The 115,343-nt window shown below is 61.7% G+C and carries 96 protein-coding genes, 2 pseudogenes and 1 riboswitch (1 of these 99 running past the window's edge); of the genes and pseudogenes, 37 read left to right on the top strand and 61 right to left on the bottom strand.

From position 1 onward, the window contains the following. The 7 genes from BM154_RS18225 to BM154_RS18190 form a co-directional block, all read right to left on the bottom strand. A protein-coding gene (locus tag BM154_RS18225) for a two-partner secretion domain-containing protein (RefSeq protein ID WP_074887420.1) crosses the window boundary here: on the bottom strand, nucleotides 1-5,824 show its 5' portion. The gene continues 4,538 nt to the left of window position 1, outside the view; only the first 5,824 of its 10,362 coding nucleotides appear in the window; its start codon is at nucleotides 5,822-5,824; its stop codon lies beyond the left edge, outside the window. A gap of 34 nt (nucleotides 5,825-5,858) precedes the next feature. Next, nucleotides 5,859-7,583 carry a ShlB/FhaC/HecB family hemolysin secretion/activation protein gene (locus tag BM154_RS18220; protein WP_083414607.1) on the bottom strand — a complete coding sequence of 575 codons (1,725 nt, stop codon included), beginning with the start codon at nucleotides 7,581-7,583 and terminating at the stop codon, nucleotides 5,859-5,861. 337 nt (nucleotides 7,584-7,920) lie between these two features. After that, the gene (mntP, locus tag BM154_RS18210; RefSeq protein WP_074887415.1) at nucleotides 7,921-8,487 is read right to left on the bottom strand and encodes a manganese efflux pump MntP; all 567 of its coding nucleotides are present in this window, start codon (nucleotides 8,485-8,487) and stop codon (nucleotides 7,921-7,923) included. Between the two features lie 4 nt (nucleotides 8,488-8,491). Next, nucleotides 8,492-8,658: riboswitch (yybP-ykoY riboswitch) on the bottom strand. 194 nt (nucleotides 8,659-8,852) lie between these two features. Then, nucleotides 8,853-9,809, bottom strand: a complete 957-nt coding sequence (locus BM154_RS18205) for a 2-hydroxyacid dehydrogenase (protein WP_074887412.1) — start codon at nucleotides 9,807-9,809, stop codon at nucleotides 8,853-8,855. A gap of 48 nt (nucleotides 9,810-9,857) precedes the next feature. After that, the gene (locus BM154_RS18200; protein ID WP_074887408.1) at nucleotides 9,858-10,622 is read right to left on the bottom strand and encodes an SDR family oxidoreductase; all 765 of its coding nucleotides are present in this window, start codon (nucleotides 10,620-10,622) and stop codon (nucleotides 9,858-9,860) included. A 134-nt stretch (nucleotides 10,623-10,756) separates the two neighbouring features. After that, on the bottom strand, nucleotides 10,757-11,452 hold the full coding sequence (locus BM154_RS18195; protein WP_074887405.1) for a fumarylacetoacetate hydrolase family protein: 696 nt from the start codon (nucleotides 11,450-11,452) through the stop codon (nucleotides 10,757-10,759). A gap of 101 nt (nucleotides 11,453-11,553) precedes the next feature. Further along, nucleotides 11,554-12,900 (bottom strand): MFS transporter, encoded by a 1,347-nt coding sequence (locus BM154_RS18190; RefSeq protein WP_074887401.1) that lies wholly within the window; start codon nucleotides 12,898-12,900, stop codon nucleotides 11,554-11,556. Between the two features lie 560 nt (nucleotides 12,901-13,460). Here BM154_RS18190 and BM154_RS18185 point away from each other — a divergent pair. Then, complete coding sequence (locus BM154_RS18185) at nucleotides 13,461-14,393, top strand: helix-turn-helix transcriptional regulator (protein WP_074887398.1); 933 nt, start codon at nucleotides 13,461-13,463, stop codon at nucleotides 14,391-14,393. Between the two features lie 3 nt (nucleotides 14,394-14,396). Here the strand turns inward: BM154_RS18185 and nhaA are convergent, their stop codons facing one another. Together nhaA and BM154_RS18175 are read right to left on the bottom strand one after the other, a co-directional pair. Next, nucleotides 14,397-15,764, bottom strand: coding sequence for a Na+/H+ antiporter NhaA (gene nhaA, locus BM154_RS18180; protein ID WP_074887394.1), 1,368 nt, complete (start codon nucleotides 15,762-15,764; stop codon nucleotides 14,397-14,399). A gap of 203 nt (nucleotides 15,765-15,967) precedes the next feature. Continuing rightward, complete coding sequence (locus tag BM154_RS18175; RefSeq protein ID WP_074887391.1) at nucleotides 15,968-17,053, bottom strand: polyamine ABC transporter substrate-binding protein; 1,086 nt, start codon at nucleotides 17,051-17,053, stop codon at nucleotides 15,968-15,970. Between BM154_RS18175 and BM154_RS24205 the strand changes: the two genes are divergently transcribed. Then, on the top strand, nucleotides 17,052-17,225 hold the full coding sequence (locus tag BM154_RS24205; protein ID WP_167364705.1) for a hypothetical protein: 174 nt from the start codon (nucleotides 17,052-17,054) through the stop codon (nucleotides 17,223-17,225). The two genes, BM154_RS18175 and BM154_RS24205, sit on opposite strands and share 2 nt — an antisense overlap. A 55-nt stretch (nucleotides 17,226-17,280) precedes the next feature. On the opposite strand, the gene BM154_RS18170 is transcribed toward BM154_RS24205, so the two are convergent. Next, on the bottom strand, nucleotides 17,281-17,532 hold the full coding sequence (locus BM154_RS18170; protein ID WP_074887388.1) for a hypothetical protein: 252 nt from the start codon (nucleotides 17,530-17,532) through the stop codon (nucleotides 17,281-17,283). Between the two features lie 201 nt (nucleotides 17,533-17,733). Next, nucleotides 17,734-18,654, bottom strand: a complete 921-nt coding sequence (locus tag BM154_RS18165; RefSeq protein ID WP_074887386.1) for an aromatic alcohol reductase — start codon at nucleotides 18,652-18,654, stop codon at nucleotides 17,734-17,736. Nucleotides 18,655-18,750: 96 nt separating this feature from the next. Here BM154_RS18165 and BM154_RS18160 point away from each other — a divergent pair. Next, nucleotides 18,751-19,143: pseudogene (locus tag BM154_RS18160) on the top strand (winged helix-turn-helix transcriptional regulator); the annotation flags it as partial. Nucleotides 19,144-19,348: 205 nt separating this feature from the next. Continuing rightward, nucleotides 19,349-19,888, top strand: coding sequence for a hypothetical protein (locus BM154_RS18155; protein WP_167364704.1), 540 nt, complete (start codon nucleotides 19,349-19,351; stop codon nucleotides 19,886-19,888). A 40-nt stretch (nucleotides 19,889-19,928) separates the two neighbouring features. Here BM154_RS18155 and BM154_RS18150 read toward each other — a convergent pair whose 3' ends face one another. Beyond that, nucleotides 19,929-20,516 carry a TetR/AcrR family transcriptional regulator gene (locus BM154_RS18150; RefSeq protein WP_074887380.1) on the bottom strand — a complete coding sequence of 196 codons (588 nt, stop codon included), beginning with the start codon at nucleotides 20,514-20,516 and terminating at the stop codon, nucleotides 19,929-19,931. Between the two features lie 130 nt (nucleotides 20,517-20,646). Between BM154_RS18150 and BM154_RS18145 the strand changes: the two genes are divergently transcribed. After that, a complete protein-coding gene (locus BM154_RS18145; protein WP_074887377.1) occupies nucleotides 20,647-21,678 on the top strand; it encodes an NADP-dependent oxidoreductase in 1,032 nt (343 codons plus the stop codon). A 90-nt stretch (nucleotides 21,679-21,768) separates the two neighbouring features. On the opposite strand, the gene BM154_RS18140 is transcribed toward BM154_RS18145, so the two are convergent. From BM154_RS18140 to BM154_RS18120, 5 genes are all read right to left on the bottom strand, one after another. Next, nucleotides 21,769-23,400 carry a methyl-accepting chemotaxis protein gene (locus tag BM154_RS18140; protein ID WP_074888706.1) on the bottom strand — a complete coding sequence of 544 codons (1,632 nt, stop codon included), beginning with the start codon at nucleotides 23,398-23,400 and terminating at the stop codon, nucleotides 21,769-21,771. Nucleotides 23,401-23,767: 367 nt separating this feature from the next. Further along, nucleotides 23,768-24,187, bottom strand: coding sequence for a DUF6691 family protein (locus BM154_RS18135; RefSeq protein ID WP_074887373.1), 420 nt, complete (start codon nucleotides 24,185-24,187; stop codon nucleotides 23,768-23,770). 2 nt (nucleotides 24,188-24,189) lie between these two features. Further along, nucleotides 24,190-24,681, bottom strand: coding sequence for a YeeE/YedE family protein (locus BM154_RS18130; RefSeq protein WP_074887371.1), 492 nt, complete (start codon nucleotides 24,679-24,681; stop codon nucleotides 24,190-24,192). A gap of 154 nt (nucleotides 24,682-24,835) precedes the next feature. Then, on the bottom strand, nucleotides 24,836-25,342 hold the full coding sequence (locus BM154_RS18125) for a GNAT family N-acetyltransferase (RefSeq protein WP_074888703.1): 507 nt from the start codon (nucleotides 25,340-25,342) through the stop codon (nucleotides 24,836-24,838). Nucleotides 25,343-25,586: 244 nt separating this feature from the next. Then, a complete protein-coding gene (locus tag BM154_RS18120) occupies nucleotides 25,587-26,519 on the bottom strand; it encodes a LysR family transcriptional regulator (RefSeq protein ID WP_074887368.1) in 933 nt (310 codons plus the stop codon). Nucleotides 26,520-26,639: 120 nt separating this feature from the next. On the opposite strand from BM154_RS18120, the gene ilvD reads away from it, so the two are divergent. The 6 genes from ilvD (at nucleotide 26,640) to BM154_RS18090 (ending at nucleotide 34,264) form a co-directional block, all read left to right on the top strand. Beyond that, a complete protein-coding gene (gene ilvD / locus BM154_RS18115) occupies nucleotides 26,640-28,352 on the top strand; it encodes a dihydroxy-acid dehydratase (RefSeq protein WP_074887367.1) in 1,713 nt (570 codons plus the stop codon). After that, a complete protein-coding gene (locus BM154_RS18110; protein WP_074887364.1) occupies nucleotides 28,349-29,632 on the top strand; it encodes an aconitase X in 1,284 nt (427 codons plus the stop codon). The genes ilvD and BM154_RS18110 overlap by 4 nt, the downstream gene beginning before the upstream one ends. Beyond that, nucleotides 29,629-30,099 carry an aconitase X swivel domain-containing protein gene (locus BM154_RS18105; protein ID WP_074887362.1) on the top strand — a complete coding sequence of 157 codons (471 nt, stop codon included), beginning with the start codon at nucleotides 29,629-29,631 and terminating at the stop codon, nucleotides 30,097-30,099. Before BM154_RS18110 ends, BM154_RS18105 begins: the two co-directional genes overlap by 4 nt. A 93-nt stretch (nucleotides 30,100-30,192) precedes the next feature. Further along, a complete protein-coding gene (locus BM154_RS18100; RefSeq protein WP_074887359.1) occupies nucleotides 30,193-31,470 on the top strand; it encodes an FAD-dependent oxidoreductase in 1,278 nt (425 codons plus the stop codon). A 69-nt stretch (nucleotides 31,471-31,539) separates the two neighbouring features. After that, nucleotides 31,540-32,904 carry an MFS transporter gene (locus tag BM154_RS18095; RefSeq protein ID WP_074887357.1) on the top strand — a complete coding sequence of 455 codons (1,365 nt, stop codon included), beginning with the start codon at nucleotides 31,540-31,542 and terminating at the stop codon, nucleotides 32,902-32,904. A 124-nt stretch (nucleotides 32,905-33,028) separates the two neighbouring features. Further along, the gene (locus tag BM154_RS18090) at nucleotides 33,029-34,264 is read left to right on the top strand and encodes an OprD family porin (protein ID WP_074888700.1); all 1,236 of its coding nucleotides are present in this window, start codon (nucleotides 33,029-33,031) and stop codon (nucleotides 34,262-34,264) included. Between the two features lie 168 nt (nucleotides 34,265-34,432). Here BM154_RS18090 and BM154_RS18085 read toward each other — a convergent pair. From BM154_RS18085 to BM154_RS18010, 16 genes and pseudogenes are all read right to left on the bottom strand, one after another. Beyond that, nucleotides 34,433-34,870, bottom strand: a pseudogene (locus BM154_RS18085) (integrase core domain-containing protein); the annotation flags it as partial. A gap of 42 nt (nucleotides 34,871-34,912) precedes the next feature. Further along, complete coding sequence (locus BM154_RS18080; protein ID WP_074887354.1) at nucleotides 34,913-36,340, bottom strand: aldehyde dehydrogenase family protein; 1,428 nt, start codon at nucleotides 36,338-36,340, stop codon at nucleotides 34,913-34,915. Between the two features lie 58 nt (nucleotides 36,341-36,398). Beyond that, nucleotides 36,399-37,898 carry a CoA-acylating methylmalonate-semialdehyde dehydrogenase gene (locus BM154_RS18075; protein ID WP_074887350.1) on the bottom strand — a complete coding sequence of 500 codons (1,500 nt, stop codon included), beginning with the start codon at nucleotides 37,896-37,898 and terminating at the stop codon, nucleotides 36,399-36,401. A 60-nt stretch (nucleotides 37,899-37,958) separates the two neighbouring features. Then, nucleotides 37,959-38,318, bottom strand: a complete 360-nt coding sequence (locus BM154_RS18070; RefSeq protein ID WP_074887347.1) for a RidA family protein — start codon at nucleotides 38,316-38,318, stop codon at nucleotides 37,959-37,961. A 29-nt stretch (nucleotides 38,319-38,347) separates the two neighbouring features. Next, complete coding sequence (locus BM154_RS18065; protein ID WP_074887345.1) at nucleotides 38,348-39,382, bottom strand: zinc-dependent alcohol dehydrogenase; 1,035 nt, start codon at nucleotides 39,380-39,382, stop codon at nucleotides 38,348-38,350. Nucleotides 39,383-39,484: 102 nt separating this feature from the next. Beyond that, nucleotides 39,485-40,276, bottom strand: a complete 792-nt coding sequence (locus BM154_RS18060) for an IclR family transcriptional regulator (protein WP_074887342.1) — start codon at nucleotides 40,274-40,276, stop codon at nucleotides 39,485-39,487. A gap of 61 nt (nucleotides 40,277-40,337) precedes the next feature. Then, nucleotides 40,338-40,697, bottom strand: coding sequence for a hypothetical protein (locus BM154_RS18055; protein ID WP_074887340.1), 360 nt, complete (start codon nucleotides 40,695-40,697; stop codon nucleotides 40,338-40,340). Continuing rightward, nucleotides 40,694-41,509: an ABC transporter permease gene (locus tag BM154_RS18050; protein ID WP_074887337.1), complete on the bottom strand. Its 816-nt coding sequence runs from the start codon at nucleotides 41,507-41,509 to the stop codon at nucleotides 40,694-40,696. The genes BM154_RS18055 and BM154_RS18050 overlap by 4 nt, the downstream gene beginning before the upstream one ends. 4 nt (nucleotides 41,510-41,513) lie before the next feature. Beyond that, on the bottom strand, nucleotides 41,514-42,395 hold the full coding sequence (locus tag BM154_RS18045; protein ID WP_074887335.1) for an ABC transporter permease: 882 nt from the start codon (nucleotides 42,393-42,395) through the stop codon (nucleotides 41,514-41,516). After that, nucleotides 42,392-43,474 carry an ABC transporter ATP-binding protein gene (locus BM154_RS18040; RefSeq protein WP_074887332.1) on the bottom strand — a complete coding sequence of 361 codons (1,083 nt, stop codon included), beginning with the start codon at nucleotides 43,472-43,474 and terminating at the stop codon, nucleotides 42,392-42,394. Before BM154_RS18040 ends, BM154_RS18045 begins: the two co-directional genes overlap by 4 nt. Before the next feature lie 95 nt (nucleotides 43,475-43,569). Further along, on the bottom strand, nucleotides 43,570-44,601 hold the full coding sequence (locus tag BM154_RS18035; protein WP_074887329.1) for an ABC transporter substrate-binding protein: 1,032 nt from the start codon (nucleotides 44,599-44,601) through the stop codon (nucleotides 43,570-43,572). Between the two features lie 166 nt (nucleotides 44,602-44,767). After that, nucleotides 44,768-46,105, bottom strand: coding sequence for an NAD(P)/FAD-dependent oxidoreductase (locus tag BM154_RS18030; protein WP_083414605.1), 1,338 nt, complete (start codon nucleotides 46,103-46,105; stop codon nucleotides 44,768-44,770). A gap of 648 nt (nucleotides 46,106-46,753) precedes the next feature. Then, entirely contained in the window at nucleotides 46,754-48,235 is a 1,482-nt protein-coding gene (locus tag BM154_RS18025) for a tripartite tricarboxylate transporter permease (protein WP_074887326.1), read from the bottom strand. A 10-nt stretch (nucleotides 48,236-48,245) separates the two neighbouring features. After that, entirely contained in the window at nucleotides 48,246-48,704 is a 459-nt protein-coding gene (locus BM154_RS18020; RefSeq protein ID WP_074887323.1) for a tripartite tricarboxylate transporter TctB family protein, read from the bottom strand. A 37-nt stretch (nucleotides 48,705-48,741) separates the two neighbouring features. Beyond that, nucleotides 48,742-49,722, bottom strand: a complete 981-nt coding sequence (locus BM154_RS18015; protein WP_074887322.1) for a Bug family tripartite tricarboxylate transporter substrate binding protein — start codon at nucleotides 49,720-49,722, stop codon at nucleotides 48,742-48,744. Nucleotides 49,723-50,316: 594 nt separating this feature from the next. Then, nucleotides 50,317-51,405, bottom strand: coding sequence for an AbrB family transcriptional regulator (locus tag BM154_RS18010; protein ID WP_074887319.1), 1,089 nt, complete (start codon nucleotides 51,403-51,405; stop codon nucleotides 50,317-50,319). A 106-nt stretch (nucleotides 51,406-51,511) separates the two neighbouring features. Between BM154_RS18010 and BM154_RS18005 the strand changes: the two genes are divergently transcribed. Continuing rightward, nucleotides 51,512-52,420: a LysR family transcriptional regulator gene (locus BM154_RS18005; protein ID WP_074887315.1), complete on the top strand. Its 909-nt coding sequence runs from the start codon at nucleotides 51,512-51,514 to the stop codon at nucleotides 52,418-52,420. 27 nt (nucleotides 52,421-52,447) lie between these two features. On the opposite strand, the gene BM154_RS18000 is transcribed toward BM154_RS18005, so the two are convergent. Then, entirely contained in the window at nucleotides 52,448-53,383 is a 936-nt protein-coding gene (locus tag BM154_RS18000) for a LysR family transcriptional regulator (protein WP_074888694.1), read from the bottom strand. Nucleotides 53,384-53,547: 164 nt separating this feature from the next. Between BM154_RS18000 and BM154_RS17995 the strand changes: the two genes are divergently transcribed. The 7 genes from BM154_RS17995 (at nucleotide 53,548) to BM154_RS17965 (ending at nucleotide 59,946) form a co-directional block, all read left to right on the top strand. Continuing rightward, nucleotides 53,548-54,888 carry a cation:dicarboxylate symporter family transporter gene (locus tag BM154_RS17995; RefSeq protein WP_074887312.1) on the top strand — a complete coding sequence of 447 codons (1,341 nt, stop codon included), beginning with the start codon at nucleotides 53,548-53,550 and terminating at the stop codon, nucleotides 54,886-54,888. 11 nt (nucleotides 54,889-54,899) lie between these two features. Next, nucleotides 54,900-55,460 carry a carboxymuconolactone decarboxylase family protein gene (locus tag BM154_RS17990; protein ID WP_074887308.1) on the top strand — a complete coding sequence of 187 codons (561 nt, stop codon included), beginning with the start codon at nucleotides 54,900-54,902 and terminating at the stop codon, nucleotides 55,458-55,460. Between the two features lie 10 nt (nucleotides 55,461-55,470). Continuing rightward, complete coding sequence (locus BM154_RS17985; RefSeq protein ID WP_074887306.1) at nucleotides 55,471-56,289, top strand: SDR family NAD(P)-dependent oxidoreductase; 819 nt, start codon at nucleotides 55,471-55,473, stop codon at nucleotides 56,287-56,289. Nucleotides 56,290-56,442: 153 nt separating this feature from the next. Then, nucleotides 56,443-57,270, top strand: coding sequence for an amidohydrolase family protein (locus tag BM154_RS17980; RefSeq protein WP_074887303.1), 828 nt, complete (start codon nucleotides 56,443-56,445; stop codon nucleotides 57,268-57,270). Nucleotides 57,271-57,294: 24 nt separating this feature from the next. Continuing rightward, nucleotides 57,295-58,230 (top strand): SMP-30/gluconolactonase/LRE family protein, encoded by a 936-nt coding sequence (locus tag BM154_RS17975; RefSeq protein WP_074887300.1) that lies wholly within the window; start codon nucleotides 57,295-57,297, stop codon nucleotides 58,228-58,230. A 28-nt stretch (nucleotides 58,231-58,258) separates the two neighbouring features. Then, on the top strand, nucleotides 58,259-59,062 hold the full coding sequence (locus BM154_RS17970) for a molybdate ABC transporter substrate-binding protein (RefSeq protein WP_074887298.1): 804 nt from the start codon (nucleotides 58,259-58,261) through the stop codon (nucleotides 59,060-59,062). Continuing rightward, on the top strand, nucleotides 59,059-59,946 hold the full coding sequence (locus BM154_RS17965) for an alpha/beta fold hydrolase (RefSeq protein WP_074887295.1): 888 nt from the start codon (nucleotides 59,059-59,061) through the stop codon (nucleotides 59,944-59,946). Before BM154_RS17970 ends, BM154_RS17965 begins: the two co-directional genes overlap by 4 nt. 59 nt (nucleotides 59,947-60,005) lie before the next feature. On the opposite strand, the gene BM154_RS17960 is transcribed toward BM154_RS17965, so the two are convergent. Continuing rightward, nucleotides 60,006-60,884 carry an alpha/beta fold hydrolase gene (locus tag BM154_RS17960; RefSeq protein ID WP_074887292.1) on the bottom strand — a complete coding sequence of 293 codons (879 nt, stop codon included), beginning with the start codon at nucleotides 60,882-60,884 and terminating at the stop codon, nucleotides 60,006-60,008. Between the two features lie 247 nt (nucleotides 60,885-61,131). Between BM154_RS17960 and BM154_RS17955 the strand changes: the two genes are divergently transcribed. Beyond that, the gene (locus BM154_RS17955) at nucleotides 61,132-62,427 is read left to right on the top strand and encodes an MFS transporter (protein WP_074887289.1); all 1,296 of its coding nucleotides are present in this window, start codon (nucleotides 61,132-61,134) and stop codon (nucleotides 62,425-62,427) included. Nucleotides 62,428-62,634: 207 nt separating this feature from the next. Here the strand turns inward: BM154_RS17955 and glyA are convergent, their stop codons facing one another. The 4 genes from glyA to BM154_RS17935 all read right to left on the bottom strand — a co-directional run bounded on the left by glyA (nucleotide 62,635) and on the right by BM154_RS17935 (nucleotide 67,306). Further along, entirely contained in the window at nucleotides 62,635-63,906 is a 1,272-nt protein-coding gene (gene glyA / locus BM154_RS17950) for a serine hydroxymethyltransferase (protein ID WP_074887284.1), read from the bottom strand. Nucleotides 63,907-63,976: 70 nt separating this feature from the next. Then, a complete protein-coding gene (locus tag BM154_RS17945) occupies nucleotides 63,977-65,167 on the bottom strand; it encodes an aspartate aminotransferase family protein (RefSeq protein ID WP_074887280.1) in 1,191 nt (396 codons plus the stop codon). Nucleotides 65,168-65,243: 76 nt separating this feature from the next. After that, nucleotides 65,244-66,065 (bottom strand): YggS family pyridoxal phosphate-dependent enzyme, encoded by an 822-nt coding sequence (locus BM154_RS17940; protein WP_074887277.1) that lies wholly within the window; start codon nucleotides 66,063-66,065, stop codon nucleotides 65,244-65,246. Beyond that, nucleotides 66,065-67,306, bottom strand: a complete 1,242-nt coding sequence (locus BM154_RS17935; RefSeq protein ID WP_074887274.1) for a benzoate/H(+) symporter BenE family transporter — start codon at nucleotides 67,304-67,306, stop codon at nucleotides 66,065-66,067. Before BM154_RS17935 ends, BM154_RS17940 begins: the two co-directional genes overlap by 1 nt. A 106-nt stretch (nucleotides 67,307-67,412) precedes the next feature. Between BM154_RS17935 and pdxR the strand changes: the two genes are divergently transcribed. Beyond that, complete coding sequence (gene pdxR / locus BM154_RS17930; protein WP_074887272.1) at nucleotides 67,413-68,912, top strand: MocR-like pyridoxine biosynthesis transcription factor PdxR; 1,500 nt, start codon at nucleotides 67,413-67,415, stop codon at nucleotides 68,910-68,912. Between the two features lie 203 nt (nucleotides 68,913-69,115). Here the strand turns inward: pdxR and BM154_RS17925 are convergent, their stop codons facing one another. The 5 genes from BM154_RS17925 to BM154_RS17905 all read right to left on the bottom strand — a co-directional run bounded on the left by BM154_RS17925 (nucleotide 69,116) and on the right by BM154_RS17905 (nucleotide 82,393). Next, complete coding sequence (locus BM154_RS17925) at nucleotides 69,116-74,749, bottom strand: YDG domain-containing protein (protein WP_074887269.1); 5,634 nt, start codon at nucleotides 74,747-74,749, stop codon at nucleotides 69,116-69,118. Between the two features lie 40 nt (nucleotides 74,750-74,789). Further along, nucleotides 74,790-76,565: a ShlB/FhaC/HecB family hemolysin secretion/activation protein gene (locus BM154_RS17920; RefSeq protein ID WP_083414604.1), complete on the bottom strand. Its 1,776-nt coding sequence runs from the start codon at nucleotides 76,563-76,565 to the stop codon at nucleotides 74,790-74,792. 254 nt (nucleotides 76,566-76,819) lie between these two features. Continuing rightward, a complete protein-coding gene (locus BM154_RS17915; RefSeq protein ID WP_244157216.1) occupies nucleotides 76,820-79,030 on the bottom strand; it encodes a TonB-dependent receptor in 2,211 nt (736 codons plus the stop codon). Between the two features lie 101 nt (nucleotides 79,031-79,131). Continuing rightward, nucleotides 79,132-81,585: a hybrid sensor histidine kinase/response regulator gene (locus BM154_RS17910; RefSeq protein ID WP_083414603.1), complete on the bottom strand. Its 2,454-nt coding sequence runs from the start codon at nucleotides 81,583-81,585 to the stop codon at nucleotides 79,132-79,134. A 7-nt stretch (nucleotides 81,586-81,592) separates the two neighbouring features. Continuing rightward, entirely contained in the window at nucleotides 81,593-82,393 is an 801-nt protein-coding gene (locus BM154_RS17905; protein ID WP_083414602.1) for a response regulator transcription factor, read from the bottom strand. A 143-nt stretch (nucleotides 82,394-82,536) separates the two neighbouring features. Here BM154_RS17905 and BM154_RS17900 point away from each other — a divergent pair, with 143 nt between their 5' ends. Further along, nucleotides 82,537-83,532: a LysR family transcriptional regulator gene (locus BM154_RS17900; RefSeq protein ID WP_244157214.1), complete on the top strand. Its 996-nt coding sequence runs from the start codon at nucleotides 82,537-82,539 to the stop codon at nucleotides 83,530-83,532. Between the two features lie 160 nt (nucleotides 83,533-83,692). Here BM154_RS17900 and BM154_RS23975 read toward each other — a convergent pair whose 3' ends face one another. From BM154_RS23975 to BM154_RS17870, 7 genes are all read right to left on the bottom strand, one after another. Then, nucleotides 83,693-83,887, bottom strand: a complete 195-nt coding sequence (locus BM154_RS23975; protein WP_139225484.1) for a hypothetical protein — start codon at nucleotides 83,885-83,887, stop codon at nucleotides 83,693-83,695. 704 nt (nucleotides 83,888-84,591) lie between these two features. After that, nucleotides 84,592-85,041 (bottom strand): globin domain-containing protein, encoded by a 450-nt coding sequence (locus BM154_RS17895; protein WP_074887262.1) that lies wholly within the window; start codon nucleotides 85,039-85,041, stop codon nucleotides 84,592-84,594. Between the two features lie 266 nt (nucleotides 85,042-85,307). Beyond that, nucleotides 85,308-86,129 carry an energy transducer TonB gene (locus BM154_RS17890; protein ID WP_083414601.1) on the bottom strand — a complete coding sequence of 274 codons (822 nt, stop codon included), beginning with the start codon at nucleotides 86,127-86,129 and terminating at the stop codon, nucleotides 85,308-85,310. A gap of 1 nt (nucleotide 86,130) precedes the next feature. Then, a complete protein-coding gene (gene tolR / locus BM154_RS17885; protein WP_074887260.1) occupies nucleotides 86,131-86,574 on the bottom strand; it encodes a protein TolR in 444 nt (147 codons plus the stop codon). Between the two features lie 13 nt (nucleotides 86,575-86,587). Next, on the bottom strand, nucleotides 86,588-87,304 hold the full coding sequence (gene tolQ, locus BM154_RS17880) for a protein TolQ (protein ID WP_074887258.1): 717 nt from the start codon (nucleotides 87,302-87,304) through the stop codon (nucleotides 86,588-86,590). 89 nt (nucleotides 87,305-87,393) lie between these two features. Continuing rightward, nucleotides 87,394-89,307 carry a phytase gene (locus BM154_RS17875; RefSeq protein ID WP_074887255.1) on the bottom strand — a complete coding sequence of 638 codons (1,914 nt, stop codon included), beginning with the start codon at nucleotides 89,305-89,307 and terminating at the stop codon, nucleotides 87,394-87,396. An 80-nt stretch (nucleotides 89,308-89,387) separates the two neighbouring features. Next, nucleotides 89,388-91,862 carry a TonB-dependent receptor gene (locus BM154_RS17870; RefSeq protein ID WP_074887252.1) on the bottom strand — a complete coding sequence of 825 codons (2,475 nt, stop codon included), beginning with the start codon at nucleotides 91,860-91,862 and terminating at the stop codon, nucleotides 89,388-89,390. A 436-nt stretch (nucleotides 91,863-92,298) separates the two neighbouring features. Here BM154_RS17870 and BM154_RS17865 point away from each other — a divergent pair, with 436 nt between their 5' ends. The 4 genes from BM154_RS17865 (at nucleotide 92,299) to BM154_RS17850 (ending at nucleotide 97,409) form a co-directional block, all read left to right on the top strand. Next, the gene (locus BM154_RS17865; protein WP_208609460.1) at nucleotides 92,299-93,699 is read left to right on the top strand and encodes a purple acid phosphatase family protein; all 1,401 of its coding nucleotides are present in this window, start codon (nucleotides 92,299-92,301) and stop codon (nucleotides 93,697-93,699) included. A 71-nt stretch (nucleotides 93,700-93,770) separates the two neighbouring features. Beyond that, nucleotides 93,771-94,685, top strand: a complete 915-nt coding sequence (locus tag BM154_RS17860) for a GGDEF domain-containing protein (protein WP_074887248.1) — start codon at nucleotides 93,771-93,773, stop codon at nucleotides 94,683-94,685. Further along, the gene (locus BM154_RS17855; RefSeq protein ID WP_074887245.1) at nucleotides 94,682-95,719 is read left to right on the top strand and encodes an AraC family transcriptional regulator; all 1,038 of its coding nucleotides are present in this window, start codon (nucleotides 94,682-94,684) and stop codon (nucleotides 95,717-95,719) included. The genes BM154_RS17860 and BM154_RS17855 overlap by 4 nt, the downstream gene beginning before the upstream one ends. Before the next feature lie 436 nt (nucleotides 95,720-96,155). Then, on the top strand, nucleotides 96,156-97,409 hold the full coding sequence (locus BM154_RS17850) for a sensor domain-containing diguanylate cyclase (RefSeq protein WP_074888673.1): 1,254 nt from the start codon (nucleotides 96,156-96,158) through the stop codon (nucleotides 97,407-97,409). A 246-nt stretch (nucleotides 97,410-97,655) separates the two neighbouring features. On the opposite strand, the gene BM154_RS17845 is transcribed toward BM154_RS17850, so the two are convergent. Beyond that, a complete protein-coding gene (locus BM154_RS17845; RefSeq protein ID WP_074887241.1) occupies nucleotides 97,656-98,567 on the bottom strand; it encodes a LysR substrate-binding domain-containing protein in 912 nt (303 codons plus the stop codon). Between the two features lie 121 nt (nucleotides 98,568-98,688). Here BM154_RS17845 and BM154_RS17840 point away from each other — a divergent pair, with 121 nt between their 5' ends. From BM154_RS17840 to tal, 6 genes are all read left to right on the top strand, one after another. Further along, on the top strand, nucleotides 98,689-99,594 hold the full coding sequence (locus tag BM154_RS17840; RefSeq protein WP_074887238.1) for a sugar phosphate isomerase/epimerase family protein: 906 nt from the start codon (nucleotides 98,689-98,691) through the stop codon (nucleotides 99,592-99,594). Continuing rightward, nucleotides 99,578-100,354, top strand: coding sequence for an SDR family NAD(P)-dependent oxidoreductase (locus BM154_RS17835; protein WP_074887235.1), 777 nt, complete (start codon nucleotides 99,578-99,580; stop codon nucleotides 100,352-100,354). Before BM154_RS17840 ends, BM154_RS17835 begins: the two co-directional genes overlap by 17 nt. A 48-nt stretch (nucleotides 100,355-100,402) precedes the next feature. Next, nucleotides 100,403-101,710 carry an MFS transporter gene (locus tag BM154_RS17830; protein WP_074887231.1) on the top strand — a complete coding sequence of 436 codons (1,308 nt, stop codon included), beginning with the start codon at nucleotides 100,403-100,405 and terminating at the stop codon, nucleotides 101,708-101,710. Nucleotides 101,711-101,768: 58 nt separating this feature from the next. After that, entirely contained in the window at nucleotides 101,769-102,053 is a 285-nt protein-coding gene (locus BM154_RS17825; protein ID WP_074887228.1) for a YciI family protein, read from the top strand. Nucleotides 102,054-102,777: 724 nt separating this feature from the next. Beyond that, complete coding sequence (gene dusA, locus BM154_RS17815) at nucleotides 102,778-103,788, top strand: tRNA dihydrouridine(20/20a) synthase DusA (protein ID WP_074887227.1); 1,011 nt, start codon at nucleotides 102,778-102,780, stop codon at nucleotides 103,786-103,788. A 91-nt stretch (nucleotides 103,789-103,879) separates the two neighbouring features. Then, nucleotides 103,880-104,806: a transaldolase gene (gene tal, locus BM154_RS17810; RefSeq protein WP_074887224.1), complete on the top strand. Its 927-nt coding sequence runs from the start codon at nucleotides 103,880-103,882 to the stop codon at nucleotides 104,804-104,806. 60 nt (nucleotides 104,807-104,866) lie between these two features. Here the strand turns inward: tal and rssC are convergent, their stop codons facing one another. Beyond that, a complete protein-coding gene (rssC, locus tag BM154_RS17805; RefSeq protein ID WP_074888670.1) occupies nucleotides 104,867-105,352 on the bottom strand; it encodes an anti-sigma factor antagonist RssC in 486 nt (161 codons plus the stop codon). 8 nt (nucleotides 105,353-105,360) lie between these two features. Then, the gene (rssB, locus tag BM154_RS17800) at nucleotides 105,361-106,545 is read right to left on the bottom strand and encodes a two-component system response regulator RssB (RefSeq protein ID WP_074887221.1); all 1,185 of its coding nucleotides are present in this window, start codon (nucleotides 106,543-106,545) and stop codon (nucleotides 105,361-105,363) included. 210 nt (nucleotides 106,546-106,755) lie between these two features. Here rssB and BM154_RS17795 point away from each other — a divergent pair, with 210 nt between their 5' ends. Beyond that, the gene (locus BM154_RS17795; protein ID WP_074887217.1) at nucleotides 106,756-107,055 is read left to right on the top strand and encodes a PilZ domain-containing protein; all 300 of its coding nucleotides are present in this window, start codon (nucleotides 106,756-106,758) and stop codon (nucleotides 107,053-107,055) included. Between the two features lie 88 nt (nucleotides 107,056-107,143). Here BM154_RS17795 and BM154_RS17790 read toward each other — a convergent pair whose 3' ends face one another. Then, on the bottom strand, nucleotides 107,144-107,845 hold the full coding sequence (locus BM154_RS17790; protein WP_074887214.1) for an MlaA family lipoprotein: 702 nt from the start codon (nucleotides 107,843-107,845) through the stop codon (nucleotides 107,144-107,146). 210 nt (nucleotides 107,846-108,055) lie between these two features. Between BM154_RS17790 and pcrP the strand changes: the two genes are divergently transcribed. After that, nucleotides 108,056-108,733: an HAD superfamily inactivated hydrolase PcrP gene (gene pcrP / locus BM154_RS17785; protein ID WP_074887212.1), complete on the top strand. Its 678-nt coding sequence runs from the start codon at nucleotides 108,056-108,058 to the stop codon at nucleotides 108,731-108,733. A 96-nt stretch (nucleotides 108,734-108,829) separates the two neighbouring features. After that, complete coding sequence (locus BM154_RS17780) at nucleotides 108,830-109,096, top strand: DUF4404 family protein (RefSeq protein ID WP_074887209.1); 267 nt, start codon at nucleotides 108,830-108,832, stop codon at nucleotides 109,094-109,096. A gap of 84 nt (nucleotides 109,097-109,180) precedes the next feature. Here BM154_RS17780 and queF read toward each other — a convergent pair whose 3' ends face one another. The 4 genes from queF to BM154_RS24610 form a co-directional block, all read right to left on the bottom strand. Next, nucleotides 109,181-110,008, bottom strand: a complete 828-nt coding sequence (queF, locus tag BM154_RS17775) for an NADPH-dependent 7-cyano-7-deazaguanine reductase QueF (protein ID WP_074887206.1) — start codon at nucleotides 110,006-110,008, stop codon at nucleotides 109,181-109,183. 61 nt (nucleotides 110,009-110,069) lie between these two features. Beyond that, complete coding sequence (gene pyrF / locus BM154_RS17770) at nucleotides 110,070-110,768, bottom strand: orotidine-5'-phosphate decarboxylase (protein WP_139225483.1); 699 nt, start codon at nucleotides 110,766-110,768, stop codon at nucleotides 110,070-110,072. An 87-nt stretch (nucleotides 110,769-110,855) separates the two neighbouring features. Further along, nucleotides 110,856-112,076, bottom strand: a complete 1,221-nt coding sequence (locus tag BM154_RS17765) for a winged helix-turn-helix domain-containing protein (RefSeq protein WP_074888667.1) — start codon at nucleotides 112,074-112,076, stop codon at nucleotides 110,856-110,858. A gap of 67 nt (nucleotides 112,077-112,143) precedes the next feature. Then, on the bottom strand, nucleotides 112,144-112,371 hold the full coding sequence (locus BM154_RS24610; RefSeq protein WP_425272839.1) for a DUF1127 domain-containing protein: 228 nt from the start codon (nucleotides 112,369-112,371) through the stop codon (nucleotides 112,144-112,146). A gap of 96 nt (nucleotides 112,372-112,467) precedes the next feature. Between BM154_RS24610 and BM154_RS17755 the strand changes: the two genes are divergently transcribed. Then, the gene (locus BM154_RS17755; RefSeq protein ID WP_074887197.1) at nucleotides 112,468-113,322 is read left to right on the top strand and encodes a LysR substrate-binding domain-containing protein; all 855 of its coding nucleotides are present in this window, start codon (nucleotides 112,468-112,470) and stop codon (nucleotides 113,320-113,322) included. Here the strand turns inward: BM154_RS17755 and BM154_RS17750 are convergent. Beyond that, nucleotides 113,312-114,067 (bottom strand): sulfite exporter TauE/SafE family protein, encoded by a 756-nt coding sequence (locus BM154_RS17750; RefSeq protein ID WP_074887194.1) that lies wholly within the window; start codon nucleotides 114,065-114,067, stop codon nucleotides 113,312-113,314. The two genes, BM154_RS17755 and BM154_RS17750, sit on opposite strands and share 11 nt — an antisense overlap. A 109-nt stretch (nucleotides 114,068-114,176) precedes the next feature. Between BM154_RS17750 and BM154_RS17745 the strand changes: the two genes are divergently transcribed. Further along, a complete protein-coding gene (locus BM154_RS17745) occupies nucleotides 114,177-115,142 on the top strand; it encodes a LysR family transcriptional regulator (RefSeq protein ID WP_074887191.1) in 966 nt (321 codons plus the stop codon). 48 nt (nucleotides 115,143-115,190) lie between these two features. Here the strand turns inward: BM154_RS17745 and BM154_RS17740 are convergent. Then, nucleotides 115,191-115,343: aldehyde dehydrogenase family protein (locus BM154_RS17740; protein ID WP_074887189.1), on the bottom strand; the 153-nt coding region annotated here is incomplete at its 5' end.

Here is a 115,343-nt window from a genome sequence, read left to right as displayed (position 1 = left end):
TATAATAATAAAAGTCATAGTGCCGTCCTTTACAATCCAAACAGTGATAGGTGATATCTCCTGACACTAATCTTTCGGTGACTTTGAAGGCATCTTTACGGTTCACCACCCGCGAAGCAAACAGGCGCATATCGCCCAAACTCTCAATAGTGCCCGATATATTCTCCAAAATCGCCGACTGAGCATTGGCATCATTGCGACTGACGCTCAAATCACCCAAACCATAAACATCCCCATACTTATTAGTGAAGTTATCCACCCGCAGCGCCATATCGTCGCCACTGAAGATCAGCCCCCTCTCGTTAAGCAGGTTGGGCGCCACGAGCCGCAGCGTCTCGCTGCTGCCCAAAGTGCCGTAGTTGTTCAGAGTAGCGGCGCTGACGGTCAGCCCACCGGCCGAGGTCAGTCTCCCGCGGTTGGTCAGGGTGCCCGTGCTGCTAATGGTGCTCACCCCGCCGCCACTGATGCGGGCGGCGCTCGCCAGGTCGAGGCTGGCGGCTTTCATGTTCAGCTCGCCGAGGCTGGTCACCTGCCCGGTACCGCTGTAGGCACCGCTCAGGTTCAAGCTGAAGCTGCCGTCGCTGGCCAGTAGGCCGTCGTTGATCCAGGTGCCGCCGCTGCCGCTCAGCGACTGGCTGGCCAGCAACTGGCCCGTGGCGGTCTGGGTGAAGGTGCCGATATTCAGCACCAGGTGCCCGGCTTGCAGAACGCCAGTGTTGGTCCAGCTATCGGCGCTCAGGCTGAGCAGACCGTTGGTGCTGAGGTCGCCCCCGGCGCCCATGACCTGGGCGGCGCTGAGGCCGAAGTTGCCGGTGCCGACATGCAGGATGCTGCCGCCGCTGCTCTGCAGGCTGGCGGCGTCGAGCACGAGGTTGGTATTGGCGGTTTCGATGCGGCCCTGGCGGTTGTCCAGGCTGCTGGCGGTGATACGGGTGTCGCCACCGCTGCCCAGCGCACGCAGGCGGCCGTTGCGGTTATCCAGGCCAGTGCTGGCCAGGCTCAGGCTGCTGGTGCTTTCGAGGATGCCGTAAGCATTGTTCAGCGCCCCCGACAGGCCGAAGTCGATGCGCCCGGCCGCCACCTTGCCACCCTCCCCGGAGGCAGCGCCCTGGTTGTTGAAGTCCCCGGCGATAACGCTGAGCAACTGGTGGGCATACAGGCCACCGCCCTGGTTGTTGAAGGTGGCGCGGCCCAGGTTGATCGAGCTGCTGCCGGTCACGGCGGAGAGGTGCCCGCCGCGGTTGTTCAGGCCATGGGCCTCGACGCTCAGCGTCTGCGCCTGGGTGGTGCCGCCGTCGTTGTCGAACAGCCCGGCGCTGACCAGCTTGAGCCAGCCGGTCAGGCTGCTGAGCACGCCGCCACGGTTGTCGACGCTGGTGGAACGCTGCAGGTCGAGATTGCCGGAACGGCTCTGGGTGTGTCCGTTCTGGTTACCCAGCTTGCCATCCAGGGTGAGCAGCAGGTCCCCCTGGCTGCTCAGGCTGCCAGCGGTGTTGTCGAGGCCTTGTGCGCGGATGCTGATGGCTCCGAGCTGGCTGTGGATCAGGCCGCCGCTTGCATTGTTCAGGGCGCCGGTGAGCAGCAGGTTCAGACCATTGTGTGCAGCGACGGTGCCACCCACGTTATTCAGGCTGCTGGCAGTCAGGTCGAGCAGGTTCTGGCTGATCAGGCTGCCGCTCTGGTTGTCGACAGCCTGGGCCTTGAGCACCAGCGGGCCGGCACTGGCCAGCTTGCCCTGCTGGCCATTGAGCAGTTCGCCCGTAAGGGTGAGGCCGAGCGCCGCGCCACTGGTGAACTGGCCGGCGCGGTTGTCCAGGCTGGCCGCGTTCAGGCTGGCTGCTTTGCCACTGCCGATCTGCCCGGCGTTGTTGTTCACCGCCCCGGCATTGGCCGTCAGGGTGCCTTGGCTGTCGATCAGGCCGTGGCCGCTGTTGTCGAGCGCGCCGCTCAGGCGCAGGTCGAAATCGCCGCCGCTGGAGACGATGCCCTTGGCGCTGTTGTCCAGGCTGCTGGCCTCGATTTCGAGCGCTGCCGTGCTGACCAGGGCGCCTTCATCGCTGTTGTTCAGCACGCGCTGGTTGCCGTCGAGCTTGACACTCAGCGCGCCGTCACGGCTGGAGACGGTGCCGCGCGCGCTGTTGTCCAGGCTGCCAGCGGCGATATCCACGCCCTGCCAACCGGAGATCAGCCCGCCTGCGGCATTGCGCACATCACCAGTGCCCACATCGAGAGCGAGCTTACCGGCGCTGATGATGCGGCCCTGCTCGTCATTGTCGATGGCACTGGCGCGCAGCAGGTAACCCTGGGTGCTGGAGACTTCTCCGCCGTCGCGGTTATCCAGCTTGCCCAGCGCCTGCAGGCTCAGCGGGCCGTTGGCCGTGAGCAGACCTCCCCGGTTGTCTAGGTCGCCGCCCTTGAGGTCGATGCGCACGCCCGCTTCGCCGATCAGCCGGCCCTGGCGCTGGATCAGTTGGCTGACGGTCAGGCGCAGGTCTTTCTTGGCCGAAAGCTCGCCTCCGCTGTTACCGAGGCCGCGGCTGGAGTCCAGGCGGCTGGCCGTCAGGTCGAGGGTAGCGGCACTGGTGATCAGGCCGTTGTCGCGGTTGTCGACCGCGCTGGCCGTCATGTTGAGGGCCTGGCGGCTGCTGATGACGCCGCCACGGTTGTCGAGATCGCCGGACTCAAGTTCGAGCCCCGCCTGGCTGAGCAGGCTGCCACTCTGGTTGTTCAGAGCACCCGTCGTCACCTGCAGGTCGGCACCGCTGGCCAGCAGGCCGGCGTTGGCGTTGTCCAACGCGGCCGCATCAACGGTCAACGCCTGGGCCGCCGAAAGGGTGCCCTGGTCGTGGTTGGCCAGCTTGCCGGTAAGCTTGACCTGCATATCGCCCTTGCTGGCCAGCACCCCGGCGGCAGAGTTGTCCAGGCTGGCCGCCGTCACCGCCAGGCTGCCGGCCGAGAGCACGCCCTTGAGGCTGTTCTTCAGCATCTGGGTGATCTGCAGTTGCAGCGCCTGGGCGCTGATCACCCGGCCCGCGCTGTTGTCCAGCTCGCGGGCCTTGAGCAGAAAGCCCTGGCGGCTGGAGATTTCACCGCCGGCGCTGTTGTCGACCTTGCCAAGGTTCTTCAACAGCAAGGCCTCCGGCGTGGCGATCAGGCCTTGGCCGCTGTTATCGAGGTCACCATCCTGCAAGTCGAGGGTCAGCGCGCTTTCGCTGACCAGCTCGCCACCCGCGTGCTGATCCAGCGCCGTGGCGCTGACCTGCACAGTGCCCTTGGCGGCGATCCGCCCATGGTCGTGGTTGTTGAGCTGGGTGGCATTCAGTGAAAGGTCGCCAGCGGCGGTGATCCCACCCTCGCCGTGATTATCGAGCTGCCCAGTTTCAATGCTCAGCGTCTGCCCGCTACTGATGCTACCGGCATTGCTATTGTTCAGGCTGCTGTTGCGGATGCTCAGTTGGCCATCGCTGACCACCCTGCCCCCCTGGTTGTCCAGGTTGCCGCCCGTAATGCCCAGTGCGGCCCCACTGGAAAGCAGACCAGCCGCCTGGTTATCGATGCTACCGGCTTCGATCTGCAGGCCATTGGCCGCGAGCATTCGGCCCTGACTCTGGTTGTTCAAGGCCCCCTCGAGCTGCACGCCAATCGTTCGCTGACTCGTCAGGGTGCCGCCAGCGCTGTTGTCCAGGCTGCCACCGCGCACAATCAGGCCATCACGCCCGGCGAGCACACCCTTGGCATTATTCAGCAAGCGCTGAACGTACAGCTCCAGCCCTTGATCAGCGACGATCAGACCAGCACCGCTGTTATCCAGCACGGCAGCGGGTTGCCCGCTATCGGCCTGGACTCGAACCACCGCCAGGCCGGGTGTGGAAATTTCCCCGACCGTGTTGAGCAGGGCTTCGCCAGCGACGATCTGCAAGGCTTCAGTAGCGGCAATCAAGCCACCCTGACGGTTGTCCAAACGCGTGCCTTCGAGGGTTAGCCGGCCCTGGCTCAACAACTCGCCGCCATTCGCCTGCTCAAGGTGACCGATCTTCGCATCGAGATTGCCTTTTGCGCTCACCTGCCCTTGATTACGGTTGTCCAGGCTGGCCAGTTCAATACTCACGTTACCCTTGCCACTGAGCGTGCCGCCTTGGTTGTCCAGGCTGCCCTGGTGCAGACTGAGCGCGCCGTCAGCCTGAATCCTGCCACCTCGGTTGTCTGTCGCTGCCTCGTTCAGGCTGAGGCTGGCGCGGCTCGATAGCAGACCATCACCGCTATTGTCGACGGAGGCCGCACGAATACGCTGTGAGCCTTGGCTGACCAGCGTTCCTTGGCCGTGGTTATCGAGGTGACCACTCAGCGTGACGCTCAGGCTCCCCTGGCTGGCCAGGGTTCCTTTACCGCTGTTGTCCAAGTCGCCTGCCGCAACCTCCAGACGCTCTTGCGCAAACAACGTCCCCTGCCGATTGGCGAGCACACCGCCAGCCGCTACGGCGATGTCCACTTGCTTGGCCGCTATCTGCCCACTGCGATTGTCCACGTCCCCCGCCACCACACTCAAAGCAGCATCGCTGCGTACCTGGCCCTGACGGTTATCCAGCTGCGCTGCATCGATTCGGGTGAGCGTCTTGGCGCTGAGCGTGCCGCCCTGATTGTCCAGGCGCTGACTGGCCTTGACCTCCAGTTGGCGACTGCCGATCAGGCTGCCGGTATTGCGTATCTGCTGCGCCTCGATGCGCAGATCCGCCGCCGTGCGGCTGTTGTCGGCCTTGACGCCAGCCTCGACCAGCCCCTGGTTGACCACCTGCTCCGCCTCGAGCCGAATATCGCCCGCTGCGGCCAGGCTCTGCTGCACCTGGAGCGAACCCTGTGCGCCGAGCCTGGCCTGGCCGGCAGCGTAGGTCTTACCGGTCAGCGCCACCTCACCCGCCTCGATGGCCAGGTCGCCAGCGGTCGAGGCCTGAGCCAGGCTCAGCTTGCCACTGGCATCGATCTGAATATCCCCGGCGCTGGCCGCCATATCACCGGCCAGTTTCACACCCACGCCAGCCTCGGTGCCCACCAGGCGGATCGCGCCGGCGTACATGCCACCCAGTGCCGAGCTGTCGATGGCCAGTTGCGGTTGCAGGGAGCCGTCATCGGCCTTGGCAGTGGCCTCCAATGTGGCCACATCGACCTCGTTACGGCCGGCGATAACGTTCAGGCGCTTGGCGTGGATCTCGGCGTTGATCTGCGCGCTGCGGGTGATCAGATCGAACTGGTCGACGTTGCTGGCATTGAGGCCAGCGCCTTCGATGGCGATGTCGCCGCCATTGACGTCGAAGCCCTGCAGGCGACCGTTGTTGACCACCGGCGCACCGGTGCTCAGAGTCGCCCGCGGGGTGTTGATAAAGCCGCAGCCGTCGCAGGTGATCCCGTGGGGGTTGGCGACGATCACGTGCGCTGCCTGCCCGGCCACTTCCGTGTAGCCCTTGAGCTGGCTGCCGTTGCTGCCGGTCACTTCGTTGAGAATGACCCCTGCCGCACGCCCCTGCAGGTTGGGGTTGCCAATGATGATGCCGCCCTGCTGGGTACTCTGCAGCCGCTCGGTGACGTTGTTGAGGATCAGCCCCTGCTGGCCGACGTTGTAGTCGGTGAACTTGTTGTGCGACAGGCCGCTGCCATTGGGCGTGGCGATATTGACGATGGGCACGCCATTGCCGGCCTGGTCGAGGCTGGTATTGCCGCCGGCCTGGGCGTCAACCGTCAATTGCGCCGCGGTGGCGACGATGGGGTTGAGGAACATGACGCCGGCAACGATCAGGGCGATGTTCTGGAAAAACGGGCTGCGAACGTCCATGTCAGGGTGCTCCAGGGTGTAAACGAATCGGAAATCAGAAGAACAGGTCGAGGCGGAAATACACCGGGCGCTCGCGCTTGGTGATCACGTCGGGGCGTTCCAGGGAATGGGCGAAGGTCACGCTGGCGGCCAGGTGTTCGCCGCGGGCGCTGAGCTCCAGGGCATGACCGCTCAGGCGGCCACTGGCGCCGGTGTTGTGGTTGTCGTGGCTGATCACGCCGACGTCATAGGCCAGGGCGGCGCCGTACTGCTGCACGAAGGGTTGCAGCGGCGCCCAGGTGACCGGCCGGGTCCAGCGCAGCTGGTTGCGCCAGTAGCCGCCACTGTCCCCGGACAGGTTCTGGTCCTTGAAGGCGCGCACCGAGTTGAGCCCACCGATGCTGATGCGCTGGGAGCTGAACAGCGGGTCTTCGCTCTTCTGGCCGGTGGCCAGGCTGTCGAAACTGAAGCGCTCGCCCCACAGGCTGAAGGGCTGCAGATAGCTCAGGGTCAGGCTGTATTTGTTGTAGCGCGCCACTGGCTGGTCACCACGGGGCTCGCCATTGCCCTGGGCATCGAAGGCGCCGATGCCGCGCTGCCAACCGATATCGGCGTTGACGAACGCGCTGCCGATGCGCCGGCCATGGTTGAAGCCCAGCTGCCATTCACTGAGGCGGTTGCTCGACGGGTCGATGCGGTTACCGAGGATGAAGTTGTTGGTGCGCACATGGCTGACGCCAGTGTTGAAGGCGGTCTTGCTGACGCTGTCGCGGTGCAGCACGCGCTCGGCGCGCAGGGCATGTTGCTGGCTGTCGCCATCGGTCTCGAAGGGAAAGCCGTTGCTCTGCCCCAGGGTGCGGTAGTAGCTCTGGCTGTAGCTGTAGTCCACGCGCCACCAGCCGTAGGGAATGCTGTAGGACAGGCTCTGGGCGTGGGAATGGCGGAAGCTGTCACTGACCGCATCACGGCTGGCGCGCAGGCTCAGCTGATCGGCCAGGCCCAGCGGGCTGTCCCAGGTCAGGCCCAGGCCCCACTGCTGTTCGCCGGTGCTGCGCTGGCCATCGTTGTGGCGGTTGATATTGGCGTGCCAAGGCTTGCTGCGCTCGCCCTTGAGGCCCACCCGGCTGCCGCCCACCTGCTGACCGGGCACCAGTTCGAGCTGCGCCGGGCGCGACGGCAGGCGGTTGAGGTTGTCGACCAGCTGCTCCAGCTCACGCAGGTTGAGGATTTCGCCGGTCTCGCCGGGGAAACTCATGGCCAGTTCGCGATCACTGGCCAGGGCAGAGCTGTCGAGGCCTTCGAGGCGCCCTTCGACCACAGTGATTTTCAGGGTACGGGCCGACAGATCCTGCTGCGGCAGGTAGGCGCGGGTGGTCACGTAACCACGGTCGACGTAGTGGTTGGTGATCGCCTTGAGCAGTTCGTTGAGCTGGCTGACGCCCAGGCAGTTGTCGGCGAACGGGGCGAGAATGGTGCTGCGATCAGCCTCGGACAGCAGGCTCGCGCCGCTGATCTCGATCTGTTCGATGGCGAAACAGCGCTCGTCCTCGGGTGCCGGCGGTGCCGTCGGCTCGGCGCGCTTGCCCGGCAGCTGCTGCAGTTCCTGCAGGCGCTGTTGCTGCTCGTCGAGCAGACGCTCCTGACGGTCGCGGATCAGGTCTTGAGTCAGCGGCGACGGCAGGTTGGTGGGCAGGTTGGGCGGTGGCGTCTGGGCCGACACGGCCAGCGACCAGCTGGACAGGCAAAGGCATACCGCCGCAGGTCCATTGCGGAAGAACATAGGGGTCGTCCCTGAGAAAGAATGTCATTTGAGCCGTGATTAAAACATATGGCACTTGGCCATCAAAGCCTCAGCAGCGGAACCGAATCACAGTTTCAAACACTCACCGCTGCTGTCCGCTTTGCGTGATCGCAACCAACCAGCCGCGCTGGACCACTACACGCTGGGGTGAGCACCTTTTCTGTTCCGCGGCTTCAAGCAATTGCGCGACGCCGTGGAATATGGCCAGGACCTGTTGCCGCGCATTCGCGCTCGGGTCGAGCAGCAGGACAACGCCCGCAAGATCCATAACGCCTGAGGCCCTCAGGGCCATACCCGCACCGGCGGGCATGGGCACTTACAGGGTGTGCTCGTAAAGAATCGCCGCGCCGACGCCGATCAATACCAGGCCGCCGAGAATTTCCGCCTTGCGGCCGATGGCGGTGCCGATCAGGCGGCCGAGCATCACGCCGATGGTGACCATGGTCATGGTTGCCAGGCCGATGGCCAGCGCGGCGAACCAGATGTTCACGTCGACGAACGCCAGGCCGACGCCGACGGCCAGCGCGTCGATGCTGGTGGCGAACGCCGTGGCGGCCAGCAGCCAGAAGGAATGGGACTTGGGTTTGTCTTCTTCGCCATCGTCGCCTTCGGGCTGCAGGCCGGCGTAGATCATGTGGCCACCGAGCAGTAGCAACAGGGTGAAGGCGATCCAGTGATCCCACTCCTCCACGTACCCCGCCGCGGCCTGGCCGATGAACCAGCCGACCACCGGGGTGATGGCTTCGATCACGCCAAAGATCAGGCCGGTGCGCAGTGCATCGAGAAACCTGGGTTTATGCAGCGAGGCACCCTTGCCGACAGCGGCAGCAAAGGCATCGGTGGACATGGCGAAGGCCAGGAAGACAAGAGAAAGGAAACTCACGGTTACGTCTCGGTCGGGCTATGAGTCAATGACGGATACACGCGCCCGACCTTAGGCACGTATCTGTCATTGGTCTCACCAACCGAAAGGTGTTCGTACCACGGCTGCTGCCGAGAATGTTGATACGAACGCTGCCGGGCGACCCCGGAAGCAGGCTACTCCCCAAAGAGGCCCGCACTTTACTTAAAAGCGCCGCGCGAAAAAACCATTTTTTCTGCCGGGAAATCGGCCGCCAGGACAGACACCGCTCGATATCCCGGTGCGCGGACAGGTGCACGCGGCCGACTGGCCAGGTCGCCGAAGGAGAATAAAACAGGGGCCGCACGGCCCCAAAGGGCGGCTCGGCGAGCCGCCATCCGCAAGAGTCAGCCGGTGACGCTGCCGTTTGGCTTGCGTCCGGCGAACACGTCGACCAGGCTGGCGACGACCATCTGCCCCATGCGCGTGCGCGTCTGTACCGTGGCGCTGGCGCGGTGCGGCTGCAGCACCACCTGCTCGAGTTCGAACAACTCGCCTGGTACCTGGGGCTCATCGGCGAACACGTCCAGCCCGGCCCCGGCGATCTGCCCGCTCTGCAGCGCAGCCACCAGGGCGGGCTGGTCGACCAGCTTGCCGCGGGCGATATTGATCAGGTAGCTGTCACGGCCCAGGGCATGCAGCACCTCGGCATTGACGATGGCCTCGCCCTTGTCTGCTGCCGCCGCCAGGATCAACGCATCGCTGCCATTGGCCAGGCTCGGCAGATCGGCCACGAAGGTGTGTGGCACGTCGTTCATCGGCTGTAGATCGGTGTAGCTGATCGGGCAACCGAAGGCCGCGGCACGGGCGGCTACCGCACGCCCTACCCGGCCCATGCCGACGATACCGATGCGCATGCCGGAAAACTGCCGTGCCAGCGGCAACGGTACCAGCGGCGTGGCGCTTTTCGCCCATTGACCGCTGCGCACGTAGCGATCACCGGTGCTGATGCCGCGGCACAGGTCGATCAGCAGGCCGATGGCCAGGTCGGCGACGTCTTCCGTCAGCGCGCCGATGGTGGCGGTGACCTGGATGCCGCGGTCACGGGCATACGCCAGATCGATCGCATCGGTACCCACGCCGTTGACCGCCACCACTTCGAGCTTCGGCAACTGCGCCATCACCGCCTGGCTGATGCCGGTGTGCCCGCCGGTGATCACCCCGCGGATATTGGCGCCGTGCTGCGCCAGGTAGGCGGCCTTGTCGGCCTGTTCGTAATAACGGCGAATGGTGAACAGCTCGTCGAGCTGGTCGCGGATCTCGGGGATCAGGATGGGGCTGAGCTGCAGGACTTCTGGTTTCATGGGTACCTCGATTGTTGTCTTGGGCAGGTCGCGTCGACGAACTGCCTATCAGCCACGCCCGACAAAGGGCATGTTGGTGGCCATCACGGTCATGTTCAGCACGTTGGCCGAGAGCGGCAGCGCGGCGATGTAGCGCACCGCGTCGGCGACGTGGCTGACGTCGACCATCGGCTCGACGGCGATCTCGCCATTGGCCTGGCGCACGCCCTTGGTCATGCGTACCGACAGCTCGGTCAGGGCGTTGCCTATGTCGATCTGGCTGCAGGCGATGCCGAACTCGCGGCCGTCGAGCGCCAGGGACTTGGTCAGCCCCAACACTGCGTGCTTGCTGGTGGTGTAGGCGCTGCTGTAGGGCCGCGGCGTGTGCGCCGAGATCGAACCGTTGTTGATGATCCGCCCGCCCTGGGGCGACTGCTTGCGCATCAGCCGGAACGCGCCGCGCGCGCAGAGGAAAACGCCATTGAGGTTGGTGTCGATGACGTTGCGCCACTGTTCGACATCCAGCTCGTCCAGCGTCACGGCTGGCGTGTTGACGCCGGCGTTGTTGAAGATCACGTCAAGCCGCCCATAGACCTCCTCGACGCTGGCGAACAGGGCATCGACGCTGGCCGGATCACGGACATCGGTCGGTACCGCGATGGCGTCCTGACCGCGGTTGCGGGCAGCCTCGACCATCGCCAGCAGCGGCTCGGGCCGCCGCCCGGCCAGCACCAGGGAAAAGCCGTCCGCCATCAGCGCTTCAGCCACGGCCTTGCCGATGCCGCTGCCGGCGCCAGTGACCAGAGCCACCTTGTTCAGGGATTGTTGGGACATACGTGGGTCTCCTCAGTGAACGGTTCACGGCCTGTCGTCATGCCGATACGAAATGATGAGAACTCATGTGGGAACGGGCGATGCCGGCTATTTCACGCGCAAGCGCGCTCCCACAGGTAAAGGTTGAGCAAACTCTAAGGACGACTGCCCACGCGCATTTCCAGCTCGGCCACGCCCTCGATACCGGCATTGATCACATCACCCGGGTTCAAGGCGGCGACGCCGTGGGGAGTGCCGGTCATGATCAGGTCACCGGCGCGCAGCGGCACCAGGCGCGACAGCAGGCTGATCACCTCGCGGACCGAAAAGATCTGCGCCTGCAGCGTACTGCGCTGGCGTTCCTGGCCATTGACGCTCAGCCACACCGCGCCCTGCTCCGGGTGCCCGACCTGGGTGACCGGTACCACGGCGCTGATCGGCGCAGCGCCTTCGAACACCTTGGCCATTTCCCAGGCCATGCCGGCGCTCTTCACGCGCATCTGGATGTCGCGGCGGGTCAGGTCGAGGCCCGCGGCGTAGCCCCACACATGCTGCAGGGCATCGGCCTGATCGATGGCGGCACCGGCCTTGCCGATCGCCACCACCAATTCGATCTCATGGCAGAACTCGTCCGTCATCGGTGGGTAGATCACTTCGCCCACCGCCTCGACCACGGCGCTGGCCGGCTTCATGAAAAATACCGGTGCATCGGGTTTTACGTCACTGGCGCCTGGCCACGGGTAGTTGCGCCCCACGCAGAACACGCGACCCACTGGAAAGCGCTCAGCGCTGCCGGCGACCGGCAGGCTCACCTGGGGTTCAGGGGTAAACACATAGGAAGTGCAAGTCATTGTTGTTGGATTCCTGTCTGGAGCGCTCAGCCTAAATCCGGCTGAGCGCGAGAAGTTGGACGAAAGCCGCTTCGTCTTGGAGAAAACCGGCCAATTGCCGCTCAGCGCGCCTGCAACTGGATGCGATACAGCCGGCCCAGCAGCAGCGAGTAAGACAGCGTGCCCATCAGCGCCACGCCGCCGATGAACCAGAAGGCCATGGCGAACGAGCCGGTGGCCTGCACGATGGCGCCGATCACGATTGGCGTGACGATGCCGCCGATGTTGGCCGCCAGGCTGGTGACGCCGCCGGTCAAGCCGATCAGCTCCTTGGGCGCGACTTCCGAGACCGCCGCCCAGGAGGACGAGGCGATGCCCTGGGCAAAGAACGCCAGGGTGAGGATGGCGATGCACAGCACGTTGGAGTCGGTGAAGTTGACCAGCACGATCGACATGCCGAGCATCGAGCCCACCACCAGCGGCAGCTTGCGGGCGAAGGACAACGAGTAGCCGCGGCGGATCAGCAGGTCGGAGACGATGCCCGCCAGCAGGATGCCCACCGTGGCACCAATGAACGGCATGACCGCGAAGATGCCGACCTTGATGATGGTCAGGTTGCGCTCCTCGATCAGGTAGGTCGGGAACCAGGTCAGGAAGAAGTACAGCGCCGAGGTACTGGCGAACTTGCCGATGCAGATCGCCCACACCTGGCGGTAGCGGAACAGCTCGGCGACCTGCCGCCAGTTGAACTTGGTGCGCTGCTGGCTGCTCTTGGCCAGGGCGCCGCCCTCCTCGATGTACTGCAGCTCCTCCTTGCTGACCTTCTTGCAGTTCATCGGGTCGCGGTACAGGTACAGCCAGATCACCCCGAAGACGATGCCTGCCGCGCCAGTGGTGTAGAAGATGTGCCGCCAGTCGTAGGTGGTCGCCAGCCACAGCAGCGCGCCGGTGAACAACGCGGTGCCCAGGTACTGGCCACACACGTAGATGCTGCTGGCCATGCCGCGCTCGCGAGCCGGGAACCACACCGTCACCGCCCGGCTATTGGCAGGAAAGGCCGGCGCCTCCATGGCGCCAACTGCCAGACGCAGGCCGAACAGCGCACCGAAGCTGCTGACCAGGCCCTGGCAGACGGTGACCGCTGACCAGCTGATCAGCGACACGCCATAGGTGAGCCGCGAGCCGAAGCGGTCGGCGACGAAACCTGCCGGCACCAGCGCCAGGGCATAGGTCCAGGCGAACGCCGAGAAGATCAGGCCCATCTGGATCTTGTCCAGGCCAAGGTCCTCGGCCATGAACGGCGCGGCAATGGAGATGTTCACCCGGTCGACGTAGTTGATGATGGTCGCAATCAGCAGCAGTGACAGCATGAACCAGCGTCGCCGCGTCGGCAGGCGGCGCGGTACGACGGCTTCAGTGGCGCTGGCGTGCTCGACAGGCACGGCCTGGGAAGTGGGAGTGCTCGACATGGGTGACCTCTTGTAATTGGAATATCGAGTTTTTCGGGCGAACACGTCCCGCGCCCTCGGCAACCGGGGTGGACGTGATCATGAAGGTTGGGGACTAGAAGCCGCTGTAGCGCAGCGTCAGCTCGCGCGCTCGGGGCACGACGTCAGACATGGAGGCGAATGGGCGCTTGGCCGTGAAACGGGACGGGTGATCATCGAGCTGCACCTGTGCTTGTTTTTGGATGGAATCTCGCTGTGCATGCCTCACAAAGTGATCGTACAACCAATGTAAATCAATAGAAGCGTTAGATCGTTTTTTGCGGTGCGTTTCGCTGTGATTGAACCAGTCCAAAAAATTCTCGCGCAGCAGGCTTGCGGCTCAATCTTTCTCAAATCCCTGAAAGCACCATGATAGAGCGTCTGAAAGACTCAAAACCTATTTCCAACATTTTGGACAGCGGGCGGTTATCAGGCCAGGCAATTATTGCCGCCGCAAAGGCAGATCATCGTACAACCTGCTTGCCAGAGCCTTGGGCCAGCCGCCAATATGTTGCGAAACATTGGTGATAGAGAGCCACTAGATGTCGTCACTAGGTCAGGTCCCTACCTATTTCATGCAGCAACGTAGCGAGCTGACGGACTTCTATATCCGCGACAAGAAGGGCCGCCGCGCCGAGACCGCACCCCACCGCCACGAGTATTTCCAGGTTCAGATCAACCTCGGCGGCGATACCGTGCAGCACATCGGCAACGTCGAGCGGCCCTTCCCACGCAACACCCTCGCCTTCATCCTGCCCCACCGGGTGCACGTGATCCCGCACCCGCCGGAAAGCAATTTCATCGTGATCAATTTTTCCCAGACTTTCCTGCTACCCCATCTGCAATGCGACCCGATGGATCTGGAAGACGTGTCCATTCTTCTCGCCCCGGAGCTGTCGCCCTTTCGCTTCCAGCAGCACCTGGACTTCACCCTGGACGATGCCCATTTCGCCCAAGTGCGCACGCTGATCGAGCAGATGCGTGAGCTGGATGTCAGCCGCCAGTTCGGGGTGCGGGAAATTCTCAAGGGCCTGATGCTGCAACTGATCGGTCTGGTGTGCAGGCTCTACGCCGAGCCGCTCAGGCAACTGGCGGAAAGCAACGCCGCCCAGGCGAGCCGGCGCGATGCGCTGGGGCGGATGTCCGAGTACCTGCGGCGCAACATCGCCGACCCGGACCTGAACCTGAAAAAGGTGGCGGCGGCCACCTACCTTTCGCCGAGCTACCTGACCCACTGGTTGCGCAAGGAAGTCGGCAAGACCTTCAGTGACATGGTGCTGGAGCGGCGCATGCACGCCGCCCGCAACCACCTGCTCAACGGCAGCAAGCCGGTTGGCGAAGTGGCGCGGTTATGCGGCTTCGCCGACGAGGCCTACTTTTCCCGGCGCTTCCGGCAGATCCACGGCCTGCCGCCGGGCCAGTTCCGTCGTCAGCAGCTGAACCCGGACACGCCACAGATTCCCTTTACCGACTAGCTCTCAGGCGCGGCCGCCGGCCTGGGTCGTGCGCAGACCGCGCAGATAGAGTACGCCCCAGGTCAGCCCGACCATTGCCGAAACCAGCGACCCCAGCAGCACCCCCAACTTGGCAGCGGCCAGCAGGTTGGCATCGGTGAACGCCAGGTTGGCGATGAAGATCGACATGGTGAAACCGATGCCGGCCAACAGGCCGATCAAGGCAACGCCACGCCAGGACACGTCGGCCGGCAGGCGGCACAGGCCAAGCCTGACCATCAGCCAGCTGACGCTGATCACGCCAACCGGCTTGCCCACCAGCAGCGCGATGGCCACACCCAGCATCACCCAATGCGAGGTGCTCGACGACAGATCGGTACCGCCCAGGCTCACCCCGGCATTGGCCAGGGCGAACAAGGGCATCAGGCCGAAGGTCACCCAGGGGTGCAGCGCCAGTTGCACGCGCACCACCGGTGGCAGCAGTTCACGCTGGGCCAGGCGCAATTCGCGCAGCGACTGGGCGGCCTCGCTGGACGCTACCGCGGTGCCGTTGTCGTCTTCCAGTTCGCGGGCGATACGGCCGACGGCATCACGCGGCTGCTCGCGGGTCGGCAGGCAGATCACCGGGGTCATCAGGCCGAGAATCACCCCCGCGAGGGTCGGATGCGCGCCGGTCAGCAGCAGCCCGCCCCACATCAACGCACCCGGCAGCACATAAGCGCAGGCCAACCCGACGCCGATACGCTGCAGGCCAAGTACCGCCAGGGCGCCGACACCAGCCAGGGCAAAACCGCTGTAGTTGAGCCCGTCCGAATAGAACAGCGCGATCAGGACTACCGCGATCACGTCATCGATCACCGCCAGAGTCAGCAGGAAGATGCGCACACCCGAGGGAATGCCCTTGCCCAGCAGCGCCAGCAGGCCAACGGCGAAGGCAATATCGGTCGCCGCGGGAATCGCCCAGCCATTCAAGCCGGCGCCCTGGTGATTAATGCTGGCGTAGATCAGCGCCGGCATCATCACCCCGCCACAAGCGGCCGCGATCGGCAGTGACGCCTGGCGCAAGTCGGCCAGCGCGCCGTCATGTATCTCACGGCGAATCTCCATGCCGACGACCAGGAAGAACAGAGTCATCAGGCCGTCGTTGATCCAGAAATGCAGGGGCTGGGAAAAACCGAAACTGCCGAAACCAAACGACACGGGCGCGTGCCAGAGCGCGTGGTAGCTGTCAGCGTAGGGCGAGTTGGCCCAGATCAGCGCGGTGGCGGTGGCCAGCAGCAGCACCACGCCACTGAAGGCCTCACGGTGAACGAGGTTGCGAATGCAAGCGAAGGCCTGCTCCGCCAAACGCTGGGCGCGGGGAATATCCTGATGGGATGGGCGCGTTTTCATGGGCGAACGGGCTCCGCGCGGCGGCCCGACCAACGCAACAAGACCTGTCTCACCGCGTCATGCGGCTGACACCCGGCCGCCATCCTACACAGATGATCGGCTCACGCACCAGCCCCGCCGCCCCTGAATGGGCCGATGGGCCAAGCGGCAGTTCGTTGGGCGTTGCTGCCCCTGGCTGCGCTGGCCAGATGCCACGGCAAGCGTCAGCGCCCGGTTTTGATCCGGGTCCATTCGCGGGTGATGATCCGCTGGATCGGTGCGGGAAGGTCGGCAGAGACGTACAGCTTGTCGATCACCTCGTCTGCCGGATAGATACCCGGGTTGTCGCGCACGCTGGGTACCAGCAGCGCGGTGGCATCCTTGTTGGGGTTGGCATAGCCCACGTAATCGCTCACTGGAGCGATCACCTCCGGGCGCAGCAGGTAATTGATCAGCGCGTGGGCGCCATCGGCGTTACGCGCATCGCGGGGAATGGCGAGCATGTCGAACCACAGGTTGGCGCCCTCCTCCGGGATCACGTAGCGGATGTCCACCGACTTGCCGGCATCCCGGGCACGGCTTTGCGCCTGCATCACGTCACCGGAGTAGCCGACGGCCAGGCAGATATCGCCGTTGGCCAGGTCGGAGATATAACGCGACGAATGGAAGTAGGTCACCGAGGGTGCCAGCTTCTGCAGCAGCGCCGAGGCCTTGGCGTAGTCATCAGGCTCGTGGCTGTTGGGATCGAGGCCCAGGTAATGCAGCGCCTGGGGAATGATCTTCACCGGCGCATCGAGAAAGGCCACGCCGCAACTGCGCAGCTTGGCCAGGTTGTCGGCATCGAACACCAGTTCCCAGGAGTCCACCGGCGCGCCCGCGCCCAGCACCGCCCTGACCTTCTCGGCGTTGTAGCCGATGCCCACGGTGCCCCACATGTACGGCACGGCGTAGCGATTGCCGGGGTCGGCAGCCTCCAGGCGCTGCATCAGACGAGGATCGAGATGCGGCCAGTTGCTCAGTTTGCTGCGCTCGAGCGGCTGATACACCTGGGCGCGAATCTGCTTGGACAGGAACTGGCTGGATGGCACCACCAGGTCGTAACCCGAGTGCCCGGAGAGCAGCTTGGCCTCAAGCATTTCATTGGTTTCGAAGACGTCGTAGGCCACGGCGATGCCCGTTTCCTGCTCGAAATTCTTCAGGGTGTCGGGGCCCATGTAGTCGGACCAGTTGTAGAAATGCACCTGCTTGTCGTTACCCTCGGCGACGGTGCAGGCGACGAGGCTGAGACTGGCGAACAGCAGCTTGTTCATGATCGATCCTTGGTGGGTGCCAGACGCTGAAGACGCCGACGCGCTGACGTGCCGTTTTCCACGTGCAGCGCACCAGCAGGCGCTACCGGAGGCTCAAGCTATTGTTCTAGTTGAAAAAACAGAAAACACCAAACATCGTTGGCGGTTTTTAGCGCACCACGCCGCTGAATGAAGCGCGCGGCCCCGCTGCAGGACGCCATTGCAGCACCAACGAGTCGCACATAAGCTCAGTCGCCGCCGCCGCCACCTCCGTCGCCGCCATCACCAGTGCAGTGTCCGTCAACGCCCCCGCCGCATCCACGGTCGTTATCGACCATCGCGCCGCTGGAACCGTTCGAGTCGGCAGTATGGTTCTTCCTGGACGACTTGCGGGTCGCGGAGGTGAAGAATCGGTAGAGCACACGAGCGGCAATCGCCCCCAGCACCAGCATATAGAGCCAGAGGGTTACTCCGTCGATCCCGTTACCCTGAATGATCATTGCCGCCTTCCCTCCGCCGTTGCCCTGTGGTGCTCCGCCCTTACCCGCCCAGGCAAGCCACGGTACCTCGTTTGCTACGACCTGAGCAGGCGGTGGTCGTTCAGCGGTGCGGGAGGCTGTCGCCAGACCTGCTCTGCTGCACCCCTAGCCTGCCACGCGCCAGCGCGGCTGCCGAGCCAGTCGCGCGGCGCCGCGCTACACCTATCGTAGATGCTCTGTGAGCCACTCGCTGACGGTGGTGGTGTCGATCTGGCGCTCGCCGTTGTAGGTCTGCGCCTTCGGCCAAGCGACGCCCCTGCCCTGGCCGAAAACCGCCCGATACTTGCGCATCGGGTCCTGTGGTGCAGCGGCCAGTTCAGCCTTGAGCATCGCCACGCTGCACGCCACGCGCTCGACCCGGCGCCCGAGCGATTGCTCGACCAGGTCGGCAAGCTGGCGGTACGTGAGGGTATCACCCGCAGTGAAGATCACCCGATTGACCAGCTGCGGCTCGAACAGGATCGCAGCGGTGAGACGTGCGATATCCTGCGGCGTGGTTACGGTCACTGCAGTATCCCAACTGCCCAGGGCACGCACTACGTTGTGCTGCAGATCGACAACGCCAAAGGCCGGCTCGAACAGAAAGCTGGTGAACATGCCGGTGGCGATGATCTGCCATTGCAGCCGCGACTGGCCGCGCAGCAGCCGGCGTACATCGAGCTGTTCGTCGAACAGATCCTGGGGGCTGCCATAGCCGATCTGGTCATAATCGACCCCGAACTGCCAGGGCACGTAATGCTTCACCGCCGAGCGCAGGGCCGCGCGGGTCAGCTTGAGTTGCATACCGGGGCCCGCGACGAAGCCGAGGCAACCGAGCAGCACGTCGAAATTGCTGAACAGCGCAGCGAGTGCTTCTTCGCTGTCGCTCAGCACATCCGCCGTTACCACGGCGACGCCAAGCCGATCGAGTGCCTCGAGCAGCTGGCGTTTCTCGAACGAGGTGGCATCCAGCGCGGAAGGCCGCAGCATCACGGTTACCCGTGCGCCGGGCTGGGTCGCCAGTTCGCGCAGCACGGCCATGCCGAGCTCTCCGGCGCCCAATACCAGGATCTTGTCGGTTGTTGCCACAGGGGATGATTGCATCGCAGACTCCGCTTGAACGTTCAATGACGAGGCGCTCATCCTGTCACCCCTGACCAACATGCAGAAGAAGGCACACCCGTGATACCGCAGGATACGATGAGCGAGGATGAAGTCATTCGCTTGGCCCAGGCCGCTTGCGATGCACTCAGTGTCGAGGACGACACCCTCAAACGCGAGGTGCTGACCCACGCCGGCAATCGCTGGTCGCTGGGCATCGTTCACACGCTGGGAACCCAGGGCAAACTGCGCCATGCCGAGCTTGGCCGACGCCTGCCGGGGGTGACGCAGCGCATGCTGACCCGCAGCCTGCGGCAGCTTGAAAGAGACGGATTGATCACCCGCTTCGACCACGGCGAGGTGCCACCGCGGGTCGACTATCAGCTGACCTCGCTGGGCCGCAGCTTCCTGGCGCGCATGGTGCCGCTGTGGATGTGGCTGCTCGAACACGGTGAAGACTTTCGCAGCGCAAGGGCTCGCTTCGACGAGCAGCGACCGCCCGTGAGCGACTTGCCGGACGAGACAGCGCCAATCATCGCGAAGCGCTGCCGGCAATGCCATGGCCCAACGCACGTTCAGGCGAATCCGCGATGCAGTGGTACTGACGAATTTACCGCAATCTATCCCGGCGGCCATGGTCGATCTAGGCACAGGCGCTCGACATCTCGGCGCCACGCATCAGGACCCTGGTTACCCAATGAAGTACGCGACGTTTTATCCGCTTGCCACAGTCAGCCGGTTTTGCCGCGGACCTGCTACCGTGCTTGCAGTGGCGGCCAGCCTTGTGCTGCTCGCTGGCTGCGCAGCCAACGACGACAGCCAGGACGATGCCGTTTCGCAAGAATCGGCCCTCTCTTCTGCCAGTACCAAGCTGGCCCCGCTCGATGAACAGGACATCGCGCTCCACCCACTGAAGGGGGAATTGATATGCGCCTTCTCGGTGGGGCGCAGCACGCTGTTATACGCCGCCGGCAACGTCGGCACCCAGGCTGACGCCCACGGAATCCTGAAATTCGCCGATCAGGTGCTCAGGGTGCAAGCGCCCGGTGGCTTCGATCAGATGCTGCACGGCACCACGTTCAAGGGTGAACGCCTGGTGGCAGAAGTGAAACTGACCGAGCAGGCCCACAAGGCTGGCAGCGATGGTGCATCGTCCTACCCGAGCGCCACGCTTACCTACATTCGCAGCGACGGTGCGATGCGCTCTGTGCAGGGCAAGTGGGAGTGCGGGCCGTAAGCCGCTCAGTTGAGTCTGTGCATCTGAGCTGACGACGCAGCTAGCGCAGCAAGCCGGTCAGCAAAACCCGAAAGCTGGCGATTGCCTTTACCGAAGCCTGGTAAGGGTCATCAGCCGTGGCGATCCATAACGATGCGTTCAAGGCCGCCCCGTTGACCAACTGGGCGGTTGCCAGCGCGTCCACCGGCCTGATGACATTCTCGTCCAGCAATGCCTGGATACTTTCCATGGTGCTGACCAGGCAGGTGTCGTGACTCGTCGCCCAGGCAGGCTCGCCAAGTACCGCAGGCCCGTCGAGCAACACGATGCGGCGAATCTCCGGTTCGAGTGCCAAGCGAATCCATTCGACACACTCCTCGACGAACCCTTCCCAAGGTGAGGCTGCCTGCTGTGCAACCGCGCGTAGCCGAACCGAGGACTCTTCGTCGATCTGCGCGATCACTGCCTCCAGCAGACCTCGCTTGCCGCCGAAATGGTGGTAGAGCGCTCCGCGGGTCAGCTCCACATCGGCCGTAAGATCCTCCATGGCCGTGTCGGCATACCCCTTCTCGGCGAACGCCTTACGCCCCGCCGCTATCAGTTTGCTGCGTGTAGCGGCAGCCATCTGCGCCCGATTTTGCCGCGCCATGAGCCTATTCCCGTATCGATCCAGTTTGACATACAGGGCGTATGTTAATACGTTATAGACATACACTGTGTATGTTAAAACCCTTTTCAGCTGCCCTTGAATGACCCAAGGGCACCGCCGGGAGCGCTTAATGAACGAGACATCGAATCAACAGGTGGTATTGGCAGTGCGCCCGCAGGGCGACTTGAAACCATCGGACCTGCGCCTGGAGGCCTGTGCCATGCCGCTTCCCGGCGAGCGCGAGCTGCTGTTGGAAACCATCTACCTGTCAATCGACCCCTACATGCGCTGGTGGATGAGGGCCGAGAAGTCCTATAACGACCCTATCGAGATAGGTCAGGTCATTGTCGGCGCTACGGTTTCGCGGGTCAGGCAGTCTCGTCATCCCGACTGGCAGGTCGGCGACTGGGTCCTCGCCTACTCGGGTTGGCGGCGCTTTGCCGTGTCGGATGCAAGCGGCCTGCGCCGGCTGGACCCGAACCTCGCGCCGCCTGCCACCGCATTGGGCGTCCTCGGCATGCCGGGGTTCACCGCCTATGCAGGGCTACGCAACATAGGCCAACCCAGGCCCGGTGAAACGGTCGTCGTCGCGGCAGCCAGCGGAGCGGTAGGCTCCATGGTCGGGCAGATTGCCCGCTTGCGGGGCGCAAGGGCGGTAGGCATCACTACGGGAGCCCACAAGCTGTCCTATGTGAAGCAAGAGCTGCATTTCGATGCGGTGGCTGACTACAACGCGCCGGACTTCGTCGAACAGCTGAAAAAGTCCTGCCCGGATGGCATCGATGTGTATTTTGAAAATGTCGGCGGCAAGATCTGGGATGCCGTGCTGCCTCTGCTGAACACTCACGCCCGGGTGCCGGTGTGCGGAATCATCGCACACTATCAGCGGCCATCGGCTGAGCACGCAAGCATCGACCGCCTGCCCAACACCATGGCTCAGATCATGGGCAAGAGCCTGACCCTGCGTGGGTTCATCCAGACCGAATACGCTGATACGCAGATGGACGATTTTCTCAATGAGGCCGGGCAATGGCTCGCCAATGGCCAATTGGCGTATCGCGAACACCTTACCCATGGGCTGCAGTCTGCGCCTCAAGCCCTGGTGGACCTGCTGCAGGGGCGCAACTTCGGAAAGACCCTCGTCAAGGTTGCTGAACCCTGATACGAGCAGCCCGGCCTGGTGACTGCCAGGCCTCTGCTCGCTGACTAGCCGAGCAACACACCCCGCCGCTTGCCCGAGCGTGACGGCTTCCTAGACCTTGAAGCGTGCGACCAGGGTGTTCAGCTCGAGAGCCAGACGAGCCAGCTCGCTGCAGGCGGCAGCTGTCTGATTCGCGCCCGAGGCACTCTGTATGGACAGGTCGCGGATGCTGATCAGGTTGCGATCGACTTCGCGGGCCACATGAGCCTGCTCTTCCGAGGCCGTGGCGATCTGCAGGTTTCGTTCGTTGATCTGGCCAATCGCTTCGACGATCTGCTCCAGCGAACGCCCCGCTTCGTCGGCCACTTGCAGGGTATTGGTGGCTTCGCTGCTGCTGGTCTGCATGGCCAGCACCGCGCTTTCAGTGCCGGTTTGAATGGCGCCGATCATCTGCTCGATTTCCTGGGTTGACGCCGAGGTACGGTGGGCCAGACCGCGCACCTCATCGGCGACCACCGCGAAACCGCGACCATGTTCGCCAGCGCGTGCTGCCTCGATCGCCGCATTCAGGGCCAGCAGGTTGGTCTGGTCGGCGACATTGCGAATGACGTCCAGCACCTTGCTGATATCACGCGCCTGTGCCGCCAGGCCTTGAACTTGCGCGGAGGACTCGAGCACGTTGTCCGACAGCTTGCGGATCGCCGAAACGGTACGTTCCACATGCTGATAACCGGTCTTGGCCGACCCGGTGGACTCGCGAGCGGCATCCGAAGCGCCACTCGCGTTGCGCGACACTTCCTCGACAGCGGCGCTCATTTCGGTGACGGCAGTCGCCGCCTGGTCAATTTCCGCGTTCTGATTCTGCATCACGCGCGTGCTTTCTTCTGTCACCGCGGCCATCTCCTCCGCGGCCGATGCCAGTTGCGTGGACGACTCGCTGATCTGACGAATCGCCTGGTTGAGGTTCTTCTGCATGACCGCCTGCGCGGCCTGCAAACGGCTGGCTTCGTCCTTGCCGCTGACGCTGATGGTTTGGGTCAGATCGCCTGCCGCAATGCTTTCCGCGCTCAGCATGGCTTCGTTGATCGGCACGGATATCGAGCGGGTCAGCAAGGTGGCGAGCAAAATGGTCAGAACCACCGCGACGGCGATGGTCACCAATACCCCGGTTCGACCATGGCTGTAGGTTTCGCTGGCGTTGAGCCCCGCCTGCTTGGCACCTGCGGCGTTGAAGGCAATCAGTGCATCGAGCTGCTGCTGCAGCACCACACCCACTTCGCGGCCATCACCATTGACCAGGCTCAATGCCTGGGCAGGTTGCTGCTGACGCAGCAGATTCATGACCTGTTTCTGCATGTCGAGGTAGCGTTGGGCACTGCCGAAGACGCGCTGGAAGGCTTCGCTTTCTGCTCCGGTCGACAGCAGGTCGCGCTGATAATGGGCCATGACCTCCTGGAGCGAAGCGCGATAGCCTTGTATCGCGGTGTCATCCACGACCCCTGGGGTCGTGCCTTCACTCGAGGCAAGAACTCGCAAGGTTTCGAGACGAATGTTGAGTAGGTCCTTTTGCATCTCGCCCGATGCCTGGATGCTCGCCATCCAGTTGGTCTCGATATCCTGTTCGGCGAGGTAAAGATCACCGAGCCTGGATAGCGAAAAAAAGCCGAGTGCTACCACCAGAAGTGAAATCAGGGCGAAGCAGAACGCGGCCCGTGGGGCGATATTGAAATTGCGGAAAGACATGGGGGTGTACCAAGATGAGAAGTCGATCACCAACTCATCCATGTCGGCCAAGCGATAGAAGCCACTGCTGAAGGCAATTAAAATGATATCAAAAAGACATCTTTTAGCCACATAAAACCGACGAGCATCGCATGATGCAAAGTTTTCATTTTTGATATCAGCAAGTTACACATCAGGGCGAATTATTTAACTGACAGACGGTTTGCCGATCCCTGGCCATGGTTCGGCAAATGCACACCTCAGCATGCCAACTGCGACTCACTTACAGCGCGTAGCCACCTTTTGCTGGTGGCACCGCTAAGGATGCTTGAGCCGCACTGTCGGCCGTTTTGCATATCGCGATGCTCACCCGGCAACGGGTCTTCGCTCAGGAACGGCGACGCCTCTCCAAGGTGGCGAACAGGTACATGCCGGCCAACATGGCTGACAGGAACAGGAAAGCCTGCCACTGCCAGGTAGGTAAAAGAACCATCACAGGCCCGGGGCAAATTCCCGCGATCCCCCAGCCGACTCCAAACAGCAGGCTGCCGCCGATCAGGCGCGCGTCCACCTCACGCTTTACTGGCAGCTGCATGGGAGCGCCCAGCAAGGAGTGCTCTCGCTTGCGTGCCCAATTCAAGGGGATCACGGCCACGCCGATCGCCCCGGCCATCACCAGCGCTAACGACGGGTCCCAGGCGCCTGCCAGATCGAGAAACGCCAGGACCTTGGCGGGGTTTGCCATGCCGGCCAGCAGCAGGCCGAAGCCGAAGATCAACCCGGCGAGAAAGGCGTTCAACCTGATCATCTTCAAGCCTCCAGCACATGACGAATGATGTACACCGTGGCAAAACCAGCGCTCATGAAACACGCCGTCGCGACGAGTGAGCGAGGCGCCAGACGTGAAACTCCGCATACGCCATGACCGCTCGTACACCCGGCGCCATAACGCGTTCCCACGCCGACCAGCAAGCCGGCCAGCAGCAACGCAGGCCACCCGGCATCGACTTCGATCTCCGGCAACTGGGCGAACATTCCCCACAGCACCGGCGCCAGCAGCAGACCCAGAAGAAAAAGCACCTTTTCATCCCATGCTTCGCTGCCACGCTGCAGCGCCGCGGCAATCAAGCCGCTGATACCCGCGATGCGGCCATTGACCAGGATAAACAGGCTGACGGCCAGCCCGATCAGGGCGCCGCCTGCCAGGGACGTCCAGGGCGTGAAGTTGCTCCAGTCAATGCTCATCGTGCTCCCCCGCTTGATGGACGCAGGAGACCAGGCCGTTCGCCTGCGCAAGCGCATAGATATAGCAATCTGCCGTCATCGCGACCAGGGCCTGGCAGGCGAATGTTCCGGCGCGTCGATGGGCCAATGGCCAGATAACCACAGGCTGCGCCATGAGCGCTTCACCCGGGTCAATGAGCAGGCAAAGACAGCACGCCCGCAGAAGGTGAGTTTATTGTGCAGCCAGTTGCGACAGGGGCAACAGCACCTCAGCGCCCAGGTGCTTGCGCATGGGTATGCATGGCAACTCCAGCCCCGTGGGCGAGAGGTAGATGGCCTGGGCAGTCCCCTGGTAACCACAGCAGCGGTAGAACGGTGCTGCGTTGGGAGTGGCATCCAGATGGATATCGCTGATACCGGCCTCAAGCGCCAGTCGCTCGAGATGGAACAGCATGCTCCTGCCAATCCCCTGCCCCATGTAAGCGGGCAACACGAAAAGGGCACCCAGTTCCGCCGATTGCAAATCGATGAATCCCGTCGCCACGGGCTGCGCTCCGTAACAAGCAAGCTGGTAGTTGTCCTGCACGGAATCCCGATAGCCATCCGTCAGTGGCATTTCGGTCCATATCCTGACTTGCTCAGGCGTATAGACCTCGATGCACTGATGGCGAATTGCCTGGCGGCGTATGTTGAATGCGGCCTCGGCGTCAGACCGCAGCGCAGGGCGAATCGTTAGCAACTGAAGCGTCCTCGTCATCGCAGGAAATGAAAGGGAAAAAGCGCCGGTTTCTGCCGGGCCTGGTCGATGCTCCGGCGCTGCAGCTGATCCGACGCCAAATGCGGATGCCACTGGCTGCGTCATCATCTGCTGGAGCGGGGGCATGCCTTTTGAGCAGCAAAATACCTGATCAATCTATCAAGAAAAGATCGACGCGGCAGCCTTGTCGCAGCGACGTGCCGGGCGCCCCCTGGCTAGACCGTCTCTAGTCCTCGACAGGTCCCAGGGAGGGGAAATCGGCCAGCAGCTCGATCAGGGTTTCGCGCAACCATCGATTGGCCGGGTCATGGTGATAACGGGTGTGCCAATGCAGATGGATGTCGTAGCCGGTGATAGCCCAGGGCAGCGGCACCAGACGAACCCGGGCGATTTCAGCGAAGCGCCGGCCCACCGCCAGGGGCACGGTGGCGATCATGTCGGACTCGGCCACCAGAAAGGGGACTCCCATAAAGCGTGGCAGGCTGAACCGGATCCGGCGTGCAACTCCCCGCAGCGCCAGCTCACGGTCGAGAATACCCATTCCCCGGCCATCGGCCTGCACGGCGACATGCTCGGCCGCCTGATATTGCTGCGCAGTCAAGCGGTCGCCGATATGAGGGTGATCTTCACGAACGATGCAGACAAAGGTGTGGCTGTACAGGGCACGGTTGCGGATCGAAGAGTTGACCAGGCGCGGGAAGTAGCCGATGGCGGCGTCCACGTCACCGGCATCCAGCCCCTCTTCCAGTTGCTCGGGGGACAGCGCCAGCGTACGAATACGCAGTTTCGGCGCACGCTCGTCGAGCACCCGCATCAATCGGGGTAGGAAGACCATCTCGCCAATATCGGACATGCACAGCACCATCTGGCGCTCCGAGTGCTCGGCAACGAATCCCGAGGATGGCAGCACCTCGTTGCTTACCAACGCCAGAATGCGCTGAACCGGCTCGGCGATCTGCTGGGCTCTGGCGGTGGGCTGCATACCTCGCGAGGTACGGACGAACAAGGGGTCATCGAACAGCACCCGCAGCTTGGACAGGGCAAAGCTCATGGCCGGCTGGCTGAGCCCCATCAGGTCCCCCGCCTGGGTCACGCTCTGCTTGCGGTGCAAGGCATCGAAGACCTTCAGCAGGTTCAGGTCTACATCTGTGATATCCATATTTTGGATTTCATATATAAGCGAAATTAGGTTTTCGGATTCTAGGCGTCCCCCTAGACTCGCCACAAGACATCCGTGAAACACGGCCTGGCTGTAAAAATAACAACAACGGAGCACACGATGCCCAAGAAGCTGCGAAGCAATTTCCCCCATGGCTCTTACCTGTGGGCCGTGCGCGCCGCCCAGTGGCAAGCATTGGGGATCGACGAAAGCGAGCTGGAAAAACCCAAGATCGCCATCGTCAATTCCTCGTCCAACCTGGCCATCTGCTTCAGTCATCTGGATGGCATCGCCGCCGAGCTCAAGCAATCGATCCGAGATGCCGGCGCCCTGCCCTTCGAGATCCGCACCGCTGCTCCGAGCGACTTCATCACCGGCGCAGGTGCCGGCGGGGCCTATATGCTGGCCGCCCGCGACCTCATCACCAACGACATCGAGGTGGCGGTCGAAGGCGCTCAGCTCGACGGCATGATCTGCCTGGCCTCTTGCGACAAGACGGTACCCGGCCAGCTGATGGCCGCCGCGCGCCTGAACATCCCGACGCTGGTGGTGGTCTGCGGCTACCAGCCAAGCGGCGAATACAACGGCCGGCACGTGGATATCGAAGACGTGTTCATCGGCTCCATGCATGCGCTCACCGGCAAGCTGCCGGTGGACGAGCTGGTCGGCATGGCGCGCAATGCCATCAAGGGCCCGGGCGTCTGTTCGGGCATGGGCACGGCCAATTCCATGCACCTGGTCTGCGAGGCGTTGGGCATGGCCCTGCCGGGCAGTTCGCCCATCGCCGCCAACAGCCCGCAGATGTTCGACTTCGTGCGCCAGGCCGGGCAGCGCATCGTCGCCATGATCGAAGAAGACCTCAAGCCGCGAGACATCCTCAGCCCCGGCGCCTTTGCCAATGCGGTGAGCGTGGTGCTCGCCGCCGGTGGTTCGGTGAACTGCATCAAGCACATGCAGGCCGTGGCGGCCGAAGGCGGCATTGATGTCGACGTCTACGGCCTGTTTCGCGAGCTGGGCAATCGCATACCGGTACTGGTGGGCGTGCGGCCCATGGGCGAGCACAGCATCGAGCAGATGGAGGCCGCGGGTGGCGGCCGGGCCCTGCTCAAGCGCCTGGAGCCGCTGTTGCACGGTGACGCCCTGACCGTTACCGGCAAGACCCTCGGCGACAACCTGCAGGGGGTGGTGGTCGCCGATGAGCAGGTGATCCGGCCGCTGCAGCGCCCTTTCGCCACCCAGCCGGCGATCGTCATGCTGCGTGGCAACATCGCGCCCCAGGCTGGGATCGTCAAATACGGCATAGACCCGAGCAAGATGCGCCGTTTCAGCGGGCCGGCGATCTGTTTCGAACGCTCGGCCGATGCCATCGCCGCGTTGCAGGATGGGCGGATCAAGCCCGGCCATGTGGTGGTGATGCGCGGCGCCGGTGTGCGTGGCGGCCCGGCCATGGGCGGCGGCGCGTCTCGGGTGGTGTTCGCCATCGATGGCGCGGGCCTCGGAGACAAGGTGGCGATGCTCACCGACGGCCACCTTTCCGGCCTGGTATGCAAGGGCCTGGTGGTGGCTGAAGTGGCGCCGGAGGCCGCCGTCGGTGGCCCGCTGGCACTGCTGGTCGACGGCGACATCATCGACATCGACCTGGACCACCATCGCCTCGACGCACGTATCGCCTCCGCCGAGCTTCAGGCCCGCGCCAGGCGCTGGCGGCCCCAACCGGCCCAGTTCGGCGGCGGTTGGCTGGATATCTACCGGGATGCGGTCAAGGGCATGGAGCACGGCGCAGTGCTGATCAAGCCGCTGGATATCAGCGACGAGCAGGAGGCCGGCCGATGAAACTGCGCGACGATGAAAAGGCCATGCTCGATGGTGCCCAGGGCCCGGCAGTGAGCAAGGCCATGGATTTGCTGGTGCGCTATGGCGAGGCCCTGGGGGCGGAGTGCCTGATCGATACCAACAACGTTGCCGGCACCATCGGCGCCACCACCCCTTTCCTGCGCCAGTACGGCGACCGTAACGGCGGCATGGATGCCGTGTTCAGCGAGTTCAACCTGGACAGCGCCGAGGTCGTACCGATCCCCAGGGTCAAGGTGTTCAGCAGCCATCTGCAACAGGGCATCGACCCCAAACACGCCGCACGCCAAGGGGTGAGCGAGGACGTGGTACGCATCTACGAGCGGGGGCAAACCTACAGCAGCGGCCTGGGTGTACAGCCGCTCAACACCTGCACGCCCTATCAGGTCGGCAACGTGCCGGTCAAAGGCGAGCATTGCGCCTGGATGGAATCCTCAGCGGTGATCTACATCAATTCGGTACTGGGCGCGCGCACCAATGCCGAGGGCCGGGAAAGCACAGGGGCGGCGATGCTCACCGGCAAGATCCCCTATTGGGGCCTGCATATCGATGACAACCGCCGCGGCACTCATCTGATTCAGCTGGACATCGATGTCAGCAGCACGGCGGACTGGGGGCTGCTCGGCTACTGGATGGGCGAGCAGGTACAGGATCGCATCCCGGTGATTGAAGGCTTGAGGCACCAGCCCAATCTGGCCCGCCTCAAGCACTTTGGCGCGGCCGCCGCCTCCAGCGGCGGCGTGGAGATGTACCACCTGGTCGGCGTGACCCCCGAAGCGCGCACCCGTGAGGAAGCGTTCGGGGGGCGCGAGATCGAGTCGGTGATGCGCTTCGGTGAGGCCGAGCGCCGCTGGGCTTACGAGCAGGTCAATATCACCGCGCGGGACGCCCAGGTGGACTTCGTCCTGCTCGGCTGCCCGCACTACAGCCTTGAGCAGATCTGGGAAGTCTGTCAGTTGCTCGAGGGCCAGCGCCTGAGCGCCAATACCGAGCTGTGGATATTCACCGCCGCCTCCATCAAACAGCTCGCTGATCAGGCCGGTTACACGCGCATCATCGAGACGGCCGGCGGCCACCTGATGACCGATACCTGTTCGGCCATCGGCCGAGTGATTCCCAAGGGTACCCAGGTGGCCGCGGTAGATTCGGCGAAACAGGCCCATTACCTGCCCGCCATCATGGGCATCCAAACCTGGTTCGGCACCACTGCCGATTGCGTCCAGGCAGCCGTCGACGGACGCTGGACAGGAGCACTGAAATGACCGACTCGTTCACGCTCAAAGGCCGCAAGGTCGTCGGTGGCGTCTTCGAAGGCGAAGCACTGGTGACACGTGACCGTATTTCCGGCTGGGGCGGTATCGACCCGCGCAGTGGCACGGTGATCGAGACCCGCCATGAACTCAAGGGCATCAGTTTCGCCGGCAAGGTGCTGGTGTTTCCAGGGGCCAAGGGCTCGTCGGGCTGGTCGTCGCAGTTTCATATCGCCCGCCTCGCCGGGGTGGCGCCAGGCGCCATGCTGTTCAACGAGATGACCGCGAAGATGGCCCTCGGCGCCGTGGTGGTCCATGCACCGGCCCTGACCGAGTTCGACGATGACCCGCTATGGCGCATCCGCACCGGCGACTGGGTACGGGTAGACGCCGACGCCGGTACCGTCGAGGTCACCCCGCGGCACCTCGCCACCCGACAAGCAAACCGGGCATCACCAGGCCCCGGCGCGGAGCCCTGACGGCACCAGCGCCACCCTCATCGCCGTTTTTTTCACCTGCATGATCCAGGTGGCGGGTTCGGCTGCTCTTTTTTCACTGCAAGGTAGGTATTCATGGCTCATATCATTCGTACGGTTCGTCGTGACCATGCTCCCCAGGCACAACGCCTGAAGGCCGACGTCTGTATCGCAGGTGCGGGGATTTCCGGGGTGTCCGCGGCGCTCGAGGCGGCACGCCTGGGCAAACGCGTGGTGCTGTTCGACGCCCTGCCCATGCTCGGTGGCCAGGCGGTCGGATCGATCATCGGCACCTTCTGCGGGCTGTTTTCCAACGGCCCGAATCGTCGCCAGCTGACCCACGGCATCGCCGATGGCATCCTGCGCGACCTGGGCGCCAGTGGCGATCTGCACCACAAGGTCGGCCCGCTCACCACCGTCGTTTACTATGACGAGGTGGCGCTGGGGCGCTGGATCGGTCAGCAGATCCTCGACGCTGGCATCACCGTGGTCCTCGGCGCGGTACTGCGCGAGGTTGTACGCGAGGGCAATCGCGTCGCCCAGGTACAGCTGGCCACGCGCTACGGTGATGTCCACGTGGATGCCGACGGCTTCGTCGATGCCAGCGGCGATGCCGCCCTGACCTGGAATGCAGGCTTCTCCTGTCGCGAGCCCGACACGCCGATATACGGCACGCAGATGTTCGTCATGGAGCATATCGACGAGACCCATCTACCCAGCCGCGAGGCATTCACCGAGCGGGTCAAGGCACGCGCCAGGAGCTATGGCATCGAGCGTGACGACGGCCTGTTCTTCCAGTTTCCCGGGCGTGGCACGGCCGCCTTCAACATGACCCATATCGAAACGCCGCTGGATCCGGTCGCCGCCTCCCACGTGGCCATCGAGGGGCGCCAGCAGGTGGACAAGGTGATCGCCTTCCTCAAAGCCGAGTACCCCGAGGTCTACGGCCAGGCCCGGGTTCGTGCCTATGCCCTGCCGGGCATCCGCCAGACCCGCTGGATCGTCGGCCAGCATCATCTGACTACCGATGAGGTGCGGGCCGCCACCCGCTTCCCTGACGCGGTTGCGCTGACGTCCTGGCCAGTGGAGCTGCATGGTGACGCGAAAGGCTATCAGTGGGAGCCCTTCGGCGATGATCATGTGCACAGCGTGCCACTGCGCAGCCTGCTGCCGGAAGGCAGCGAAAACCTGGTGGTGGCCGGGCGCTGCGTAGACGCCGATGCCGCTGCCTTGTCGAGCATCCGAGTCATGGGGCCCTGTATCGCCATGGGCGCGGCCGCAGCCCATGCCCTGGATCTGGCGGGCCCGCTGGGCAAGGTCAGCGAAATACCGACGGCAAGCTTGCGCGAGCGGCTCAGTTTCAACCTGCAGTAACGGCTGATACCCGGCGGCCTGACTGCCGGGCCTTAAAACAACAAAATCGCAGCGCTGTGGAGAATAACAATGTCACAACCACGCACAATCGATGTTGCCGCCCTTATCGAGGGTCGCAAGCTGACGCGCTTCAACTACCTGGTGGTCGCCGTGTCGGTGCTGATCACCTTTCTGGACGGCTTCGATCTTCTGGTGCTGTCGCATACTGCCTCGTACATCGCCGACGAAGTCGGTCTGAACAAGATCCAGCTGGGTGAGATCTTCTCGGTAGGCCTGTTCGGCATGATGCTCGGTGGGTTCTTCTTCGGTTATCTGGGGGACCGCATCGGCCGCCGTCCCACCATCATCTTCTCGACCGTTTCCTTTGGCGTGCTGACCCTGCTGTTCGCCCTGGCCAACAGCTACGAGTCGCTGATGGTGCTGCGCTTCTGCAATGGCTTCGCCCTGGGCGCGATGCTGCCGCTGTGCTGGGCATTGAACATCGAGTTCGTCCCCAAACGCTATCGCTCCACGGTGGTCACCATCATCATGGTCGGCTTCAGCCTTGGCAGCGCCATGGCCGGGCCGCTCACCGTCTGGCTGGCCCCGCACATCGGCTGGCAGGGAGTATTCGTCTTCGGCGGCATTCTGACCCTGCTTGCCAGTGCCCTGCTGTTCTTCACCCTGCCCGAGTCGGTGCGCTTCCTGACCACCAAGCGGCGCGAGCCGGAGAAAATCGCGCGGATACTCAAGCGACTCGATCCTGGCGTTGACGTGCGCGCCGATGACCACTTCGTGCTGCTCGACGAGATCGACGTGGGCACCAAGAACTTCCGCGTCAGCCAACTGTTCCTCGGCAAGCTGAAGTGGATCACCCCGATGATCTGGATCGGCTATTCGGCCAGCTCGATGGCCATGTACTTCCTCGCCTCCTGGAGCCCGCTGGTCTACACCTACGCCGGCTTCGACCGGGCCACCGCCTCCTGGGTCAGTTCGATCGCCTCCTTCACCGGCGCCATGGCCGGCCTGGCGATGATGCGTTTCGTGGATACCCGTGGCCCCTACGCCGTGATGATCTACCCGCTGCTGGCCCTTCCCTTCCTGCTGATACTCGGCATCACCGGCATGCAGGGCAGCGCCTTCCTGATCCTCAGCATGGTCGGTGCCGTGTTCGTCAAAGGTAGCCATTACGGCATTCTCAGCATCGCCGGCATCTTCTATCCCAGTGCCATCCGTGCGAACGGTGCGGGCTGGGCTACCTCGATCGCCAAGATCGGCTCGATCCTCGGCCCCTTGCTGGGCGCCTATGTACTCAATAGCGGCCTGCCGGTGGTCAAGAGTTTCCTGATCCTGGCTATCTGCCCCGCCGTACTGGCGCTATGCGCGTTCATCGTCGGACGTATCGTCGACAAGGAACCGCCGGTACAGCCGCTCTCGGCAGCATCGCAAACCTGACTCACGCCGGTCCCCCCGGCTCCCAACCTGGCTCTCTCGTCGCGCCTCTATGGCGCGGCCGGGAGCGCTTACGCCCGCGTTTTAGCCTCGCAGCTCCTGGAGACCAACAACAATGATCAGGACCATGATGACCTTGCGCCCTGCCCTAGCCCTCGGCGTCGCCACTCTGCTGACCGTCGCGCTGCCGGCCAAGGCTGACTTCATCGAAGACAGCACCGCCAGCCTGACGACCCGCAACTTCTACCTGAACCGTGACTTCCGACAAAGCGGTGCAGCCCAGGCGAAAGCCGAAGAATGGACGCAGGGCTTTATCGCGCAATTCAACTCGGGCTACAGCGAAGGGCGCCTGGGTTTCGGTGTCGATGCCCTGGCCGAGCTGGGTATCAAGCTCGACTCAGGGCGCGGCCGCCGTGGTACCGGCCTGCTGCCCTTCGGGCCGAGCAGCCAGGAGCCGGTAGACGATTACAGCGAGCTGGGGCTGACCGGCAAGATGCGCCTGTCGGCGACCGAATTGCGCCTCGGTACCCAGATGCCGATATTGCCGCTGGCCTATTACAGCGATACGCGCCTGCTGCCATCGACCTTTACCGGCGCCATCCTGACGTCCAACGAGATCGACAAACTGACCTTCACGGCTGGCCGCCTGACTCACGCCAACGGCCGCGACTCATCGGGCAACGACGACATCGGCTATGCGGGTCAGAGCAGCTCGCACCTGGACATGTTCGGTGGCGACTACCAGGTGAACAGGAACCTGACCCTGCGCTACCACCATGGCGAGCTCGCGGACATCTATCGCCAGCAGTTCGCAGGTGTCGTCCACACCTGGCCACTCAGCGACCAGGTAAGCCTGAAAACCGATCTTCGCTACTTCGACAGTCGCGACATCGGCGCCGGCAAGGCCGGCAACATCGATAACCGCAACGTCAACGGCATGTTCACCCTGAGTGCCGGATTTCACCGTTTTGCCGCCGCTTTCCAGCACCTGTCTGGCGACAGCGCATTCCCGGTCATCGATACCGGCACACCCTACGTAGTGAATCTGGTGACGTTCAACCCCTTCACCAAAGTCAATGAGAAATCCTGGCAGCTGCGCTACGAATATGACTTCGCTGGCATGGGCATTCCCGGCCTGTCGTTCATGACCCGCTACGTTGCCGGCAGCGACATCCACAGCGGCGCGGCACGCAATGGCCGCGAGTGGGAGCGCGACACCGACATCGGCTACATCGTGCAGAGCGGCCCATTGAAGGGCGTCAACGTACGCTGGCGCAACGTCACCTTTCGCTCGGGCAACGGCCTGACCCAGGACCTCGACGAGAATCGCCTGATCGTCGCCTACACCCTGAAATTCTGGTGACTGCCCAACCGGCTTTGCCTGCGCAGAGCCGGTCCGCGCCTGATCTGCTGCCGTGGGCCATCGAGGTGCCGTGTACACCAGCGGTTGCGTTCACATGACGTCGGCCAGCCACCTGCAGGCGTGACTCTCGGTAGCGCGCAGACGAAACCCGACCGCCGGCCGAAACGGCTAGTTGTGTAAACCCAGTACGTTGTTCAGTGGCCATGGAGCCCGACTAATGGTTGGTTTGTAGTGGAGGCTGGCATGTGGCCTGTGCCAGTTGTAGTGGTGCAGCCAAGCTGGCAGGTGCCTGGCTCGTTGCTCGGAGCTGTCATAGCTGCGTGAATAGGCCTACTCACTTAGGCTCGTCTGCATGAAACGTTCGGCCTTGCCGTTGGTACGTGGCTTATAGGGCTTGATGCCGAGCCGAGCGCATAAGAGCCGAAACGTATGAGAGCGGCAGCAGACACCATTGTCTGTCATGACGCGTTTGAAGCGGATACTCAACCCACGGTAGTAACGCAACGCCCGCAACAACGCCCGGCAGGCGCTATTGCTGCGCTCATCTGGAAGCAGGCTGGTGAAGGCCAGCCGGGACGCATCATCGATGGCCACATGACGAATACCAACAAGCCCGCTTATGCGGGCTTGCTTCGGTTACCGAGCTTACTAGCCTGCCCAGCCCACCACACCTTTGATTTCCAGGAAGTCATGGATGCCCCAGCCGGCATATTCGCGGCCGTTACCGGACTGTTTGTAACCACCGAACGGAGCAAAGGTGTCCCAGTCCGGGTAGTTGAGGTAGACCGAGCCGGCACGCATGCGGGCGGCCACTGCACGAGCGCGCTCAAGATCGGTCGACTGCACATAGGCGGCCAGTCCATAAACGGTGTCGTTGGCCATCTCGATGGCCTGTTCTTCACTGTCATATGGCAGGATCGACAGCACCGGACCAAAGATTTCTTCACGGGCGATGGTCATCTGCGGGGTCACGTCGCCGAACACTGTGGGCTTGACGTAATAGCCGGTATTCAGACCATCGGGACGGCCCAGACCGCCACTGACCAGGGTGGCGCCCTCTTCGATACCCGTGGCGATCAGGCCCTGGATCTTGTTGAACTGCGCCTCGCTGATCACCGGGCCGAGGTGGCTGCCGTCCTCCAATGGGCTGCCGGTCACCATCTGTTCGGTGGTCTGTCTGGCAATTTCGAGAACGCGGGCATGCTGGGCACGCGGCACCAGCATGCGTGTTGGCGCATCGCAGGACTGCCCTGAGTTGGAAAAGCAGCCTTTCACACCCTTGGCCACCGCAATGTCGAAATCGGCATCCTCTAGAAGGATATTCGCCGACTTTCCGCCCAGCTCCTGGGCCACGCGCTTCACGGTATCGGCTGCTGCCTTGGCGACGATGATGCCGGCACGGGTCGAGCCAGTGAAGGACACCATGTCCACCTTGGGGTGGCTGGCCATGTGTTGCCCCACGTCGGGCCCGGTGCCATTGACCAGATTGAAGACCCCAGCAGGGACACCAGCCTCTTCGAGAATCTCGGCGAAGATGATCCCCGTCATCGGCGCGATCTCACTCGGTTTGAGGACCACGGTGCAGCCTGCGGCGATGGCGGGTGCGACCTTGCAGACGATCTGGTTCAGAGGCCAGTTCCATGGCGTGATCAGCGCGCACACGCCAATGGCCTCTCGCACCACATGGGTGCTGCCATGGTCCTCACTGAACTGGAATTTCTCCAGGGCGCTGATGGTCGACTCCAGGTGCGCGCGGCCGCTCCAGATCTGCGCGTCACGGGCGAAATGCAGTGGCGCGCCCATCTCCTGGCTGACGGCCTGCACCAGGTCCTCGTAGCGCAGGTTGTAGACCCGCAGGATCTCTTTCAGCAGGGCCAGGCGTGTTTCGACGCTGGTCACCGAAAAGGTCGAGAAGGCCTTGGCAGCTGCCTCGACGGCGGCATCCACATCCTCGGCATTGCCGACCGCGATGCTGATGAAAGCCTGTTCGGTAGCTGGGTTGATGACGTCCAAAGTACTGCCAGAGCGGGCGGCCACCCACTGGCCATCTATAAAGAACTTGTGTGCGTTATTCATCGTCAATCTCGCCTCGAATGGGGACTTCGGGCAGGGTCGCTACCCTGCCCGGCTCGGGTTAACGGTTGCTCGGGAAGGCGAACTGCGCCGCCTCGTGGCTGGCACGACGTGGCCAGCGCTGGGTAACGGCCTTCTTGCGGGTGTAGAAGCGCACGCCATCCGGACCATAGGCATGCAGGTCACCGAACAGTGAGCGCTTCCAGCCGCCGAAGCTGTGGTAACTGACCGGCACCGGCAGCGGTACGTTGACGCCGACCATGCCCACTTCGATCTCATCGCAGAACAAACGGGCGGCCTCACCGTCACGGGTGAAGATGCAGGTGCCGTTGCCATATTCGTGATCGTTGATCAGTTGCATGGCCTCTTCGAGACTGCTGACCCGCACGATGCACAGCACCGGGCCGAAGATCTCATCGGTATAGATGCTCATCTCGGCGGTGACGTGGTCGAACAGCGTGCCACCGACGAAGAAACCGTTCTCGTGGCCAGCCACCTGCAGATCGCGCCCATCCACAAGCAGGCTGGCGCCCTGGGCCACACCCGCATCGATATAACCCTTGACCTTGTCGCGTGCCGCGCCGGTTACCAGCGGTCCCATGTCCAGGCCACAGTCAGTACCAGCACCCACCTTCAGCGCCTTGATCTGCGGCACGATCCTTTCCACCAGAGCATCGGCAACTTCATCGCCGACACACACCGCCACCGACAAGGCCATGCAGCGCTCACCGCAGGAACCATAGGCCGCGCCCATCAGCGCACCCACCGCGTTGTCAAGATCGGCGTCAGGCATCAGCACTGCGTGGTTCTTGGCCCCGCCCAGGGCCTGCACGCGCTTGCCGCGCTTGGTACCTTCGCTGTAGATGTACTCGGCAATCGGCGTGGAGCCGACAAAACTCAGGGCTTTAACGTGTGGTGACTGGATCAGACCGTCGACGGCCTGCTTGTCACCGTGCACCACACTCATCACGCCCTTGGGCAGCCCGGCCTCGATCAAAAGCTCGGCGATGTACAGCGTCGAGCTGGGATCACGCTCCGAGGGTTTGAGGATGAAACAGTTACCGCAGACGATAGCCAGCGGGTACATCCACAGCGGCACCATGGCAGGGAAATTGAACGGGGTGATACCGGCCACCACCCCCACTGGCTGCAGGTCGGTCCAAGCGTCGATGTTCGGGCCGACGTTGCGGCTGTACTCGCCCTTGAGCAGCTCGGGGGCGGCACAGGCGAACTCGACATTCTCGATGCCGCGCTTGAGTTCACCAACGGCATCTTCCAGGGTCTTGCCGTGCTCTTCACTGATCAGCTGGGCGATGTGCGCTTCGTTGGCCTCCAGCAGTTGCTTGAAGCGGAACATCACCTGAGCACGCTTGGCCGGCGGCGTGTTGCGCCAAGCCGGGAATGCGGCTCGTGCCGCATCGATGGCCTGTTGCAGGGTGGCGTCATCGGCCAGGGCCACCTGCCTGATCACCACGCCCGTGGACGGGTTATAGACATCGGCGGTGCGCCCGCTGCCCTGCACGCGTTCGCCATTGATCAGATGTGCAACGATACTGCTCATGAATGCTCTCCAGTGCCGGGCCCCTCAGGCAGGCCCGGTCAATCGTGAATGGCGGGCGCCTCAAGCCTTGACGGCAGCCTGCAGGGCGATTTCGACGAGGATATTGTCTGCCGCCATGTTGGCTTCTACGGTGGCCCGCGCCGGCAGCGCGTCTTGCGGAATCCATTCACGCCAGACCGCGTTCATCGCAGCGAAGTCCTTTACCGCGTGCTTGAGCCAGATCTGTGCAAAGAGGATGTGCGACTTATCCGAGCCGGCCTCGGCCAGCAGCGTGTCGATGCGCTCCAGCACCTGGGCGGTCTGCCCGGCTACATCCTGGGTGCGGTCGGCAGGCACCTGACCGGTGATGTAGACGATGCCGTTGTGGACCAGGGCGTGACTAAGCAGGCCGGGGTTGGGTTGCAGGCGGGTAATAGTCATGGAGACTCCTATCAGGATCGTGGGATGAGTCAGGCAATTTTCAACACGGTGCGCCCGACCAACTGGCCTTTGCGCATGCGATCAAAAACGGTGTTGATATCGTCCAGGCCTGCCAGGCTGACCTCGGCCTTCACCTGACCGCGGGCAGCGAAGGCCACAGCTTCGTTGAGGTCTTGGCGAGTGCCGATGTTGGAGCCGGTGATCGATAGCTCCCACCCGCTAATGGCTGAGATCGAGGTTCTTACAGCGTCGGCATTACCGCCCGGCAAGCCAATGAATACGGCGGTGCCTCCAGGGCGCAGCATCTGCACCGACTGTTCGAAGGCCGCATTGGCCGTGGCGGTGACCAATGCCGCGTGAACACCGCCGGGAATCTGTTGCCTGAGGCTCGCCACAGGGTCGCTCAGCGCATCGATAAGGCACTCGGCGCCATAGCGGCCGGCCAGCTCGAGCTTGTCGGCGCCGACATCGATCGCCGCCACACGCAGCCCCATGGCTACGGCGTACTGCACTGCGACGTGGCCCAGGCCGCCGATACCCAGCACCGCCACCCACTGGCCTGGCTGGGCGCGGGAGCGCTTGAGGCCCCGGTAGGTGGTGACCCCGGCGCATAGAATCGGCGCCAGGGCGTAAAGATCAGTGCCAGCGGGGATGCTGGCTACGAACGCAGCGGGGGCAACCATGTATTCAGCGTACCCACCCTGCTGGCTGTAGCCGGTGGACTCCCGTCGCTCGCAGATGGTTTCCATGCCGCCCTGGCAGAACTCGCAGGTGCCACAGGCGCTGTACATCCACGGCATGCCGACGGCGGTACCGATAGCCGGCTCGCTGACACCCGGTCCCACAGCGGCGACGTAACCCGTGACTTCATGGCCCGGAATCAGCGGTAGTCGCGGTAGAGCCGACCAATCGCCATCAATGGCGTGCAGGTCGCTATGGCACACCCCGCAGGCAACGACACGAATCAGTACTTGGCCTGGGCCAGGCTGAGGGATCGGCACTTGCTCAATGCGCAGGGGCTCCCCTGCGGCATGCAGAACAGCTGCTTTCATGGTTTGACTCATTGCGCACTCCTATTACTGGGCCCGGACGGTGGGCAAAGGGGCACCTATACCGCGGGCTGGGCCTGCGGCAGGGTGTACGGTTTCATGGGTTCCCCGGGAGCGTCAGCCCACGGGGCGCAAGCTGCGTGTCGCGCTGGCAATGGCCCGCGCAGTGTTAATTACCTTGGGCGCCAGCTGTCTGCGCACATCTTCCAGACTCCAGCGGCTAAATGGCACAGAGATGTTGACCGCCCCGAGGGGATAGCCATCGGCGTTGACCACGGCGGCAGCAACACTGATGTCCCCGGCGTAATATTCTTCTTGCGCATACGCATACCCCTCATTGCGGGCCTCGGCAACGATGGCACGCAAAGCCTCTAGGTCAGTCACGGTGCTGGCGGTATAGCTGTGCCGCTCAGAGGCCACCAGAATGGCATCCGCCTCAGCTTCCGGCAGCGCCGCCAGATAGGCCCGCCCGGCCGAGGTGCAGTACATCGGCAGGTGGCGGCCCAGAGGCATGTGCAATGCGATCTGCTTGTGGCTGGGGAAACGAGCGACATAGAGCATGTCCAGGCCGCACGGCTCGAGCAGGTTGCAGCTTTCTTCGACGTCGCGGTTGAGCTCGTGCAGGTACGGGTTGGCACGCTCGATCAGCTCGCTGGTCTGCAGATAGCCGGTTCCCAGATCAAGAGACTTGGGGGCCAGGCGGAAGCGTTTGGTCACTGGCTCCTTGTACAGATATCCCAGCGTCTCAAGAGTGAAGGCCGAACGCTGTACGGTGCTCTTGTTCAGCCCCGTGGCTTCGGCCAGTTCCACGAGGCTCATGCTCGGGCGCCCGGCGCGAAAAGCAGTGAGAATCGCCAGCCCTTTGGATAGAGCGGTGATGAAAAGCGGCGAGTCTTCTAGAGAACTCATGGGGTTATCCTTGTTGTTGCCGGGACAGCCTCGCCTATAACGGTACGGTCCACACGGCGTTTCATTCGAAATGACTCAATATGGTGCCTGATTCAACGACCGATTCAGTGTCCCCGAAACGGTCTGCGGCGAAAGGCTGCACGCGTTCATCCATACCGCTGCTGGAAATGGCCTTTGCCAGAAACGCACCTGAAGCGGTTGCAGCGGCGTGGCCAGCCATTACTGACGAACAGGCCGTGCTGCTGGCGATAAGCTCCCGGCAGCGAACCGAAATTCTTGATGATATGTACCAGGCTCGTTCACTGGCCAGTAGCCTAATCGCCATGCCTTCAGTCCCGCGCCCCTGCATATGATGGCCGTTCCAGATGAATTCCGGGATCTCTTGGCCGGCATGCGCCAGGCGCAGGTCGATTGCGCTCACAGCGAGCTCCTCTTGGCTTTGCGCTGGGCCATGAGGCTGATACAGAGCATGAGGATCGACAGCAGGGTCATGAGGGTGGCCACCACGGCAATCAACGGGTCGATTTCCGAACGCAGCGAGCTGAACATGCGCTTGGTCAGGGTCGAACTGTCGCCACCGCTGATGAATAGTGAAATAACCGCTTCATCCAGGGAAATGGCGAAGGCGAACATGGCGGCGGCAATCACCGAAAAACGGATCTGTGGCAGAGTCACGTCAAAGAACGCCCGCAGCCGGGTGGCGCCGAGAATGCAGGCGGCCTGCTCCTGCGTCATGTCATAGCTGCGAAGCCCAGCACCAACGTTGATGACCACGTAAGGCAAGGCGAGCAGCGTGTGCGCGAGTACCAGCCCGGGGATGGTGTTGTTCAGATCGAAACGCGCATAGACGAAGAACAGCCCGATGGCGATGAAGATGGTCGGCACGATCATCGGCGCCAGCATCAACCCACGCAACACGCCGCTCAGCCGCGACTGGCTGACGTGCAGCGAATAGGCTGCCGCAGTGCCCAGGGTGGTGGCGAGCAGCATGGTCAGGGTGGCGGTGATCAGGGACACGGTGGTCGCCGTACGCCATTCCAGCGAGGCGAAATAGCTGAAGAACGGCTCCAGACTCAGGGACTTCGGTGGAAAGCTCAGGTAGCGCGCATCCGACAGTGACATCGGGATCACCACCAGAGTTGGCAGAACCAGGAACAGCATGGTCAGTACCACCAGCAGGTACAGCCATGAAGCGCGCAGCATGCCGCTGAGAGATTGTTGGATTCGGCTCATGACGTCACTCGCTGCGCCGGCTGAAGCCCGCGCCCTTCTTTACGATGAACAGCATCAGCAAGGTGGCGATCAACAGCACCACGCCCAGCGACGATGCCGCCCCCCAGTTCGCATACATCGACACATCGCTTTCGATGCGCATCGAGATCATCTGCACCTTGCCACCACCCAGCAGAGCTGGGGTGACGTAGAAGCCCAGGGTGATCACGAACACCAGGGTGGCGCCGGCGGCCAGCCCCGGCAGCGAAAGCGGCAGAAACACATCGCGAAACGCCCGCGCCGGCGACGCACCGAAGGCCGCCGCGGCCTGGTTGTAGATGGGGTCGATGCTCTTCATCGCCGCATACAGCGGCAGGATCATGAACGGCAACATGATGTGCACCATGCCAATGACCGTGCCGGTCAGGTTGTGCACCAGCGACAGCGGAACGTCGGTAATGCCCAGCGCCATCAGCAGGTCGTTGGCCATGCCACGGCGCTGCAGGATGATCAGCCAGGCATAGGTGCGCACCAGCAGCGAGGTCCACAGCGATACCAGCAACACGCCCATCGCCAGGCTGGCCAGCCAGTGGGGACCCTTGGTCATGAAATAGGCGTAGGGGTAGCCGATCAATACACAGACGACGGTAACAATGACGGCGATCTTGAAGGTCTGCACGAAGGTCAGCACATAGATCGGCTCGAGCAGTCGTGTGTAATTCTGTATGGTCAATTGCCCATCGGCATCGAACAGCGAAAGCCAGAACAGCCAGCCTATCGGCAGCACGAAGGTGACCAGCACCAGCAACAGCGCGGGCAGCCCTGAACCGAACAGGAACATGCGATGGCGTCTGTCCGCGCTACGCAGCTCGCGCGCATTCAGCGCACCAGCGTCGATCGCGCTCATGCCTGCTCTCCCACGACCAGCGTGTCCTGCATGTGCAGCCCCAGGGTCACTGCCTCGCCGCGCACGGGCAGGCGATTGTCCGAGGAGCTGCGGGTCGGACGACGAATCGCCACAGCCATGCCCTCGCCCAGGTCGACCTGCACCAGTTGGCTCTCGCCCTGGAAGATCACGTCGCTGACGCGGCCTTGCAGCAAGTTGAAGTCAGCAGCATCGGTGGTGACGAACTGCAGCTTCTCCGGGCGAACCACCAGGCTGGGCTGTTGCAGTCCGCTGATCTGGCTGGCGGTGCGTAGTGCCCGGCCCTGGAAACGAATCTGCCCACCTTCCACACTGACCGGCAGGCACGAGGACTCGCCGACGAACTCGGCGATGAAACGATTGGCCGGGCGCTCGTAGAGATTGAGCGGGGTATCGACTTGGCGGATCTTGCCCTTGCTCATCACCGCGATGCGGTCCGACATGGTCAGTGCCTCGCGCTGATCATGGGTCACGTAGACCACGGTCATACCTAGTCGCTCGTGCAGGCGGCGCAGTTCCAGCTGCATGGTTTCACGCAGGCGTTTGTCCAAGGCCGAAAGCGGCTCGTCCATCAACAGGATCTTCGGTTCGAAGACAATGGCACGGGCCAGAGCAATGCGCTGGCGCTGGCCCCCGGACATCTCCGTGATTCCACGCTCGATCAGATGATCCAGTTCCACCGTGGCCAGCGCCTGTTCGACACGCTGACGAATTTCAGCACGCTTGTAGCCGCGCAATTTCAGCGGATAAGCCACGTTCTGGAACACGTTCATGTGAGGAAACAATGCGTAGCTCTGGAACATCATGCCGACATCACGCTTGTGCGGCGGCTCGAAGATCATCTCGCGGCCGCCGAACCGGATACTGCCCGCGTCCGGCCGAACGAACCCAGCCAACGCCATCAAAAGGGTTGTCTTGCCGGAGCCCGAAGACCCCAGTAGAGACAGAAACTCACCGCTCTTGATAGACAGAGATACGTCATCCAGCGCAGCGAAACCGCTATAGGTCTTGGTCAGATTTTCGATATCGATGGACATCGAAAGCTTGTGGTCTACGGACATACTCACACTCGGCACATTTCGGACGTCAGGCGCCCTTTCTAATCGTAAGTCGATGACCATTGCCGCGGCCCGACACTCGGACCGCGAGCGACGGATCACTGGGCGATGAACAATGCGAATCGCTGGCGGACGGCCTCTTGATTCTCAACCCACCATTGAGGAGACACGGCGACCACCTTGTCGATGTTCTGCGGAGATGTAGGTAAGCGCTTTGCCAATTCCGGACTGATGATCGGCAATTCGTAGGCCTTGGCATTTACTGGCGAATACGGAATCAGTGTTGCCAGCATGGCCTGGCTTTCGGGCTTCATGATTTCGGCAATCAGCTTCATGGCCTGGGCCTTGTTTGCCGTACCCTTGGGCACAATCAGACAGTCATGGCTCAACAAGGCCCCGTCGAAGCTATAGTCGACATCCTCGCCACTGGCTTTCACGTCGCTGACACGACCGTTCCAGATCGCCAGGAAGTCTACCTCGCGACTGCGCAGGAGCTGCGCCGAGTCAGCCCCCGCACTCCACCAGTTGACAACTTGCGGCTTGATCCGAGTAAGCACCTTGATCGCACGCTCGACGTCCAGCGGATAGAGCTCACTTGGAGCGACACCATCGCCCAGCAACGCTGCTTCCATGGTCAGCCATGGCTGACGGTAAAGCGCACGTGCTCCCTTGACCTGAGGATCGAAGAACTGTTGCCAGTTCTTCGCCACAGGTCGGCCGCTATCCTCGGCCCAGGCCACTACAGTGGCGTAGGCATGGCTGCCGATCCAGTGACTGCTGACAACGGACTTGTCGATGTCCTTGGCATCGATCACCGAGTAATCCAGCGGCTCGACCAGCCCTTCCTGCTGAGCCTGGGCGCACTCGGTGCTGCCCAGTTCCACTACATCCCACTTGGGTTTGCCCGACAGCACTTGCGCACGGACGGCGGCGAGGCCATCCATGTTGTCTTCACGGATGGTAATGCCCAGCGCCTTGGCGGCAGGCTCCAGGTAGGCCTTACGCTCAGCATCCTGCAAGGCACCTCCCCAACCGGCAAATGTAACCGTATCCGCAGCATGCACATGAGCCACTGCACACAGAGAAATACCCGCTGCCAGCGCAGCCAACGGCTTATTGATCGATCGCATGTTCAACTCCTGAGCTTGTTGTAATTAGACAGTTGAATAAAACGCTGGGCGGATGCCCTTACTACTACTCTTCTTATTGATTGGGGCGGAGCAATCTCCCCGCTTCTACTTACTGCACTGCATCGGAAGCTGAATGAAGTGATAAACGCGGTTCATCGCTTGGTGATCACTGCGCATCCTTGAAGCGGTACCACGCGTAGGCCAATCGCTGTCCAACTCGCAGAAACGGCTGGAATGGAAAACGCCTGGGTATCTGATGAAGAAAGTCGACCGACGTAGGCTGACTATCACCCGCTACCATCTGCGCCAGACGCTTACCTGACTGCACCGAGAAGGAAACACCGCTGCCGGCATAGCCCCCTGCGCAAACCACGTTATGCAGCCCAGGCACACGACAGATGAAAGGCAGCGAGTTCTCGCTCACAGCGACCCAGCCACCCCAGTTGTAATCCACGCCAATGCCCTGCAAGACTGGAAACTTGCGACACAATGCGTCCTGCAGGTTCTGGCGGTGCTTGGGGTTTTCCGCGTCGCGGCCAGTTATTGCGCTCCGCCCTCCAAACAGGATGCGATCATCCGGAAGACGCCGGTAATAGGACAGCAGGTTGCGGGTATCGAACATGCACTCGCTACCCACCAAACTCTGCATCTTCTCTTCAGCCGTTAGCGGACGCGTCACGATTATCTGGGAATGCACTGGCAACACTCGTCCGGCCGTTGCCTTGTGCAGAGCTGGCGAGGTGTAGCCGTTGGTGGCCACGACCACGTGTTTGGCGGTCACAATACCGCCTGGTGTTACCAGGCGATGATCGCCCTTGTCGCTATGCCACTGGGTAACCGGTGAGCCCACATGCACCGTGGCGCCCGCTTCCCGCGCCATCCGCAGGATTCCCCAGGCGAGCTTTAGTGGATGCATGGAAAATCCGTCAGGCATGTATAACGCACCGAACGACTCGGCACCGCCATGTACAGCATTCACCTGCTCGGCAGTAACCAATCTGGCATCGTACTTGAGCACATCGTTATACAGCCCTACCTCGCGCTTGAGCCCATCAACATGGCCTGCATCGCTCGCGACCTTGTAAACGCCATCAGGCTGAGCATCACACTCGATCCTCCCGTCATGAATGAGGTCGCGCACGGTATTCAAGCCAGCCGACATCTCATCGAAATAGGCCTTGGCCGTAACAGGACCATGGCGACGGATCAGTTCCGCAAGCGGAACACGACCTCCGGATATCCGAGCGAAGCTGCCATTGCGGCCGCTGCAGCCCCACGCCACCTGATTGGCCTCCAACACGACCGCGCGGATTCCGTGCTCACGCGCCAGATGCAGAGCGCAGCTAAGCCCCGTGTAGCCGCCGCCAATAATCGCCACTTCAACATCCAGCGGCCCGCTCACCGGGCCGTCATCCTCAGGAGCAATACCTGCGGTATCGGCCCAATAGGACGACGAGTGCGGAGCGCCTATGCCGGGATGAGCGTTGACTAACGGATCGTACAATTTATTCTCCGTATCGCTAGGCGATATATATAAATCGATTAAAAACAATATTTGCTCGAATATTGATATTCGTCAACAGAAAAGGAGAAATCGGATTAGGAACAACGTTAGGGTAGGTGTGGCGTTGGCCTGCGTTTGTATGCTGCAGAGGTCATCGCTGAGTAGAGGTGGAGAGCCTTGGGGGGCGAACCTGCGGAGCGTTATTGGCACGAGTCAAAGCAGTTTTTCCAACACACGGCCCAGAAGCCCTGCCCTCTGGCTCGAAGCTGGCTGGCCGGGTCCTTCTGCAAGCGACGGATCGGCTGCGGCGGACAGCAGTGCAACCCGACCTTTCTCTTGCTGCCGATTGCTTTATTTGCGAACGCGGAGGCAACTTTAAGCTGGCTCGCTGATCGACCCCGTCGAAGGGGCTCCTACGATCAAGCCGGCCTGCTGGTGCGTATCGACAAAAAAGCGCTGGGTAACGACCGGCGTCGCTGGATCACATCGTCGTGGCAGGCCAGCAAACAGTGCTGATCGCTGAAGAAGGTTTGCTGTGAACCTGAAGGGCCTAGCCCCCTTTTGGCCTCATGGCGAATGCGCACAGTCGATGGAACGAAGCCCAGCACATGGGCCGGGCTTCAATGATAAAAACTGAGCTATGGGAGCCTAACCACGTCCAGTCTTGCGAAAGAGTCGAAGCGCCGGAAGCAAAAAGGCCAACAGGGACACGACCAGCAAGATGAGTGACACGGAGTTGGTTAAGAACACCGTCCAGTCGCCATCTGAAATGATGAGCGCCCGGCGCAAATTCACTTCAATCATCTCACCTAGAACAAGTGCCAGGATGATGGGTGCAGTCGGAAAATCCGCTTTGCGACACAGGTAGCCAAACACCCCGAACGCCACCGTTATGGCCACAGGGAAGAAGGAGTTCTCTGTGGCGTAAGCACCTATCAAACTCAACCCCGCGACAATCGCTGCGATCACTGGCACTGGGATATCCGCGAATCGAGCCCACAACTTGGAACCCAGCAGGCCTATGAGCACCATGATAGGAACGCCGAACCATAATGAGGCAAGGATCGTATAGGGGATCTCAGGATTTTTAGTAAACAGCAATGGACCTGGCTGCACCCCATGCACCATTAACGCGCCCACTAGTACTGCAGTCGTGGCAGAGCCCGGTATTCCGAGCGCCAGCATTGGGGCCAAATTGCCTGACACAGCAGAGTTATTGGCCGTCTCAGAAGCTGCAACCCCCTCATAACTCCCCTTTCCAAAGTTCTCAGGCTCCTTGGAGGAGCGCTTGGCTTCGGCGTACGCGAGAAAGGATGCTACCGATGCACCAGCCCCCGGTATGACGCCAACAAGATAGCCGATCACCGTACTTTTCAAGATCACCCATTTCAGCTGGTAAAACAGCGCCATTGGGACTTCAAAAATTCCCCCGAGACTGACGTTTGGCTTTTTCTCGCGGTGGAGATCCTCGAGCATGATGAATACTTCTGACAGGGCGTAGAGCCCCAGCAAGGCAGGCACAAGAGGTATACCTTCGAAAAACTCGGTTGAGGGAGTAAATCGGGGAACACCTGTTTGTGGATCAAGCCCCACAAACGCAAATACCAGCCCTACGCCCATCGCAATGGCGCCTTTTATCGGCTGATTCGCCGAAAGACCTGAGGCAAGGCTCAAGCCGACAAGGCCGATCGCAAAATACTCGATTGGTCCCAGTTTGAGAGCAATTTCAGATAGGGGTACGGCGGTGAAGAGGAACATGAACGAGCTGATGAGCATTCCAATGCCGGAAGCGACAATGGACACGTTCAGCGCTTTGCCCCCATTACCTTGAAGGTTGAGCGGATACCCATCCCATGCTGTTGCTACTGCGGCAGCCGTACCTGGCGTATTGAGAATAATGGCTGTTATTGCGCCACCGTACTCCGCTGCCACATATAACCCGACCAACATCACAATGGATGAGATCGGGTCCATGGCATAAGTAAACGGGATGAGCAACGAAACGCCTAAAGTGGGACCTAGCCCTGGAATGGCACCAATCACATAACCGATCAAAGCGCCGATCAACAGTGCGAAACAGACAGAAAAGCTATTGAAACTGCTAAGACCTAGAAGAATATTATCCAACATGTTCCCATCCTCAATTCATTGGTATTGCCAGCAGCAGATCGAAGGCCAAGTAAATAAAGGCAAGGAACATGACCGACGTCATTAATGCCCCCAACCAGCCTGCACCTGCAAGACGGCAAAGCCCTAGGATGAAGATCGCAAACACAGGATAAATACCTGCAAATGGAAATATGGCCGCTGCAATAACAAACCAGAGCATTCCCGCGATTACCCGCTTCGAGCCAGATGTTGCGACTTTTGGCTTATCAGGTTTTAGCGCATCTACTATCATGCTGACGATAGCCAAGACCAAGGTAAACAGCGCCACAATGAGTGGCACATCACCGGGACCTAAATCACCCGGATTTATAGAAATCGGCATCATGAAGGATTCATAGCAAGCCACGCCCAAGAACACTATCACGGCGACATACAATAAAGCTTCAGGCACAGTTAAGCTTAGCCTGACAGTAACTGAACCAGAGTGCATCAGACTCTCCTTTACTTATTATTCTTCAGGCATTCGCTTATTGAATGCCCGCTTCTTTCAGAGCATCCTTGGCAAGTTCAACCTGATTCGCCAAACTCTTCTGATATTCGGTAGGCCCAAGCGTCTCGGTCTCCAAGCCCGCCTGTTCCTGATAACGGATAAAGTTCGGATCGCTCATGCCTTTCGTGAATATTTCGGCGAGGGCATTCTGAACATCTTGCGGGATCCCGGCCGGGCCATATATCCCGCGTACCTGATACCAGTCTGCGCCCTCGCTCACTCCCGCTTCGATGAACGTTGGCACCTCGGGTAGCAGCTTATTGCGACGGGGCGCCAGCACCCCCAATGCCCTCACGCGCTTGGCCTCGATGAATTGAAAGGCTTGGCCGGGATTGGTTACCGTGGCTTGTACATGACCGCCCAGCATGGCTGATGTTGCGTCCGTAGAGCTGCCATAGCTCACCCAGCTGAACTCAATATCTTTGGGTTGAGTAAAGAGGTGTGTCGCAATATAAGCGGTAGAGCCGATCGTTCCATAGCCACTAACAATCAACGGCCGGCCGCTGCGCTTCGTGCCCTCGATCAATTGCTCATACGTCTGATACGGCGAGTCTTCATTGACCAGAAGGATGTGCGTGTCGATTTGATTCTGCAAAACCCACGTGAAGTCTGTCGGTGCAAACAGTCCTTTTAAATTCGTAAGCATTCCAGTCAAATGCGTAAGCGTGTTAATTCCTATCGTGTAGCCGTCGGGTGATGCATTCGAGAGGGACGCCATTTGAGCAGCCCCAGCACCGCCCGGACGGTTCTCAACTATTATCGGTTGCCCTGCAAAAGGCTCAGCGGCCCGAGCCAATGCCCTGGCGTAGACATCTGCCGCGCCACCAGGGCCTACATGGACGACAATTCGGATCGGTTTGACTGGAAATTTATCGCTTTCCGTAGCCGCAAAGGCTCCAGTCGGGTGCAGACCATAGACAAGTATTGCGAGTAGCGAGATACACCGTGAATTCCTCATCGTGCCTCCATAAACTTATTATTATTGTCGAATCAGCGCGGCGGATCATTTCGACTCGCCCTTCTCCCGAATAGCCTTTCGTAAAAAACCTCTAACCAGGACGTTAAGTAGCTGATAATTCCAGCAAGCAATTTAAATCAATAAGCAGCTGACCGCTTATTACAGCTAGCATAGGAATTCACCCAAAAACCAACAATAACCTTTTTCTCATACCAGCCCATGCCATACCGGCATAAGCCATTTAATGAAACTTCCTGTATCAATTGCCTCGCTCAAACCGCCATATGGCACTTGCACTATTTCAATCCCCACCACCTCACAAATCAATTGAGTTCACGCAAGTGTGTTCGTGCGCTCTCAAACCCATCGGGAACAATTCAGATACACAATGTATGAGCTACGCGCTGGCACCCCGAACGGCAGCCGAGCAGAGGCTATATAGAATTGATTGCGGGGAGAGTGCTCGGAGGAATTTACGTGTGCACGCTGGTGCGTGTAGTCGCAAGGTATGCCAGCAACGCGGCGCCCTGATTTACATTTCAATCAAGGAAGGAACTGAAGACGCTGTTTATGAGAAAACAACTTCTAGATCATCTATCTCAATTGAGACGAAACAGACGAGTTTCCTCCGGTGAGGCGAATTATCTGTTTTGCGACAAAAGCACCTGTCAGCACCACGCCTAACAAACGGAGGGTTTGCATTGCCAGAACCAGGCCAACGTCGGAGTTGCTTTCAACGGCGATGATCGCCATGGCATCCAGCCCACCAGGACTGGTCGCGAGATACATCGATAGAAAATCGGCGCCGGTGGAGACAGTCAGCAACCCTGCACAACCGGCACAAAGCAGTATCAGAATTATCGCCCCCACGAAGATAGAGGGGAGCCGCCTCACAACATAAACCAGCGTTGCTCGATCAAAGCGCAAACCAATATAGCAACCGATCAGTCCATAGCCCAATGCCATAAATTCGCTAGGCAAGGTGATATTGATTAAACCACTCAGCTGCATGGCAGAACCGATGAAAAGTGGTGCCAGAATCCCACCTGCGGGAATGATCAGCCCCGCCACGAGACCAGTCAGGATTACACCAACCCCAAGTATGAAATCGATGCTGTACATCCCTTCGGAGGCAGTGGCGGCGACGCCTGTCTCGGTGCTCGCGCCCATCAGGTGACTTACCAAGGCCCCAGCCATGACCACACATACCACCCGAACGTATTGCATGGTGGCAACCACGCGAGCATCGGCACCGTAATCCTCGGCCATCGCGACCATCGCAGATGCTGCCCCTGGGGCGGTTCCCCAGGCAGCGGTGCTTCCCGGAATGTTCCCGATCCGCACGCTCCCAATACCTATGAGCGCGCTCAGGCATATTGTCGTAAGCGTTGCAATTAACATGATGTGCCAGGACGCCGCGATTGATAGCAGAACGGAGGCGGTCATCGTCTGGGCAGCCAGCAAGCCAATACAGCCCTGACCGAACCTAAAAGCGTGGCGATTGAGCCTCATCCCGAAGCCGCAAACGCCAAAGATGATGGCTACAAGCATTGGTCCGATGAATAGACCAGCGGGAACGCCAATAGCATGCAGGAGCTGACCCGCTCCTGTTGCGCAGGAAACGAGTGCGAGCCAGCGAAGCGAGAGGGAGTGCCAAGGCAAAGGCTTTTCGAAATTTGGCATAGAGCTCCTGGTCGCGGAACTGAGGGTTACCGGCTAATTATCGACACGAGAACCCATAAGGTCTATTTTCTATTTTTTTCTGAACGATAGATATCAGGAATGAATAATGGATCTACGTGATCTTTCTTATTTCGAGGTCATCGCGGAACTCGGGCATCTGGGTCAGGCAGCTGCTAAGTTGAATCGAAGCCAGCCGGCACTGACGAAGAGCATTCAAAGGCTGGAAGATTCACTTGGCATCCGGCTATTCGAAAAAGATGGCCGAGGTATCAAGTTGTCTGAGGCTGGCAGACTGATGATGATTCGGAGCAAGCAGCTGCAGCTGAGCATCTCAGAAACCAAGCGAGAAGTTCGCGATTTGGCGAACGGTCTGATAGGCACCGTACGGCTCGGTTGTTCCGCGAGCATGGCTGAGCACTTGCTACCTGAACTCGCAACTTCATTATTGGAGCAGGCTCCTGAAGTCAGGCTCAGCCTTACGATAGGACAAGATGACCTACTGAAGGATTCGCTCAGGTCAGGGCAACTGGACGCTATCATCTGCCCCCTGCATGCCGATGACCCGCAACTGACGACCTACCCAATCCTGCAGGACGAAGCGGTAGTGGTCGCAAGTAACGAACATCCCATCTTCTCTGCGCCATACGGCGTTAAAGATCTTGCTCGATACCGCTGGATACTTCCCGCTCCCTCCGTTTCGTCTCGCCGCTGGATCGATGATGTGTTTGCCGTCCATAGGCTGCCAGCACCTGTGGTTCAGATCGAGACCAACTCGATCTCGATGCTTCCCAGGCTGATCGCGCGTACCAATTTCCTCAGCTTTTTGGCCAAGGAGTCACTCCAGAGCCATCGCGATATGAACCTATTGCGCGAGGTGGTGCTAGGGGAGACAACGATGACACGAACCGTTGCGGTAACGATCAGGAAGGAACGCTACCTGCCATCTGCAGCCGCGGCACTGGTGGAGATGCTTCGAGAGGATGCTCGAAAGTTTCTGGGCAAGCGCCCACTCTAAGGTAACTGGCAACGGCGCTACAGGGCGTCAGTTACTATCAGAACCGAGCCAGAGCGTTGCATCCTTCCAAGCTCCTACAGTGACGAGTTCTTCCAATGTGTCCATTAGAATTTTCTCCCAGCTCAATGCCAATCGACTGGTTCGTCTGTCCTTGAGTGTGGTCAACGACACCGTAGAGCGGATGCCGGGCCTTTCGATAGCATGTCCAACCAGAACACCGTCGGCGATATCTTCCTGTACAGCTGCATGAGCCAGAATCGAATATCCCAAGCCGTCAGCCACCAAACGTTTGGTGAGCCCGACACTGTCCACTTCGAAGGGCACATTCAGCTGAAAACCGTTTTGTGCAGCAACCTGCTCGATGAGGCGGCGGTTGCTGTGCGGCAGCCCTGGCAGAATGAGCGGGAATTCAGCCAGCCCCTTGATACGGACAGACTTCGGCTGCTCCCCAGGCGGTCCTACCAACACCATTCTTTCACTGAAAATCGGCTTCACACTGAAGGCCTCGAGCAAGGGCTGGTTGTACACCACAGCCACTTCGATTCGGCCATCGAGTAACCACTCCTGCAGCGAAGTGCTCAAGCCTTCCAGGGCATGCAAAGACGCCTTGGGCCATCGCGAATGAAAGCGGCGAATCAACTGAGGCCCGACGAGAGTGCCGATTGCTGGTGGCAACCCAATCGCCAGATGACCACGCTCCTCGACAAAGCTGTTGCGTACATGATCGGCGGTTTCTTCCATATAGCGCAGCATGACCTCTGCTCGCTCCAACAATCGCGCCCCCGCAGCAGTCAGCTCCACTCCCCGCCCGTGCCGGATGAATAGCGCTACCTGAAGCTGTTCCTCGAGCTTGGCAATCTGTCGGCTCAGAGCCGGCTGAGCAATGAAAAGCTCCTTTGATGCGCGACTGAAGCCGCCGCACTGGGCCACTTTTACAAAAGAGCGGAGTTCGCGAATGTCCATGAGGATCACCATGCCGTTTAAGCATGGCTTTTTATCAAAATAAGGTTTTTGTGCCTAGTGCCAGGTTTTTCTATGCTCGATCTAGATAGCTGATGACGCTGTTTTTCAGCCATTGAAGCGCCACCACAAGAACAATGATGCCCAATTTTGGGTTAGGAACTGCTATGAACCAGTTGAAGAAACTTCACGTTCAGGTGCTTATCGCACTCCTTGCCGCTGTGATACTCGGATTTGCTGCTCCGCAATGGGCAGTCGCCATGAAGCCGCTTGGGCAGGCATTTATTGCTCTGCTCAAAATGATGCTGGCTCCAATCGTCTTCGTTACCCTCGTCCACGGTCTTACCCATGTTCAAGACATGCGAAAACTTGGGCGGCTCGGCGTTAAATCACTCGTCTACTTCGAGGTGGTCAGTACCGTAGCGATGCTGATCGGCTTCATATTGGTCAACATGATCCAGCCCGGCGTAGGCTTGCACGCGACCGAGCTGAACGAGTCCAGCGAAGCTATCAAGGCGACATCAGCCGCCGGTAGCGTGTCGATGATCAACTACCTGCTTGGGTTGATCCCGCACACGCTGATAGACGCCTTTGCCAAAGGCGACATCATTCAGGTTCTCATCATCTCGATGCTCGCTGGCATCGCAATAAATCGCGTTTGTGCTCCAGACTCGATCACAGTAAAGGCAATCGGTGAGGCACAGAGCATCCTTTTCAAGATGCTCGGCTTCATCATGAAGCTGGCCCCATTGGGTGCATTCGGCGCCATGGCCGCTGCGATCGGGAGCTATGGCGGCGATACCCTGCTCTACCTCCTCAAATTGATCGCGGTCTACTACGCCGCTTCGCTGATCTTTGTGTTCGGCATTCTCGGCACCATCAGTTGGTCCATCGGGCTGCCGTTCGGCAGCGTCCTGAAGCTGATCCGAGATGAAATACTCCTGGTATTCGGCACCGCCTCGGGTGAAGTGGTGTTCCCACGTCTGATCGAGAAACTCAAGCGCAGTGGTTGCGATGAAGTTGTGGTCGGTTTCGTATTGCCAGCTGGTTACAGCTTCAACTTGGACGGCACCGCGATCTACATGGCTATTGCCATTGGTTTCATCGCCCAGGCAACTGACACCCCCTTCTCCTTGATGCAGCAACTTGGCCTCTTGGCCATCCTGAGCATCACCTCCAAGGGCGGGACGACCGTCGCTGGTGGTGCCTTCATCAAACTGGCCGCCACCCTGCAATCGGTCCAGACCCTGCCCCTCAGCGGCCTGGGCCTGCTGTTCGGTATTGACCGCGTCATGGCCACGGCCACCGCACTCACCAACATAGTTGGCAATACCGTCGCGGTATTCGCGATCGCTCGCTGGGAGGGTGCGTTTACCCCTGAAGACTTCGAACGGGAAACCGGCCGCAAGCCGAGTCGCAGCCTGTTACGCCCACCGCTGGATGCAAGTGCGGCCGAGCCGCCAACAAAGAGTGAGCAATCCGACTTCATCCAATCCCAGCGCCCTTGATAGGAAATCTCATGAATCGTTTAGCCCCTGTCGACCCGAATCACCTCAGCGACGCACAGCGTGAGGTCTATGAGCGCATCGCCAACGGCCCACGCAAAGGCGTGCGAGGCCCATTGGCAATATGGCTGCACCGCCCCGAACTCGCCGAATGCGCGCAAGCCTTGGGACGCTATTGCCGCTATGACACGTGCCTGGATCCACGCCTGTCTGAGCTGGCCATTCTCATGATGGGCCGTCACTGGCTTGCCGAGTATGAGTGGGCAGCGCACAAGCCATTCGCTCTGGAGGCAGGGCTGGCACCGCACATCATCGACGCCATCCGCGACGACCAGCAGCCGGACTTTGCCAATGCCGATGAAGCCTTGGTTTACCGATTCATTCGCGAACTGCACGACAAGCGCGGCATCAGCGACGCCCTTTATCAAGAGTTCGTTGGACAGCTAGGCGAAGAAGCGGCTGTCGACCTAGTGGGAATCGCCGGTTACTACACCCTGATTTCCATGACCATCAAGGTGTTCGACGTTCCGCCACCTGCAGGCGCCACCCCTGAACTTCCTACCCAATTGATCTGAGGACACTGATATGACTGACACTTTCACACAAAGCGATCGTCTTGCAGGCAAGGTAGCCATCGTGACCGGCGCCGGTTGCGTGGGTAGCGGCTGGGGTAACGGCCGCGCGGTTGCAGTGCTTTTCGCCATGGCTGGGGCCAAGGTCTTCGCTGTCGACCGTGATCTGGATGCAATGGCGGAAACCCTGCAGCGTATCCGCGATGCTGGCGGCGAAGTCACGCCCTATGCCTGCGACGTCACAAATAGCCAGGAAGTCGCCGCGATGGTCGACGCCTGTGTGTCGACCTACGGCACTGTCAATATTCTGGTAAACAACGTCGGTGGCTCTGCAGCTGGCGGCGCGGTCGCGCTGGCAGAAGAGAAGTTTGATGCTCAGATCGCATTGAACCTGAGAAGCGTGTACCTCACCTGCAAGCATGCCCTGCCCCTCATGGAAGCCCAGGGCAGTGGCTCCATCATCAATACCGCATCCACCTCCGGTATTCGCTGGACGGGCTCGGCTCAGGTTGCCTATGCCGCCAGCAAAGCCGGTGTGATTCAGCTGTCTCGCGTGACCGCCGTCGAATACGCGCCCAAGGGCATCCGTGTAAACACCATCGTCCCGGGCCAGCTACACACCCCCATGGTCGAGGTGCGCCTGGCGGGCCAACGTACAGGTGGCGATGTGGACAAACTCCTTGAAACCCGCCTGGCACGTATCCCCTTGGGCTTCATGGGCGACGGGCGTGACACTGCCTATGCCGCGCTGTACCTGGCCAGTGACGAATCGCGCTTTGTCACGGGTACGGAAATAATTGTCGATGGCGGTATGACCGCACGCTGCGACTGATTTTCCGCCTGGGGTTGTGTAACACAACCCCAGAACCACGCCCCTGAAACCTGCATGGCCCAGGCACCTCAGGCCGGCCGCTTATCAAGCGAAACATCACCACCGCGGCCGACATCAGCCTCGACGGTGGGTAGGTAAACTCTCGGAGCCAACATGTCGACTGCATCCGGTCTTTCGTGTGTGTGGGATTGCCACACCCATATCTACGGCCCCTGGGCCAGCTTCCCCCTCCCCGCTGACGCAGCCTATCAGCCCGCGCCGGCACCATTTTCCGAACTGTTGTCCATGCATCACCACTTGGGTATCAGCAACGGCGTATTGGTACAGGCGGCTCCATATGGCACCGACCACGCTGCGATTCTCGAAGCCATCGCCAGCAGCGAGGGGCGCTACCGCGGCGTTGGGATAATTGATGAGTCTACGGGTGACGATGACCTGCAGGCCCTGCATGAAGGCGGGCTACGCGGCATCCGCTTCAACCTGATGGGCCACCTGCCAGGTGCCCGTGATCCGCAAAAATTGCGCCGTCTGGCCGAGCGCGTCGCTCCGCTGGGTTGGCACGTTCTGCTACACGGTGAATTACCCGTACTGCTGCCAATCCTTCAGGGCTGGCGTGACCTGAGCACGCCGATAGTCATTGACCATATGGCACGACCAGATCTTACAACGCCGGTAGATCCGGCACTGATGCGCGATTTATGCACGGAGCTGGGTCATGCCAATCGCTGGATCAAACTGTCTGGAATCGACCGAGCCATGAATGGCCAATCAGGCCCTTGGCAGCAGGGCCTGGATCATGTCCGCAATTTGCTTGAGTCCGCGCCTGAGCGCGCCATCTGGGGCTCGGATTGGCCTCACCCGAATATCAAGGGCGATGTGCCAGACGATGTGCAGCTGCTCGATTTCATCCGAGAGGTCTGCGGCAGCGCCACTCTTCAGCAGGCAGTGCTGGCAGATAACCCGGCACGCCTGTACCGCTGAACCTGTCCACTCAGGAGACCGACGATGGACGATAGCACCTGGAAAACAAGCCAGCGCGTACCTGACCCCAGAGTCCGCGAGCTCGATCCGCGCTTTTCACACTACCGCTTACCGCATGCCAAGGTCGAGCGCCTCGCTGGCGGACTACGGTGGGCAGAAGGTCCGGTTTGGTTCGGAGATGGACGCTTTCTGCTGTTCACTGACTTACCCAACGATCGGATCATGCGCTGGGATGAAATCACGGGTTGCATGAGTGTTTTTCGCCAACCGGCCAATCAGGCAAATGGTCTGACACGCGATCGGCAGGGCCGGCTGCTCGTTTGCGAGCACGGCGGCCGCCGAATCACTCGTACCGAGTACGACGGCACCATTACCGTGCTGGCTGATCGATTTGCAGAAAAGCCACTGAACTCGCCCAATGACATCGTGGTGAAATCAGATAGCAGCATCTGGTTCACCGACCCGCCTTTTGGCCTGATCAGCGACTACATGGGCAGCCAGGGCACGGCAGAACTGCCCGCCAATCTCTATCGGCTCGATACCGATGGAAGCCTGCACTGCGTGGCCGAAGACCTTCAGGGCCCCAACGGCCTCGCCTTCTCGCCAGACGAGAAAACGCTTTACCTGGTTGAGTCCAGAGCACGTCCTCGGCAAATCGTGGCCTACCACGTCAACACCAATAACCAACTGGAGCACCGCCGTGTCCTGATCGATGCAGGCGCCGGGCTCCCGGACGGCTTTCGCCTCGACATAGACGGCAACCTCTGGTGCGGCTGGGGTGCACCAGAGCCAGGGCTGGATGGAGTCCGAGTATTTGCCCCCGATGGCACCCCTATTGGCCAAATCGACCTGCCCGAGCGCTGCGCCAATCTGTGCTTCGCAGGTCCCCGTCGTAACCGCTTGCTAATGGCTTCAACCACTTCGCTGTATTCGTTGTTCGTTAACACCCACGGCGCTTGACCGGCGTCCAACCAGAAAAGGTAGCGTCATGAAGAAAACAAAATTCACTCCGCTATTGATGACCACTAGCCTTGTAGGACTGCTCGGTTTTTCACAACTGGGTGCTGCAGCCGAACTGAAGGTAATAGCCAGCGGCGCACTCAAAGGCGCGATGCAACATCTGCAACCCGCCTATGAAAAAGCTAGCGGAAACACCCTGATCTTCAGCTGGGGCCCCTCGATGGGCACCTCTCCCGAGTCCATACCTGAGCGCATCAAGCATCAGGAGCCGATGGACCTCGCAATCATGGCAGACGAAACCCTCGAACGCCTTTCGAAGACAGGCGCTTTTGACATGGCCACACGACGTGAAATTGCCGACTCGCGGATTGGCGTCGGCGTACCTCACGGTAAGCCCACCCGCGATGTATCCAGCGTGGCCGCGCTGAAATCTGCTCTCTTGAATGCAGACAAGATCGCCTACTCCCAGGGCGCCAGCGGCGTCTACATTCGAGCCGAGCTTTTCGAGCGTTTAGGCATAAGCGAGCAGGTCAAAGACAAGACCGTGGAAATCCCAGGCAAGGAACTGGTTGGAACGGCGCTGGCACGTGGTGATGCAGATATCGGCATGCAGCAAATCAGCGAATTGAAAGTAACGCCAGGCGTCGACTACCTGGGCCCCCTGCCCGAAGAGGTACAAAAAGTAAGTCGTTTTTGCGCCACGGTCGCTCGCCACTCGGAAAATGCTGAAGAGGCCCGACAGTTCATCGCATTTCTGAACAGCCCACAGGCGCATCAATTGCTCGAAGAGAGTGGCCTCGAGCCGATAGTGGCACAGGAGGGCAAGCAATGAAGTTCCTGTCATCGCTCATGTTCGGCGTCGCCATCTGCTTCGCTTCAGCTACTACGTTCGCGGCGCCGACCTCTACCCTGCTGAAAACAGAGCTGGTGCGCTACGACAACGTGCAGATTGAGGTCAACTCTCAAGGTACCGGTCCGGTGATTGTCATGCTCCCATCGCTGGGCCGTTCCGGCCGCGATTACGATGAGGTGGCAGGATACCTGCAGGCGCAAGGATTCCGCGTCATCAGGCCGGAGCCCCGTGGCATAGGTCTGAGCAAGGGTCCTATGGAAAACCTCTCCATACATGACTTTGCCCGTGATGTTGCAGCAGTCGTCGAGCACGAGAGCAAAGACCCGATCGTGGTTGTCGGTCATGCATGGGGAAATTTTGCCGCGCGCATGCTTGCCGCAGATCGCCCCGATCTCGTTCGTGGCGTAGTCATCGCTGCAGCCTCCGCTGGCAAGGTACCGCCGGGCTCGACGGAAAAACCCATCAATGCCGAGATGAGGCAAGCGATTGACGGTGCTGGCGATATGTCGCTACCTGAGGAGCAGCGCTTGATCTATCTGCGCAAAGCCTTCTTCGCCCCAGGCAATGACCCCAGGGTATGGCTGGATGGATGGCACCAGGCTACTCACGATGCTCAAGGCCATGCACGTAACACTACCCCGGTGGATGAGTACTTTGGCGCTGGCAATGCACCGATTCTTGATCTGCAAGGTGAAGCCGATACCGTCGCACCAAGGCGCTTCTCAGGTGTATTGAAGAGCATGTTGGGTGACCGAGTTCAAGTGGAAGTTCTGAAGAACTCCGGCCATGCGATGGCTCCTGAACAGCCAAAAGCGATGGCCGATGCAATCGCGAAATTTGCACGCGCCCAATACGCTCAGTAGCCCAAATAGCCAATGCCTCGAACCCTGAGGATCGAGGCATTGGCACTTAAGCTTGCAGGTTAATTGGAGGAATAGACACGCTTGGCGAACGCTGAGATGGCATCTGCCATTTCACGAGGCCGCTCTGGCGCCATCGCATGGCCGGCATTGGCAATGGTCTTATGCTCAACCCGACTACCGAGCATTGACTTGAGTATGTTCGGGATGACTACCGCGTCGTGCTCGCCCTGAAGATCAAGGATGGGCACAACATCACCAGCCGACCAATACGCCTCCACAGGGGTGCTATCGCGTGCATGATCCTGGGCCTTATGGGTCTCGTCATACCAGCCTGTCAGCCACGGACGCGGATCATTACCAGGCGCAAAGAACGCCTCCTTGAGGTACTCGATACGCTTGGACTCTGGCAGTGAATAGTCACCCGCCCCCTTTATCGCCTCGACCATTCGGCCATAAGGTTTTTCTGACGAGCCCGCCGGCAACTTACCGATCGACGCGGCCGCCAGCACTATGCCGTTGACGAGGTCTGGCCGATCGACGGCCAGCATGCGAGCAGGTTGACTTCCCCATGCATGCCCAACCACGACAGATGGACCTGTCTTGGCCTTGTCCATGATCAGCGCAACATCACTGGCGAAGTCGTGGAGCGACGGTGTGTCCATGGGTGCCCTGCTACCTTTCACACCACGCGGCTCCGGGCGAATCACTCGGTAACCGTCAGCAGCCAGATAGCGCGCTACCTCGTCATAGTCACCGGCCCCACGCCCCTTGGAGGGAAGGATCACAATGGTATGCCCGTTGCCTTGATCAAATGCCTCGATATGCACCTGGCCTTTTTCAGCGACCAGAGTACGTACGGTGTCATCAGCCAAGCTTGAGAAACTGCAGGCAACAAGCCCACTGAGCAGCAGAGATTGCATAATCTTGGTGTAATGCATCACATATACCTTTTATTGTTGTCGAGCACGCCAGTTTAATGGAATGCGAAACCAGACTTATGCATTTCACGAAATTTAACCAATGCTGTTATTTCATAACCTCCGATGCTTGACGAGCATTGCAGTTAACATACCGAAAACCAACCTATGCCCTGAAGCTATGAGCACCCATGATTAAATGATCTTGGCACATGCAAGCATAGCGACCATATGCTCCAGACTCCACACACAATAATAACGGAGTCCTATGAAAACACTATCAGCAGAACAATTGTTAACACGCGAGGCCCTGGAGTCCAGCGCTTGTCGAAAAGCCGCAATTAGGTTAATTCCTCTGTTGGCAATTGCATATTTCTTTAACTATCTCGACAGAACCAATGTCGGCTTTGCATCATTAACGATGAACGACGACCTTGGCCTGACCGCATCTCAATTCGGCCTCGCAGCCGGTATTTTCTATGTAGGGTATTGCTTATTCGAAGTACCCAGCAACCTGGCACTTTATCGTTTCGGCGCGCGACGGTGGCTCGCCAGAATAATGATCACATGGGGATTATTCTCTGCCTCCACAGCGCTATCGCAAGGACCGGTCAGTTACGCGGTAATACGCTTATTAGCTGGCATTGCGGAAGCTGGCTTTTTCCCAGGAGTCATTTTCTTCCTATCGCTGTGGTTTCCTATCCAATATCGGACGAGGGTTATGGCGTGGTTTCTATTTGCCATCCCGGTATCGTCAGTGCTAGGCGGCCCTCTTTCTGCGGCCATGCTAGCGATGGATGGCATTTGGGGCTATCACGGGTGGCAGTGGTTGCTAGTGCTCCAGGGACTTCCTGCATGCTTGCTTGGTGTACTGAGTCTCAAGATCCTAGCCGACAGACCTGCTGACGCGAAATGGTTAACGCAAGATGAACGCACAGTATTGCAGGCAGCACTCGATGCAGAGCATGAAGAGAAGCGTGCTCATAGTTTCAAGCAATCAATCAAAGACATCCGAGTCTGGCTGCTAGCTGCTATTTTGTTCAGCTATATCATCGGTATCTTGGGCATTGGAGTCTGGTCACCTCAGATTCTGAAAAGCCATGCACTAACCACAACTCAGATAGGCTGGGTTTCAGCATTGCCCTACCTGGTTGCTAGTGTTGCCATGCTGATCTGGGCGAAAGTGCTAGCCCGCAAACGGCGTTATGTCCTGCACCTCGCCATCACTTGCGCAACAGGTGCCGCTGGATTCATTTTTTCAGTTATCTACAGCGACCTGATTCCGGCGCTGGCTGGCCTTACTATCGCATTGATCGGCCTCAGCTCGGTGCGCACTTGTTTTTACAGTATCCCTGCGACTTTCTTGAGCAAGCAGGCTGCAGCAGGCGGTATTGCATTTATCAACGCTGTAGGCAGTTTAGGCGGGCTGGTAGGGCCTTATGCGGTAGGCTGGCTTAAAGATGCCACCAACTCCTTCGACGCCGGCTTGATTGCCATGGCTACCATGCTGTGTATTGCCACAGTGCTGACTCTGATCCTTAGGCGTGTTGTGAATGAGGCATAAGAGAATCCCAACTGCGCCATCTTCGACTACTCGCTTAGGTTTTGATTAGGCTGCAAGGCCAAAACAGCCTGACTCATTAAAGATGGTTTACTTTCAAAGTAAGGGGGCTTAGCCCCCTTTTTGCTGCGCCTGTATTAGGCGTAAGCCTGGTCCTTGGCAACCAACTTCAACATTCTTCGAGTAGTGACGCAGCGCCCATCTGTTCCGCTATCGGTACACGGGATGGCGTTGGCACAAGTCCACGACCTGGCCTCGCACCCGATCCCGCACTGTCGTCAGGGTGCTGCCGCCCGCCTCCATGGCATCCAGCACATCGCACATCCATCCCGCGAGTTGCGCGCACTCCTGCTCACCAAAGCCTCGCGTCGTCACCGCCGGGGTGCCGATGCGCACGCCTGAGGTCACGAACGGCGAGCGTGGGTCGTTGGGTACCGAGTTCTTGTTGGTGGTGATATAGGCGTCGCTCAGCGCGGCATCTGCCTCCTTGCCGGTGTAGGGTTTGGTGGACAGGTCAATCAGCATCAGGTGGTTGTCGGTTCCACCAGAAACGATCGTGTAACCACGCGCTTGCAGCGTGGCAGCCATGACGCGCGCGTTGGTCACGACCTGCTTCTGGTAGGTGGTGAACTCTGGCTGTAAGGCTTCCTTGAAAGCGATGGCCTTGGCGGCGATGACATGCATCAGCGGGCCGCCCTGGATACCGGGAAATACCGCGGAATCGAGCTTTTTGTAGAACGCCTCGTCCTGGCCTCTGGACAGGATGAGGCCGCCACGCGGGCCACGAAGCGTCTTGTGCGTGGTGCTGGTAACCACGTGGGCATGTGGCAGCGGGTTGGGATACTCACCGGTTGCCACCAAGCCGGCCACATGCGCCATATCGACCCAGAAGAATGCACCCACCCGGTCGGCGATGGTGCGCATCCGCGCCCAGTCCATGTGCCGCGAGTAGGCGGAGAAGCCGCCGATCAGCATTTTCGGGCGAGTTTCCAGCGCGATGCGCTGCATCTCGTCGTAGTCGATCAGCCCCGTCTGCGGATCAAGGCCATAGGGCACGATCTCGTAGTGGCGCCCGGAAAAATTGGCCGGGTTACCGTGGGTCAGATGGCCGCCCTGGGCCAGGTTCATGCCCATCACCGTATCGCCTGGGTCTGTCAGGGCCAGGAACACCGCAGCGTTGGCCTGGGCGCCGGCATGAGGCTGGACGTTGGCGTAGTCGCAAGCGAACAATTCCTTGGCCCGCTCGATGGCCAGGCGCTCGGCTACGTCCACATGCTCGCAGCCGCTGTAGTAGCGCTTGTCGGGATAACCCTCGGCATACTTGTTGGTGAACACCGAGTTCTGGACGGCCATCACCAGTGGGCTGGCGTAGTTCTCCGAGGCAATGAGCTCGACATGGTCTTCCTGGCGACGCGCTTCGTTCTGCAGGGCTAGCGCCAGCTCGGGATCGAAGTCCATAAGCGGGTGGGATGTGTCGTACATGGCGGTGCGTCCTGTCGTCGGTTTCGTTTGATTTGGGAAGTGGCTCTGTTGCGTACAACCTTGACTCATCTCACACAGGTGACTCGCCCGGAGACAGCAGGCGGGTAACGCGTGCCACGATGTCGTCGATCTGCACCTCGCTGCAGATCAGCGGCGGCAGTAAGCGGATGGTGGTGTCGCGCGTTACCGTGATGAGCAGGTGCTCTCTCTCCAATGCCAGCCCGACCAGCTCCTTGCAGCTTCTGGCCAGTTCAATGCCCGCCATCAGGCCCTGCCCGCGGATGGCAACGACCTGCGGGTGACCCTTCAACGCCCCTTGCAGGCCTGTAAGCAGGCGCTCTCCCAGCACAGCGGCACGCGCTGGCAAGGCATCGCGCGCCATGATGTCGAGCACCGTGCAGCCCACCCGGCAGGCCAAGGGGTTACCGCCAAAGGTGGAGCCGTGCTGGCCGGGTGAAAACAGCTCGGCCGCCTCCCCGCGCGCCAGGCAGGCGCCGATCGGCAAGCCATTGCCCAGTGCCTTCGCCAGGGTAATGACGTCAGGCGTGATGCCCGCGTGCTGGTGGCCGAACCAAGCCCCGGTACGGCCCATGCCCGCCTGGATTTCGTCGATCATCAACAGCCAGCCACGGGTGTCACATAGAGCCCGCAGCTCACGCAGATAGTCGGCACTGGCGACGCGGATGCCGCCCTCTCCCTGCACGGGCTCGATCAACACCGCAACGATATTGGGCGACTCATCTGCCATGCGACGCAGCGCGCCGATGTCGTCATAGGGAACCCGCAGAAAACCTGGCATCAACGGCTCGAAGCCCTGTTGCTTGGCTGGATTGCCGGTAGCCGAGAGTGTGGCCAGGGTACGGCCGTGGAAGCCGTTTTCCATCACCAGAATCTGCGGCTGGGCCACCTGTTTTCGGTGCCCATGCAGGCGGGCGAGCTTGAGCGCGGCTTCATTGGCCTCGGCGCCCGAGTTACAGAAGAAAGCCCGCTGCATACCCGCCAATGCGCACAAGCGCTCGCCCAGTCGCTCCTGCCAATCAATCTGGAACAGGTTGGACGTGTGCAGCAGCAATCCGGCCTGTTCAGCAATGACGGCGGTGATTTCGGGATGGCCATGCCCCAGGCTGGTGACCGCAACACCAGAAATCGCATCCAGGTATTCCACGCCGCTTGCGCTCCACAGACAGGCACCGCTACCGCGTGCGAAAGAGACAGGTTGGCGGGCATATGCCCGCATCAGGTGGGACTTGACGTGAGGCATGTAAGGCGGCTCCGCTGGGACTAAAACACGTGATGGATACTGGGCGGGAACATCTGTGAACTGGAGAGGCGGCCTTTCATTGGTCACTGCTGCCACCATCTGATCCGGACTCTGAAGGCCAGTAGTGGCTGTCTGGCAGAGCCCGTGCGCCGAAGATCGCCTGACCGACGCGAACCACCGTGGCGCCCTCCTCGATAGCGATCTCGAAGTCACCGGACATGCCCATGGACAACTCGTCCAGACCGATGCTGGCAGGCGCGCTTTGCCGCAACTGATCACGCAGTCTGCGCAGCAGGATGAAGCACTGCCTTACCCGCTCCGCCTCGGCCGAAAAGAGCGCCAGCGTCATCAGTCCCCGCACGCGTAGCGCCGGATAAGCGGACAATTTGCCGATGAACGCCGGCACTTCTTCCGGAGGCAAGCCGTACTTGCTGGCCTCACCTGAGGTGTTGACCTGCACGAAGACGTCCAGCCCTCGCCCTTCAGCCTGCAGGCGCCGCTCCAAGGCCTCGGCCAGGCGCAGGCTGTCCAAGGCCTGAAACTCACTGGCGAAACGCGCCACCAGCTTGGCCTTGTTGGTCTGCAGGTGGCCGATGACCGACCAGTGCAGATCGGTCAGATCCTGCATGCCCTGGAATTTGCCGAGGGCTTCCTGCACCTTGTTTTCGCCCAGATACCGGCAACCCGCCGCGTACGCCAGACGCAGGCTCGCCTCGGGCTTGGTCTTGCTGACCGGCAGCAGGCGTACCGTGGCGGGGTCGCGTCCCGAGCGCAGACAAGCTGCGGCGATACGCGCCTGCACCGCGGCCAGGTTGCGCCGGAAATCCTCGACCGTGGTCGCTTCAGGGTAGAGACCATGCCGGTCATGGCCGGTCTGCGTGTCGAATTCAGTGGCCATCAGCTCGCGCTCTTGTTGAGGGGTGTGGCGACGACGGCCGATGCGGATGGCCTCTGAGGCAGACGGCCATTGAGCACCGCATAGGCGATCAGCCCAAGCACCAGCCCCCAGAACGCACCGCCAATGCCCAACAAATTGATGTTGGCGGCTGCGGCCAGGAACGTGATCAGCGACGCCTCGCGCGTCTTCGCATCGGCCAGGGCCGTGGCCAGGCTGCCGCCGATGGTGCCCAACAGGGCCAGCCCGGCGAGCGTGGTGATGAAGGTGGCCGGGAAGGCCATGAACACGGCTGCCAGGGTCACGCCGAACACGCCGACGAGGATGTAGCACAGGCCTGCGGCGATGCCCGCGATCCAACGCCTGGACGGCTGCTCATGGGCTTCTCGGCCCGTGGCGATGGCGGCAGTGATCGCCGCGATGTTGAACGCATGCGAGCCGAACGGCGCCATCAGCAGTGAGCCCAGCCCGGTCACCGTCAGGATCGGGTTGGCGCTGGTCCTGAAGCCGTCGTTGCGCAGTACCAGCATGCCGGGCATGTACTGGCCCGTCAGGGTGATCAGGAACAGCGGCAAGGCGACGCTGAGCAAGGCATTGAGCGAAAACGCCGGCGTGGTGAAAACCGGAGCGGCGAAGCTCAGGGTCAACCCCGACAGCTCTACACGATCCTGCATGAGCAGAACGCTCAGCCCCAGCACCAGGATGCCGATGACGGCATAGCGTGCGCTGAAACGCTTGAACACCACGTAGGCCACGATCAACAAACCCGCCAGCACGGGATCGAGGCTCACACCAGCGAACGCCTGGATACCGAATTGCAGCAGGATGCCTGCGAGCAGACCGGCCGCCACGCCCGGGGGAATCAAGCGGATCACCCGCTCGAACCAGCCCGATAGCCCCAGCACAACAAACGCCAACGCTGAAATCAGGTAGGCACCCACCGCTTCTGCATAGGGTGTGGTCGCCAGAGCGGTGACCAGAAATGCCGCTGCAGGCGTGGACCAGGCGGTAATGATGGGCTCGCGGGTGCGCCAGCTCAGGAACAATCCGGTCACCCCCACGCCAATCGATACAGACCATACCCAGGAGGCCGTCAGTTCCGGGCTGAGGCCGGCCACCTTGGCAGCCTGGAAAACCAAGATGAATGTTCCGCCGTAGTTGACGATGACCGAGATCAGGCCCGCCACGATGGGATGGATGAGGTCGTTCCAGCGAATGGATGAAGGTGAAGGGACGGCAGGCATGCTCGGCGGTACTCCTGACAACGCGGCTAACTGGCTTGTGAAACGCTTTTATAGATTTAAAATGGCCGGATTTACCCAGCCACTTTTTGCACTGGATACAGACCAATTGTTCAAGCATGCCCAGCTCGAATCCGTGAAGGCCTGGATCGGCGACCCTGCTCAAGGCGCGCTGCCCCTTCATGCACGCGTGCAGCGGGCCATTCGCCAATTGATTCTTGACAGCGTGCTCGATGCGGGCAGGCCGCTACCCGCGTCACGCGCCTTGGCGAAGTCTCTGGGGATCTCCCGCGATACGGTCGAGTCGGCTTACAGCCAACTGCACGCCGAAGGCTTCATCGAACGACGTGTGGGCAGCGGCAGCTTCGTGTCGGAGCGAGCAAGGCGCCTGCCGGGACGCGGCAAACCGCGGCAAAGCAATGTGCCTTCGGATACCGCGCCGCGCTTGAGCCAGCGTGGCAGCGCCCTGTTTCAAAGTGGCGGCGTACGTGACTTCCTGAAGCCGCGCCCCTTCGCACCTGGCGTACCCGAGACTCGCAGCTTTCCATTGCAGATCTGGGAGCGGTTGCAGCGGCAGGTACTGAAGGAACATGGTACCCAGGCGCTGCTGCACAGCCCGCCGGAGGGTATGGAGCCATTGCGACGCGCCATCGCCGATTACGTCAGCCTGGAACGGGGGGCTCGGGCCACACCTGAGCGTGTGCTGGTGCTGACCAGTTCTCAGCAAGCCCTGACCTTGTGCGCCACGGTCCTGCTCGACGCGGGCGAGCGAATATTCGTCGAGGATCCCGTGTACCACGGCGCGCGCAAGGCATTCGACGCCGCCGGGCTGACATGCGTGCCCGTGCCCCTGGACGGGGACGGACTGCAGGTGGAGCACCTGCTTGCATCAAGCAAGACAGCTGGTGAATCTGCCAGGGCTGTGTTCCTGACGCCCTCGCATCAATTCCCCACTGGAGCGACCCTCTCGCTGGATCGACGCCTGGCCATCATCGAATGGGCCAGAGCGCACCAGGGCTGGATCATTGAAGACGACTACGACAGTGAGTTTCACTACGCGAGCAAACCTTTCGCCTGCGTACAAGGGCTCGACCCAAACGATCGCACGATCTATATCGGCACCTTCACCAAGTCACTGTTCCCCGGCTTGCGCATCGGCTACATGGTGCTTCCAACGCCCCTGGTGGCACCGATGGCCGCAGCGCGCACCCTCCTCGATGGCCACAGTGCACCGATCCCCCAGCTCACACTCGCGCGGTTCATCGAGGCCGGCCACTTTGGCGCCCATGTTCGCACCATGCGCGCGGTCTACGCCGAGCGGCGTGACGTACTCGCCCGGCTGGTGCGCAAACATCTGTCCGATTTCGTCGAAGCAACGGTTCCGGCAGGTGGCATGCAGATGCCCTGCGTGTTCATTCGCGACATACCCGAGCGCGAGGCCATCGAGTCAGCCCGCAGGGCCGGCATCGACCTGCTGGGGCTGAGCACGTTGCATGCATCGAACCCGCGCAGGGCAGGCTTTCTGATGGGCTTCGCCGCCCACACCCCACATGAGCTGGAGACTGCCATAAGAAAGCTCGCAAACATCCTCCGCGAGCTTTGCCGCTAACGGCTTGATTGAAATAAAAAAGCCCCGTCCATTGCTGGCGGGGCTTTGGGTGCAAGTACTGCTCTGCTTGCATACTGCCTACCCGCCCCGTGGCGGATTCGCAATACACACTGTGCGCGCGCTGTGGCGGTAGTCGGCGATTTCCACCGACTAGCTGATTCGTGCCTCGAGCACTCCCCGGTAGCAGCTACCGGGGATTTGGCTTAGCGGGCAGCTACCTCCACACCTGCCTTGGCGCTCACTGCCGCCTGCCTCAGAGCATGCTCCACCACAACGTGTTCGATGCTGTTGACGCTGGTGCCCAGGCTTTTCTTCGCGACAGCAAGCCCGTAAGCAGCCAGTTCGTCACTGTCGAGGCTACCCGCCTCTTGCGGTACCTGAACCAGCAACACACCGTCAGCCATCACCGTCACCTGAAGGCTCAAGCGCTGTCCGCTGGCCAGCGCCACCGAACCCTGCGTCGACTTCGCGCCTGCCGCTTGCAATACCGGGGCCTGGCGGCTGCCTGCATCGGCCAGCTCCAGGGTGATGCTGGAACCCAGATCGGTCGCGGCATACTGCCCTTCACCGCGCAGTGGCTCGCCAGCACGGGTACGGTAGATGTGCAGGCTTTTACGCACGGCAGGTTCCGAAGGGCCGTTGGCCAAGGCCAGGCTCATTCGGCCATTGCCCGAAAGTACTGCATCCTGCAGGACCAGAGCATCAGCACCAGCAGCATTCACCGGGCTGGTTGCCAGGCTTGGTGTATCACTGAACAGCGCAGTCGACGGCAACGGCTGATGCGAGGCTGGCTCGAATACAACAGGCTGATTATCCGGGCGCTTGACTGCTGTGCCAGTGCCGTTGGCGCCTTCCGGGGTGTTGATCAGGCCGGCTGGAGGCAGCATCGGCGGCTGAATGCTGGCAACACCGACCACCGGCTGGTCAGCCAGCTGGTAGTTTGCTGCGTCGTCGCCGAGCAGTTGCAGATCGATCACCGTGACGATTTTCCCTTGCCCGGTAGCCGGGGTTTCAAAGTTGGCCTCACCCACCGCCCCGACTGCATCACCCTCGATGATCCCGTCGAGGGCAATGTCGCGAATGATGGCGGTGTTCTTGCCGTCATAGAGTTTGTCCGCAACCTCGACCTTGGCGGTCACGATCTTGCGATCGATATCCGCCGACCCTACCTGGGCATCAGCATCGAACGCATAGTTGTCAGCCTCCTCGCCAGTCAGGGCTAGACCCGAACCAGTGACGGACTTGTCCTGCCCGGCATTCTTGTCGCTGAACGCGCCCGTGTTGCCGGAAGTGCCCACCTTGCCTTCATCACCATCGACGATGCCCACCAGCGAGACGTTGCTCAGGTCTGCGGTGGTGGTGCCGTCGTAGGTCTTGTCGGCCACATCGGCATTGGCGGTCAGCAGCTTGCGATCGATGTCCGCCTTGCCGATCTCGGCGTCGGTGTCGAAGGCGTAGTTATCGGCTTCCTCGCCGGTCAGGGCGATGCCTGAGCCAGTCACGGACTTGTCCTGCCCGGCATTCTTGTCGCTGAACGCGCCCGTGTTGCCGGAAGTGCCCACCTTGCCTTCATCACCCTCGACGATGCCCACCAGCGAGACGTTGCTCAGGTTCGCGGTGGTGGTGCCGTCGTAGGTCTTGCCCGCCACATCGGCGTTGGCGGTCAGCACCTTGCGGTCGATGTTTGCCTTGCCGATCTCGGCGCTGGTGTCGAAGGCGTAGTTGTCGGCTTCCTCGCCGGTCAGGGCGATGCCCGAACCGCTGACGGATTTGTCCTGGCCGGCGTTCTTGTCGCTGAATGCGCCAGTGCTGCCGGAGGTGTTCACCTTGCCTTGGTCACCGTCGACGATGCCTACCAGTGCGACGTTGCTCAGGTTCGCGGTGGTGGTGCCGTCATAGGTCTTGTCCGCCACATCGGCGCTGGCAGTCAGCACCTTGCGGTCGATATCGGCCTTGCCGATCTCTGCGCTGGTGTCGAAGGCATAGTTGTCGGCTTCATCGCCAGTCAGGGCTAGACCTGAGCCAGTGACGGACTTGTCCTGCCCGGCATTCTTGTCGCTGAACGCACCAGTGCTGCCGGAGGTACTCACCTTGCCTTCATCACCGCCGACGATACCTACCAGCGACACGTTGCTCAGGTTCGCGGTGGTGGTGCCGTCGTAGGTCTTGTCCGCTACATCGGCATTAGCGGTCAGCAGCTTGCGGTCGATATCGGCCTTGCCGATCTCGGCATCGGTATCGAAGGCGTAGTTGTCGGCCTCTTCCCCGGTCAGGGCAATACCCGAGCCAGTGACGGACTTGTCCTGGCCGGCGTTCTTGTCGCTGAATGCGCCAGTGGTGCCGGAGGTGTTCACCTTGCCTTCATCACCGCCGACGATGCCCACCAGCGACACGTTGCTCAGGTTCGCGGTGGTGGTGCCGTCATAGGTCTTGTCCGCCACATCGGCGCTGGCAGTCAGCACCTTGCGATCGATGTCCGCCTTGCCGATCTCGGCGCTGGTATTGAAGCTGTAGTTGTCGGCTTCTTCGCCAGTCAGGGCAATACCCGAGCCGCTGACGGATTTGCTCTGCCCGGCGTTCTTGTCGCTGAACGCGCCAGTGGTGCCGGAGGTATCCACCTTGCCTTCGTCACCCGCGACCACCCCCACCAGTGCGACGTTGCTGAGGTTCGCGGTGGTGCTGCCGTCGTAGGTCTTGTTGGCCACATCGGCGTTGGCGGTCAGCACCTTGCGGTCGATCTGCCCGACGTCGCCGCTCACGCTGGAGGCGTCGACCTGATAACCATAGACCTTGACGCTGCCGTTGGTGGCTTCGGACACCTCGACATTGTCGACGGTGACCTGCTTGCCCGCGCCGGCATTCTTGTCGGCGTAATAGGCATTGCCGAAGGAAAGCACGTCGATGGTATCGCCATCGATAGCACCACTCATGGCGAAGTTGGCGTCGCTGACGCTGGCGGCGGCATTGCCGTCGTAGGTCTTGCGCACCTCGCCTTGCAACTCGACTTTCACCTTGGGCGCGTAGGTGTAGAGATGGCCGTTGCCAGAGCCTAGAACGGTATCACCGTAATGGGCAGCGTACTGTTTGAAGGCCACATCCAGACCGCCACGCACATCATCCGATGGGCTGGAAGAGTAGGTCAGCCAACGCCCATTGGTAGCCGCAAGCGCGTTGGCACCGGCCTGGTTGACGAAGTTGCGCTGCGCTACCAGCACCACGGCATCACCACTGCCTCGCGCGGTCACGGTACCGCCACTGCCGATCACCACGTCGCCCACGCCCGCCTGGGCCAGCACATGGCCACTGCCATTGCTGTTGCTCAGCGCACCATCGACCTGGATGTTGCCGTTGAGCAGCGACAGGTTGTTGTTGGCATTGAAGCTGAAACCGGAGGCGTCGACCGTCGTGGTGCCGGTGCCATCGGCGCGACCGATGGTGAGATTCTTGATGCCCACCAGCTTGCTGATATCGGTGGCCGGCGCATTGCCGTCCAGAAAGATACCGCCGCCAGCATTGCCGCTGCTGCTGTTGAGCAGGATGTTGGTAGTGGCGTCGTACGGCTCCAGACGAATGCTGGCGGTGGACAGGTTCTGCAACGTGGCCTGGGTGAAGTCGACGTTGTTGGCGCGCAGCGTCAGCAGGTCGGTGCCGGTGTCCAGGTTGACGGTGCTGGTGAAGTTGATCGCGCCGTCGGTATAGATGGACGCACCACCAAGCATGGTCAGCGGGGTGTTGAAGTTGACGTCACCGCTCAGGCTCAACAGGCCCGCCAGGCGCTTCTCCCCCGTCGAACCGCCCAAGCCCTTGCTGCCCATGGCATCACCAAAGAACAGGCGGCCACTGCCCAGGGTGATATCACCGTTGAGGGTAGCGATGCTCTCGGCATAGGAGGTGGTACCAAAGGAGAGGTACAGGTTGCCGCCGTTGGTGTTGATCGGTGTATCGATAGTCAGTGCGCCGCGGCCACCCAGATCGGAGTCGCTCGACAAGCGAACGTAGCCACCCGCGGTGGTCAAGGCGCCGGCGATGGTCAGGCCATCGGCGCCCAGCAGAGTGATGCTGCCGGCTCCGGGTGTGCCGCTACCGATGGTGTTGACATCGTGATCCGGCAAATCGGCCAGGGCAGGATTCGCGCCCGCGCCCTTGGCTACCAGATTGAACACCCCGTTGATCGAACCGGTTCGAGTACCACCGGCCTGCATGTAGATGCTGCCGCTGCCGGAAACCTCCAGCGTGTTATTGCTATTGGCAAAGCTGATGGAGGTGGCGGTATTGCCGCTGTTGAGCACCTCGGCGCGGAAGCTGACATCGTTCTGCATCGAGATCGTGCCATCACCGCCATTGAGGTTCAGATCGGCAAAGCGAATGCTGTCGGTAGCCTGCAACAGCACGTTGGCCGTCTGCTCCTCCAGGGTCTTTTCATACACCGTCACGTTACCGCTGCCAGCAGACCAGTCGCCACTGGTGCCGCTGCCGCCGGAAACGGTGATATTGGTCGGATCGAGCAGCAGGTCACCGGTACGCCCCTTGGCCGCACGGGCATCGGTCTTGCCGGCGTATTGCAGGGTTTGCTTGCCGGATACTTCGGCTTTGCCACCGTTACCGCCTTGCTCGCCACCGCGCACCGAAATATCACCGGCAAAACGGTTATCGCCGTCGGCCCAGAACACCACCGTGCCGCCATCACCAGCCTGGGTCGCATCGGCCTTGACCTTGACGTTGCGCTCGACGGTCACCTGAGTGGCATTGGCCACCGTGGCGTCCTGGCCCTGCCAGCCACCACCGACCTTGATGGCGCCGCCACCGCTTGTGCCACTGGCCTCGAGCTTGGCGTCAGCCACGGCAATGCGCTCGCCGGTGACCACGATGCTGCCACCCTCGCCTTTTTCAGACGACACATCGAGCGTGCCGGCAACCTGGGTCAGTCCGCCCTCGGCATCACCATCCAGCAGGATACGACCACCCCGCTCCACCAGCCCCTTGGCCTCGATGACACCGGTATTGTTGATGACGCTATTGAGCAGTGCATCGGCCGAGCGAGCGCTCAGGGCGACCATGCCGCCATCGGCACTGATATGCCCCTCGTTGCGCACGGCCGCGTCGAACACGCCGCGTTCGACGTTGACGCCGACCAGGCCATCGCCCTGGAAATCCAGGCTGACCCTGTCGCCGGCAGCAAGCACCGTGCTGCCGCCCGGTGTGCTGATGGTGCCGCTGTTGCCCACCTGTGGCCCGATCAGCGCGACCACGCCGCCCTGCGCAGCATTCACGGTACCCTGGTTGAGCACGGCACCTGCGCCAGCACCGCCATTGAGCGTGGTTTTGCCGGCAAGAAAATCCTGGTCGCTGATCAGCAGTGAGGAGGCCACCAGGCCGCCCACGTTGACCTCGGCGCCTTTGCCGATCACCACCCCGTTGGGGTTGAGCAGCCACACCTGGCCGTTGGCATCGAGCTTGCCGAGAATCTGGCTGGCATTACCACCGCCGATCACCCGGTTCAGGGCAATGCTGTTGGCGCCCGGCTGGTTGAAGGTCACGCTGGCATCGGCGCCAATATCGAAGCTGTTCCAGTTGGTGACCAGCTTGCCGGTTTGCTGGTCGACGACCATGTGGCTACCATTCTGCGAAATGGCGCCGCTACCGCCAACGATCGTCCCGCCCGTAGGCAAGTCGGCGGCCAGCACCGCACCGCTACCCAGCAGGCCGACGGCGGCCAGGAAGCCGACCATGCCGCCGCGCTTGCCACGGGAGGTCGAATGTTCTGCAACGGCTACGAACGCCTGATCGGCATCGCTCCAGACAAGGCGATAGAGATGATTCAACGAAGCGCGCTTCATGGTGTGCTCCTAAATTTTGTAATGGGCTGCAATGGGCAGATCAGAATGCGTAAGAGGCTTGAACCCACGCGCGCCAGTCGCTGGCACGGCTATCGGCGTCCAGACCGGATGAGCTGCGCCCCGGATTGTTGTCCAGCGTCCGCGCGACGGCCGTGCGCACACTGAAATTGCCAGCCCACAGGTTGGCGCCGACCCCGACGGCATGCAGGTCATACCGGTTGCTGTCACTTGCGTTGTTGATCGAGCCTGGCCAGGTGTCCTGATGCAGCCAGATACGGCCGGTATCGACAAAGCCCAATCCCTGCAACACGACACCGGGCAGGTTCAGAGCGATATTTCGGCGCAGTTCCAGGGTGGCCAGCCAGCCCTGGTCACCGGACGCTTCTCCAACCGGATAGGCACGCACGCCGGCTGGGCCACCGAGCAGGAATTTCTCCGAAGAGTCGAGGTTGTCGCTGGCCCACTGCGCCGAGACGCCACCAAACAGCGTCCAGGGGCTGGAGGCGCCCAGGCTTTGCAGGCGAGAAACGCGCAGATTCAGCTTGTTGAAACTGCCATCGCTGCCGGCACTTACGCGGTCGGCGAATTGATCTTCACGGTTGCCGGAGAGATCCAGCTCCCCCATGGTCAGCGCCAGCATGGCGTCGGTCACCCCGCCTCCGCCCAGGGAGTCGAAGCGGTTGCCGCTCATGGCCAGAATGACGTTGTTCAACTCGCGATCGCGCAAGTTGATGCCTATGGCCTCATCCTCGAGGGCCTTGTATTCGTAGGTGGCCGAGAGGTTCAGGTTCTGCAGCCGCGAGCGAATCACCGGGTAGCTGAGACCCAGCGACCCACTGCGAGCGTTGCCGCGCAGATCCAGAGGCCGAAACTGCTCCTGGTCGACCTCATAGCGCAGGTAGGAGCCCGCTGCATTCAGGCGCAGCCCCGACGCATTCAGCGGCAGGCTGTAGGACGCACCGACGATATCGGTGCCGGTGCTCTTGCTCAGACCAATGCTCAACTGATCGCCGATGCCGAGCGGATCATTGAGGCTGACCTGGGCGTTGGCACGAGCGGTACCCGTGCTCCGATTGCCGTAGTTGTCCGCGGACAAGTTGCCTGATACGAGCGGGCCTTTCCTGGCATTGATCAGCAGTCGGCTGGTGCCAGGTTCGGACCCCATGTCCAATGCCGACTGAGCACTGACGCCCGGCTGATCGTTGATCAGCAACAGCGCTCGCTCCAGGTCTTCGGCACGCAACACCTTATTTTCTGGCAGAGCAGCTTCGGCGATCCGGCGCAGGCGCTCGGGGCTGCTACGGGTGTCGCTGTTGACCTCGATACGCGAGGCGTCGGACTGCAGGCGACCTTTGACGAGCGCGATCTCCAATTCGCCGTCGGTCAAATCCTGGCGAGGCAGATAAGCGCGTGCCAACACGTAGCCACGGCCGCGCAAGTAACGGGTCAGGCTCTCGACCAATTGCTGCAGGCCTGCATGGTCAAGGGTCTTGCCCAGCACCTGCTTGGTCAGTTCCGTGAGGTTCTCGATCTCGGCCAGCTCGGTGTCGCCACTGAAACGAATGGCCTTGAGTTGTACGCGCAATCCGGAATTCGTTGCGCTGCCTTTGGTACCGGAAGGCAACTCGAACGCGGCAGGCGGTTGAGTGGAACCTGGCTCGGAAGGCCGCGTCTGCTGATGCTCGTTGAGCAGCTGTCCTGCATCGGGCAGCGTCTGCGCAATCGCTATCTGCGCGGTTCCGGAACCGGCCAGCACAACAGCGCAATACAGCAGATGCTTGCCCGCGCGAACGGAATCCTTGTAAGGAACTGGCATCGTACAACTCCATGAAAATTGGGAAACCACCCGCCAGCCGTAGCTGGGGATGAAGAGCCCACGGAGTCTAATCACGCGCCGAGCAGGTCGATTTTGTATGAGCGGACGAAGGTTTTGCCGCAGCGGATATCACTCGCAAAACCCCTGCAAAGCCGACGAAAAGTAGCGCAGCACTGTGCCGCGAAGAGAACACCAGGCCGGCCGGACGTTTGCGGATCGCCTAGCAGTGTGCCTCGTGGTGCTCGCTCGGTAGCTCAATAGCGGCCGCGCAGCGATACCCCGACACTGCGCGGCGCCCCCGGCAACAGCCCGTAGTCGCCGGAACCCAGGGTGGCATAGAAGGCGCTGGCGTAGTCCTGATCGAACAGGTTGCGCGCCCATAGCTCCACGGCCCAGCGCTGGCTGGCCTGGCCAATGCCCAAACGCAGGTCGGTCAGGCCGTAAGCCGACTGGTAGCTGCCGGTGCCGCGCTCCAGCACACCGTAGTAGCCACTGCGCCAGCTGTAATCGAGCGCGCCGAACAGCTCCAGCCCGGCCTCCAGCGGCCTGCGGTAATCGACCCCGGTGGCCAGGCTCCAACGCGGTGCGTTGAACAACTGTTTACCTGACAGATCGCACGACACGCCCGCACTCTCGGGAGCACAGGGTGCGTTGTCGAAAGAGCGATAGCGCGCATCGCTCAAGGCCAGGCCCAGGTGCCAGCCGACCTGGGACGTGAGTTGCAGGCGCCCGTCCACCTCGATGCCGCGCAGGCGCACCTTGCCGACGTTGATCAGGCTGTCGCGCAACGGCGGTGACAGCTCATCGGCCGGCTCGCTGTTGCTGAGTGCCTGGTAGTCGTCCACGTCGGTCTGGTACAGCGCCACGTCGAGCGCGAAACGCTCGTCCCACCAAAGACTCTTGAGGCCCACCTCAACAGCCGTCGCGCGCTCGGCGCCGAATACCGGGGCAACGGCGTCACCGGTGACTTCCAGGTTGATGCCGCCGGCCTTGTAGCCCCTCGACCAGCGCCCATAGCCCACCAGCGCCTCATTGAAGCGGTAGCTGAACGCCAATTGCCCGGACAGGTTGTTCTCCGCGATGCGGTTGCGCCGCTCATAGGCGCCGCCCAGGGCGATATCGCGCAGCAGTTGGCCACCCAGTTGCGACACCGGATCGATGCCAAGCGGAGCCAGGCCATCGACCCGCCGGATGATCTCGCCACGCTTGCGCTCGCGGCTGTAACGCAGCCCCGGGGTAATGGCCAGACGCTCCGTGGGGCGCCAGGTGAACTGGCCGAACACGGCCTGGGTGTCGCTGTCCTGCCCGCCGCGAAAGTGCTGCTCGGCGCCCTGCAACAGCGAAGGCGGCACCACGCCGGGGGTGATGCCAAGGGCGGTGACTTCCGGGCGGTCGCCAAGGAAGAACGCCGCGGCGTCACGGCCGAAGGCCACATCGACGTCACGCTGCAAGCGCTGCTGCAGGTAATGGACGCCTAGCAGGTAATCGAAACGCTCGCCGAGCGACTGCGCCAGGCGCAGCTCCTGGCTGAACTGGTGATGATCGAGCCCTACCGCCGAGCGCGCCACCGATAGTGCCATGCTGTCGGCATCGTGGCGGCTGTCGTAATCCCAGTCGCGGTAGCCGGTGATGCTGGTCAGGGTCAGTTCGTTGTCCAACTGCTGGTCGAGCTGCAGGGTCAGGCCGCGCTGCACGGTATCCAGGCTGTTGCCGTCGTTCTGCTCGACGCGACGGGCAAAGGGCGCAACCGGCAACGGCTGGTAGCCGACGAAGGCGGCGCGCTGGCGGGTCGTCGCGCTCAGATGGCTGGCGGTGAGCACGGCGCTTTCTTCCTGTACCGCGTACTCGCCGATCAGCCGGGCGCTGAAGCGCTCGTTGGGCGTCCACAGCAATTGCCCACGCAGCCCCTGGCGATCCTGCTCGTCGAGCTGGCGGCCATTGAAGCGGTTGTCGATATCGCCGTCGCGGCTCAGGTCATAGACACTCAGGCGCGCCGCCAGCACCTCGTCGACCAGCGGCCCGGACAGGCTGGCACGGTAGTGACGCAGGCCATCCTCGCCCATCCGCACTTCGCCCTGCCCTTCGTTGACGAAACTCGGCATCCGGCTGGTCAGGTTGATCGCCCCCGCCGTGGCGTTCTTGCCGTACAACGTGGCTTGCGGGCCACGGAGGATTTCCAGCCGGTCGATATCGACGAAGTCCTGCGGGATCATGCCCTGGCGCCCCAGGTACACGCCATCGAGGTACACCGCCACGCTGCCGTCGAGCCCATCGTTGGCCGAACTCGACCCCAGTCCACGGATGCCGATGGCCGTATAGCGCGGGTTGGGAGCGCTCAGCATGAGGCCGGGAACGCGCTGCGCCAACGCGCCGAGGTCGTCCATGCCGTCATCCTGCAGCTGCTCGCCATCGAATACCGAGACACTGGCCGGAACCCGCTGGGCGGGCTGTTCACTATGGTTCACGCCGACAACGCTTATCTCCCTGAGCTCGATAACAGCCGTTTCGGCCAGGGCCGTGCCTGGAAGCGCAAGCATCAGCCACAGAGACGCCCGGGTCACCCTGCTCACATGGCCTCCTGAGGCTGGCAGCCGCTACGACTCAGGTGGTCGACACGGGTGAGCAGATCCCTGCTGGATGCGGGCTTGAGCAGCGTGTCATCGAAGCGCAGGCTGGCCGGCATATCCATGGGCCGCAACGCCGGTGCGGCTGAATACAGCAGTACGCGAAGCGCTGGGCAGCGGTTACGCAGCACGCTCAACAACTCCCAGCCATCCATGCCTGGCATGCGCATGTCGGAAATCAGCAGATCGAAGGTTTGCGAGTGAAGCTGCTCGAGCACCTCGGCAGCGCTGGCAGCGGCCTGCACCTCGAAACCATAACCGGCCAACAGATCGCCAAGCCAGTCACGGTTTTGCGGCACATCATCGACGATCAGGATTTTCCGCCCATCGCCATCGACGTGCACGCCATGGTTCTCGACGAAGCTGCTGTCGAGTTCCTCCTCGCTGGCACAGGCGAGCGGCAGGTGAAAACTGAAGCGACTGCCCTTTGGCTCCAGGCGCTGCAGTTCGAGTTCGCTACCCATGATCTGCAGCAACTGAGTGACGATCGACAGGCCGAGGCCGCTGCCATCGTAGCCTTCCACTCCCTGGCCACGCTGGAACGGCTTGAGCAATCTGTCTCGAGAATGGGTGTCTACGCCAATGCCACTGTCGCTGATGCTGAAATACAGCAGCGCCTGGTCCGGCGCGGGGTACTGGCACGTCACCTCGAAAACGATCACACCGTCGTGAGTGAATTTCGCCGCGTTGCCGAGAAGGTTCAGCAGTACCTGGCGCAGGCGTCGGAAATCGGCACGCACCAGCGCAGGCAGATCATCGGCGAAACAGCAGCCGAAACGATTGTTCTGCCGCGACGCCAGGAAGCCGGCCTCCTCCTCCAGCTCCTGCAGGAAACCGTACAGGTAACCGGGTGCCAGGGTGAGTTCCAACTGCTGCAGCTCGCTCTTGGAAAACTCCAGCAGTTCATCGATCAGATCCAGCTGCTGACGGGCATTACGCTCGACCTTGCTGGGGAAGTCGTCAACCACGCCCACCCGTGCCATGCGCGCGTAATCGATGATGCTCACCAACGGCGAACGCAGATCATGACTGATCCGCGCCATCAACGAACTACGCGCCCGCAGCGAGTCATGCAACTGCCCAGTGCGAATCGCCACGGTGCTCTCCAGGCGCTCCTGCTCTTCCCTCTGCTGGTTCTCCAGGGCGGCCAGCGCATGCCGCTCGCGGCGCCGACTACGCACCACCTCGGTGACCAGGGTACACACCAGGATGGCCACCCCCGGCAAGGTCGAAGACAGGCTGAGCACACTGGCGCGGGCCTGCCAGGGCAGCGTATCGAGCTGCAAAACGTAACGAACCAGGAACTGTAACAGCATGAATAGCGGTACCGCCCATGCCATCCAACTCAGTTCCAGACCGCGGCGCCAGGCGACCATCAGCGTTGCCGGCAACAACATGTAAGCTGCCACGCGCGTGCACCACTCGGCCAGGGGCCGGCCTTGCACCGAGTCGACCAGAAGGCCCCACAGGCAGGCAGCGGCAAAGGCGATCAATACAAGGTGGTAAAGCCAGCTCCACATCGGCGGTAGATGACGCACCTGCAGCAATTCACGGGCGTAGGCCACGAAGCACAGAAATGACAGGATGCTCAGCGCTGACCACAGCGGCAGACTCCACTCCATCAGGCCAGGCCACAGAATCAGGTAGCCGCTGGCAACCACCGTCACCAACACGTAGGAAAATACGGTTGCGGCGTGCACGGCCAACAGACGCGAACGCACGATCCAACCGACCACAAGGCTGAACGGCACGATCAACAGCACGATGCCGAGCGTGATGCCGTCAGCCAGAGATACCCATTGCCGGTCCTGCAGCAGCGCAGTCTCGTCCCAGAGTACCGGTTGCAGCAGCAACAAAGTTGGTGTGCTGATGCGTACCAGCACCTGCGCACGTTCGCCAGGCTGCAGCAGCAGCTCGAACACCGGCTGACGCTCGACCACCGGCCATTGTTCCAGGGGATAGGCGGCTCCCGCTACCTGCCTGCTCCAGTTATCACCGTTGCGGATATGCACCTGGATGTCATGCAAGCGCGGCTCGCCCACCGTAAGCCAGCGGCGACATGCCTCCGAATGGCCGTTGTACAGATCGAACTTGAGCCAGTAGGCCGAATGACTGTATTCCTGCCCCAGCAACTCGGGCGTGGCGGCCTGGAAACGAAATTCAGGCAATGCCGATACCTGCATCGCGTCGAGCCGGCTGCTGGGATCCTCGAAGATCTTCGCTTGGGGCGCCAGGTCTACGCGCGAAGCCTGGCAAACATCCAGGGCCAGCACGGGTGGGCTGAGCGATAGCAGCAGGCACGCCAGCGCGCAGATACCGGCAAGCCTGGGAAGCCGCAGAGAACATGACAATGACAGGGCGAACTGGCACAGACAGTTGCTGAGGCGAACCGACATCAGCTGATCATTCCTGGCGTTCACCGGCTGCGTGGGCATCTTCTTTACCCTGCGCCTGCTGGCGATACTGGCTCGGCGTCATGCCAACTCGCTCACGGAAGGCGGTGGTGAAATTGCACGCGCTTCGAAAGCCGACCTGATCAGCGATGTCCTGGATATCCATCGCACTGTCGGCCAGCAACTCCTGCCCTCGCCGTATCCGGACTTCGCGGATATAGGCGAATACGGTACTGCCCAGGTGTTCGCGAAAAATGCTCGACAAGCGTTTCTCATGGGTGCCTGCCTTGCGGGCGATGTCTGCCAGCGCGGGCATTTGCGCCAGGTTCTGGGTAATCACCCGCATGGCGACGCGCAGTGACACTTCATCCTGATTCGCAGGTTCACCCTCATCAGCGCTTGCGCTCGATACGGGCTCGCGCCATGACAACTGCAGGTGGATACGGATACGCGCCAGGACTTCCTGGGGGTCGCAGCTCTTGAGCACATAGTCCACGCTGCCCAGGGTCAACCCTTCAACACGCTCCTCCACCGCACCGGCAGAGGTAAGGAAGATCACCGGGGTTCGATGAGTCGCAGGGGCTTCGCGCAACAGCCGGCAGAGGGTGAAGCCATCCATTCCCGGCATGCGCACGTCGAGCAGGATAAGATCAGGCTTGAGCGCCAGTGCACGCTGGTAACCCTGACGAGGATCGCTAGCCATCGAAAGACGCCAGGGCTGCTGGCGCAGCAAACCTACGACGCCACGCAGCTCCTCTGGAGAGTCGTCTATGACGAGGATATGCGGTGCATTATTGAAATTGTTCTGCATGATTTCGTCCCATAGGCGACATGGGCCCCGCAGACGCCCCTCATCGGCCGCCGCATATCCTTTCAAGTAAAAGCGTCGTCCGCCACGGCAAAAGGCCCACCATCGATAGCGCGCTAAGATAACGCAAAGCCATGTAGATAAACATGATGCCGCGTCCCACATACGACCACAGTTCGTCCCGAAAACCAGCACCCACTTCGTCACTGTTGGCCGCTAATCTGGCGGATCTCTACTGGCTGGTGCACGTTGTCCAAGCCGGTAGCTTTTCCGCTGCGGCGCAGCGTACAGGCATGGCCAAATCCAATCTGAGCAGACGCATCATCCAGCTGGAAAAGCGCATGGAGGTGCAGCTGCTCATCAGGAAGCCAGGCGCCCTCCACCTGACCCCCACGGGTTCACGCATCTACCAGCATGCTCTGGAAATGCTCCACGCCGCCGAGGCCGTGGAAGACATCGCCAAGCAAGCAACCGGCGTTCCCCGCGGCCCGTTGCATCTTTCGGCACCGGGGATACTTTCCCCCTGGCTGTATGGCTGCCTGCGCACCTTCACGGAGGCCTACCCCGATGTAGCGCTGCGCATTACCGAAGCGGACCATCTGACCGACCTGGCGAGCAATCATCTGGATGCCTCGCTCAGCTTCTGCGATGTGCCAGGTGACAGTAATGACGTAGTTTCCAGACCGCTTGCCGCACTGGAGACAGCGATCGTCGGTACTGCGCAGCTTGTCGAACGACTTGGCAACCCCCTGCGCCTTTCGGAGGTAGCCAGTCACAAGCTGCTGGTACCGATATCACCTGCCAGGAAGGGGCACCGGGTATCGCTTGCGGGCGAGCGATCGCCTGAACGCGCCGCCTTGTATGCGAGCAGCTATCAGGCCGCACTCAACGGCGCGCGTGCAGGCCTGGGCCTGGCACTTGTGCCCGTACATGGGTGCATCGGCGACTTGCAGACGGGCAAATTGCGCTGCGCCTGCCCAGCGGAACGCCCGGTATCAGTGAAACTCTACGCGCTGATGAATCCTCATCGAAGCATAACCCCCGCTGCCCGCGCCCTGGTCAGCCACCTGCGACATTCACTGGTGGACGAGACAATCGAAGGTATCAGCGCCCTGGATGACGATATCGCCACCTATCAATGACCAGCAGCTGAGCCACCAGGCTAGACATGTAAGGTCGCTCGTTACCCTTGCCTATCAAAAGGTTCCGGGTTCGCAAATGGCAAAGCCCCTTGGACAAGGCCCCACAATGCAAAAAGCCCAGCGCAGGTGCCGGGCTTCAAGCGTTCGGTCGCAGCGGCGATCAGTTGGTTTTCGCACCATCCTGTCCGCCATTGGTCACGTCCTCATCGTCGGCAGGTGACGCTGAGTCAGTATCGCGCCCTGCTTCCGATTTGACGGCGTCTTGCTCCTGCTTTGAACCGTGCCCCTGCGTAGAGCTGTTCACCGATGGGCCTTGATAAGGTGCTGCCGGGCCGTTGTTCTCTTCGACTGTCATAGCGGATCTCCCAATTCGGCGCAGAGCGTCTGCGCTTACTAGCTTGGTAAAAGCTGACTGCGCGAAGTGCCCTCCGCTCGACAAACGGCAATACAAGGTCAATGCAGGGGCGAGTGACGCTGCGGTCCATGGCGCCCCGCGCGGATCAGCCGCGACGCCTGGAGTCCGGCTGCTGCTCCTACGCGGCAGACCATTTCGGTCGAGGGCCGGCTTTCTTGATAAAACTTCACGGCCGGCGTAGCCGAACCCGCAGCCGGGGTGTGCGGCGCGAGTGTATGGGCGCGCAGCCAGGATATTTTCCGCGCACTTGCCGCCACACCCACGAATGAATGCACCTGCCATGGTCCTGATGCCTCAGGCAAAAAAATGGCAACCCGGCTTGTTAAGCAGCGAACAGACTTAAGCAAATGCCCCCAGAATTATCCGCCATTCCCGCCAACACAGGCCCTGTCTTGTCCCGCCGCTTTTGCGTGGCGCCGATGATGGATTGGACGAGATAAACCTGATTTTCTTTTTATATCAGCTACTTATTATTAGTACCGGGCGGATTTAAGCATCGTTTTAGCACTAGGGTGCTTCTAGGACCAACGGGGCTGACGAGCAGGCCGCGTGTTAATGCCGATTTAATATCTGGCTGGTCAAAGCCAGCCTAGATGCCTCCGAAGGCATTAGGCTGCGAGGAATGCGTTGACGGCGGACGCCTGTCAGTTTGTCTCGGCGTGGCTATAAAGGCGCTTCTCGCGCTCGATCATGATGTCTGCAAGGAACCAATATGCCTGCCCCCAGGCCGCCAGAACTTCATCAGTAGCCGCTTCGCCAAGCACGTCCCGAATTGCAGGCAGTAGCGCATTGGCGACTGCAGGGTAATGCTCAGGCTTGATATGGGTGGCGACGTGGCGATGACAGATCTTGTCGATCGCGCCTTCGAGAACGTCGACCTTGTTCACATTCTTCGCAAACGCCAAGATAGCGGCGGCGAGACGCTTAGGCTGCTCACCGGAGATGTGCGCAGCCTCGTTGAACAGTGCCTTGATCTCGGGGTCGACAAAGAGTCTTTCATACATGCGCGTTGTGATTTCTACGCCTCGCTGCTCCAGGGCAGGCGCCGTAGCCTTGACCGTTGCGATCGTATCACTGGTTAATGGCTCTCTCATCGTGGCCTCCTTCGGCTAATAGGTATCACGTCTGATAAATCTTAGTCGCTAATAGAGGCATCTTTTTTATCTCCGAGGACTCCTGCTCACTCGGCATAGCGCCCCTGACCTCAAACGAAGCGTTAAATGACTAACCCGATTGCAACGCGCGCTTTTGGCCGAAAGCGGTTCTCGAAGATCGGATGCGGGCTCATCTTGAACAGACGAACCGGAACCGGCTTTTGGCCGGTAAAAGCTGTCTTTACATATCCAACCGCCTAGGGATCTTATTGGATTCGATAACTGAAGGTGTTCTTCACATTGGCCACGGCCACCGCCTGGCCGTTGACGACCCGGGGCTGGTAGCGAAAGGTCTTGGCAGCCGCGAGCGAGGGTTTGACGAACATGGGGTGGCAGTTGCCCACCACCTGCGGATCTTCCACCCTGCCAGCGGCGGTGACCGTATAGGCGACCGTGCATTCCCCTTCGATCTTTCGCTCCAGGGCGCGCGCGGGATAATCCGGCGCTTGCTTGGCGATGGGCAGATACTGGCGGCTGGCAGCTTCGGCCTCGGCGCGGGCGGTGGCCGCCGCATTCGCCGCGGCCTGGCGCTCGGCTGCAGCAAGGCGCTCGGCCTCGGCCTGGCGGGCTTGGGCCAATTGCTGCTCCTTCAGCGCCTGCAGCTGCTGCTCACGGGCGAGGCGTTCATCGCGTAACCTTTGCTCACGCTGCTGACGTTCACGCTGCACTTGCCGAGCCTTTTCCTGGCGCTCCTGCTCCACTCGCTTGAAGGCGAGATCGGCCTGCTCCACAACCGGTGCCTGGACCACAGGCTCAGGTTCCTGCACCGGGAGGGGCATCGGCTCAGGCGCAGGCGGCTCCGCATGTACCGGTGCAGCCGGCGCTACGTCGGGCGCAGGCAAGGTGATCAACTGGGTGGTGAGCACCGCGGTAACCGGTACCGGCATCGGCGCCTGGTGGGACAGGTTAAGCAGTACGTAGGCGAGCCCGGCATGCAGCGCTAACGCCACGCCCAGGGCGAAGCCATGTTCACGCCAGGCCGGCCAGATGAAACGGGGCACGGGCGTTTCCAGGGTCAGACCGTTCATCTCAGGGCGCCTCGGTGATCAGGCCCAGGCGGCTGACACCGCCACGCTGCAGCTCGGCGATCCCAGCCACAACCGACGCATAGTCGGCGTTCTGGTCGGCGCGAACGTACACCTGGGTATCCGGACTGGCGGCGACCAGTGCGGCGATCTTCTCGCGCATCTCATCCTTGTCCACTGCGCTGTCGGTTTGCGCCTCGATGTTCACCTCGCTGCCCAGATTCCAGTAGAAACTGCCGTCCTCTTTCACCGACAGGGTGACAATGCGTTGCTCACCTGGCGTTGGCAGCGCCTCGGCCGCCACCTTGGGCAGCTCGATCTGTACGCCCTGAACCAGCATCGGCGCGGTGACCATGAAGATCACCAGCAGCACCAGCATCACGTCGATATAGGGCACCACGTTCATTTCGGCCTTTAGGCCGTGCTTATGCTTAGGTCGAACCAGCATCGTGCTCTCCTCCTCAGGCTGCCGCGGCCATGCTTGACACTGCGCCATTCAGGCGACGGTGCAGGCGCCCCTGCAACTCGTTTCCGAAAGCGTAGTAGCGGGCGATCAGCGTCTGGCTGCGCGCCGAGAAACGGTTATAGGCCATCACCGCAGGAATCGCGGCGAACAGGCCGATGGCTGTGGCGATCAACGCTTCGGCAATTCCGGGGGCGACGGTGGACAGCGTGGCTTGCTGCACCTGGGACAGGCCGAGGAAGGAATTCATAATCCCCCACACGGTTCCGAACAGGCCGATATAGGGGCTCACGGAGCCGACCGTGGCTAGAAATGGCAGGCCTTTCTCCAGGCGTTCTTCCTGCTCGGCGATGGCCACCGCCAGGCTGCGCTCGACACCGTCGAGCACGGCTTCCGGACTATTACCGGCATGTGGCTGGAGCTGGCTGAAGCTCTGATAGCCGGCCAGGAAGATGCGTTGCAAGGCGGCATCGGCCGGCAAATCCTGCTGGCTACCTTCACGGTACAGACCACCGATCTCGTCGGTACGAAAGCGCTTGAGAAAGGCCTTGGCCAACTGCTCGCTATGTCGCAGCACGGCGCCGCGCTGGACAATCAGGTACCAGCTGACCAGCGAGGCCAGCACCAGGCAAAGCATTACCGCCTGTACGACGATGCTGGCTTCGGTGATCAGGCCCCAGACGGTCATGTGTTCGAGGTGGGCTTGGTTTTGCATCACGGATTTCCTTCAGTTGCTCGAGCCCGAGGGCTCACATTGGAAGACCAGCACGTTGCGCACTGATGACAGGCGCAACGCCATTCGTCTCACTCCAGACCCAGCGCAGCGGCGACCGCCGTCCAGGGCACGTACTTGTAGTTCTGGTTGCCTTCAGGCATGCGCTTGCGACCGTCCTGCACCACCAGCAGGCCAGCGCTCCAGGGCCCGCCGAGATTGGCCGAGGTGACGTCCAGGCCGTCGGTCTCCGAGGCGCCGTCGATACCCCGCGCGGCGTTCAGGCCGATGCGAAAACTGCCGCGCAGCCGGTACGGCGCCTGCGCCTCGACCACCACGTAGCTGTCATTGCCCTGGCTGGAAATCACCAGGTAGTCGCGCTGCTCCCCGTGGTACAGCGCCAGCCCTTCGATGTCGTCCTTGACTGGGCCACCGACGGCGATCACCTGATCGAAGGTGGTCGGCGCCTCGGCGCGCGCATCCAGCGCCCACACCGCGACGTCTTCCTCACCGATGTACAGGCGCTCGTTGCGGTCATCGGCAACGCAGCCTTCAGGCTGGGTCTCGGTTCTGAAGCGGCGCACCAGCTGACCGCTGGCCTTGCCGTTCACGCTGCCCAGGCGGTACTGCAGAAAGCTGCCGTCCTTGTCGTTGGCTATGGCATGGATGGCGCCCTGACGATCCTTGAACAGACACAGGCCGTAGATTTCCTTGAGCGGCGTGGCGATCTGGCCGATGTCGGCGAGCACGCCGCTGGCCGGGTCGATGGCGAAAAGATGCAGGCTGTTGTGATCACGGTTGCTGGCCACGGCCAGATCGACCTGGCGCTCGCCCAGCTGGAAGCCGGGGCGCAGGTCGACATTGTTCAGCCGACCGACGCGCAGGTTCTGCACCTGCTTGCCGGCCAGGTCGTAGACGAGCAGGCCGCCTTTCTTGTCCGTGCCCAGTACACGGCTGCGCTCGGGGTGCGCGCGGTCGATCCAGATCGCCGGGTCGTCCGCCGCATCGCCAAGGCTGGGCACGCCATCGGTCTGCACCAGGGGCGCGAGCACCGGGATGCTCGGCTGTGGTTCGCTGCGCCGAGGCGTCCAGCTCAACGAGGCGCTGCGTGCGCCTGCGTCGTCGACCAGCAGCAGGTCGAGCCCCTCCGCAGTCGCGCGGGCGCTGACCTGCTCCGGCTCATCTAGGCCTGCCAGGCTGACCACACCGGCGCGCTGCCACTGCGAGGTGCTGCGCTGATACAGGTGCAGGTTGCCAGCACCGGCATCGAGCAGCAGCAGTGCATCAGGCGATACCGCCATGCCGGCGGCGTTCTGGCGCAGCGCACCGAAAGGCGCGACCAGCTCGACCGGCTCACGCACCAACGGCGCTTCGGCGCCGGCGTCATAGCGCCACAGCCCGACGTTTTCTTCGTTCACGTAAAGGCTGTTGCTGCGGTCATCGACCTGGCAGAAACCACTCTGCGGCGGCAGGCTCAGGGTGCGCACCCGGCGCGGTTCAGCCAGCGGGCGACCCTGTTCGGCCACCAGCCATTGCTCGCCGATGCCCTCTTCGCCAACCAGGAACAGAAAGTCGTTGCGCGCACTGTCGCGGTACAGGCACAGGCCTTCGATGGCGAAACGGGTTTTCGGCAGATAACGCGGCGCGCTCCACTGCTGGGCAGAGTCGAAACGCGTCAGCAGCGCCTGCTGGCGCTTGCGGTCGAGGCTGGCGACCAGCACGCCATGGGCATCAGCGCGGTGATCGAGGGTTTCGAAGCGGCCCGGCAGCTCGCTGAGCACCTGGTCGTCGCGACCGATCACCTGCAAACCGCTACGCGCCACCTGCAGGCGCTGGGCATCGGCGAGGAACGTTGGCGGCGTCATCCACTGGGTGCTTTCTGTGGAGATCACGGTCTTGCTGATCGTCAGCGCTGGAGCTATCACAGCGGTCTCGCGCAGCTCACTGCTCTGGCAGGCGGCCAGGGCAACGCAGAGTCCCGATAGGGACAAGTTGAAAAGACGCATGAATGGAGGATGTCCTGAAATCGGAAAGTGGAAGGCCATTCGCGGGCATGGCCCGCGAGGCGTCAGGGCGGGACGTGCCTTCAGAAGTGCGTGAGGGTCAGGCCAACCTTGTAGGTCGGGCCGTACTCCTCGTACTGGGCGTTGTAGGCGTGGCGCCCGGTGTACAGGTAGTAGGACTCGTCGGTGATGTTCTGCGCCTCGAAGGTCAGCTGCAGCGCGGGCGTGATGAAGTAGCCGGCCTTGAAATCGACGAACAGCTGATCATCGACGTACAGGTCGTTGCGCTTGTCCTCGACCGAACCGATCTCGTACAGGTAGCTGGACTTGTAGTTGGCCGCCACGCGCAGGTTGAAGCGATCGTTCTCCCAGCCGAGCATCAGGTTGCCGACGGTGTCGGACTGGTTCGGCAGATCAATGGTGCGCTTGGCGCCCCGCCCTTCGATGCTGGCGTCGGATTTGCTCAGGGTCAGGTTGGCGCCCAACAGCACGCCGTTCCACGGCGCCGGCAGCCAGTCGAACTTCTGCGAGTAGGCCAGCTCGACGCCATAGAGCTTGGCGCTGCTGCCATTCTCGAAGCTCAGCGCTTCGTCGAAATCCACCCAGGCACCGCTGCCGGCCAGGTCGGTGTTGTAGATGAAGTTGTCGATGTCCTTGTAGAACAGGAAGCCCGAGACCACGCCGGCACGGCCCATGTAGTGCTCGATGCCGAGGTCGACGTTCATCGACTCCAACGGCTTGAGATCGGGATTGCCGAACGACGCATCACCGCCATCGATGGCAAAGCCTGGCGCCAATTGGCCGAAGGTCGGCCGCACCACGGTGTTGGTCCAGGCCGCGCGCACGGCGGTCGACGGTGACAGTTGATAACGCGCATGCAGGCCCGGCAGCCAGTGGTCGTAGCGGATCCTGCTCTGCGTGCTTTCGTACACGCCGTCGCGCAGGCCAGTGCCCTTGGCCTCGAATTCGGTGCCTTCGTAGCGCAGGCCAGCGATAAAGCGCCAATCATCGATGTCGAGGCTGTTCATCAGGTAGGCGGCATTGATGTCTTCGCGCATGTCGAAGTCGTTGATGCGTGAGTTCTCTTCGTCGTAGAAGGCGTCGCGATCCAGGCCGCCGATCAAGTCCTTGATCGCGCCGGCGCTGATGCCGTTGCCATAGTTGCCCAGCGAGTAATCGACATTGCCGCTCTGCAAGCCGTCCAGGCCGACGCCGGAGAAATCGTCATACACCCAGACTTTGGTGTCGCTGGTCTTGTCCCGGCGGCTGAGCTTGCCGCCGAACTTGACCTGGGAGGCGTTGCCGGCGAGGTCATAGTCACGCGCCAGATCCAGGCGGATGTTCTTTTCCCTGTCCTTGCCACTGACCTTTTCCCACTCGACCTCATCGAGCGTAAAAGAAGCCGGATCGTAGAAATCACCGCCAACGCTAACCCGCGGTTTACGGGTACCGTCGAAGCCGACGTTCTCGAAATCCCCCACGAATTCGGCGCCGGCGATACCGCCCGGATCTTTCTCGGTGGCCTGGCTGTAGCCGGCCTGGCCGCTGATCGTCCACAGGTCGATCATGCGTTCGCCGCCGAATACGTAGGACTGGATCTCCTGGGTGTCCTGGCGCGATTTCAGATCGCGCCAGCCTTCGGCGTCACCGCGCTCGCCCGAGGCCTGGGCATCGGCGAACTCGACACCGGCGGCGTTGCGCGTCTCGGTATCCTTGAACTTGCTGTACAGAGTGCGCAGGTAGTAGTTGGAGTAATCGTCGGGCTGGTAGTCGAAGTTCAGGCCGAAGCCGGTACGCTCACGGGTGATCTCGTAGTCACGCTGCTCGACCTCGCCTAGCCGCGCGCCATCGTCAAAATCCCAGGCGCCGCCGGTCTCGACGTTTTCCGAGCCGAACTTGCGCTTCTGCCAGCTGAACGCCGCGGCCACGCCAAAGTTGTCAGTGCCGTCGCCAAGGCTGAAACGGTCGCTGATCGCGCCGGACAACTTGGGGCTGTTCTTGCTGACGTTGGTGTCATGGCTGCCTTCACCGGACAGGGTGTAGAACAGGCCGTCATGGTCGAAGGCCGACAGGCTCTCCACCTCGATGGTGCCGCCCAGGGAGTTGGCATCCATGTCCGGGGTCAGGCTCTTGACCACCGACAGCGACTGCACCAGTTCGGCGGGCAGCACATCCAGCGCCACCGCGCGGCGGTCGCCTTCCGGCGCCGGTACCAGGGTGCCGTTGATGGTCACGCTGTTCAGGTCCGGGGCGATGCCGCGCACGCTGACGAAGCGGCCCTCGCCCTGATCGCGTTCTACCGACAGGCCGGGAATACGCTGCAAGGCTTCGGCGGCGTTGTCGTCCGGCAACTGGCCAACGCCGTCGGCGTGCACCACGCTCTTGATGCTGTCGGCGCTCTTCTGCTCGCGCAGCGCCTTGTCGATGCTGGCGGCCTGGCCGATCACCTCGACGCGCTCGATCGCTTCTTCTGCCCAGGCCGGTGCGGCGCTGATGGCGATGGTCAGCAGGCTGATGCGAAAACCGGCATTGCGGCTATGACGAAATGGCTTTGCCACCTTGACTCCCTCGTTCGATGACCCTGGCGACACCAGGCATGGCAGCGAAAGCTAGAAATCCTTTGTGGCACTTGCGTGACAGACTCGGCGAGCCAGGCGTTGAAAGCACGGTTTTACGGCCGTAGACCGGGTGAATTGAGCTGAATTGACCTCCCCCGCCCCCCTGGGATGAGCCTCGCCAGCTCGATTTCAGCAAGCGACGGAAACGCGCGTTGGCGGCTGCGGGGCGCTGCTGCCAGCGCGCCATGCGCCTTGTCATGAGGACTCTGGAGAGGCTGACGCGAGACTCACCTACGCTTAAATCAGCCTGAAAATTTGCCTTTTCCCGCAGCGATGACCTGAGCCGAATCGACCCCCTGGCTGGTAACCGAACCGTCATACGCCTTTGTTTCCTTGGCGCCCCAACGCTCCTCAGCCTTACCCAAGGAAACCGCCCATGCATCGCCCCCTGCTGCTGGCCACGTTACTGGCCACCGCCCTGACCTGCTCCCCATCCTTTGCCCAACAGGCCGTGCCGCATTCGCCCGGCCAGCCCTACGCCGCTGGTAACCTGGCCGACCGCATCGTGCTGACGCCGGGTGCCGACGCCGCCACCCAGCTGGCCATCAGCTTTCGCACCGATGTGCAGCAAGGCACTGCCCAGCTGGAGTTCGGCCCGGCGCTGGCCAGGCCGCAGTTGACCGCCAAGGCGCAGCCACGCAGTGGGCAGACCCGCCGAGTGGACGCCGAGAACGGCCCCTCCAACTACCACCAGGTGCGCCTGGAACAGCTGACCCCCGATACCGCCTACGTGTATCGGGTCAAGGGCAGCGCCGGCTGGAGCGAGTGGCATCAGTTCCGCACCGCCAGGCAGACCTTCGCGCCGTTCACGTTCCTGTACCTGGGCGATACCCAGAACGACATCCTCGCCGTGGCCTCACGCACTATCCGCCAGGCGCTGCGCAGCGTCGCCCGCCCCGCGCTGGTGGTGCACGCCGGTGATCTGGTCGCCTCGCGCGACGAGCTGGCCCATGACGACGAATGGGGCGAGTGGAACCAGGCCGGCGGTTGGGCCTACGCCGCCATCCCGCAACTGGTGGCCGCCGGCAACCACGAGTACATCGACACCCTGCTGGCAGACGGCCGCGAGAGCCGTACCCTGAGCGAACACTTCCCCGCACAGTTTGCCCTGCCGCGCAACGGCGCCGAGGGCGTGGCCGAGACCAGCTACGTCAGCGACTACCAGGGCGTGCGTTTCGTGGTGCTGGACGGCACCTCGGCGCTCGACCTCGGCACCCTCGGGAACCAGACCCGCTGGCTGGAGAACGCCTTGAAAACCAGCCAGGCGACCTGGAACGTGGTGGTCATGCACCAGCCGATCTACACCTGCGCGCGCCCCGAGGACACCGAAGAACTGAAGGCCGCGTGGCAACCGCTGCTCGAGCGCTACAATGTCGATCTGGTGCTGCAGGGCCACGATCATTGCTACAGCCGCCTGACCCATGCCGCCGGCCGCGATGCCACCCGCCAGGCGCAACAGGCCAACCAGCCCATCGGCCCGGTGTACCTGGTGTCGGTGACCGGCTCGAAGATGTACGGCCTCAACGACCGCGCCCATACCCAACCCGACCGCAGCGCCGAAGACACCCAGCTGTTCCAGACCATCGCAGTGGAACAGAACCGCCTCAGCGTGCGCACCTACACCGCCGATGATCGCCTGTACGACGCCTTCGACATCCAGCGCGACGCCAAAGGCAACAAATACCTGCATGAACCGAAGCTTGAGAAACAGGCCGAGCGCTTCTGCAACGCCGACCGCGGCCCCGATGGCCTGCCCTGCAGCGCGCGGGACAAATGACCGTCATCGTTCTGAGACATTGCCCCGGCATGCTCGGCAGCGTCCACCGGCGGCGCTGCAAGGAGAACCCCATGAAGTCATTGTTGAAACTGCACGCCATGACCCTGACCGGGCTGGTACTGGCCGCCAACGCCGGCCTGCTGATCTACCTGGCCGCTGGCGACATCATGCGCTGGGCTGAGATCAACTGGATGGATGTGGCCGGCGAAGGCGGCACCTGCCTGATCCTCTGCGGCTGGCTGATCATGTTGCTACGCGGCCGCCCGGCCGGCCGCGTTACGCGATTGCTGTCGCTGGGGCTGTGCTTCACCGCGTTCTCGATGTGGATGGATTGCCTGGACGAATTCATCCGCCTGCCCGCCGAGGCGATCTGGGACAACTGGCTGGAAACCGCGCCCATGCCCGTGGGCATGCTGTTGATGACCTTGGGCATGTATCACCTGCAGCAAGAGCAGCGCGCCATCAGCGAGCAGATGCGCAAGCGTGAGCAACGGCTGCGCGACCACCGTCTGTTCGACAACCTCACCCCGCTGTCGGGCGCCCAGTACCTGCGCCAGCACTTGCAGCAGTCCCTGGTGCAGGCGCGAGCCGAGCAACAACCCCTGTCGGTGGTGGCCATCGACCTGGACGACTTCAGCCTGGTCAACCAGCGCTACGGTCAGGACGAAGGCGATCAGGTGCTGCAGGCAGTCGCCCAGTTGCTGCTGCTCAATCTGCGCCAGCAGGACATGCTCTGCCGGCTGGCCGGCGACCGCTTCGTGGCCGTGCTACCCAATACCGGGGAGCACCAGGCACTGAAGATGGCCGGCGAATTGCGCCAGAGCGTCGCCAGCCTCGCCCATCGCAGCCAGCACCACGGCGAACGCCTGCAGCTGTGCGCCACGGTGGCCGCAGTCATGGCGCTGGATGAAAATGAAGCGCAATTGCTCAAGCGCCTCAACCTGGCACTTGCCTGTGCCAAACCGCGCCTGGCGCGCAGCGCATGAGTGCCGCAGTTTATGAGTGTGACAGCCGCTTCATCGCCGCTCACCACCTGCCCGCAGTACTGATCGACCTGGCACGCTCGCGCGGTATCGACACCCATCATTTGCTGCGCGGTTGCGAGCTGTTCTATGACGACATCGTCACCGGCCGGGCACAGATTAGCCCCGGCCAGTTTCTGCGCCTGATCGCCAACGCCCAGAAACTGCTGAACGCAGCGGATACCAGCTTCCTGTTCGGCCAGCGTCTGTGGCCGGGTCATTACGGTGCGGCTAGCCATCTGCTGGAGCAAGCCGATAACCTGCTGCAGGCGCTGGAAGATCTCGTCACCTACCGTACTTTGCTGTCGCCGCTGCTTACACCCGTGCTGCACCTGGACGATCATCATCTGCACTTGTACTGGCGCGACAGCTGCGGCGCCGCAGAGCGGCTGCCCTTTCTGCTCGAGACCAGCATGACGGCGGTGGTCGCGCTCGCCCGCCGTCAGCAGAACGAGCGGCTGCCGTGGCGCTTCCAGTTCGCCTACGCCGAACCGAACCATGTCGAGCAATACTGGGTGCATCTCGGCGATACGCTGAGCTTCGAGCAGCCTTCGACGGTCATGAGCCTGCCCCGCGAATACCTGCTGCGCCCCTGGCCGAATGGCGGCGCCACAGGCGCGCGGGTCGCCCGCCAGGCATGCATCGAACAGCTACAACGTTGGGGATGGCAACACAGCCTACTCGACGAACTGCATGCTCACCTCAGCGCCCATATCAGTCAGCCGCTGAGTCTGGAGCGTGTCGCTAGCGCCTTTGCCACCAGCCCGGCCACGCTCAAGCGAAAGCTCGGCAAACACGGTACTCATTTCCAGGAACAGCTGGACCTGACCCGTCGTGACCTGGCGCTCTACCTCTACCAGGTCAAGGGCTACACTAACGATGAAGTGGCGCAGCGCCTAGGGTTCAGCGACATAACCAACTTCCGCCGCTCGTTCAAACGTTGGACGGGGCGCGTACCCAGCGACCTGGCGGCCTTCGCACTGTACGGCAAGGCGTGACCTGGGCCCTGCGTAACCGGGTGAGCACTCATGCCGACCGGGCATCCCGGCGTCAGCAGCATCGCTCGGCTGGGCGCCTGACATTGTGGGTAAGCTGGAGCAGTCAGCGCAGGAAAGCCTCGCCCTTACGGATCGCTCGTATGATCACGGATCATTTTCTTGGGAAGCGCATACATAGCCATAACGAGCGAAGTTATTGCACCTGATAAGAAGTTGAACGTCTCATTTGTATCCATAGAGAGAACCGTACCCCAAGCAAATGCGCCAAACCCTCCGGCCATGGTTACGGCGGACTCGTAGCAACTGTGCTGTCATGTCGGCGCCTCTAAATGAGTCGCGCATTCAACTGGCGTGCGGCGTGGATATGGAGTCAAATGCTTCGAAGCAGTCTTGTCGCAGTGAAACTTTGTTGTTAAGCAAACCGAAGCCGACCGCCATGAGCACTTTGAGCCCCCCTCTTCTGTCCGCGGTCTGGTCCACGGACGAACTAGGTATTTGCGTTGCCAGCCAGCAAAGCCCTGCAGGGCTTATGCCCGCAATGGAAGGCTTAACGTTGAGTGCATGGCTCGAAACGATACGGGCGGATAACGACGCGAAGATCGCGGTAGAACTGGCGACGGCGTTGGAGCATTCGAATCCTTTTCATGTCGAAGTGCCAATTCGTTGCATGGACGGGACGACGCGGCGTGTGATCTTTTCAGGCATGCCGGATTGCCGATCTAGCGCTCCGGGCTCGCAGTATAGAGGTTTCATTCTTGACATAACCGGGCAACGCAAAGCGTTGGAGGACGCGTTGCGCACCGCGGCGGAGTACCGTCTGCTGATTGAGAACAGTACTGACCTAATTGCCCATTGCAACACGGACGGTAGCTACGTTTCGGTATCGCCGTCTTACAGCAGAATGATAGGTTGGCCTGCCGATGAAATAGTAGGCCGACTGGTGGTGGAGTTCCTGCATCCCGAGGATCGCGCGCCGGCAGCGGATGCTCTGGCTCACATTTTTAACGGCGGGGTACTGCCGGACGTAGTAGAAGTACGCAAGCGGCATCGCGACGGCCACTACATCATGCTCGGTACCAAGGCCTGTGGCGTCATCGATCCTCATACCGGCAACAGCATCGGTGCAGTACTGATTTCGCGTGACATCACCCGCGACAAGGAAAAACTTGGGCAGCTTGTGCAGTTGGCTACCCGAGACACCTTAACTGGGCTGCCTAATCGAGCCTGGATCACCGAAAGGGTCGAGTGCATGCTCGCCAAGGGCGATGCTCAGGCTTTCACGACCATCTTTTTCATCGACCTCAATGGATTCAAGGCAGTCAACGATTCGATGGGACACGCGGCCGGGGATGCTCTGCTGCAACAAGTAGGCGAACGGCTACAGCGCTGCATGCGACCGGGCGATTCGGTCGCACGCCTGGGCGGAGACGAGTTCGTAGTAGCCGCGACGTGCGCTGATCATGAGGTGGCATCTGGAATCGCACAGCGCCTACTCTCCAGCTTGAAGGTGCCATTCACCTTCGATGGCAGGGAAGTTGTAATCGGCGCGGCTATCGGCATCAGCCTGGCACGACTCGGGGCGGCATCGACCAAACTGTTGTTTGAAAGCGCCGATACCGCGATGTATCAGGCCAAAGTACAAGGTGATGGATCATATCGATTCTTCGAACCTGCAACGCCGCCTACCTAATTTAGCTGCGACACCATACGAGCTGACGCACGATCTTAGGGTGCGTGCTTCTAGCCGAATGACGTCCGTGATCGGCTATTTTTGAGCCGCCCGGTACTGGGCCAGTCTTGCGCAAATGTCGATTTCCTCTCGTCGGCATCAGAGTGACCCGCTTTTGGCAGCAGCAAAGCTGTATATCCACACAGCAAGACTGCTAGCCATGAACACCTCCATTCGTCCGCCTGCCCAGTGCGCCGAACTCCTGGGTTATCTGGGCCCGCTAGCCCAACTACGTAGAAGCTGGCAGAAATGCTCCGCCGCTCTCGAAACGGGGCGATCCGTCGGGGTCGTCAGGCCAACCGGGGCGCGTAATAGCGGGCTGGAGAACGGCAGCGCCCTGACGATCCCCAGGCGAAGATCCAGGTCGACCACACCGCGTTGTACGAACCACACAGCGTTATGGTCCTGCACATACACGCGCGAAAAGGTTTCACTAAGCGACTCGAATATCTGTAAGCCTTCGCCGGCATTTTGCGAGAGCAGAAAATTGTCCACGCTGGTGCGCACCAGTGTGCCTTGTGGTGAGGCGATCAACACATAAGGCCGCAGATCTTCGAGATGCAGGCGCTCCAAACCTGCGAGCGGATGATCGTGGCGTACCACCATCAATAGATCTTCTTCATAGAGTGCTTCGAACATCACGCCAAGCATGTCACGGCCAATCAGCCGGCCGACGATCAGGTCGATATCATGGGTGCGCAACTTTCCTACCAGATACTCGTACACGCCGGATAGCACTTGCACCCGTACCAGCGGGTACCGCTCGCGCATCTGGGCGATCGCTGGCGCCAGCATGTACCCCGCCGCCGTCGGCAAGGCGCCGATACGCAGCAACTCAGGCGTATGGTCGGCATCCTGCGCCTGCTCCATGGCCTGATTGAAACTCGCCAGGGTCTGTGCCGCGTGCTTGTGGAAGGTTTCCCCCGCTTGGGTGAGTTGCATGCCCTTGCGGCCACGAATCACCAATTGAACGCCCAATTCATGCTCCAGCTCCTTGAGGCTCTTGGAGACGGCTGAGAGCGTGATGTGCAGAAGCTTGGCCGCCGTGGCGAGGCTGCCGGAACTGACCACAGCGAGAAATACCCGAAGGTGACGAAGGCTGATGGTGGATTGGCTCATCCGCGCGATCCTAAGTTAATCAACCCACAGGTTAATTTCAGGCTGATTTTTTATCAATTTAATCAACCTGAAGTTTCACTTAGCATCCCTGGTAGTTCCAATAACCCCAACCAGGAATCCAATGAAGCCGCCCATTCCACGACTCGGAGCTTCCAGTGCGTCGCTGCCTAGCCTGTGCCCCGAGGCTTTGGTAGATGAACTCGCACGCCTTGGTTACCAGGGCGTCGAATGGCGAGTCGCCGATATCGGCCACCTCGATCCAACGCACCCCTGGGACGCCCGCCAGAACAACCGCTGCACCATCGCCCCCACTGAATCCGCGATCAGCCGCATCCAGGCGCTTTGCCAATCGGTCGGCCTGAAGATCTTCGGCCTCAGCCCCTACCTGGCTGTCGGCGATCTCGACCACGCTGAGCGGTTGATCAATCTGGCAGCCCTTGCCGGGCAGGCGCGCCTGAGGCTGTGGGCGCCCAACTATGCGAGCGAGCGCTATACAGAGGCCTACGGCCGTATGCGCCGATTTCTCGACCAGATCGTGCCGCATGCCGAAGCGCTGGGCGTGCAACTGGTGCTGGAGGTGCATCAGCGCACCATCTGCTCGAGCCCTTCGCTGGCCATGCGCGTGGCCGAGCACTACCCGGCCAGCAGCCTCGGCATCATCTATGACATCGGCAACCTCGCCATCGAAGGGCGTGAAGACGTACAGCTGTCCCTCGACCTGATGGGCCAGCACCTCGCCCACGCGCAGGTCAAGAACGTGTCCTACAGCCCCATCGGCCCGGGCCTTGGCTGGCAGTGGGACTGGTGCCCGCCGGACGAGGGCGTGCTGCCGCTGGCGTCGATGCTGAAAACCCTCGCGGATAGCGGTTTTGCCGACTGGATATCGATCGAGGATTTCTCCACGAAATATGGCGACCTGCACAAGCTGTCGCGCAACCGCGATCTGATTCGTCACTACCTGGGGTTCGGCATCGAGCCGGATTTGCACACTGCCACGAGACATACCGCCCATGAACACTACAACTAACCGCCGGGTCGCGCTGGTCACCGGCGCCGCTGGCGAGCTTGGCCGGGCGATTTGCGCGCGTCTTTGCCGCGACGGCCTGCATATCGTTGCCGCCGACATCAATCTGCAGGCAGCTCAGCAGCTGGTCGACTCACTTGAGTGCCAGCCCGAGCAACGCATCATCGCCGTCTATGCCGACATGGCCGACAAGGGCTCCATCGACGCCATGGTCGAGCAGGCCGGCGCCGAGTTCGGTCGCATCGACGTGGTGGTCAACAACGCGGCTGTCAATCATCGCGGCTCGATCCTCGATTTCGACCCGGCCAAATGGGATCACATGATGGCCGTGAACCTGCGTGGCCCGGCGTTGCTGTGCCAGAAGGTAGCCCCGTACTGGCAGGCCCAGGGCAGCGGTCGGGTGATCAACATGGTGTCGCGCTGCTGGGTCGCAGGTGGCCCACCCGCCTACGTCGCCTGCAAGGCAGGGCTGGTTGGCCTGACCCGCTCCATGGCCCGTGAACTGGCGCCTTACCAGGTCACCGTCAACGCCATAGCTCCCGGGCTGCTGCCCTCGGCTTTCACTCTCGATGGCCGTGACGCCGAGAGCTTCGAGCGGATGGCTGCAGGCTCGATCAACAGCACCCCGCTGAAGCGCCTGACGACGCCGCAAGACATCGCCAACACCACGGCTTTTCTGGCCTCCGGCGATGCTGCGTTCATCACTGCCGAGGTGATTCACGTGTGCGGCGGCAGCCAGCTGGCGCCGTTCGGCAGCGGCTAGCCGCCCTGCCCGTTCTTCAACCACCACAAAGACAATAAAGGTTGCCCCATGACTACTTCAGCTACAAAAGACCGGCGCATGGCGCGCAAGGCTGCCTTTGGCAGCTTCCTCGGCAGCGTGGTCGAGTACTACGATTTCTTTATCTATGGCTCGGCAGCAGCGCTGGTGTTCAGCACGCTGTTCTTCCCGTCCACTGACCCCATGGCGGGCACCCTCGCCGCGCTGGCTACCTTCGGTGTCGGCTACATCGCCAGGCCTATTGGTGCCTTAGTGTTCGGGCACCTGGGCGACCGCATCGGCCGCAAGAAGGTGTTGATGATGACCCTGCTGCTGATGGGCCTCGCCACCACAATCATCGGCCTGCTTCCAACCTACGCCACCATCGGTGCCTGGGCGCCCGGCTTGCTGGTCGCCTGTCGGCTGCTACAAGGCCTGTCCGCAGGCGGTGAACAGGTTGGCGCCAGCCTGCTGACCATGGAGCACGCCCCAGGTACGAAAAAGGCCTTCTACACCAGCTGGTTGATCAATGGAGCGTCGATGGGCTCCATTCTGGCGACCTCGGTGTTCATCCCGCTGTCGATGCTCAGCGAAGAACAGCTACTGTCCTGGGGCTGGCGCATTCCATTCCTGCTCAGCGCACTGATGGTCATTGTGACCCTGATCATCCGCGCCGGCGTGGATGAAAGCCCGGAGTTCGCCGCCAAGAAGGCCGAAGTCGCACAGGCGCCGGTCGTGGAAATGTTCAGCAAGGAGTGGCGCGCGTTCATCGTGGTGTTCTGCTGCGCGCTGATCTGCTCGGTTTCGTCACTGGTGATGATCTTCGGGCTGTCGTGGGCAGCCAACAACCAGAACATCGACCGCGCCTCGATGCTCTCGGCGATTGCCGCCAGTCAGGTGGCGGCGCTGATCTGTCAGCCTTTGTTCGGGATGTTGGCCGATCACATCGGCAAGAAGCGCATTTTCGTGCTCGGCTGCCTGGGCTGCTGCGCAGGTGTATTCCTGTTCCTGTGGTCGATCACCACCGGCAACATTGCACTGATCATCCTCGCGACCGTGATGCTCAAGGGCATCATCTACAGTGCTCCGAACGCACTGTGGCCATCGTTCTACGCCGAGATGTTCAGCATTCGCGTGCGCTACACCGGCGTGGGCCTGGCGACCCAGCTCAGCTTCATCGTCGCCGGTTTCTCGCCGAGCCTGTGCTACGCACTGCTGGGCGGTGTTTCCGACTGGCTGCCAGTGGCTTACTTCATTGGCGGCATGGCACTGATTGCAGCCATCGCCGGCATGGTGTCACGCCCTGCGGCAGAACCAGCCCCTCAACTGACAACCAAGCCTCTGGCCGCCCACGGCTGACAGTAACCCAGTGGCGCTGCACCTTGTGCAGCGCGAACCATCACTGAAAGGAACAAGCATGCCATTTGCTTTGATAGCCCATGATTACCCCGATGCGCTCGAGCGCCGACTCGCTTGCCGCGAACGCCACCTTGCTCGTCTGAAAGCGCTGGCCGAGCAAGGCAAGTTGCTGGGCGGCGGCGTGCTGCTGAACGACGAAGGCAAGATGATCGGCTCCAACGTGCACCTGGATTTTGAGCAGCGCGAAGATCTAGATCGATGGCTGGAGGATGAGCCGTACGTGTTAGAGCGGGTTTGGCAGCAGATCGAAATACGCGAGATTAAGCTGCTTAATCTGGGCTGAAAGAAAAGGGCCGAGTTCCAACCCACACGGTTCGAAAGCTTGCCCGATAGTCAGTAGGTTTCAAATGTACATGCTGGGTCGGGTCATCACTCAGCATGTACAAACGCGGACCGTCTCTGAACTGAACGACCCGGTAGAGTAGAACTGCTCGCTGGCTTCTTTGGATAACTCCAACTCGCCTCGATGTGGTACCAGCCGATGGGTAGGCTCCCAATTCATCTTTGGTGGGTCGCGACTGCGTTCCCGGCTACGCAGAATCATGCCCATCTTGCGCAGGACCTTTCTTGCGTCTGGCATGGCGGTCGCGTCGATCTGATATCCCCACGCTGGCCTGGCAACTGAGAGCACAGCACCCAGGTGAGAGAGCTTGTTCGAAACGGATTGTGCCTGCACGCTGCCACCAGCTTTGCTCATGCGCCACCGAGCATATTCAACGAGTTTCTGACTTGTTAGATCCGACTCTATTACGCCGCCTATCCAACTCGCAGCGGTAGCAAGCAAGGTGGTTCGCATCGAAGGACCGGCTTTCTTGATAAACTATGACCCCTTACGGCGCAGCCGGATCTGCGGCGTACTTCACCTGCCCGCTTTTATTAACACGCTGTGTGATGGTTCCCACGCTATCGCAACCAGCGCTGAAAATTTTTCACCAGTGCTAAATTTTTACACTACCGGTAAAAACCGCTAAAAACCGCCTTTTTAAGCACCAGACAGAACTGCGCAAATGCCTCTAGAATCAACGCCAACGCCAGCACCCGAACGCCCTGCGCTGTCCCGCCGCTTCTCCGTGGCGCCGATGATGGATTGGACTGATCATCACTGCAGATACTTCCTGCGCCAGCTGTCGCAGCACGCGCTGCTGTACACCGAGATGGTCACCACTGGCGCGTTGCTGCATGGCGATACCCAGCGCTTTCTGCACTACGACCAGACCGAGCATCCCCTGGCGCTGCAACTAGGCGGCAGCAACCCCGCCGAGCTGGCTGCCTGCGCCCGCCTTGCCGAGCAGGCGGGTTACGACGAGGTAAACCTCAACGTCGGCTGCCCCAGTGACCGGGTGCAGAACAACATGATCGGCGCTTGCCTGATGGCCCATCCTGCCCTGGTCGCCGAGTGCGTCAAGGCTATGCGCGATGCGGTGAGCATTCCCGTGACCGTCAAGCACCGCATCGGTATCGACGGGCGCGACAGCTACGCAGAACTCTGCGATTTCGTCGGCCAGGTGCGCGATGCCGGCTGCCGCAGCTTCACGGTGCATGCGCGCATCGCCATCCTCTCGGGCCTGTCGCCCAAGGAAAACCGCGAGGTGCCGCCGTTGCGCTACGACATCGCCGCCCAGCTCAAGCAGGAGTTTCCCGATCTGGAGCTGGTGCTCAATGGCGGTATCAAAACCCTCGACGCCTGCCAGCAGCACCTGCAGACCTTCGATGGCGTGATGCTCGGCCGCGAGGCGTATCACAACCCGTACCTGTTGGCCGAAGTCGACAGGCAACTGTTCGGCAGCGTGCGTGCTCCGCTCAGCCGCCATGAGGCAATGCTCGCCATGCGCCCCTACATTGAACGCCATATGGCTGCCGGCGGTTTGATGCATCACATCACCCGGCACATGCTCGGCCTGGCTCAAGGCTTCCCAGGCGCCCGCCGCTTCCGCCAGCTGCTGTCGGCCGACATCCACAAGAGCCCTGAGCCGCTGGCCATTTTCGACCAGGCGGCCGAGCTTCTGCAGGGGCGTTGAGCGCTCGCGGCGCAACCGCTGCGGTGCCACCAGTTGAGCGACAACCGAGGCTCAGGTAAGGTCGTGGCACTCGAATCGACAAGGCCGTGCCATGACCTCCAAGCTGGATCAACTCAAGCAGTTCACCACCGTGGTTGCCGACACCGGCGACATCGATGCAATCGCCCGTCTCAAGCCGGTCGATGCCACCACCAACCCCTCGCTGCTGCTCAAGGCAGCGGCGCTGCCGCGCTATGCCGAACTGCTCAAGCAGGCGGTAAGTGCCAGCAAGGGCGATGTCGATCTGGCCAGCGATCGCTTTGGCGTGACCGTGGGTCGGGAAATCCTCCAGGTAATTCCAGGGCGCATTTCCACCGAGGTGGACGCCCGCCTGTCCTTCGACACCGAAGCGACCCTCGGCCGTGCCCGCCGCCTGGTCGAGCTGTACGAAGAGGCAGGCGTCAGCCGTGAGCGCATCCTGATCAAGATCGCCTCGACCTGGGAAGGTATCCGCGCCGCCGAGCAACTGGAAAAGGCCGGGGTACAGACCAACCTCACCCTGCTCTTCTCCTTCGCCCAGGCGCGCGCCTGCGCCGATGCCGGCGCCTTTCTGATCTCGCCATTCGTGGGGCGCATCTACGACTGGTACAAGAAGGCCGAAGGCCGTGACTACGTCGGCAGCGAAGACCCCGGCGTACAGTCCGTGACGCGCATCTACGACTACTTCAAGGCCCAGGGCCACAAGACAGTGGTAATGGGCGCGAGCTTCCGCAATGTCGGGCAGATCGAGCAACTGGCCGGCTGCGATCGCCTGACCATCAGCCCCGAGCTGCTGCAGCAACTGGCCGACGACAACGGCCCGCTGGAGCGCAAACTCGATAGCGAAGTGTCCGGGCACAGCGAAGCGCGGATCAGCGAGAGCCAGTTCCGCTGGGACATGAACGAAGACGCCATGGCCACCGAAAAGCTTGCCGAAGGCATCCGCGGGTTTGCCCGCGATCAGGAAAAACTGGAAAAGCTGCTCGTCGCCAACCGCTAACCCTGGAAACGAAAAACGGGGCGTCGACCGTGTCGGCGCCCCGTTTTTTATGGCTGGGAATCAGGGATGCTGTTCGAGCGCACTCACCAGATCATGGAAGGCCGCGCGGTTCGACTCGTTCAGGCCCATCAGAATGCGATGCGCCTCCAGCACATGGGCCCGCACCACGTCTTCGGACTGATCCTGCGACGGCAGATCGGCCAGGCAATTCGGGCATTCGTAGGGCTGATCGATGATGTTGAACACCTGGTCGAAACCCATCGACTGCAACAGCCGGGTGATATCGGCGTGGGTAGTCACCACGGTCGGCAGCAGGCCGACCTTTTGCCGCGAGAGGATCGACAGCTTGGCCAGCAACCCCAGGGTGGTGCTGTCGATGCTGCGTGTTTCCGTCAGATCGATAACGATGGCGGAAAAATTCAGCGCGGTGAAAATCTTTTCGATCGTGGAATCCAGCGCCGAACACAGGGTCAGGCGCACTTCACCGATGAACTTCAGGACGAAGGTTCCATCCTGCTCGGCGAACTGGATTCTACCGGGGCTTATCCCAGGATTCATGCAAGGTTCCTGCTTAACACCAGCAAGGCGATATCATCCGGCATCTCCGCCAGACTGGCCAGTCCAAACACGCTACGCAACCCATCCAGGGTTCCACCTGCCTCGCTGACCAGCTTGGGCAGCAAGGCTTCTTTTTCCTGCAGGTTGTCACCGGCCAGCAAGTCGAGGATGCCGTCCGACAACAGGGTCAGGCTGAATGACTCGGGAAGATCGATTTCCAGATTAGTGTAATCGGCTTCCTTGAACAGGCCGACCGGCAAGCCGCGACCCTCCAGATAATACGCCTGGCCACCGGTATACATGACCGGCAGCGGCAGATGGCCGCCGATGCTGTAGGTCAGCCGATTGGTCTGCTCGTCGATCACGCCGCCAAGCATGGTCACATGCTTGCCCAGCTTGCAGTTGATCAAACCCCGGTTGATATGGCCGAGCACGTCCGACGGTTTGAACTCCGGCAGCATGCCATTACGCCGCGACTCGTAGAGCAGGCGCGTGGTCATGAACTTGAGCAGCACGGTGACGAAGGCCGATGACGCGCCGTGGCCGGACACGTCCGCCAGGTAAAAGGCCACGCGGTGCTCGTCGACCCGGAAATAGTCGACGAAGTCGCCGGACAGATACAGCGACGGGATGATCTGGTGGGCGAAGGACAGCCCCTCGTCCTCCCATGGGGTGACAGGCAGCATGTTCATCTGCACCTGGCGCCCGGCGTTCTGGTCTTCCTGCAGCAGGTGCAGGCTGGCCTGCAATTCGCGGTTGGCGGTTTCCAGCTTTTCGCGGTAGCGCTCGTTTTCCTGACGCAAGTGCACGCGATCCAACGCGCGATGCACCGAGTGCTCGAGCACGGCCAGGTCTTCGAGGGGCTTGATCAGGTAGTCGGCGGCACCCAGGCGCAGCGCCTCGACGACATCGGTCATCACCCCGGCGCCAGAGACCACGATGATCGGCGCGCAGGCTTCCAGCGCGTTGATGCGGCGAATCAGTTCGAGGCCGTCGACCTGCGGCATGCGCAGATCGCAAATGACCAGGTCGGGTCGTTCGCGCTCGAACACTTCGAGACCTTGCAGGCCGTTGCTGGCCAGCAGGATGTTGAAGCCGCTGTCTTCCAAGTAGGCTGCAATGCTGGCGCGGACGACTTCGTCATCATCGATCAGCAGCAACGTGGCACTGGTTTTGTGCATGGGGTGTCCAGGCAAACTGCGCCGGGGATGGTTAGCGTAAACGCAGCCAACGACCTGCGCGGGTACACGGTTCGCGTCAAGGCGCAGACGGTACTCCCATCCTCACCGCGATTCAACAGGCGCCGTTAGCCGCGAGCGGCTTTACACCTTAAATGGCCGAGGGTTATAAGAATCGCAACATCGCCCCGACCTTTCAATGAGGATAGCCTGATGAGCCAGAATGATCGTGATTACACGGAAAAGCGCGATTACATTCGCATGCGCCTGGAAACCCAGGTAACCCTTAATCACGGTGGTCAGACAGTTCCAGCACTGTGCCGAGACCTATCGAGTACCGGCATGCAGCTCGAAGCGCAGTGCCAGGCGCAGGTCGGTGATCGGGTGAGTGTGCTGATTCCGTCCGGACACGACTCACTCAAGGGACTGGAAACCGAAGCCGAAGTGGTACGGGTGACGGATCTGGGCGACGGCCGGCAGATCCTCGGGCTCGCCGTGACCTCGATGAACTGAAACACACTGTAACGTGATGGAGTCGGACTCCATCACGCCAGCGCGAGGCCCCTTAGCCCTCTGCGTGCCAGTAGCCGCCCTGCGCGTCCTAGAAGTCGTCCTCGACCTCACCGTCGCGCACGCGGAACTCACGGTTCTGCAGGTAGGCGTTGCGGATGAAGATGTACTTGTCGCCGCTGATCATGCGCTCGGCATCCAGCAGGCTGGCGCGGGTATCGACCACATTGACGCCACGCAGCACGTTGCGCGTCGGCACATGATCGATATGGGGATACGGGGTCAGGAAGCTGTCCGGGATCTTGCTCGGCGCGTCACGCAGCGAACTCGGGCCGAGCAGCGGCAGCACCAGATACGGGCCGCTTTGCACGCCCCACACACCCAGGGTCTGGCCGAAGTCTTCGTCGCTGCGCTGCAGGCCCATGCGGGTGGCCACGTCGAAGAAGCCCAGGCCGCCCAGGGTGGTGTTGAACAGCAGGCGGCTGGTATCGACACCCGCATCGTGAATCTTGCCCTGCAGCAGGTTATTGGCCAGGTTGCCGACCTCCCACAGGTTGCGGAACACATTGTGCACGCCGGTTTCGACGAATTGCGGGGTCACCTTGCGATAACCCTGGGCCAGTGGCTTGAGAGCGTAGGTATCGACGGCATCGTTGAAACGAAAGACGGGACGGTTGAATGACTCCCAGGGGTCTTCCGTTGCCGCCTGGCCTGCCAGCGGCAGCGCCATCAAGCCGGCACAGGCCAGCACCCGACCAAGGCTTGCGATCCAATCCGGTCCAATCAAACGCATTACTGTTCTCCTAGGCTAATGTGCGCGGCCTATCCGGCGGCAGCGGCGTAGTATAAGGCGGGACGTCGGCAATAGGCAGAGTACCGACGCCCGGCCACCGTGATCGCGAGCCAGGTCACGCTGCCGGTCGTCTGGATATCGATCGGCGTCATGGCAGCGTCACATTGACTTGTCATGGTTGAAGCGATAATCGCCAGGGAATGACATCGCATGCCTCAGCCTGCCTTTTGCGCCGCCCCCTCCTCCCTCACGGCCGTGCTCTTCGGCCTGTCCGGCTGCTTGGTGGATTTTGGAGCACGCAGCCCACTGCTGACCGGCCAGCGTCACCTGAGCCTGGTCCGTGAACATGGGGGCAGCCGCCACCCCGCGGCTGTCGCGCCCGAGCTGGACAGTTGCGCCGAACCCACTCCCGGTGCGCTGAACACCCTGCGCAGCCTGCATGAACAGCGGGTACCCTGCGCCTGGCTGGATGAGCTGCCTGAGCCCCTGAGCCAACGACTGGCCAGCCGCCTGCCCGCCTGGTTGGCGGCTTCACCGGCTTGCACCCAGCGCTCCTGGCCAGCCCCGGACGCCTGCTGGCAGGCCCTGGCAGCGCTGCAGATCGAACGCCTGGAGGGCTGCGTACTGGTCAGCGGCGAGCCACGCCTCCTACAGGCCGGCCTGAATGCCGGCTTATGGACCGTGGGCCTGGCCGCCTGCGGCTCACTGGCAGGCCACACGCTGGCTGACTGGCAGTTGCTCGATGAGCTGACCCGCGAACGCTTACGCGCTGATGCCACGCTATCGCTCTATCGCCTCGGTGCTCATTCGGTCATCGACCAGCTCACCGACCTGTCAGCCTGCCTCGACCATCTGCAGATTCGCCGCAGCAAGGGTGAGAAGCCCTAGGTCGCGCGCTTCGGTAGGCTAGGCTAAACGAGAAGTACTGACCTTTCATCGCGCCGCACGGTCAATTGTCTTGCCTATCAAGAGAGGGAGTGCCCCATGCCTGCGAACCACCTGCAGCAGCAACTGGAAGAGCTGCGCAAGCAACTGGTCGAACATCCGCCAGAAAACGAAGAAGATCGCGAGTCGCTGGAACTGCTCGCCCGCGACATCGAGCTACAGCTGGCTGCGCAACCGGTGACCACGCCCGATGCCTCACTGGTCGATGGCGTCAATCTGGCGGTGGAACGCTTCGAGGTAAGTCACCCGACGCTCGCTGGAAGCCTGCGCAATATCATGCAGACCCTGGCCAACATGGGCATCTGAACCAGGCGCTGCAAAAGAAAACCAGCCGTCGGGCTGGTTTTTTGTGTGCGTCTATTCGGGCAGGCTGGCGTTATCCGCCAGCGCTCATTGCCGCACCAGGCGCCGGTTGCGCGGCACCTCTGCGAGCGTGGTGCGGTAAGGGTTGATATCCAGGCCGCCGCGGCGCACGTAACGTGCATAAACGGTCAGGTATTCAGGCTGCAGGTGCTTTTGCAGATCCAGGAAGATGCGCTCCACGCACTGCTCATGGAAATCGGCATGCTGGCGAAAACTCACCAGATAGGCCAGCAGGCTTGCCGGCTCCAGCGCAGGCCCGCGATATTCGACCAGCACACTGCCCCAGTCCGGCTGGCCGGTTACCGGGCAATTGGATTTGAGCAGGTGGCTGTGCAGGCTCTGCTCGACGACCCGTGCCGCATCGCAAACCAGCAGATCCGGCTGCGGCGCGGAATAATTGCTGATACTCACGTCCAGGTCGTCGATGCAGGTGCCTGGCAAAACAGCCAGCCCTTCACGGGCCACCTCATCCAACCGCCGGACGCGCACGCCCACGGGCTTACCCGCAGTCGCGGACAAATCCTTCTCGAGCACACTCAGCAGTTCGGCTTCGCTGGCGAACACCGACTGGTTCAGGGAGTTGAGGTACAACTTGAAGGACTTCGACTCGATGATATTTGGTGAATCGGCGGGAATCGCGAACTCGCCAATGGCCACCACCGGCTTGCCGGATGGCAGCAACCAGGACAGCTCGAAGCAGTTCCAGTAATCCATGCCTCGATACGGCAGCGTCTCGGCGCTCAACCCCAACTCGGCCCATTTGGTGGCCCGGGGGATGGGAAACAGCAATTCAGGCGAGTACGTCGCGATGTATTCGCTGCTCTTGCCCAGCGGGGAATGTTCCACGGATTGCATGGCGGTTACCTGTAACGCGTTGGCTGCGGAGACCCGATCATCTCCGCCGAAGAAAAGTGGTTCAGACCAGCTCGGCGGCCACTGCGGCCAGTGCTGCAGCCGGATCGGCTGCCTGGCTGATCGGCCGGCCGATCACCAGGTAGTCGGAGCCGGCGTCCAGCGCCTGGCGCGGGGTGAGGATGCGCCGCTGATCATCCTGGGCACTGCCGGCCGGGCGGATACCTGGGGTGACCAGCTGCAGCGCCGGTTGTGCGGCTTTCAGGGCCGGTGCTTCCAGCGCCGAGCAAACCAGGCCATCCATGCCGGCTTTGTGAGCCAGCCCGGCCAGACGCAGCACCTGCTCCTGGGGCTCGATGTCCAGGCCGATGCCGGCCAGGTCTTCGCGCTCCATGCTGGTCAGCACGGTGACGCCGATCAGCAGCGGCACCGGGCCGTTGAACCGCTCCAGCGTCTCGCGGCAGGCACTCATCATGCGCAGCCCGCCGGAGCAATGCACATTGACCATCCACACGCCCATCTCGGCTGCCGCCTTGACTGCCATGGCCGTGGTGTTGGGAATGTCGTGGAATTTCAGGTCGAGAAACACCTCGAAACCGCGGTCACGCAAGGTGGCGACGATGTCCGACGCGCAGCTGGTGAACAGCTCCTTGCCGACCTTGACTCGGCACAACCTGGGATCGAGCTGGTCGGCCAGGGCAAGCGCGGCCTCCCGGGTCGGGAAATCCAGGGCAACGATGATCGGGGTCTGGCACGCGGACATGAGCAACTCTCGAGCAGGAAATTCGGCGCGCATTGTAGCGCAAGCGATTGCCGATGGGGGTTGCAACGATGGCTGGACTAGGGCCTGTTAACACTGCCGCGCAAGCTGCGCCGCCAGCCGTACGCCTTCGCCACGCTGGCAGGCGATGCGGATGGCACTCAAGCCCAACCAGTCGGCCAGGCGCCCTACCGCGCCGGCCAGTGCCGCGATGCCGTCCTCGTCCAGCCCCGGAGTCTCCTCATGCACCCCATGGATCGCCAGGCATCCCTGGCTGCGCTCGGCCCGCACGTCCAGCCGCGCGGCGATCCGCTCGCCGAACAGAAACGGCAGCACGTAATAGCCATACACCCGCTTGTGCTGTGGCGTATAGATCTCCAGCCGATAGCGGAAATCGAACAACCGCTCGGTGCGTGCGCGCTCCCAGATCAGCGAGTCGAATGGCGACAGCAGCGTGCAGGCCGCAACCCGGCGCGGCACCCTCAGGGGCGCGACGCAGTACGCCGGCTGCGCCCAGCCGTGCACCTGGACAGGGCTCAACGCGCCCTCCTCGAGCAGTTCCTGCAAGCGTGCGCGGCAGTCCCCCGGCTGCAGACGAAAGTAATCGCGCAGGTCTCGCTCGGTCGCCACCCCCAGCGCCCTGGCCGCCTGCAGCACCAGCGCGCGCTGTGCATCGGCCTCGCAAGGCTGCTGCGCCAGCAGGGAGGCCGGTAGCACCCGCTCCGGCAGATCGTACAAGCGTTCAAAGCCGCGGCGCCCGGCGACCGTCACTTCGCCAGCCGCGAACAACCATTCCAGCGCCTGCTTTTGTGCAGTCCACCCCCACCAGGGGCTGCTGCGCGGGCGTTCCTCGGCCAGGCTGCCGGCGCTCAGTGCACCGCGCTCGGTGACCGCCTGCAGCACCTCGCGAATCAGCGGCTGCTGCTCGCGCCCGAGCGCTGCCAGCCCCTTGTAGATGCCGCGCCCCTGCTTGGCTCGCTGCATGCGCCAGCGCAGCAGTGGGTAGTAGTCGAACGGCAGCAGGGAGGCTTCGTGGCCCCAGTATTCGAACAGCGTGCGCTGCCGGCCTTGGCTCCAGGCGGCCTGCTGCAACAACTGCGGATCGTAGTGACCAAGACGGGAATACAGCGGCAGGTAATGGGAGCGCACCACCGCGTTTACCGAGTCGATCTGCAGCAGGCACAGCCGCTCGATCACCCCGTTGATCGCACGACTGCCAGGCTTCCCTGATCGCGGGCGCTGCGCAAACCCTTGGGCGGCAAGCACTGCACGTCGTGCCTGGGCGGCAGACAAGCTGATGATGGTCGACATGACTGCACCAACGATAAGTGGAAAATTACGGTAACCCATCGCACTCAATCGACCAAGCGTAGGCCGCCTACTTGCTCAACGGGTCATCCCAGAACGGCCGCTGGATCTCGCTGAACACCTCACTGCGGCTCAGCCCCAGGTCCTTCAACGCGGCGTCGTTGAGTGATGCCAGCAATTGGCGCTCATGCGCCAGTTGCTGCCAACGGCGCACCTGCGCTACAGGCTTTTTCAACCAGCCCATGAACCGCAGGGGCTGACTCGGCACGACCAGTCCGACACCTACCCGATCATCCATCTTTTCTTCCTCCTGAAGGGATGGATCTAGTGTCGGGCGGGTAATAAGATCAATCCAACGAATGTTACTTATGCGATACATCTCGGAGATTGATGGATGGCGCAGTACCCCAACATCGACAGCGAACTGCTGCGCACCTTTGTCGCGATAGCCGATTACGGTGGCTTTACCCGGGCCGCCGACGCGGTCAATCGCACCCAGTCGGCGGTGAGCATGCAGATGAAGCGCCTCGAGGAAGATGTGATCGGCCGCCCGCTGTTTCAGCGCGAGGGCCGCCAGCTCACCCTGACTGCCGAGGGCGAAATACTGCTGGGCTACGCCAGGCGCATTCTTCAGTTGCACACCGAGGCGCTCAATATCCTGTGCCAACCCGACATGGTCGGCACCCTGCGCATCGGCACGCCGGATGACTATGTGATGCGTTTCATGCAGGGCATCCTGATCCGTTTCGCCCAGGCCTACCCCCTGGTGCAGGTAGAACTGCACTGCGAACCGTCGTTCGCCCTGTTGCAGCGTCACGACCTGGACCTGACCATTGTCACCCGCGAGCCCGGCGCGGAGATCGGCGAGTTGCTGCGCCAGGAGCACCTGGTCTGGGCCGAGGCGTCGGCGGCCAAGCTGCATGAGGCCAATCCACTGCCGCTGGCGATGTTCAACAACCAGTGTTTTTGCCGCACCTGGGCCTGCAATGCACTGGATGCGCAGTCGCGCAGCTACCGTATTGCCTATAGCAGCCCAAGCCTGTCGGCGATCATGGCAGCGGTCAGCGCCGGGCTGGCGATCACCGCCCAGCTGCGCAGCCTGATCACCGCCGACCTGCGCATTCTCGGCGAGGCCGAAGGCATGCCGGAATTGCCCACGGCCAGCGTGATGCTACTGCGCAACGAGCGCACCCGTTCGCCGGCCAGCGAGGTGCTGGCCGAGCAGATTGTCGAAGGGTTCAGGCTTTGAGGCCGAGCGCCACCGCGCAGGCCAGCAAAAAGGCAGTAAACAGCATGCGTAACAGGCGCTCGGGCAGCGCGTGAGCCAGGCGCACACCCCAGCTGATGCTCAGCAACCCGCCTATCGCCAGCGGCAAGGCCAGCGCCCAGTTGACATGGCCGTGCATGGCATAGGTCACCAGAGTCACGCCGGTGCTGGGCGCCGCCAGGGCCAGTGACAGGCCCTGCGCCACCACCTGCGAGGTGCCGAACACGCTGGTCAGGATGGGCGTGGCGATCACCGCGCCACCGACCCCGAACAGACCACCGAGCAGCCCCGCACCACTGCCCAGCACCGCCAGCCAGGGCCAGTGGTGGCACAGTTCGCCGCTCGCGGCAGGTGGCCGCAGCCACATGCGCAGCAGGTTATAGAAGGCCAGGGCAACCAGAAAGGCGACGAACGCCAGGCGCATCGCCTCCGGATCGAGATTGACTGCCCAGCCCGCGCCGACCAGTGCGAACACAAAGCTGCTGAGCGCCAAGGCCAGCGCATAGCGCAGATCGATGCGGTTGCGCTGGTGATAGCGCCACAGCGCCAGCAGCACATTGGGCACCACCATCACCAGCGCGGTGCCCTGGGCCAGTTGCTGATCCAGCCCGAACAGCACGCCCAGCGCCGGAATCGCGATCAGGCCGCCACCGATGCCGAACAGCCCGCCAAGGGTGCCAAGTGCCAGGCCGAGCAGGATATTGAGGGCAAATGCGAGCAGATCCATGAATTGTCTCGTCCAAACACAGGGTGAACGCATGCTACCCATCGTTGGATGGATGGGTAACGCATAGCCCGGCATAATGGCTATGCGATTTACGCACAGCGGACACGCCATGAACCCAGATGCCTTAACCGACCAACTCAGCCTGTTTCTCGATGTCCTGGAGAGCGGTAGCTTTTCGGCGGCCTCGCGCCTGCATCCGCTCACACCGTCGGCCGTCTCGCGGCGCATCGACGCGCTGGAGCGCTCGCTCGATTGCAGCCTGTTCAGCCGCAGCACCCATGCGGTGCGCGCAACCCCGGCCGGGCTGGCGTTTGCAGAACGGGCCAGGCGGATCCTCGCCGAGCTGCACATGGCACGCGCCGAGGCGGTATCGCTGAGCAGCGCTCCGGAGGGACTGATCCGTGTCGACGCGCCGGCACCGTTCGGTCGCCGCCATCTGGCGCCGGCGATTGCCGACTTTCTCACCGCCTACCCGGGGCTGGACGTGCAACTACGGCTGATCGACAGCTTTATCGATCTGCACGGCGCGCACCTGGGCGAAGTGGATCTGGTACTGCGCATCGGCCCCCTGGCCGATACGCGCCTGGTGGCGACGCCGCTGTCGCCGATGGTTCGCGTAGTATGCGCCAGCCCAGCCTACCTGGAACGCCGCGGGGTACCACGGGCGCCGGCCGAACTGCTGGAGCACGACGGCCTGGATTGGGATGGCCTGGCGCCCGCCTACGCCTGGCGCTTCGAGAATGGCGGAAAACTCGCCATGTACCGCCCTCGCCGCCTGCGCATGACCGCCAACAATGCCGAGACCCTGGTGTTCAGCGTGCTCGCCGGCCTGGGCGTGGCCCACCTGCCCACTTGGCTGGTCAGCGAATATCTGGTGCGTGGCGAGCTGGTGGCACTGTTCTGCGACAACGGCCTGCCGGCGCCAGAGCCCAGCGGCATCTATGCGCTGCGCCTGCAACGCGATACCGACTCACGCAGCCGGCTGCTGCTGGAATTCCTGAAAAACCGCTTTGGCCCGACACCGCCCTGGGATCTGCCGTTACAGAATGCGCTACAGCGTGGCGCTGGCCGCTAAAGAAAACGCGGCCTAGGCCGCGCTTTCCAGTACCACTCCCCAGAGGCCTTAAAAGAAGCCCAGCGGGTTGATGTCGTAGCTGATCAGCAGGTTCTTGGTCTGCTGATAGTGGTCGAGCATCATCTTGTGGGTTTCGCGCCCGACCCCGGACTTCTTGTAGCCGCCAAAGGCAGCGTGCGCCGGGTACAGGTGGTAGCAGTT

Source organism: Phytopseudomonas argentinensis, assembly GCF_900113905.1.
Taxonomy (GTDB): Bacteria; Pseudomonadota; Gammaproteobacteria; order Pseudomonadales; family Pseudomonadaceae; genus Aquipseudomonas; species Aquipseudomonas argentinensis.
The sequence above is the reverse complement of the archived record's forward strand: the minus strand, read 5'-3'. Positions and strand labels throughout refer to the sequence as shown.

Coding starts and splice junctions, on each gene's coding strand:
- BM154_RS17975 (WP_074887300.1), top strand. CDS start 57,295: ATGGACGATAGCACCTGGAAAACAAGCCAGCGCGTACCTGACCCCAGA.
- BM154_RS17825 (WP_074887228.1), top strand. CDS start 101,769: ATGCCATTTGCTTTGATAGCCCATGATTACCCCGATGCGCTCGAGCGC.
- BM154_RS18120 (WP_074887368.1), bottom strand. CDS start 26,519: ATGGATATCACAGATGTAGACCTGAACCTGCTGAAGGTCTTCGATGCC.
- BM154_RS17755 (WP_074887197.1), top strand. CDS start 112,468: ATGGCGCAGTACCCCAACATCGACAGCGAACTGCTGCGCACCTTTGTC.
- BM154_RS17935 (WP_074887274.1), bottom strand. CDS start 67,306: ATGCCTGCCGTCCCTTCACCTTCATCCATTCGCTGGAACGACCTCATC.
- BM154_RS18070 (WP_074887347.1), bottom strand. CDS start 38,318: ATGACTATTACCCGCCTGCAACCCAACCCCGGCCTGCTTAGTCACGCC.
- BM154_RS17780 (WP_074887209.1), top strand. CDS start 108,830: ATGCCTGCGAACCACCTGCAGCAGCAACTGGAAGAGCTGCGCAAGCAA.
- BM154_RS18185 (WP_074887398.1), top strand. CDS start 13,461: ATGTCGTCACTAGGTCAGGTCCCTACCTATTTCATGCAGCAACGTAGC.
- BM154_RS17920 (WP_083414604.1), bottom strand. CDS start 76,565: ATGCCAGTTCCTTACAAGGATTCCGTTCGCGCGGGCAAGCATCTGCTG.
- glyA (WP_074887284.1), bottom strand. CDS start 63,906: ATGTACGACACATCCCACCCGCTTATGGACTTCGATCCCGAGCTGGCG.
- tal (WP_074887224.1), top strand. CDS start 103,880: ATGACCTCCAAGCTGGATCAACTCAAGCAGTTCACCACCGTGGTTGCC.
- BM154_RS18015 (WP_074887322.1), bottom strand. CDS start 49,722: ATGAGGAATTCACGGTGTATCTCGCTACTCGCAATACTTGTCTATGGT.
- BM154_RS23975 (WP_139225484.1), bottom strand. CDS start 83,887: ATGACAGTCGAAGAGAACAACGGCCCGGCAGCACCTTATCAAGGCCCA.
- BM154_RS17985 (WP_074887306.1), top strand. CDS start 55,471: ATGACTGACACTTTCACACAAAGCGATCGTCTTGCAGGCAAGGTAGCC.
- dusA (WP_074887227.1), top strand. CDS start 102,778: ATGCCTCTAGAATCAACGCCAACGCCAGCACCCGAACGCCCTGCGCTG.
- BM154_RS18080 (WP_074887354.1), bottom strand. CDS start 36,340: ATGAATAACGCACACAAGTTCTTTATAGATGGCCAGTGGGTGGCCGCC.
- BM154_RS17875 (WP_074887255.1), bottom strand. CDS start 89,307: ATGCGTCTTTTCAACTTGTCCCTATCGGGACTCTGCGTTGCCCTGGCC.
- BM154_RS18220 (WP_083414607.1), bottom strand. CDS start 7,583: ATGTTCTTCCGCAATGGACCTGCGGCGGTATGCCTTTGCCTGTCCAGC.
- BM154_RS17910 (WP_083414603.1), bottom strand. CDS start 81,585: ATGTCGGTTCGCCTCAGCAACTGTCTGTGCCAGTTCGCCCTGTCATTG.
- BM154_RS18020 (WP_074887323.1), bottom strand. CDS start 48,704: ATGCACTCTGGTTCAGTTACTGTCAGGCTAAGCTTAACTGTGCCTGAA.
- BM154_RS18150 (WP_074887380.1), bottom strand. CDS start 20,516: ATGGCGCGGCAAAATCGGGCGCAGATGGCTGCCGCTACACGCAGCAAA.
- BM154_RS18005 (WP_074887315.1), top strand. CDS start 51,512: ATGGATCTACGTGATCTTTCTTATTTCGAGGTCATCGCGGAACTCGGG.
- BM154_RS17960 (WP_074887292.1), bottom strand. CDS start 60,884: ATGCATTACACCAAGATTATGCAATCTCTGCTGCTCAGTGGGCTTGTT.
- BM154_RS18090 (WP_074888700.1), top strand. CDS start 33,029: ATGATGACCTTGCGCCCTGCCCTAGCCCTCGGCGTCGCCACTCTGCTG.
- BM154_RS18100 (WP_074887359.1), top strand. CDS start 30,193: ATGGCTCATATCATTCGTACGGTTCGTCGTGACCATGCTCCCCAGGCA.
- tolR (WP_074887260.1), bottom strand. CDS start 86,574: ATGCTGGTTCGACCTAAGCATAAGCACGGCCTAAAGGCCGAAATGAAC.
- pyrF (WP_139225483.1), bottom strand. CDS start 110,768: ATGTCCGCGTGCCAGACCCCGATCATCGTTGCCCTGGATTTCCCGACC.
- BM154_RS17965 (WP_074887295.1), top strand. CDS start 59,059: ATGAAGTTCCTGTCATCGCTCATGTTCGGCGTCGCCATCTGCTTCGCT.
- BM154_RS18155 (WP_167364704.1), top strand. CDS start 19,349: ATGAAGTACGCGACGTTTTATCCGCTTGCCACAGTCAGCCGGTTTTGC.
- BM154_RS18000 (WP_074888694.1), bottom strand. CDS start 53,383: ATGGACATTCGCGAACTCCGCTCTTTTGTAAAAGTGGCCCAGTGCGGC.
- BM154_RS18145 (WP_074887377.1), top strand. CDS start 20,647: ATGAACGAGACATCGAATCAACAGGTGGTATTGGCAGTGCGCCCGCAG.
- BM154_RS18035 (WP_074887329.1), bottom strand. CDS start 44,601: ATGCGATCGATCAATAAGCCGTTGGCTGCGCTGGCAGCGGGTATTTCT.
- BM154_RS17940 (WP_074887277.1), bottom strand. CDS start 66,065: ATGGCCACTGAATTCGACACGCAGACCGGCCATGACCGGCATGGTCTC.
- BM154_RS17980 (WP_074887303.1), top strand. CDS start 56,443: ATGTCGACTGCATCCGGTCTTTCGTGTGTGTGGGATTGCCACACCCAT.
- BM154_RS18205 (WP_074887412.1), bottom strand. CDS start 9,809: ATGAAACCAGAAGTCCTGCAGCTCAGCCCCATCCTGATCCCCGAGATC.
- BM154_RS17990 (WP_074887308.1), top strand. CDS start 54,900: ATGAATCGTTTAGCCCCTGTCGACCCGAATCACCTCAGCGACGCACAG.
- BM154_RS18060 (WP_074887342.1), bottom strand. CDS start 40,276: ATGAGTTCTCTAGAAGACTCGCCGCTTTTCATCACCGCTCTATCCAAA.
- BM154_RS17905 (WP_083414602.1), bottom strand. CDS start 82,393: ATGCAGAACAATTTCAATAATGCACCGCATATCCTCGTCATAGACGAC.
- BM154_RS17795 (WP_074887217.1), top strand. CDS start 106,756: ATGAGCCAGAATGATCGTGATTACACGGAAAAGCGCGATTACATTCGC.
- BM154_RS18165 (WP_074887386.1), bottom strand. CDS start 18,654: ATGCAATCATCCCCTGTGGCAACAACCGACAAGATCCTGGTATTGGGC.
- BM154_RS18010 (WP_074887319.1), bottom strand. CDS start 51,405: ATGCCAAATTTCGAAAAGCCTTTGCCTTGGCACTCCCTCTCGCTTCGC.
- BM154_RS24610 (WP_425272839.1), bottom strand. CDS start 112,371: ATGGATGATCGGGTAGGTGTCGGACTGGTCGTGCCGAGTCAGCCCCTG.
- BM154_RS18110 (WP_074887364.1), top strand. CDS start 28,349: ATGAAACTGCGCGACGATGAAAAGGCCATGCTCGATGGTGCCCAGGGC.
- BM154_RS18175 (WP_074887391.1), bottom strand. CDS start 17,053: ATGAACAAGCTGCTGTTCGCCAGTCTCAGCCTCGTCGCCTGCACCGTC.
- BM154_RS17750 (WP_074887194.1), bottom strand. CDS start 114,067: ATGGATCTGCTCGCATTTGCCCTCAATATCCTGCTCGGCCTGGCACTT.
- BM154_RS17840 (WP_074887238.1), top strand. CDS start 98,689: ATGAAGCCGCCCATTCCACGACTCGGAGCTTCCAGTGCGTCGCTGCCT.
- BM154_RS17745 (WP_074887191.1), top strand. CDS start 114,177: ATGAACCCAGATGCCTTAACCGACCAACTCAGCCTGTTTCTCGATGTC.
- BM154_RS17955 (WP_074887289.1), top strand. CDS start 61,132: ATGAAAACACTATCAGCAGAACAATTGTTAACACGCGAGGCCCTGGAG.
- BM154_RS18190 (WP_074887401.1), bottom strand. CDS start 12,900: ATGTCGAGCACTCCCACTTCCCAGGCCGTGCCTGTCGAGCACGCCAGC.
- BM154_RS18200 (WP_074887408.1), bottom strand. CDS start 10,622: ATGTCCCAACAATCCCTGAACAAGGTGGCTCTGGTCACTGGCGCCGGC.
- rssB (WP_074887221.1), bottom strand. CDS start 106,545: ATGCACAAAACCAGTGCCACGTTGCTGCTGATCGATGATGACGAAGTC.
- BM154_RS17845 (WP_074887241.1), bottom strand. CDS start 98,567: ATGAGCCAATCCACCATCAGCCTTCGTCACCTTCGGGTATTTCTCGCT.
- BM154_RS17945 (WP_074887280.1), bottom strand. CDS start 65,167: ATGCCTCACGTCAAGTCCCACCTGATGCGGGCATATGCCCGCCAACCT.
- BM154_RS18025 (WP_074887326.1), bottom strand. CDS start 48,235: ATGTTGGATAATATTCTTCTAGGTCTTAGCAGTTTCAATAGCTTTTCT.
- BM154_RS18105 (WP_074887362.1), top strand. CDS start 29,629: ATGACCGACTCGTTCACGCTCAAAGGCCGCAAGGTCGTCGGTGGCGTC.
- BM154_RS17790 (WP_074887214.1), bottom strand. CDS start 107,845: ATGCGTTTGATTGGACCGGATTGGATCGCAAGCCTTGGTCGGGTGCTG.
- BM154_RS24205 (WP_167364705.1), top strand. CDS start 17,052: ATGATCGATCCTTGGTGGGTGCCAGACGCTGAAGACGCCGACGCGCTG.
- tolQ (WP_074887258.1), bottom strand. CDS start 87,304: ATGCAAAACCAAGCCCACCTCGAACACATGACCGTCTGGGGCCTGATC.
- BM154_RS17835 (WP_074887235.1), top strand. CDS start 99,578: ATGAACACTACAACTAACCGCCGGGTCGCGCTGGTCACCGGCGCCGCT.
- BM154_RS18170 (WP_074887388.1), bottom strand. CDS start 17,532: ATGATCATTCAGGGTAACGGGATCGACGGAGTAACCCTCTGGCTCTAT.
- nhaA (WP_074887394.1), bottom strand. CDS start 15,764: ATGAAAACGCGCCCATCCCATCAGGATATTCCCCGCGCCCAGCGTTTG.
- BM154_RS17830 (WP_074887231.1), top strand. CDS start 100,403: ATGACTACTTCAGCTACAAAAGACCGGCGCATGGCGCGCAAGGCTGCC.
- BM154_RS17995 (WP_074887312.1), top strand. CDS start 53,548: ATGAACCAGTTGAAGAAACTTCACGTTCAGGTGCTTATCGCACTCCTT.
- BM154_RS18075 (WP_074887350.1), bottom strand. CDS start 37,898: ATGAGCAGTATCGTTGCACATCTGATCAATGGCGAACGCGTGCAGGGC.
- BM154_RS18065 (WP_074887345.1), bottom strand. CDS start 39,382: ATGAGTCAAACCATGAAAGCAGCTGTTCTGCATGCCGCAGGGGAGCCC.
- BM154_RS17900 (WP_244157214.1), top strand. CDS start 82,537: ATGATGCCGCGTCCCACATACGACCACAGTTCGTCCCGAAAACCAGCA.
- BM154_RS18135 (WP_074887373.1), bottom strand. CDS start 24,187: ATGATCAGGTTGAACGCCTTTCTCGCCGGGTTGATCTTCGGCTTCGGC.
- BM154_RS18040 (WP_074887332.1), bottom strand. CDS start 43,474: ATGTCCGTAGACCACAAGCTTTCGATGTCCATCGATATCGAAAATCTG.
- BM154_RS17890 (WP_083414601.1), bottom strand. CDS start 86,129: ATGAACGGTCTGACCCTGGAAACGCCCGTGCCCCGTTTCATCTGGCCG.
- BM154_RS17860 (WP_074887248.1), top strand. CDS start 93,771: ATGAAGTCATTGTTGAAACTGCACGCCATGACCCTGACCGGGCTGGTA.
- BM154_RS18050 (WP_074887337.1), bottom strand. CDS start 41,509: ATGAGCCGAATCCAACAATCTCTCAGCGGCATGCTGCGCGCTTCATGG.
- BM154_RS18195 (WP_074887405.1), bottom strand. CDS start 11,452: ATGACTTGCACTTCCTATGTGTTTACCCCTGAACCCCAGGTGAGCCTG.
- pcrP (WP_074887212.1), top strand. CDS start 108,056: ATGCCTCAGCCTGCCTTTTGCGCCGCCCCCTCCTCCCTCACGGCCGTG.
- BM154_RS17850 (WP_074888673.1), top strand. CDS start 96,156: ATGAGCACTTTGAGCCCCCCTCTTCTGTCCGCGGTCTGGTCCACGGAC.
- BM154_RS18095 (WP_074887357.1), top strand. CDS start 31,540: ATGTCACAACCACGCACAATCGATGTTGCCGCCCTTATCGAGGGTCGC.
- BM154_RS17855 (WP_074887245.1), top strand. CDS start 94,682: ATGAGTGCCGCAGTTTATGAGTGTGACAGCCGCTTCATCGCCGCTCAC.
- BM154_RS17970 (WP_074887298.1), top strand. CDS start 58,259: ATGAAGAAAACAAAATTCACTCCGCTATTGATGACCACTAGCCTTGTA.
- BM154_RS17895 (WP_074887262.1), bottom strand. CDS start 85,041: ATGAGAGAGCCATTAACCAGTGATACGATCGCAACGGTCAAGGCTACG.
- BM154_RS17925 (WP_074887269.1), bottom strand. CDS start 74,749: ATGAAGCGCGCTTCGTTGAATCATCTCTATCGCCTTGTCTGGAGCGAT.
- BM154_RS18130 (WP_074887371.1), bottom strand. CDS start 24,681: ATGCGCTTGCGCAGGCGAACGGCCTGGTCTCCTGCGTCCATCAAGCGG.
- BM154_RS17865 (WP_208609460.1), top strand. CDS start 92,299: ATGCATCGCCCCCTGCTGCTGGCCACGTTACTGGCCACCGCCCTGACC.
- BM154_RS17765 (WP_074888667.1), bottom strand. CDS start 112,076: ATGTCGACCATCATCAGCTTGTCTGCCGCCCAGGCACGACGTGCAGTG.
- BM154_RS18045 (WP_074887335.1), bottom strand. CDS start 42,395: ATGAGCGCGATCGACGCTGGTGCGCTGAATGCGCGCGAGCTGCGTAGC.
- BM154_RS18140 (WP_074888706.1), bottom strand. CDS start 23,400: ATGTCTTTCCGCAATTTCAATATCGCCCCACGGGCCGCGTTCTGCTTC.
- queF (WP_074887206.1), bottom strand. CDS start 110,008: ATGCAATCCGTGGAACATTCCCCGCTGGGCAAGAGCAGCGAATACATC.
- ilvD (WP_074887367.1), top strand. CDS start 26,640: ATGCCCAAGAAGCTGCGAAGCAATTTCCCCCATGGCTCTTACCTGTGG.